The organism is Chengkuizengella sediminis (assembly GCF_010078385.1).
GTDB classification, from domain to species: Bacteria; Bacillota; Bacilli; order Paenibacillales; family KCTC-33759; genus Chengkuizengella; species Chengkuizengella sediminis.
The window spans coordinates 57,672-173,014 of the sequence record NZ_SIJC01000001.1 but is presented as its reverse complement, the minus strand read 5'-3'; the positions used below and the strand labels follow the sequence as shown (position 1 = coordinate 173,014).

The 115,343-nt window shown below is 32.6% G+C and carries 108 protein-coding genes and 5 pseudogenes (2 of these 113 cut by a window edge); 62 read left to right on the top strand and 51 right to left on the bottom strand.

Annotated features, from left to right (window positions below; translation table 11 throughout):
* The 4 genes from EPK97_RS00820 to EPK97_RS00805 form a co-directional block, all read right to left on the bottom strand.
* A protein-coding gene (locus EPK97_RS00820) for an SRPBCC family protein (protein ID WP_162034698.1) crosses the window boundary here: on the bottom strand, positions 1-26 show its start. Its footprint begins 436 nt before the window's first position; the window shows 26 of its 462 coding nt (coding positions 1-26); the start codon lies at positions 24-26; its stop codon lies off the left edge, out of view.
* Positions 27-264: 238 nt separating this feature from the next.
* Positions 265-1,230 (bottom strand): NAD(P)-dependent alcohol dehydrogenase, encoded by a 966-nt coding sequence (locus tag EPK97_RS00815; RefSeq protein WP_162034697.1) that lies wholly within the window; start codon positions 1,228-1,230, stop codon positions 265-267.
* Between the two features lie 125 nt (positions 1,231-1,355).
* On the bottom strand, positions 1,356-2,099 hold the full coding sequence (locus EPK97_RS00810; protein ID WP_162034696.1) for an endonuclease/exonuclease/phosphatase family protein: 744 nt from the start codon (positions 2,097-2,099) through the stop codon (positions 1,356-1,358).
* A 26-nt stretch (positions 2,100-2,125) separates the two neighbouring features.
* Positions 2,126-3,208, bottom strand: a complete 1,083-nt coding sequence (locus tag EPK97_RS00805) for a tyrosine-type recombinase/integrase (RefSeq protein WP_162034695.1) — start codon at positions 3,206-3,208, stop codon at positions 2,126-2,128.
* A 292-nt stretch (positions 3,209-3,500) separates the two neighbouring features.
* On the opposite strand from EPK97_RS00805, the gene EPK97_RS00800 reads away from it, so the two are divergent.
* Positions 3,501-4,466, top strand: a complete 966-nt coding sequence (locus tag EPK97_RS00800) for a helix-turn-helix domain-containing protein (protein WP_162034694.1) — start codon at positions 3,501-3,503, stop codon at positions 4,464-4,466.
* A 103-nt stretch (positions 4,467-4,569) separates the two neighbouring features.
* Here EPK97_RS00800 and EPK97_RS00795 read toward each other — a convergent pair whose 3' ends face one another.
* From EPK97_RS00795 to EPK97_RS00780, 4 genes are all read right to left on the bottom strand, one after another.
* Positions 4,570-6,684, bottom strand: a complete 2,115-nt coding sequence (locus EPK97_RS00795) for a M56 family metallopeptidase (protein ID WP_162034693.1) — start codon at positions 6,682-6,684, stop codon at positions 4,570-4,572.
* A 69-nt stretch (positions 6,685-6,753) separates the two neighbouring features.
* Positions 6,754-7,134, bottom strand: coding sequence for a BlaI/MecI/CopY family transcriptional regulator (locus EPK97_RS00790; RefSeq protein WP_162034692.1), 381 nt, complete (start codon positions 7,132-7,134; stop codon positions 6,754-6,756).
* A 266-nt stretch (positions 7,135-7,400) separates the two neighbouring features.
* Positions 7,401-7,838: a Dps family protein gene (locus tag EPK97_RS00785; protein WP_162034691.1), complete on the bottom strand. Its 438-nt coding sequence runs from the start codon at positions 7,836-7,838 to the stop codon at positions 7,401-7,403.
* 58 nt (positions 7,839-7,896) lie between these two features.
* Positions 7,897-8,577 carry an NAD(P)H-dependent oxidoreductase gene (locus tag EPK97_RS00780; RefSeq protein ID WP_162034690.1) on the bottom strand — a complete coding sequence of 227 codons (681 nt, stop codon included), beginning with the start codon at positions 8,575-8,577 and terminating at the stop codon, positions 7,897-7,899.
* A 156-nt stretch (positions 8,578-8,733) separates the two neighbouring features.
* On the opposite strand from EPK97_RS00780, the gene EPK97_RS00775 reads away from it, so the two are divergent.
* The 17 genes from EPK97_RS00775 to EPK97_RS00695 all read left to right on the top strand — a co-directional run bounded on the left by EPK97_RS00775 (position 8,734) and on the right by EPK97_RS00695 (position 25,431).
* Positions 8,734-9,111 carry a winged helix-turn-helix transcriptional regulator gene (locus tag EPK97_RS00775; protein WP_162034689.1) on the top strand — a complete coding sequence of 126 codons (378 nt, stop codon included), beginning with the start codon at positions 8,734-8,736 and terminating at the stop codon, positions 9,109-9,111.
* A 109-nt stretch (positions 9,112-9,220) separates the two neighbouring features.
* A complete protein-coding gene (locus EPK97_RS00770) occupies positions 9,221-9,877 on the top strand; it encodes an HAD-IA family hydrolase (protein WP_162035415.1) in 657 nt (218 codons plus the stop codon).
* 509 nt (positions 9,878-10,386) lie between these two features.
* A complete protein-coding gene (locus EPK97_RS00765) occupies positions 10,387-10,869 on the top strand; it encodes a hypothetical protein (protein ID WP_162034688.1) in 483 nt (160 codons plus the stop codon).
* Between the two features lie 89 nt (positions 10,870-10,958).
* Positions 10,959-11,462, top strand: a complete 504-nt coding sequence (locus EPK97_RS00760; RefSeq protein ID WP_162034687.1) for a hypothetical protein — start codon at positions 10,959-10,961, stop codon at positions 11,460-11,462.
* A 77-nt stretch (positions 11,463-11,539) separates the two neighbouring features.
* Positions 11,540-12,022, top strand: a complete 483-nt coding sequence (locus tag EPK97_RS00755) for a hypothetical protein (RefSeq protein WP_162034686.1) — start codon at positions 11,540-11,542, stop codon at positions 12,020-12,022.
* A gap of 841 nt (positions 12,023-12,863) precedes the next feature.
* Positions 12,864-13,991 (top strand): cation:proton antiporter domain-containing protein, encoded by a 1,128-nt coding sequence (locus tag EPK97_RS00750; RefSeq protein WP_162034685.1) that lies wholly within the window; start codon positions 12,864-12,866, stop codon positions 13,989-13,991.
* A gap of 146 nt (positions 13,992-14,137) precedes the next feature.
* Positions 14,138-14,632 (top strand): arsinothricin resistance N-acetyltransferase ArsN1 family A, encoded by a 495-nt coding sequence (locus tag EPK97_RS00745; protein ID WP_162034684.1) that lies wholly within the window; start codon positions 14,138-14,140, stop codon positions 14,630-14,632.
* Positions 14,633-14,919: 287 nt separating this feature from the next.
* The gene (locus tag EPK97_RS00740; protein WP_162034683.1) at positions 14,920-15,246 is read left to right on the top strand and encodes an antibiotic biosynthesis monooxygenase family protein; all 327 of its coding nucleotides are present in this window, start codon (positions 14,920-14,922) and stop codon (positions 15,244-15,246) included.
* A 231-nt stretch (positions 15,247-15,477) separates the two neighbouring features.
* Positions 15,478-16,170, top strand: coding sequence for a CoA transferase subunit A (locus EPK97_RS00735; RefSeq protein ID WP_162034682.1), 693 nt, complete (start codon positions 15,478-15,480; stop codon positions 16,168-16,170).
* Between the two features lie 13 nt (positions 16,171-16,183).
* Positions 16,184-16,843 carry a 3-oxoacid CoA-transferase subunit B gene (locus tag EPK97_RS00730; RefSeq protein ID WP_162034681.1) on the top strand — a complete coding sequence of 220 codons (660 nt, stop codon included), beginning with the start codon at positions 16,184-16,186 and terminating at the stop codon, positions 16,841-16,843.
* 26 nt (positions 16,844-16,869) lie between these two features.
* Entirely contained in the window at positions 16,870-18,048 is a 1,179-nt protein-coding gene (locus EPK97_RS00725; RefSeq protein ID WP_162034680.1) for a thiolase family protein, read from the top strand.
* 138 nt (positions 18,049-18,186) lie between these two features.
* A complete protein-coding gene (locus EPK97_RS00720; protein ID WP_162034679.1) occupies positions 18,187-19,437 on the top strand; it encodes a MerR family transcriptional regulator in 1,251 nt (416 codons plus the stop codon).
* Between the two features lie 59 nt (positions 19,438-19,496).
* A complete protein-coding gene (locus tag EPK97_RS00715; protein ID WP_162034678.1) occupies positions 19,497-20,309 on the top strand; it encodes a phosphotransferase family protein in 813 nt (270 codons plus the stop codon).
* A 72-nt stretch (positions 20,310-20,381) separates the two neighbouring features.
* Positions 20,382-21,092 (top strand): alpha/beta fold hydrolase, encoded by a 711-nt coding sequence (locus EPK97_RS00710; protein WP_162034677.1) that lies wholly within the window; start codon positions 20,382-20,384, stop codon positions 21,090-21,092.
* A 229-nt stretch (positions 21,093-21,321) separates the two neighbouring features.
* The gene (locus EPK97_RS00705) at positions 21,322-22,611 is read left to right on the top strand and encodes an MFS transporter (RefSeq protein WP_162034676.1); all 1,290 of its coding nucleotides are present in this window, start codon (positions 21,322-21,324) and stop codon (positions 22,609-22,611) included.
* A 69-nt stretch (positions 22,612-22,680) separates the two neighbouring features.
* Positions 22,681-23,937 (top strand): MerR family transcriptional regulator, encoded by a 1,257-nt coding sequence (locus tag EPK97_RS00700; protein WP_162034675.1) that lies wholly within the window; start codon positions 22,681-22,683, stop codon positions 23,935-23,937.
* Positions 23,938-24,144: 207 nt separating this feature from the next.
* Complete coding sequence (locus EPK97_RS00695) at positions 24,145-25,431, top strand: MFS transporter (RefSeq protein WP_162034674.1); 1,287 nt, start codon at positions 24,145-24,147, stop codon at positions 25,429-25,431.
* A 36-nt stretch (positions 25,432-25,467) separates the two neighbouring features.
* Here the strand turns inward: EPK97_RS00695 and EPK97_RS00690 are convergent, their stop codons facing one another.
* Positions 25,468-25,800, bottom strand: coding sequence for a glycosyltransferase (locus EPK97_RS00690; protein WP_170295419.1), 333 nt, complete (start codon positions 25,798-25,800; stop codon positions 25,468-25,470).
* Positions 25,801-25,963: 163 nt separating this feature from the next.
* Here EPK97_RS00690 and bluB point away from each other — a divergent pair, with 163 nt between their 5' ends.
* The 4 genes from bluB (at position 25,964) to EPK97_RS00670 (ending at position 28,035) form a co-directional block, all read left to right on the top strand.
* Positions 25,964-26,608, top strand: coding sequence for a 5,6-dimethylbenzimidazole synthase (gene bluB / locus EPK97_RS00685; RefSeq protein ID WP_162034673.1), 645 nt, complete (start codon positions 25,964-25,966; stop codon positions 26,606-26,608).
* 72 nt (positions 26,609-26,680) lie between these two features.
* Positions 26,681-27,154, top strand: a complete 474-nt coding sequence (locus tag EPK97_RS00680; protein ID WP_162034672.1) for a methylated-DNA--[protein]-cysteine S-methyltransferase — start codon at positions 26,681-26,683, stop codon at positions 27,152-27,154.
* Between the two features lie 69 nt (positions 27,155-27,223).
* Positions 27,224-27,721, top strand: coding sequence for a DinB family protein (locus EPK97_RS00675; protein ID WP_162034671.1), 498 nt, complete (start codon positions 27,224-27,226; stop codon positions 27,719-27,721).
* An 83-nt stretch (positions 27,722-27,804) separates the two neighbouring features.
* The gene (locus EPK97_RS00670; protein ID WP_162034670.1) at positions 27,805-28,035 is read left to right on the top strand and encodes a hypothetical protein; all 231 of its coding nucleotides are present in this window, start codon (positions 27,805-27,807) and stop codon (positions 28,033-28,035) included.
* Between the two features lie 102 nt (positions 28,036-28,137).
* Here EPK97_RS00670 and EPK97_RS00665 read toward each other — a convergent pair whose 3' ends face one another.
* Positions 28,138-28,578, bottom strand: coding sequence for a Dps family protein (locus tag EPK97_RS00665; RefSeq protein WP_162034669.1), 441 nt, complete (start codon positions 28,576-28,578; stop codon positions 28,138-28,140).
* A 75-nt stretch (positions 28,579-28,653) separates the two neighbouring features.
* Positions 28,654-29,754 (bottom strand): tyrosine recombinase XerS, encoded by a 1,101-nt coding sequence (xerS, locus tag EPK97_RS00660; RefSeq protein WP_162034668.1) that lies wholly within the window; start codon positions 29,752-29,754, stop codon positions 28,654-28,656.
* Positions 29,755-29,973: 219 nt separating this feature from the next.
* Between xerS and EPK97_RS00655 the strand changes: the two genes are divergently transcribed.
* On the top strand, positions 29,974-30,684 hold the full coding sequence (locus tag EPK97_RS00655; protein ID WP_162034667.1) for a DUF899 domain-containing protein: 711 nt from the start codon (positions 29,974-29,976) through the stop codon (positions 30,682-30,684).
* A 206-nt stretch (positions 30,685-30,890) separates the two neighbouring features.
* Here the strand turns inward: EPK97_RS00655 and EPK97_RS00650 are convergent, their stop codons facing one another.
* The 3 genes from EPK97_RS00650 to EPK97_RS00640 form a co-directional block, all read right to left on the bottom strand.
* Positions 30,891-33,092, bottom strand: a complete 2,202-nt coding sequence (locus EPK97_RS00650; protein ID WP_162034666.1) for a multicopper oxidase domain-containing protein — start codon at positions 33,090-33,092, stop codon at positions 30,891-30,893.
* A 259-nt stretch (positions 33,093-33,351) separates the two neighbouring features.
* Positions 33,352-33,993, bottom strand: a complete 642-nt coding sequence (locus EPK97_RS00645) for an aquaporin (RefSeq protein ID WP_162034665.1) — start codon at positions 33,991-33,993, stop codon at positions 33,352-33,354.
* 211 nt (positions 33,994-34,204) lie between these two features.
* Complete coding sequence (locus EPK97_RS00640) at positions 34,205-36,298, bottom strand: right-handed parallel beta-helix repeat-containing protein (RefSeq protein WP_162034664.1); 2,094 nt, start codon at positions 36,296-36,298, stop codon at positions 34,205-34,207.
* 216 nt (positions 36,299-36,514) lie between these two features.
* On the opposite strand from EPK97_RS00640, the gene EPK97_RS00635 reads away from it, so the two are divergent.
* Both EPK97_RS00635 and EPK97_RS00630 read left to right on the top strand, forming a co-directional pair.
* Complete coding sequence (locus tag EPK97_RS00635) at positions 36,515-37,393, top strand: phosphotransferase family protein (protein WP_162034663.1); 879 nt, start codon at positions 36,515-36,517, stop codon at positions 37,391-37,393.
* A gap of 107 nt (positions 37,394-37,500) precedes the next feature.
* Positions 37,501-38,661, top strand: coding sequence for a serine hydrolase (locus EPK97_RS00630; RefSeq protein ID WP_162034662.1), 1,161 nt, complete (start codon positions 37,501-37,503; stop codon positions 38,659-38,661).
* Between the two features lie 68 nt (positions 38,662-38,729).
* Here the strand turns inward: EPK97_RS00630 and EPK97_RS00625 are convergent, their stop codons facing one another.
* Positions 38,730-39,293 carry an NADPH-dependent FMN reductase gene (locus EPK97_RS00625; protein ID WP_162034661.1) on the bottom strand — a complete coding sequence of 188 codons (564 nt, stop codon included), beginning with the start codon at positions 39,291-39,293 and terminating at the stop codon, positions 38,730-38,732.
* Between the two features lie 274 nt (positions 39,294-39,567).
* Between EPK97_RS00625 and EPK97_RS22095 the strand changes: the two genes are divergently transcribed.
* From EPK97_RS22095 to EPK97_RS00610, 4 genes are all read left to right on the top strand, one after another.
* Entirely contained in the window at positions 39,568-39,702 is a 135-nt protein-coding gene (locus tag EPK97_RS22095) for an RAxF-45 family protein (protein WP_276609457.1), read from the top strand.
* A gap of 229 nt (positions 39,703-39,931) precedes the next feature.
* Positions 39,932-41,551, top strand: a complete 1,620-nt coding sequence (gene abc-f, locus EPK97_RS00620; RefSeq protein WP_162034660.1) for a ribosomal protection-like ABC-F family protein — start codon at positions 39,932-39,934, stop codon at positions 41,549-41,551.
* 18 nt (positions 41,552-41,569) lie between these two features.
* Positions 41,570-42,436, top strand: coding sequence for a patatin-like phospholipase family protein (locus tag EPK97_RS00615; RefSeq protein WP_162034659.1), 867 nt, complete (start codon positions 41,570-41,572; stop codon positions 42,434-42,436).
* A gap of 30 nt (positions 42,437-42,466) precedes the next feature.
* Positions 42,467-43,144: a GNAT family N-acetyltransferase gene (locus tag EPK97_RS00610; protein WP_338075631.1), complete on the top strand. Its 678-nt coding sequence runs from the start codon at positions 42,467-42,469 to the stop codon at positions 43,142-43,144.
* Positions 43,145-43,255: 111 nt separating this feature from the next.
* On the opposite strand, the gene EPK97_RS00605 is transcribed toward EPK97_RS00610, so the two are convergent.
* Entirely contained in the window at positions 43,256-44,320 is a 1,065-nt protein-coding gene (locus tag EPK97_RS00605; RefSeq protein WP_162034658.1) for a DctP family TRAP transporter solute-binding subunit, read from the bottom strand.
* A 157-nt stretch (positions 44,321-44,477) separates the two neighbouring features.
* Here EPK97_RS00605 and EPK97_RS00600 point away from each other — a divergent pair, with 157 nt between their 5' ends.
* The 12 genes from EPK97_RS00600 (at position 44,478) to EPK97_RS00545 (ending at position 58,174) form a co-directional block, all read left to right on the top strand.
* A complete protein-coding gene (locus tag EPK97_RS00600) occupies positions 44,478-46,097 on the top strand; it encodes an ATP-binding protein (RefSeq protein WP_162035412.1) in 1,620 nt (539 codons plus the stop codon).
* Between the two features lie 6 nt (positions 46,098-46,103).
* Positions 46,104-46,808, top strand: coding sequence for a response regulator (locus EPK97_RS00595; protein WP_162034657.1), 705 nt, complete (start codon positions 46,104-46,106; stop codon positions 46,806-46,808).
* Between the two features lie 108 nt (positions 46,809-46,916).
* Positions 46,917-48,017 (top strand): TRAP transporter substrate-binding protein, encoded by a 1,101-nt coding sequence (locus EPK97_RS00590; RefSeq protein ID WP_162034656.1) that lies wholly within the window; start codon positions 46,917-46,919, stop codon positions 48,015-48,017.
* Between the two features lie 47 nt (positions 48,018-48,064).
* Complete coding sequence (locus tag EPK97_RS00585) at positions 48,065-48,568, top strand: TRAP transporter small permease (protein WP_162034655.1); 504 nt, start codon at positions 48,065-48,067, stop codon at positions 48,566-48,568.
* Positions 48,565-49,989, top strand: coding sequence for a TRAP transporter large permease (locus EPK97_RS00580; RefSeq protein ID WP_240903652.1), 1,425 nt, complete (start codon positions 48,565-48,567; stop codon positions 49,987-49,989). The genes EPK97_RS00585 and EPK97_RS00580 overlap by 4 nt, the downstream gene beginning before the upstream one ends.
* Before the next feature lie 264 nt (positions 49,990-50,253).
* Positions 50,254-51,492, top strand: coding sequence for an MDR family MFS transporter (locus tag EPK97_RS00575; protein WP_162034654.1), 1,239 nt, complete (start codon positions 50,254-50,256; stop codon positions 51,490-51,492).
* Positions 51,493-51,781: 289 nt separating this feature from the next.
* A complete protein-coding gene (sdaAB, locus tag EPK97_RS00570) occupies positions 51,782-52,444 on the top strand; it encodes an L-serine ammonia-lyase, iron-sulfur-dependent subunit beta (RefSeq protein ID WP_162034653.1) in 663 nt (220 codons plus the stop codon).
* 121 nt (positions 52,445-52,565) lie between these two features.
* Positions 52,566-53,453: an L-serine ammonia-lyase, iron-sulfur-dependent, subunit alpha gene (sdaAA, locus tag EPK97_RS00565; protein WP_162034652.1), complete on the top strand. Its 888-nt coding sequence runs from the start codon at positions 52,566-52,568 to the stop codon at positions 53,451-53,453.
* A 26-nt stretch (positions 53,454-53,479) separates the two neighbouring features.
* Entirely contained in the window at positions 53,480-54,571 is a 1,092-nt protein-coding gene (locus tag EPK97_RS00560; RefSeq protein WP_162034651.1) for a M24 family metallopeptidase, read from the top strand.
* A gap of 14 nt (positions 54,572-54,585) precedes the next feature.
* Positions 54,586-55,653, top strand: a complete 1,068-nt coding sequence (locus EPK97_RS00555) for a M24 family metallopeptidase (RefSeq protein ID WP_162034650.1) — start codon at positions 54,586-54,588, stop codon at positions 55,651-55,653.
* Between the two features lie 339 nt (positions 55,654-55,992).
* Positions 55,993-57,183, top strand: a complete 1,191-nt coding sequence (locus EPK97_RS00550; RefSeq protein ID WP_162034649.1) for a glycine C-acetyltransferase — start codon at positions 55,993-55,995, stop codon at positions 57,181-57,183.
* A 34-nt stretch (positions 57,184-57,217) separates the two neighbouring features.
* Positions 57,218-58,174, top strand: a complete 957-nt coding sequence (locus tag EPK97_RS00545) for an L-threonine 3-dehydrogenase (RefSeq protein ID WP_162034648.1) — start codon at positions 57,218-57,220, stop codon at positions 58,172-58,174.
* 65 nt (positions 58,175-58,239) lie between these two features.
* Here the strand turns inward: EPK97_RS00545 and EPK97_RS00540 are convergent, their stop codons facing one another.
* The 4 genes from EPK97_RS00540 to EPK97_RS00525 all read right to left on the bottom strand — a co-directional run bounded on the left by EPK97_RS00540 (position 58,240) and on the right by EPK97_RS00525 (position 62,554).
* Entirely contained in the window at positions 58,240-59,010 is a 771-nt protein-coding gene (locus tag EPK97_RS00540) for an amino acid ABC transporter ATP-binding protein (protein WP_162034647.1), read from the bottom strand.
* A 13-nt stretch (positions 59,011-59,023) separates the two neighbouring features.
* Complete coding sequence (locus EPK97_RS00535) at positions 59,024-60,229, bottom strand: amino acid ABC transporter permease (protein WP_162035410.1); 1,206 nt, start codon at positions 60,227-60,229, stop codon at positions 59,024-59,026.
* A gap of 9 nt (positions 60,230-60,238) precedes the next feature.
* Positions 60,239-61,411, bottom strand: a complete 1,173-nt coding sequence (locus EPK97_RS00530; protein ID WP_162034646.1) for an amino acid ABC transporter permease — start codon at positions 61,409-61,411, stop codon at positions 60,239-60,241.
* A 90-nt stretch (positions 61,412-61,501) separates the two neighbouring features.
* Positions 61,502-62,554: an amino acid ABC transporter substrate-binding protein gene (locus EPK97_RS00525; RefSeq protein ID WP_162034645.1), complete on the bottom strand. Its 1,053-nt coding sequence runs from the start codon at positions 62,552-62,554 to the stop codon at positions 61,502-61,504.
* 606 nt (positions 62,555-63,160) lie between these two features.
* Here EPK97_RS00525 and EPK97_RS00520 point away from each other — a divergent pair.
* From EPK97_RS00520 to EPK97_RS00510, 3 genes are all read left to right on the top strand, one after another.
* A complete protein-coding gene (locus EPK97_RS00520) occupies positions 63,161-63,523 on the top strand; it encodes an IDEAL domain-containing protein (RefSeq protein ID WP_162034644.1) in 363 nt (120 codons plus the stop codon).
* Between the two features lie 64 nt (positions 63,524-63,587).
* Positions 63,588-63,995, top strand: coding sequence for an RrF2 family transcriptional regulator (locus EPK97_RS00515; RefSeq protein WP_162034643.1), 408 nt, complete (start codon positions 63,588-63,590; stop codon positions 63,993-63,995).
* A gap of 248 nt (positions 63,996-64,243) precedes the next feature.
* A complete protein-coding gene (locus tag EPK97_RS00510) occupies positions 64,244-64,846 on the top strand; it encodes a TetR/AcrR family transcriptional regulator (protein WP_162034642.1) in 603 nt (200 codons plus the stop codon).
* A 522-nt stretch (positions 64,847-65,368) separates the two neighbouring features.
* Here the strand turns inward: EPK97_RS00510 and EPK97_RS00505 are convergent.
* The gene (locus EPK97_RS00505; RefSeq protein WP_162034641.1) at positions 65,369-66,901 is read right to left on the bottom strand and encodes an esterase/lipase family protein; all 1,533 of its coding nucleotides are present in this window, start codon (positions 66,899-66,901) and stop codon (positions 65,369-65,371) included.
* 425 nt (positions 66,902-67,326) lie between these two features.
* On the opposite strand from EPK97_RS00505, the gene EPK97_RS00500 reads away from it, so the two are divergent.
* From EPK97_RS00500 to EPK97_RS00490, 3 genes are all read left to right on the top strand, one after another.
* Entirely contained in the window at positions 67,327-69,024 is a 1,698-nt protein-coding gene (locus EPK97_RS00500; protein ID WP_162034640.1) for a phage head spike fiber domain-containing protein, read from the top strand.
* Between the two features lie 652 nt (positions 69,025-69,676).
* Positions 69,677-69,946, top strand: a complete 270-nt coding sequence (locus tag EPK97_RS00495) for a hypothetical protein (protein WP_162034639.1) — start codon at positions 69,677-69,679, stop codon at positions 69,944-69,946.
* A gap of 68 nt (positions 69,947-70,014) precedes the next feature.
* Positions 70,015-70,269: a hypothetical protein gene (locus EPK97_RS00490; protein ID WP_162034638.1), complete on the top strand. Its 255-nt coding sequence runs from the start codon at positions 70,015-70,017 to the stop codon at positions 70,267-70,269.
* 680 nt (positions 70,270-70,949) lie between these two features.
* On the opposite strand, the gene EPK97_RS00480 is transcribed toward EPK97_RS00490, so the two are convergent.
* The 6 genes and pseudogenes from EPK97_RS00480 to EPK97_RS00455 form a co-directional block, all read right to left on the bottom strand.
* Positions 70,950-72,962, bottom strand: a complete 2,013-nt coding sequence (locus EPK97_RS00480; protein WP_420826760.1) for a heavy metal translocating P-type ATPase — start codon at positions 72,960-72,962, stop codon at positions 70,950-70,952.
* Between the two features lie 769 nt (positions 72,963-73,731).
* A pseudogene (locus EPK97_RS00475) lies at positions 73,732-73,902 on the bottom strand (Tn3 family transposase); the annotation flags it as partial.
* Positions 73,903-74,176: 274 nt separating this feature from the next.
* Entirely contained in the window at positions 74,177-74,809 is a 633-nt protein-coding gene (locus EPK97_RS00470; protein WP_162034637.1) for a LysE family translocator, read from the bottom strand.
* 319 nt (positions 74,810-75,128) lie between these two features.
* On the bottom strand, positions 75,129-75,704 hold the full coding sequence (locus EPK97_RS00465; RefSeq protein WP_162034636.1) for an STM3941 family protein: 576 nt from the start codon (positions 75,702-75,704) through the stop codon (positions 75,129-75,131).
* Positions 75,705-75,743: 39 nt separating this feature from the next.
* Positions 75,744-76,301, bottom strand: a complete 558-nt coding sequence (locus EPK97_RS00460) for an STM3941 family protein (protein ID WP_162034635.1) — start codon at positions 76,299-76,301, stop codon at positions 75,744-75,746.
* Positions 76,302-76,825: 524 nt separating this feature from the next.
* Complete coding sequence (locus tag EPK97_RS00455) at positions 76,826-79,387, bottom strand: PEP/pyruvate-binding domain-containing protein (protein ID WP_162034634.1); 2,562 nt, start codon at positions 79,385-79,387, stop codon at positions 76,826-76,828.
* Positions 79,388-79,724: 337 nt separating this feature from the next.
* Between EPK97_RS00455 and EPK97_RS00450 the strand changes: the two genes are divergently transcribed.
* Positions 79,725-80,921, top strand: a complete 1,197-nt coding sequence (locus EPK97_RS00450; protein WP_162034633.1) for an IS110 family RNA-guided transposase — start codon at positions 79,725-79,727, stop codon at positions 80,919-80,921.
* A 158-nt stretch (positions 80,922-81,079) separates the two neighbouring features.
* On the opposite strand, the gene EPK97_RS00445 is transcribed toward EPK97_RS00450, so the two are convergent.
* Entirely contained in the window at positions 81,080-81,778 is a 699-nt protein-coding gene (locus EPK97_RS00445) for an HAD family hydrolase (protein ID WP_162035408.1), read from the bottom strand.
* Positions 81,779-82,211: 433 nt separating this feature from the next.
* Between EPK97_RS00445 and EPK97_RS00440 the strand changes: the two genes are divergently transcribed.
* The 5 genes and pseudogenes from EPK97_RS00440 (at position 82,212) to EPK97_RS00420 (ending at position 86,452) form a co-directional block, all read left to right on the top strand.
* The gene (locus EPK97_RS00440; protein ID WP_162034632.1) at positions 82,212-83,336 is read left to right on the top strand and encodes a tyrosine-type recombinase/integrase; all 1,125 of its coding nucleotides are present in this window, start codon (positions 82,212-82,214) and stop codon (positions 83,334-83,336) included.
* Between the two features lie 15 nt (positions 83,337-83,351).
* On the top strand, positions 83,352-85,466 hold the full coding sequence (locus tag EPK97_RS00435; RefSeq protein WP_162034631.1) for a tyrosine-type recombinase/integrase: 2,115 nt from the start codon (positions 83,352-83,354) through the stop codon (positions 85,464-85,466).
* Positions 85,459-85,839, top strand: a complete 381-nt coding sequence (locus tag EPK97_RS00430) for a DUF6262 family protein (protein ID WP_162034630.1) — start codon at positions 85,459-85,461, stop codon at positions 85,837-85,839. The genes EPK97_RS00435 and EPK97_RS00430 overlap by 8 nt, the downstream gene beginning before the upstream one ends.
* A gap of 288 nt (positions 85,840-86,127) precedes the next feature.
* Positions 86,128-86,334 (top strand): annotated as a pseudogene (locus EPK97_RS00425) (IS110 family transposase); the annotation flags it as partial.
* On the top strand, positions 86,330-86,452 hold the full coding sequence (locus tag EPK97_RS00420) for an amidohydrolase family protein (RefSeq protein WP_162034629.1): 123 nt from the start codon (positions 86,330-86,332) through the stop codon (positions 86,450-86,452). The pseudogene EPK97_RS00425 and the gene EPK97_RS00420, both read left to right, overlap by 5 nt.
* A 432-nt stretch (positions 86,453-86,884) precedes the next feature.
* Here EPK97_RS00420 and EPK97_RS00415 read toward each other — a convergent pair whose 3' ends face one another.
* Positions 86,885-87,376 (bottom strand): hypothetical protein, encoded by a 492-nt coding sequence (locus EPK97_RS00415; RefSeq protein WP_162034628.1) that lies wholly within the window; start codon positions 87,374-87,376, stop codon positions 86,885-86,887.
* A gap of 44 nt (positions 87,377-87,420) precedes the next feature.
* Between EPK97_RS00415 and EPK97_RS00410 the strand changes: the two are divergent.
* A pseudogene (locus EPK97_RS00410) lies at positions 87,421-88,676 on the top strand (neutral/alkaline non-lysosomal ceramidase N-terminal domain-containing protein).
* Positions 88,677-89,099: 423 nt separating this feature from the next.
* Complete coding sequence (locus EPK97_RS00405; RefSeq protein ID WP_162034627.1) at positions 89,100-89,696, top strand: hypothetical protein; 597 nt, start codon at positions 89,100-89,102, stop codon at positions 89,694-89,696.
* A 150-nt stretch (positions 89,697-89,846) separates the two neighbouring features.
* On the opposite strand, the gene EPK97_RS00400 is transcribed toward EPK97_RS00405, so the two are convergent.
* Complete coding sequence (locus tag EPK97_RS00400; protein WP_162034626.1) at positions 89,847-91,229, bottom strand: YncE family protein; 1,383 nt, start codon at positions 91,227-91,229, stop codon at positions 89,847-89,849.
* A gap of 538 nt (positions 91,230-91,767) precedes the next feature.
* On the opposite strand from EPK97_RS00400, the gene EPK97_RS00395 reads away from it, so the two are divergent.
* Positions 91,768-92,382: a sulfotransferase gene (locus tag EPK97_RS00395; RefSeq protein ID WP_162034625.1), complete on the top strand. Its 615-nt coding sequence runs from the start codon at positions 91,768-91,770 to the stop codon at positions 92,380-92,382.
* Positions 92,383-92,622: 240 nt separating this feature from the next.
* On the opposite strand, the gene EPK97_RS00390 is transcribed toward EPK97_RS00395, so the two are convergent.
* Positions 92,623-93,345, bottom strand: a complete 723-nt coding sequence (locus tag EPK97_RS00390; RefSeq protein ID WP_162034624.1) for a glycosyltransferase family 2 protein — start codon at positions 93,343-93,345, stop codon at positions 92,623-92,625.
* A gap of 306 nt (positions 93,346-93,651) precedes the next feature.
* Between EPK97_RS00390 and EPK97_RS00385 the strand changes: the two are divergent.
* Positions 93,652-93,840 (top strand): annotated as a pseudogene (locus EPK97_RS00385) (AraC family transcriptional regulator); the annotation flags it as partial.
* A gap of 164 nt (positions 93,841-94,004) precedes the next feature.
* Here EPK97_RS00385 and EPK97_RS00380 read toward each other — a convergent pair.
* The 3 genes from EPK97_RS00380 to EPK97_RS00370 all read right to left on the bottom strand — a co-directional run bounded on the left by EPK97_RS00380 (position 94,005) and on the right by EPK97_RS00370 (position 95,857).
* Positions 94,005-94,634 (bottom strand): lysoplasmalogenase, encoded by a 630-nt coding sequence (locus EPK97_RS00380; protein WP_162034623.1) that lies wholly within the window; start codon positions 94,632-94,634, stop codon positions 94,005-94,007.
* A gap of 110 nt (positions 94,635-94,744) precedes the next feature.
* Complete coding sequence (locus EPK97_RS00375) at positions 94,745-95,509, bottom strand: phosphotransferase (protein WP_162034622.1); 765 nt, start codon at positions 95,507-95,509, stop codon at positions 94,745-94,747.
* 198 nt (positions 95,510-95,707) lie between these two features.
* Positions 95,708-95,857 (bottom strand): hypothetical protein, encoded by a 150-nt coding sequence (locus tag EPK97_RS00370; RefSeq protein ID WP_162034621.1) that lies wholly within the window; start codon positions 95,855-95,857, stop codon positions 95,708-95,710.
* Positions 95,858-96,455: 598 nt separating this feature from the next.
* Here EPK97_RS00370 and EPK97_RS22305 point away from each other — a divergent pair.
* The 3 genes from EPK97_RS22305 (at position 96,456) to EPK97_RS00355 (ending at position 99,011) form a co-directional block, all read left to right on the top strand.
* Positions 96,456-97,415 carry a helix-turn-helix transcriptional regulator gene (locus EPK97_RS22305; RefSeq protein ID WP_338075650.1) on the top strand — a complete coding sequence of 320 codons (960 nt, stop codon included), beginning with the start codon at positions 96,456-96,458 and terminating at the stop codon, positions 97,413-97,415.
* Between the two features lie 97 nt (positions 97,416-97,512).
* A complete protein-coding gene (locus tag EPK97_RS00360; RefSeq protein ID WP_162034619.1) occupies positions 97,513-98,454 on the top strand; it encodes an alpha/beta fold hydrolase in 942 nt (313 codons plus the stop codon).
* Positions 98,442-99,011: a YdeI/OmpD-associated family protein gene (locus tag EPK97_RS00355; protein ID WP_162034618.1), complete on the top strand. Its 570-nt coding sequence runs from the start codon at positions 98,442-98,444 to the stop codon at positions 99,009-99,011. The genes EPK97_RS00360 and EPK97_RS00355 overlap by 13 nt, the downstream gene beginning before the upstream one ends.
* Positions 99,012-99,349: 338 nt before the next feature.
* Here EPK97_RS00355 and EPK97_RS00350 read toward each other — a convergent pair whose 3' ends face one another.
* The 12 genes and pseudogenes from EPK97_RS00350 to EPK97_RS00295 form a co-directional block, all read right to left on the bottom strand.
* A complete protein-coding gene (locus tag EPK97_RS00350) occupies positions 99,350-99,547 on the bottom strand; it encodes a hypothetical protein (RefSeq protein ID WP_162034617.1) in 198 nt (65 codons plus the stop codon).
* Positions 99,548-99,565: 18 nt separating this feature from the next.
* Positions 99,566-100,726 (bottom strand): HBL/NHE enterotoxin family protein, encoded by a 1,161-nt coding sequence (locus EPK97_RS00345; RefSeq protein WP_162034616.1) that lies wholly within the window; start codon positions 100,724-100,726, stop codon positions 99,566-99,568.
* A 42-nt stretch (positions 100,727-100,768) separates the two neighbouring features.
* Complete coding sequence (locus EPK97_RS00340) at positions 100,769-101,635, bottom strand: peptidylprolyl isomerase (protein ID WP_162034615.1); 867 nt, start codon at positions 101,633-101,635, stop codon at positions 100,769-100,771.
* 76 nt (positions 101,636-101,711) lie between these two features.
* On the bottom strand, positions 101,712-101,978 hold the full coding sequence (locus tag EPK97_RS00335) for a hypothetical protein (RefSeq protein ID WP_162034614.1): 267 nt from the start codon (positions 101,976-101,978) through the stop codon (positions 101,712-101,714).
* Between the two features lie 273 nt (positions 101,979-102,251).
* The gene (locus EPK97_RS00330) at positions 102,252-103,424 is read right to left on the bottom strand and encodes an HBL/NHE enterotoxin family protein (protein WP_162034613.1); all 1,173 of its coding nucleotides are present in this window, start codon (positions 103,422-103,424) and stop codon (positions 102,252-102,254) included.
* A gap of 58 nt (positions 103,425-103,482) precedes the next feature.
* Positions 103,483-104,661 carry an HBL/NHE enterotoxin family protein gene (locus EPK97_RS00325; RefSeq protein WP_162034612.1) on the bottom strand — a complete coding sequence of 393 codons (1,179 nt, stop codon included), beginning with the start codon at positions 104,659-104,661 and terminating at the stop codon, positions 103,483-103,485.
* Between the two features lie 61 nt (positions 104,662-104,722).
* The gene (locus EPK97_RS00320) at positions 104,723-105,016 is read right to left on the bottom strand and encodes a hypothetical protein (protein WP_162034611.1); all 294 of its coding nucleotides are present in this window, start codon (positions 105,014-105,016) and stop codon (positions 104,723-104,725) included.
* A 507-nt stretch (positions 105,017-105,523) separates the two neighbouring features.
* Positions 105,524-105,712: pseudogene (locus tag EPK97_RS00315) on the bottom strand (DDE-type integrase/transposase/recombinase); the annotation flags it as partial.
* An 876-nt stretch (positions 105,713-106,588) separates the two neighbouring features.
* Positions 106,589-106,852 (bottom strand): hypothetical protein, encoded by a 264-nt coding sequence (locus tag EPK97_RS00310; RefSeq protein WP_205690215.1) that lies wholly within the window; start codon positions 106,850-106,852, stop codon positions 106,589-106,591.
* Positions 106,853-107,119: 267 nt separating this feature from the next.
* On the bottom strand, positions 107,120-108,316 hold the full coding sequence (locus EPK97_RS00305) for a DUF4085 family protein (RefSeq protein ID WP_162034610.1): 1,197 nt from the start codon (positions 108,314-108,316) through the stop codon (positions 107,120-107,122).
* 268 nt (positions 108,317-108,584) lie between these two features.
* Complete coding sequence (locus tag EPK97_RS00300; protein ID WP_162034609.1) at positions 108,585-109,064, bottom strand: GNAT family N-acetyltransferase; 480 nt, start codon at positions 109,062-109,064, stop codon at positions 108,585-108,587.
* 264 nt (positions 109,065-109,328) lie between these two features.
* Positions 109,329-110,843 (bottom strand): phytoene desaturase family protein, encoded by a 1,515-nt coding sequence (locus EPK97_RS00295; RefSeq protein WP_162034608.1) that lies wholly within the window; start codon positions 110,841-110,843, stop codon positions 109,329-109,331.
* A gap of 176 nt (positions 110,844-111,019) precedes the next feature.
* Here EPK97_RS00295 and EPK97_RS00290 point away from each other — a divergent pair, with 176 nt between their 5' ends.
* Positions 111,020-111,568, top strand: coding sequence for a PadR family transcriptional regulator (locus tag EPK97_RS00290; RefSeq protein ID WP_162034607.1), 549 nt, complete (start codon positions 111,020-111,022; stop codon positions 111,566-111,568).
* A 24-nt stretch (positions 111,569-111,592) separates the two neighbouring features.
* Here EPK97_RS00290 and EPK97_RS00285 read toward each other — a convergent pair whose 3' ends face one another.
* From EPK97_RS00285 to EPK97_RS00265, 5 genes are all read right to left on the bottom strand, one after another.
* Positions 111,593-111,853 carry a GyrI-like domain-containing protein gene (locus tag EPK97_RS00285; RefSeq protein ID WP_338075649.1) on the bottom strand — a complete coding sequence of 87 codons (261 nt, stop codon included), beginning with the start codon at positions 111,851-111,853 and terminating at the stop codon, positions 111,593-111,595.
* Positions 111,854-111,934: 81 nt separating this feature from the next.
* The gene (locus tag EPK97_RS00280; protein WP_162034605.1) at positions 111,935-112,936 is read right to left on the bottom strand and encodes an NAD(P)-dependent alcohol dehydrogenase; all 1,002 of its coding nucleotides are present in this window, start codon (positions 112,934-112,936) and stop codon (positions 111,935-111,937) included.
* A gap of 111 nt (positions 112,937-113,047) precedes the next feature.
* Entirely contained in the window at positions 113,048-113,743 is a 696-nt protein-coding gene (locus tag EPK97_RS00275) for an ABC transporter ATP-binding protein (RefSeq protein ID WP_162034604.1), read from the bottom strand.
* A gap of 1 nt (position 113,744) precedes the next feature.
* On the bottom strand, positions 113,745-114,113 hold the full coding sequence (locus EPK97_RS00270; protein ID WP_162034603.1) for a GntR family transcriptional regulator: 369 nt from the start codon (positions 114,111-114,113) through the stop codon (positions 113,745-113,747).
* A 3-nt stretch (positions 114,114-114,116) separates the two neighbouring features.
* Positions 114,117-114,926: a hypothetical protein gene (locus EPK97_RS00265; protein ID WP_162034602.1), complete on the bottom strand. Its 810-nt coding sequence runs from the start codon at positions 114,924-114,926 to the stop codon at positions 114,117-114,119.
* A gap of 225 nt (positions 114,927-115,151) precedes the next feature.
* On the opposite strand from EPK97_RS00265, the gene EPK97_RS00260 reads away from it, so the two are divergent.
* A protein-coding gene (locus EPK97_RS00260; protein WP_162034601.1) for a hypothetical protein crosses the window boundary here: on the top strand, positions 115,152-115,343 show its 5' portion. The gene runs 36 nt beyond the window's last position; 192 of the gene's 228 nt are visible here — the first part of the coding sequence; its start codon is at positions 115,152-115,154; its stop codon lies off the right edge, out of view.

Genomic DNA, 115,343 nt, shown 5'->3' with positions numbered 1-115,343 from the left:
ATAAATATTTCTGTATGTATTGCCATGAAAACTACTCCTTTCAACAAAGCTAATTCTATAATAGATTGTCTTTTCATTATACCATCGTTTCATCACAATCAAATATTTTGCTAACATAATAGTTGGATGCTTTATTCTCACATTTTCCCGTTCATCTAACTGACTATATATAAGTTTCTTATATATAAATTACATTAATATCATCTGTTACGCGCTTCGCGGTTAGTAAAGGTAGGAGTTAATAGTGGGATAAAGGATTTGTTTTCACAAAGTTATAACTACATTTCCCTTTTTATGTCCTTTTTCGACATAACCGTGAGCTTCGGCTGTTTGTTCTAATCGATACTGTCTATCAATGACAGATTTTAACTTTTCCGCCTCAATAAGCTCTTTGAGGAAATTTAATTCTTCAGTCCTACCTGGTGTTATACCACTTTTTACTTTTTTGCTGCCTATCATTGAAGTATAAAGCATTTGAACAATCTGTGGAAAATGAATAACAGCTAATACATAAACTCCTTTTTGCTTAAGCGAGCTTTTACAACGTGAAAACAACGTCTTGTCTACTGTGTCAAAAATAATATCATAGGTTTGACCGTTTTTGGTAAAATCCTCTTTCGTGTAATCAATGACCTTATCGGCTCCCAAAGATTTCACCAATTCTAAATTCGTAGTACTGCATACTCCGGTAACTTCTGCCCCAAAGTACTTGGCAAGCTGAACTGCAAAAGTACCTAAACTTCCAGAAGCACCATAGATAAGGACTTTTTGACCACTCTTAATATTTCCTTTTCTAAGGAAATACAAAGCAGATGCTGCTCCAAAAGGAACGGATGCGGCTTCCTCATAGGTCATATTTGACGGTTTTATTACAATCGGACCCTCTTCTGATAAACATACGTACTCAGAATAAGTACCTTTTCCACAAAATCCATAAACTTGGTCACCTTTCCTAAACCGTTTTACATTTTTACCTACTGATTCAATTTCTCCTGCTAGATCCATACCTAATAATGTTTTCTTTGGTTTTCTGAGACCTATAGCTATTTTTGAGATGGGCCAGAGAGGCAAGGTTGCTCTGGTACCATTTCGCATTCTCGCGTCTCCTGAAGATACTGTTCTCGCATATACTTTTATTAGAACTTCATTGTCATTTGGAATGGGTTTGGCCATCTCTTTTAATTCAAGAACATCAGGCGAACCATATTTCTGATATACAATTGCTTTCATAATTCTCCTCCAATTTTTCTTTGATATGGTCATTCACTTTTATATTTATACGTTTACTATGTTTTTAGTTTCAATATATTTTTTATATTCAAACAATATTTCTTTTAGTACTTTGAAATTCCGTTTTAAACCTGGGCATTTTTATACCTCATTATTGTGGCTGTTAAGGGCAAATGATCAGAAGCTATTGCTAAACTTGTTTTTACTTCTGTTTCTATTATCTTTAGTTCTGGACTTATGAATATGTAATCCAACCTCGATCTCGGACGAATGGATGGATAAGTGTATCCTGATCCTTTTCCTGCAACAAGCCAAGCATCCTGCACATGATTGGTTAATTTGTACCATGCTTGTGATTCTGGTTTCATATTCCAATCCCCCATGAGTATAACAGGGAGTTTAGTATTATGAATTAGATTTGAAATATAATTAGTTTGTTTCTTATGAAAATAACGATTAAGACTTAAGTGTGTTACCAAGAATTGAAGTAATTTCCCCTCAATTTGAATGGTTGTATTAAGTAGAGATCTTTTTTCAACTAGTCCAGGTACAAAATTAAAAGAATGGAACTTTTTAGTTATAATAGGGAATCTTGAAAGAAGAGCGTTTCCATATTGACGTGCAGATTTTGATTTTTTGGAATTGATAGAAATGGAAGGAATAAAAGCATAATCTAACTTTAATTGTTGTGCAAGCCAGTGTATTTGATTTTTATTTAAGCTTCGATTTGAAAAATGTTTATCCACTTCATTAAGACCAATAACGTCTGCTTTGCTATTTTCAATTACATTAGCTATCCTGTAAAGATCTACTTTTTTATCCATTCCTTTGCAGTGATGAATGTTAAATGTCATGACTTTGATTTTCAAAATATTAGACCTCCTTTAAACTATGACTATATTTCCAAATCCACAAACTCACTCACATCATGTTCTTTTTTCAATTCTCTATACAAATAGTTTTGTTTTGTAATTCTAGGATCACTATGATCTAACGTATCTGAGATATGATCTAAAGGAGCCCCATTAGCATAAGCAGTTCTTGCAAAAAAATGTCTTAGAAAATGGGGAGTGACTCTTTCACCTTGAACCGTTTTTAAACCAGCATCAGCCAATTGTTTTGATAGAGTTGTAGATAAACTTGATAAAGAATATCTTTTACCATGACGATTCGGATAGAAGGGGGAGTCATCTTTTGGATTCAATTCCACATCTAAACCAATCCTACTTCTATATTCTAGTAACTCTTCTAAAACATAATCCTTTATTAATGCATGGCGAACTTTATCTCTTTTTGTGATCGTTTTTAAATAGTGCTTTTTCCGCTTTGAATCGTAATATAAATCCGACCAACTTGGTGTAATGATCTCTGCTAGACGTAAACCGCTAGTTGCAAGCAGCATAATAATTGATTTTACTTTTGGGTTATTTTCATAATATTGAATTGTTTGCTTCATTTGTTCTACGGATATATCCCTTTCAACAACTTCTGTTTTATTTACTCTTACTGAATAAAATCCTCTGCTTAAATCCTTTTTTGTATATTTTTCTTGATAACACCATTTTAAAAAACTCTTTACAATGTTTAGTTTTTTTGTAATCGTACTACTTTTATCGTACATTTTTTCGATATGTAGTTGATATCCTTCCACATTTCTACGACTTAACTGACGGATGTCTTCTACTTCATATTGCTTAATCACTTTTAAAAATTGTAGTAATTCTCTAATATACTCTTTTTTAGACTTTTCTTTTCTGTTTTTTCCTCTCATATGTATATATACATAGATCATTTCAAAGTTACTTAAATGTCTGTAATCGTAATTCCCATCCTCATCCTCATTTTGCGAGAATTTTCGATAAATCGATGGATACCCTTCCTCATTTAATAATAGATAAAACATCTCCTTCATATTTTTTTCTAAAAAACGACCACTATCAAATTTATTAAACATTAATTCATTTAACTTTACTTTCAAAAGTATCACCTACGAAATATAAAATATTAAATTATATTATATCAAATTAATTATCAAAAGGTATATAAATATTTAAATTATTAATTTATATTTAACCTAAAATAATAGGTTATTAGTTTAGTTTAGATATAACTTATGCATTTATTAAATATGTGATATTAATTTAAAAAGTTATATTGATATGGTATAATCAAAGAATGTTTCTTTATGGTATATAAATTTATAAATATTTTCGTAATTAAGATGAATATATAAGTTGAAGGAATTGAATGAAAGCTGATGGTGATTAAAGTTGAAAAAATACATGAATATTAATGAGGTAGCAAAAGAGTTTAATATTAGTAAAACTTCAGTTTACAAGCTGATGGAGCATACTAATACAGAAAAAAGGTTGGAGCCTATTAATAGAGAAACCCATAGAGGGGATGGGGGATACAAGTTTAAAGTCCAGGATGTGGAGAGGATCAAGGCGTTTTACAAGAAAAAAGATCTGACTTCTTCAGATGCTGCAAAAATATTAAACGTTTCCACCACCTATGTACATAAATTAATCAAGAATAATGAGTTGGAGTATTATGAGGGTGAATACAAGGGAAAACGAACGTTTTTCATTAAAAAAGAAATGATAGAGCAGTATAAATTGGAACATCCAGAGCTAGCAAAAAAAGACGTGATTTATCATAAAAAAGAGGGGCTGTTTCTGTTTCAGCCTTTTAAAAAAGAAGGCCAACTAGCACGTATTTATAAAATAGATAGTAAAGGGAGAAAAGTAGAGGCTTTTCTTATTACTGAAAACGGAGAAGAGATTTCACTTGAAAGAGGGGAAGAGGAAGGATGGAAACGGGAAGTTGTTTTAGAACAGAAAAAGAATATCGCAACTTATGGAACAGCAAAATTTCATTTCCCAAAACCAGCCTCTATAGATTCATTGATTTATGATATTATTGTTGAATTGCTAAAGCACGTTGGAGTTAACAATATTAAAATTGAAGTCGGAGATAACATATTGGTTGAAGTAAAAAAATCAGAGCTTCGAGGAGTCCATTCTCAGACACACTTTGATTTTATTGATACGCTTAAAAAGTTTCTTGTTGAGGGGAAAGTGATAGAAAAATATGATGGGATATTAATAGATACTGGTTTGACTCCGATGACTTTTTACATGGATGAGGAATTGAAAGAAAAAATAATGAATGAAATAAACGAAACAGGTGTATCTATGCATGAGTGGTTTGAACGTAAAATGAATGTCAAGTGAAATTCTAAATCATCATAGCGGTGACTATTACAGTCACCGCTTATATCCATTAATAAGCAAATGCTATATTGATATAAAGATGATTTTTCTTCAATAATTTTATTTAAGGTGGTCCTATAGAATAAATAAGATTTTTATTCAGCCGCATAGGTTCTCCTTCAATATATTCGTCAGCTGTTGCACTACTGCTTCTAATTAGATAATCTGATTTATCAATGATATAGGTAAATTCTACATCTTTTAACTCTCTATTATAATATTCGCTTATATCATAGGAAGGTAAACTAATTTTCACCTCATAAATAAAGGGATCTTGACTTAATTCAAATTTTATGTCTTCTGTATTTGAATTATAGACAATTTCAAGGTTATTAGTTACTAATCCTACATCACATTCACAAGGTTTATAATAATTAGAATTCTTATCCTCACCTAAATGACTGTCATAGAATAATATACGGTTATTATGATCACTGTAATATTGATTTATAACATGTTTGATTTTGTTATACGCTTTTTTTTCTGTATAAAATTTTGGTGTAGATTCTCCTATGATTTCTATTTCCCAGCTTTGTAAATCTATAAACCACTGTATAATTTTGTCTTGATCCCCGCTTTCTAACAGATCTTTAGATAATAATTCAGGCTTTTTAATAGCATTTATGATGTTATTTACTTCATCAAATGTGTTAATCCCAAGATCGCCAGCTATGAAATCCTCATTCGATTCACTTATAGTGACTTCATCAAGAAGTTCATAATTCATTACGTTACCATTCTCATGAAAATAAGAGACAACCTTTTCGATAGTACCATTATGATTCCAATATAAAAATAATTGAATCTGCATATCTCCAATTTCAAGTCCTTCATAATCAATTTCATCTACAGTACCTGGTTTTCTCTTATATCCTTCACTTTTTACATCATATCTCCAAACACCTTTTTTTATATTATTAGAGCCTTGACTACTATCATTTGGTCTACCTATTAATTCAACGATTCTGTTTTGAGTCATATTAATATCAATATATTTCTGGATATTTTCTTGATTAATTTCTATAGACTCAACTTCTGCTTCATCTTCATTAGACATCTCAAATACGGTAAATCCTGTAATGATAATTCCTAAAGTGATTACACTTGAAAGAAGTATCCATTTCCACGATTGTTTTTTAAACATAAGAATCCTCTCTATTCTTGATTTCATATCTGATAGACCAGCGGACATTCCTATGGATCGAGGAATGAGGGTTGGTTTTGATACTTTACTTAATACACTGAGAAGTGTATTTCCGTACGCTAAATGTTCGTCTTGTTTTAAATGTGATAAAACGGAGGCATCACAGGATAACTCGCAATCTTTACGCATTTTGTAAAAGCTGTACCAAATGATTGGATTAAACCAGTGAATAGCTTGAACAATCATGCTCATCCAATGAATGAGGATATCATTTTTCTTGAAATGTGTTAATTCATGCATTAGCACATATTTCTGTTCGTTTCTTGATAAGCTTTGAAATAATTTCTTAGAAATCACAATTTTAGGTATAAAAAATCCTACAATGGACGGTGTCTCTACCTTGTTATCATAGACCAATTGTATATTGGAACGTACATTTAATTTTGTTTTGCATTCTTCTAAAAGCGCTAATATATCTTCGTGCCTACACTTTGTTTGTTTGGATAACCTCCAGTTATATTGGAAATTCACCATCAAAAAGAATAGAAAAACGATCAAGACACCGGCAAACCATACAATACCTAATGAATTAAGAGTAAGGTAGGAGTTGGTAACTTCTGTCTGTAATTTATCATTATGACCTTCTCCAACTACTGTACTTAATTCTTTATTTAAATGAGTCAATGCTTCACCACTAAGCTGAGATTCATTAGGTTCATTTAAGGTTGAACCCACAGCATTGACCTTGATGATTTGTTTATTTAAGGTAGTTAAGGTTGTTTGATCATTATCCTGAATTTGAATAGATTCGTTTAAAGTATCTGTAATAGAAGGAAGCAAGATAGATATACTCAATGAACTTTCAAAATGATATGGAATCATAAGTCTTATGATCAACAGAAGCCAAATGTAATAGTGCCAATGTGCAGAAAGTTTATCATTTAGGGTTCTTTTTATACAAAGAATGACTATTGCTATAATACTCCCTATGATAGAAAAGTTTAAAACAATTGAAAATAAATTTTGTATATCCATTCTTTCACCACTCTTGTTATAGAGGTAAGTCAATTGATAAGAGCATCTGATAAGTAATACCCTTGAAAATTAATCGCCTACCTCTTTTTGTTTAAGCATCTTTCTTAATTCTTCAATTTCTTTTTCCGTTAACTTCTCATTTTTAATAAAATTTAATATAAACATTTGACGTGAACCAGCATAGATCTTTTTTAAAAAAGATGTTGTCTCTCTTTTCCGGCATTCCTCGGCAGAGAGAAGAGGGAAAAATTGTTTAAAACGACCTTCTCTTTTAACACCCAACACTTCTTTTTTTACTAAACGGTTGATTAAAGTGTGTATCGTTTTGGGATTCCACTCTGTTGCATCCTTGAGCTGTTCAATAATTTCAGCTGAAGTTAAAGGAGATTTTTTCCATAATTCCTCCATGATTACCCATTCAGCATCTGATATTTTAGAATGATTACTCATATGAAACTCCTCCTTGGCTGTTTTCTTAATACTACTGATGTAATACTTATAGAATATATTACACTCGTAATATTACAATTGTCAATAGAAATGTTTCAAGAAAAAAACAATAGCATATTAAAACTTAAATTAGGTTTAGAATTTAATATCAAATATATAATATATACTTATGAGATTTTATGCCAAATAAAAAAAAGCCAATTGGCTTTTTTTTGGAATACGTAATTTTAGTTAGTTTCTGATCTTTGAACAATACATTGATAACCTTACTTACTTAAATATGCAGACAGCTTCCACAATTCCATTTCAAAATCACATAAAATATCTTGTAGTAAGTTTGAAATACAGATTTGTTTTTCTTGATCAGCTAATTCAATCCCATTTTTCAGATCAAAGATTAATTTAGAGAGATCATCGGAAACAGATTGCACCATTTCAAGCGCTTTTAGTCCATTTTTTGCTTCTTCTATGGAAGCCAATTGTAAATATTCCTTCATTGTAGCAGCTGGTATCATATTAAATGCCAACATTTTTTCTGCAACTTCGTCAATAAATGTTGCCACCTCACCATATAATTCTTCCGAAGCTTTGTGCAGTTCAAAAAAATGTTCTCCTGTTACAAACCAGTGATAATTGTGTAGTTTTGTATACATCACATTTAAATTTGCCAATAATTCATTTAAACTATTTCTTAGATCAGTCATCAAATCACTCCCTTAAATATACACAGTAATAAGATAACCAAAATAAGTTATATTATGACTAGTTAACCCATTCAACAATTGAATCTATAGATTGTCTTGTTTTGGGACGCGGTGTTTCAACCCTATAACCAAATGTTACCATGCAAGAAATACCAAATCCTGAAGTAGGCATAAGCCCCTCTTCTATAAGAATTTTTTCTGCTCTCTCTTTTTGAAACCCTTCCATTGGACAAGAATCGATTCCTATCATTGCTGCTGATGTCATCATGTTTCCTAATGCAATATATGTTTGTCTTGCTCCCCATTCAAAAAATAAATGCTCTGCATCTTCTAGTTTAAAATCGTGTTTTATAAAGTCTTTATAAAATTTACTTTTCATTTCGATAATTTCTTGTGGCAATTTTTGAACATCTTTCATCATGGTTTGGATATATTCAGCGTTGTAATTAAGATGTTCTTTTGTACGAGAAAGTACAATAACAAAATGGCTGGCTGAAGGGATTTGTTTTTGACCACCCCAACTAACAGATTTCATTTTTTCTCTAAGCTCCTCGTTCTGAATAACAATAAATTTCCATGGTTCGAAACCAAATGAACTAGGAGAAAGCCTGCCCGTCTCCAAGATAAAGTTAAAGTCGTCTTCAGAAATTGTTTTTTGGGGATCAAACTCTTTACTCGCGTGTCTGTATTCGAAGGCATTTAGAATATCTTCTTTATTAAGGTTTGTTTTTAATTTCATGTTTAATTATTTCTCCTTTTTTTTATTCATTTTTATCTTTTAAGAGGTGATATCATCGCTTGATTAGAGTATAATCTCAATAGAGTAAAAATGTAAGTACGCACATTTTTGTGCTATAGTATCAATAAATATACTATTAAAAGAAAGGAACTTGTTATGAAATCATCAGATAAGAATGATCTTTGGTACTCCTTCTTAGATAAGTATTCGTGTCCAGTAGAAGCTACAGTTGATGTTATAGGTGGCAAATGGAAGAGTGTCATTATCTATTATTTATTAGATGGTGAAAAAAGATTTAATGAATTAAAAAGATTAAATAACGGAATAACTCAAAGAATGTTAACACTTCAGCTTAGAGAATTGGAAGCGGATGGAATCGTCCATCGTGAAGTTTATCGGGAGGTTCCACCTAAAGTCGAGTATTCATTAACAGAATTTGGACAAGAGTTAAGTCCATTAATCCTCATGTTGAGAAACTGGGGGATTCATAACATGGAGAAGGTCTTAGAGAATAGATCAAATTATAACAAATAAGTTCGATCAAATTTTTCATCCCAAATAAAAAAAATTCTATACTAGTCCCGATATTTTTTAATGCTGAAACTTAAGTTTGTTCTAATTACAACTAGGAGGATATTTTATGATAAAAGCAATAGTATTTGATTTTGACGGAACGATTCTTGACACTGAAACTCCATGGTTTGATGTTTATTTGGAAACTTATAAAGAATACGGTGTAGATTTACCAATTGAAGTCTGGAGTCAAGTGATTGGAACAGATGGAGTTCATATTTTACATGATTATTTACTGCAAAATGCCACGAAAGAAGTTGATCTTCAAGAAGTTAGAGATATTACAAGTAAAAAACATAAACAAGTGATGGAAAAGAAGGAGTTGCGTCCAGGAGTTGAAGATTACTTTTTTGAAGCTAAAGAAATGGGATTGCAACTAGCTATTGCTTCAAGCTCAAGTCGTGAGTGGGTGGAATATTTTCTAAATAAATTTAATATTAAACAATATTTTGAAATCTTCAAAACATCTGATGATGTGAAAAATGTAAAGCCTGATCCGGCACTATACCTTGAAGCAATAAAGGCATTGGGCATATCTGCAAATGAAGCAATTGCAATTGAAGACTCTCCAAAAGGAGCACAAGCTGCTAAAGGTGCTGGTTTACATTGTGTTACAATTCCGAATGACATTACGAAGTTATTACCTTTTGAAAATGTTGATTTACAAATTATGTCCATGGCGGATGTATCTTTGGAATGGGTGATTTCACAAATTAATCATAATTAATTAAAATTATATTATTTGAATGATGTAGAGGGGGTTAATCCCCTCTAATGGGTAACAAAAACAAGGGAAAATCTTGCTTTTTTTTCATTAACAGGCTCATCAATTTGAATATTATATTATTTATAAAGTCATTTTCAGACTTATACAAACTCCTTTAATATCCTCCCTTACTGTTTTAAACAAATATCATTAAAGTTAACCCCGGTAATTGAAATCCCAACAGCAAAAACATTACAAATTGAATACATTACTGAGTATCTGCAATAAAATTTTAGACAGAATTGATTAAGCATTATTGGAACCACCAAAAGGGGCTACAAAGATCAAAGGGACAGTTTTATTGTTTTATTACAGACTGCATTGGATAAACGAAACTGTTGCATATTGTTCTATCAAAACCGTTCTAATAGGGCTACGACTATTTTTATTAAAAATAGTTATACGTACAAGCAAATATGTTTGTTTATGTATACGATATATTGATTATAAATTAAGGAGGTGCGCTTAATATGACCGTACCTGTATTTTTCAAACAAGAAGCTGAACCTATTATTATTCCAGAAAGTGGAGAATTTGTAACGTTGCTTAGTTTGCCTATACCAGCGTGTTATAAACATTGTGTAATTAAAATTGATACTTTTTTTGAATTGAATTTTTTAGTTCAGTCAGCAGAAACATTACAGCAAGGTGAACCTTTTAAGTTAGCTTTGAACTATCAATTGCTTGATGGGTTTGGTGAAAATTGTAATGAAATAACACCTATTTTAGCTGAAACCATCTCTGGTACTCCAGCAGGGTTGGTTTCTGAAGAAGAAACTAAACAGTTATTTCAGGTAGAAAGCAATACAACACCTAATGCAACAGTTATTACAAATCCTCTAGTTAATGAAGTAGTTTATTTAGTAGCGAATATCAATGAAACTCAAGGTGGAGTTTTTGTGCCTAGAGCACAGTTTAGAGCGATAAATGCATCAATACTTTCTTCAGTATAGCAATCAAAAATAGTTAAACGTACAAGCAAAAAGCTTCCCATCCTCATAGAATACAATATCTTCTCTGTAAGGGAGGTGAATAAAATAAAATGACAATTGCTTTTTTTGCTCAAACTGATGATCCACCCATTTTATTACCAAGGGATGGAGCAGTGGTAACATTATTGTCTTTGGATATACCGAAATGTTACAAATATAATTTATTAAAAATTGATGCTTTTTTTGAATTAAATTTTTTAGTAGGTTCTGAAGGAAGAGATTCAACACTTCAACAAAATGTTCCCTTTATGGTTGATTTAAACTATCAATTGTTTGATGGTGTTGGTGATGGATGTATTGCACTGACTCCTAATTTAGCAGAAACGATTAGTGGAACTGCCATTCTTGCATCTGAAAATGGAGAAGAACAGTTAGTAGATTTTGAAAGCAACACAACTCCAAACCTGACAATCGTTGCAGAAGGTTTAGTCAATCAAACTTTAACTTTGGTAGCAAATTTAAATAACATACAGGGTGGAGTAATTCTCCCATTTGTAGATTTTCGGTCAATAAATGTTACAGTTTTCCCTAATCAAAAACAAAAACACCTTTAAATTAATTCATAGTTGTCTGTAATGGCAATTATTTAAATAAATGCTATAACAATATAAAGAAGGGGGGAATTAATTCAATGACTTCTTCTATATTTTTTGTCCAAACAGGTGATCCAGTTATCCAATTACCTGAAACGGGTGAAGAGAGAGTGCTTTTAAACTTAGAAATACCAAAATGTTATAAACACAATTCTTTTAAAGTTGATAGTTTTTTTGAGCTCAATTTTCTATTAGCTGGAGCCACACCTCTACACGCAGTTGAACCTGGACCTTTTAAAATTGCTTTAGAATATCAATTATTGGATGGGTTAGGAGAAAACTGTAACGAAATTACATCTAGATTAGAAGAAACAATTAGCGGAACGGTTATAGTTGGGGCTGAAAATAAAAATATTGACCCTGTTCAATTTGAAAGTAATACAACACCAAACTTAACTGCTGTTTGTGAGCAACTGCAAGAATCATTTTATTTGGTTGCTAGTGTCAGAGAAATTCAAGGAGTGGCATTTTTACCAACCGTTCAATTTCGTTCATTAAATGCATATACAGTAAGGTTATGAGATTATAATCTAGTTTTTATTATTAAATAATTTTTGAGTTTATGTTGAAATATCATTTGTTTTAGTGTTTCCCATCCTAATATTTTTTTTGAATTTTTGAAATGTTAGTATAAGAGCGGATTTTTGTAACAAAAAGATCAAGTGTGAATATACTACTATTATAGCTTCTGCTCAACCTGATACGAATGTATTTTTAGTATCTAAAATTACACCTAAAAATACTGTAAATACTATGAAAGCATCTGGTGAGTATTTGCTTAATCAAAATATTTCAAAATTTAAATGCTAGAAGATCACTTATTTATAACCAACCCTAATTGAAAGCTTATTTCTTGAAGTTTTTAATCCTAAGGGGGTTAGAATAATAAGGATCGTTGCAACACCTGAAGATTGAGAAGTAGGATTAAACTAGGGGTATAATCTGAATAACTCTTTCAAAGTAGATTTACATTATCACTTATTTGATGATATGACTTTTTATTGCACATTAAATCCAAGTCTAACTGAAACCGATTGATAAAGATTTCGGGTTTAGTAGATTTTAAAATAAATGATCAACCCTTGCTCAATAGAGTGAGGGTTTTTATGAAGAAACAACCGTGGTTATACCATTAAATGATAACTTTATAAAGTTTTAAAATATTTTTATTTAAAATGTGAAACGATTGTCACATCAACTCCGTATTTCCATATGGGATCACAACGAAAGCGAATGTATTCTTAGATAGCATTGATTTGTTTTTGTCATAGTTATCTCTATAACATTTACAATTAGTATGTTTTTTATTGTATAAGGAATACTATCCAAAAGCTTTTGTAATTTGGAAAAGGGGGAGAATAAGTGCTTATCATTGAATTAGCAGCTATATTGTTATTTTCAAAAATAGCTGGAGATATTAGTGTAAGATTAGGGCAGCCAGCAGTATTAGGAAAATTATTAATTGGTATCGTATTAGGTCCAACTGTTTTAGGGATTGTTACGAATACAGATGTTTTAGAAGAAATCAGTCAAATTGGTGTTATCTTGTTAATGTTTATTGCAGGACTTGAAACGGATGTACAAGAATTTAAAAGAACGGGAAAAGCTTCTACATATGTAGGTGTATTAGGGATTGTTGTTCCACTAACTGCAGGTTATCTAGCAGGGATTTATATGGAATTACCAACATTGGAAGCTGTTTTTCTTGGATTGTTACTTTCTGCAACGAGTGTAAGTATTTCAGTTCAAGCTTTAAAAGAAATGGGTAAATTGAAGTCAAAAGAAGGTACTACGATTTTAGGAGCAGCCGTAATTGACGATATCCTTGTCATTATATCATTAGCATTTCTAATGAGTTTAGCTGGTGGAGATGTTCAGTTAGGGGAAGTTATTCTAAAGAAAGTGCTTTTCTTTGTTGTAGCTATTGGTTTGGCTTGGAAAGTAGTACCATGGGTGTTGAAAAAATTTGCTCCTCTTAAGGTGAGTGAGGCAGTTATATCTGCAGGATTAATTATTTGTTTCAGTTACGCCTTTCTTGCTGAATATGCGGGGGTAGCTGGTATCATAGGTGCTTATATCGCAGGTGTAGCAATTAGTTTAACCAACTATAAACATGAAGTATTTGAAAAAGTAGAAACGATTAGTTATTCCATTTTCGTACCCGTATTTTTTACATCTATTGGTGTTACGATTGAGTTTATAGGAATAGGAGATCAAATTTGGCTTATTGTTTTTCTCAGTATCATTGCAATCTTAACTAAGTTACTTGGTTCAGCAGTAGGAGCAAAACTTGCAGGTTTTAATTGGAGAAGTTCATTTGGAATTGGATCGGGAATGGTTTCTAGAGGGGAAGTGGCATTAATTATTGCGGCTATAGGATTAGAGGCAGCCTTATTAACTGAGAAGTTATTTGCAGTTATTGTAGTAGTGGTCTTAATTACAACTATTTTAACCCCACCTATGATGAAATTGTTTTTTCAAAAAAAATAAACTTAAATAAATTAACTACCCTTAGAACAAATTATATTGATTATTTGTGTTGACAAAAATCAAATTTGTAAGATAAGATACACTATATCAAAAATTATTGATTTATTGATAATAAAATATAATTTAAAGAGGGGGGGGACATACAAATGGAAATTAGATTGGCTGAGTTTAAAGATCTGATGCCTATTTTAAACATTTATAATCAGGGGATTGCAGATCGTATTGCTACTCTTGAAACAGAAGCGAAAAATATGGAATACATAAACAATTGGTTTAAAAATCGAGAAGAAAGATATGTGGTTATTGTAGCTGAAGAAAATGAACAGATTGTAGGTTGGGCATCTATTAATCCATATAATAATAGGTGTGCATATGATGGAGTAGGAGAAATAGCTATATATATTGAACGGGATAATCGTGGAAAGGGCATTGGAAAAGTACTTTTAAGAGAACTTGAATTGAAGGCAACACAATTTGATTTTCATAAATTATTACTCTTTACATTTCCTTTTAACAAGTTAGGTCAAGCTCTTTATTTAAAAATGGGGTATAGAGAAGTTGGGGTCTTTAAAAATCAAGGAATATTAGATGGGAAATTTGTAGATGTGATGGCGATGGAAAAAATTATTATAAATACATAATTTTTAAAATTAAAATGATATTTCTATTAAGCAGAAGTAATATAATATGGTTGGAACTTTTAAAGAAGATTGGAAATTATTGTGTTATACTTGATGAAGTATCTTAAAAAACTCAATGACTTGGCTAACTATTAAACCGCACCTGCTATAATGTTACTTTGATGAAAATGGCGAATTTATTAAAAAAAATTACATAGCAAAATATTAAAAGACATAAAAAATTTCACAGTATAAGATAGATAGGTTAATGATAATTAAACTAACTAACTTATTGGAGGGGATTAAAAATGAGTGGAATTGCTAAAACACCTCAGCCACCATATTATGCAGTGATCTTCTCTAACCAGCGAACAGAAGGTGACAATGGTTATGGTAAAATGGCTGACAAAATGGTAGAGTTGGCTTCCCAGCAACAGGGATTTTTAGGTGTGGAAAGTGCACGTGATGAGGGATTGGGCATCACCGTATCCTATTGGGATTCTTTAGATGCAATTAAAGTATGGAAGGTAAACTCAGAACACAAAATAGCTCAAGACAAAGGTATATCAAAATGGTATAAAAACTTCTCACTTAGGGTTTGTAAAGTAGAGAGAGATAAGTATTTCGAAATGTAGTTTCTTCAAGACTAATTATATGCATTTATTTTTTTACCCTAGCAAGCTCTTTGATCCTGTTTTATAATAATTAAAACAGGATTTTTTTTAGAGGGGGATTACATATACAGTTCAAGGATATATCGGAATAATCTTTTTTAGAAACCATATCTTATTTATGTAATCTTTCTGTCATAAAGTTTGACAAATCTTCAAGTAGTTATATCAGTATATCTAAGGAGGTCATATGAAATGAAGCAAATACACTCTTCTTTTCAAGATGCAGTTAAGAACATTCATGATGGTTCAACGCTTATGGTAGGTGGATTTGGATTAGTTGGCATTCCTGAAAACTTATTATTAGCTTTAGTTGAAACAGGAGTGAAGGATTTAACAATTATATCTAACAACTGTGGTGTTGATGATTGGGGATTAGGACTGCTCTTGAAAAATAAACAGATTAAAAAAATGGTAGGTTCATACGTGGGAGAAAACAAAGAATTTGAACGCCAAGTGTTAGCTGGAGAAATAGAAATTGAACTAATTCCTCAAGGTACGTTAGCAGAACGAATTCGTGCAGGTGGAGCAGGGATACCAGCTTTTTATACTCCTGCTGGAGTAGGAACATCCATAGCTGAAGGTAAGGAAGTAAGAGAATTTAATGGAAAAGAATACTTGTTAGAGGCCGCTTTAACTGCTGACTACAGTTTAGTCAGAGCCATTAAAGGCGATAAAATGGGGAACCTAGTTTATAATAAAACGGCTAGAAACTTTAATCCCATGATTGCTGCGGCAGGAAAAACAACCATTGCAGAATTAGAAGAATTAGTAGAAATAGGACAAATAGAGCCTGATCAAATTCACACACCGGGTGTTTATGTGCAAAATATAATTGTTGGGCATCAAGAAAAACGAATTGAAAGAAAAACAATGAAACAAATATAAAGGAGAGAAGAACATGTCTGATAAACATCTTATTCGTGAGACCATTGCTAGAAGAGCAGAGCAAGAAATTGAAAGCGGTTTCTATGTAAACTTAGGAATTGGTATGCCTACGTTGGTTGCAAATTATTTACAAAAAGATAAGCAGGTTGTTCTTCAATCTGAAAACGGATTATTGGGAATAGGTCCGTTTCCGACCGAAGATGAACTAGATCCAGATCTCATCAACGCTGGAAAAGAAACGGTAACAGCGATTCAAGGTGCTGCTTTTTTTGATAGTGCAGAATCTTTCGGAATGATTCGAGGTGGGCATATTGATATCGCTATTCTTGGCGGTATGGAGGTCTCTAAGAATGGAGATTTAGCAAATTGGATGATACCTGGAAAGATGATTAAAGGAATGGGAGGAGCAATGGATTTAGTCCATGGTGCAAAAAGAATCATCGTTATTATGGAGCATCTTAGTAAAAGTGGCAAGCATAAAATTGTAAATCAGTGTGCGCTCCCACTTACAGGTAAAGGTGTAGTGGATAGAATTATTACGGAGCGTGCTGTTCTTGATGTAACCGATAATGGGTTAAAGCTTGTAGAAATCTTGGATGGTAGTTCTATATCAGAGATCCAGGCTGCAACAGAACCTAATCTAATCATAGAGGAAACTTTACTTAGACAATAATCTTTCCTGACCTGAGGGGGATAAACATGAGAAATGTAGTGATTGTATCAGCTGTGCGAACGCCTATTGGAACATTTGGGGGTGTTTTTAAAGAACTGAGTCCTATAGATTTAGTAGTACCTGTATTACAAGAAGCGGTTAAAAGGAGTAACATTCATAAGGAAGAAGTAAATGAAATTATTTTAGGACATTGTATTCAAAGAACAGATATGCCCAATATTGCAAGAACTGCGAGCCTAATAGCTGGATTTCCAGACACAACTACAGGTTTCACAATTCAACGTCAATGCTCATCAGGTATGCAAGCCATTATTTCTGCTGCCTTACAGATTCAAACTGGGTTATCAGATACCGTTGTCGCCGGTGGTGTAGAAGCAATGAGCTCTAGTCCATATGTGCTCCATGAACATAGATGGGGAAAAAGATTACAACATGGGAAAATATCAGATAGTGTTTGGGAAATATTAGAGGACCCAATCCATCATATTATGATGGGTGAAACAGCAGAAAACTTGGTAGATATGCATAACATTACACGTGAAGAACAAGATGAGATATCATTGCTTAGTCATCAAAGAGCATTTCATGCAATTAATAATGGGTATTTTGATTCTCAAATTGTACCAATCAAGGTCAAGAGTCGAAAACGTGAAACGATAGTTACAAAAGATGAACACCCACGTGAAAATATTACGATAGAAAATCTGATGAAATTAAAGCCGGCTTTTCGTGATAATGGAACCGTGACTGCAGGTAATTCATCAGGATTAAATGATGGCGCTGCTGCTCTTGTACTTATGGATGAAGAACTTGCTTTAGAAAGAGGTCTGACCCCTCTAGCAAGAATAGTCGGATTTCAAATAGCTGGAGTAGATCCAAAACTGATGGGCCGTGGACCTGTACCTGCAATTCAGAAAGGCTTAGCAAAAGTAGATTGGTCTTTAGAGGAAGCAGATTTAATTGAAATTAATGAAGCATTTGCAGCTCAATATTTAGCTGTAGAAAAAGAATTAGGATTAGATCGAAATAAAACAAATGTAAATGGCAGTGGCATTAGTTTAGGACATCCTATTGGTTGTACCGGTGCAAGAATCGTTACAAGTCTTGTACATGAATTAAAAAGGCAAGAATTGAAAAAGGGGATTGCCTCCCTTTGTGTAGGTGGAGGCATGGGGACTTCTTTATTTTTAGAAACAAATGGTTAAATGGAGCAAAAAATCAGGAAGCAAAGTTTCCTGGTTTTTTCTTTTCTCAGAATCAGTTTAAATCAAATAAAAATTCAAAAAACAGTAACGTATATGAGTGGTATAATAGACCAAAATACGATTTCAAGGTGATACATTTTGAAAATAGGACAATTCGCTAAAAACAATAATGTCAGCATTGATACAGTTAGACATTATATGGAGATAGGATTAATCATTCCTGAAAAAAGGACAGGGCAATATCAATTTGATGACAAATGTAATGAGGATATTCAAGATATTATTTATTTGAAAGACTTAGAATTTACTTTAAATGAAATCAAAAAGATTTTTCAATATAAAAGACTAGGCAAATTATCAGCATTACAAAATAATCAATATTATAAGAGATTGTTCGAAGAGAAGTATGAAGAAATTGAGTTAAAAATCAATCAATATCAGAATGCTAAACAAAAACTGAAGAATGAAATTGTAAGATTACATAACTCAGATGACCATAAGTATCAACAAATCGGTATTCCTTTTTCCGCTTTATCTCTTTTTGAATGTAAGAAGTGTAGCTCAGAATTAAGTATTTCTAATGGAGATATACAATACAATCAAATATTAAATGGAACGTTGCATTGTGAATGTGACGAACAATATATTATTAAGGATGGCATACTGTTTAGTTCTGATACAGTCGGAGACTCGAACCATCTTCAAAAACAAGATCAAGTTATGAATGATTTCAGCCATTTTTTATCTGAATATATTAAAGAAACAGATGATGAATTTATTAATAATATATTAAAAACAATTGATATAACCTTTAAAAAATTAGATCTGAATGATCTTAAAAACAAAACAATGTTACATTTAGGAACAGGATTAGGTTTTTCACTAAGACATATATATGATTCACTTCCAAATAAAACACTATATATTGCAGTTGATCACGATTATCAAAGACATCAAGTATTAAAGAGTATTCTAGAAACTTATAATATAAGAAAAAACATCCTATTTATTTGTTCTGACTTTTTAAACATCCCGATTAAAAATCAATCTATAGATTATTTAATTGATACGGGTACTTCAACTTATAATAGTAATCACGAATCGTTTTTACTGAAAGAAATCCAGCATTATTTGAAAAGTAAAAGTTATTTAGTAGGATCATATATATACTATAGCAACTTTCACGTGCAAAATAATACAATCGAAGAGCCTTTTAGAAAATACTTTCAAATTGAAAATATTAAAGATGAGATCAATAAATTGAATTATGATCCTATATTTAATGAATCAATTATTTATTCTGATAAAACACCTGGTAAGTATGAAATTAATATTTTTGAAGGTGAAAAAGTCTATAGCTATATGTACATAGGGAAAAAATTAGGTTAACCAGTTATATTCTAAAAGTCTATCTAATTTTAAATAATAAACGGATTGGATGAAGAAATTTGAATAAAAATGATAGAAACATAGAAAAAATGATAGGTCAGGGAAGAACTGCTGATATTTATGAATATGGGGAGAATCAAGTTTTAAAATTATTTAAAAATAATATAGGTGAACAGAGCATAATCGATGAATACAATCAAAGTAAAATCGTACAAGAGAGTGGATTAGATGTACCGTCTGTATCAGAAATGGTTGATATAAATGATAGGAAAGGCATTGTATATGAAAAAATAGATGGTAAAACAATGTTCCAAACATTATCTAGTCAACCTATGAAAATGAAAAGCATGGCTAGGCAGATGGCTCAATTGCAGTATTCTATTCATCAAACTAGTAGTCATGAACTGCCTGATCAAAAAGAAATATTAGAACGTTTTATTCAAGGAGCGGATCTAATTGATGACCGTCAAAAAGAAAAAATCATCCACTATCTTCATCAGTTACCGAATGGAAACGTGATTTGTCATGGGGATTACCATCCTGATAATGTGATGATTACACCAACCAATGTAAAAATTATTGATTGGAATAACGCAAGTAGAGGACATCATCTAGCAGATGTAACAAGAACATTTCTTTTGTTAAAATACGGTACTATACCAGCACACCTTTCATTGCAATTGAAGTTTTTTGATGAGGTTGGCAAGAAACAATTTTATAGGCAATATTTGAAAACTTATTTATCCTTATCTGGGGATTCCATAAATGATATTCATAAATGGGAGGTCCCGATTGCAGCTGCCAGATTAGCGGAAGGGATACCAGATGAGGAAAAACAAATGCTGTATGATCAAATCTTAAAAACAATATGATGTAAATACAATCATCAACATATTTTTAATCAAAAAAATCAATTTACTTGTTTAATACAGGGGGGGATTTCATTGTTATTACATACTGAAATTTATGGTGATGGTGAACCGATTTTATTTTTACATACAGGTCTGCAAACAGGGTTAACTGACTTTGAACATCAAAGAGACTATTTTAAGCAAAATTATAAAGTCGTTCTTCCAGATTTAAGAGGACATGGTAAGTCTATTGAACATAATTTTTCAAATTATTTCGAAGAAAGCGCAATGGATTTATTAGAAACTATTCACTATTATAATCTTTCAAACGTTCATATAGTTGGCTGCTCTCTAGGAGCTTTAGTGGCATTAAAATTTGCAAATAAGTATCCCGAGAAAGTTAAAACTCTGACCATTTCTGGAATCATGCCTGAAAAACCTGATGATTGGATAAAGATTCACAATGAGCAAGTTGAAAAACAAACTCAAATTTTACAAAACAAACAAATCGTAGCCCACTTTGACAACATTCACGCATCTGATTGGAAGCAGTTTATTTATATGGCACATAACGAAGAATGGTATCCATTTGAAGAAACAAAAAATGTAGGAAACTTTAATTTTCCTGTATTGTTTATGGTAGGTGAAGGAAATAAAAATGAAATAAATGGTGCGATGATTTATCCAAGAAGGAATGATAAAATACATATTTCTATCATTCCTTTTGCTTCTCATCTAGTGCACTCAGAACAACCACAAATATATACTCATGTATTAGAAGAGTTTATTAACCAATCTAAATAATACTTACTTCATTTCCTTATAAATGAAGACCTCTTAAGATTGGGTTAACCCGATCATGAACGATTTTTTTTAAAATTTAGAATTAAATTTACCTGTTGTTGTCGCCCCATCCCGATGATTTACACTTTTTATGAAGAGTTAAGTACTGGAAAAAATACATTCAAAATGTGATTAAATGTTCATTATTTTCACATAGTACTTTACTTGTAATTTGAAGGAGGACAACAATATGAAAGTGAATGTAATTAAATCATTAAGAGATCCAAAATCTGATCTAAAAAATATTCTATTATTAGGATCAGGTCAATTTGTTTCAATGTTTGGCACATCGATTTATTCTTTTGCAATCAGTTTATACATCTTAACGGTAACAGGATCTGGATTATCCTTTGCTACAAATTTAGTACTATCTATTTTACCAACGATCATATTAGGACCTATTGCTGGAGTATTAACAGACAGATTAAATCGTAAAATGATTATTGTAGGCTCAGATTTATTAAGTGGAGCGGTGCTGCTGCTTTTATTTTTTGTCAGTTTTGTACAATTCAATTTAATCTGGATTTACACCGTTACACTGATATTGAACATCCTTAGTACATTATTTTTTGTTTGTTTAGAATCTGCAAAGCCAAATGTCGTACTTGAAAAGAATTTAATGAAAGTGAATGCTTTAACGCAAATGATTTCTTCAAGTTCTTTTATTTTGGGCCCCATGATAGGCGGTTTAGTATTTGCTTTTATGGACATTAAATTATTCATTTTAATCAATGCAATATCTTTCCTTGTTTCAAGTTTATCTGAACTTCTTATTAATTTTAACTTCAGTACTGTTGATGACACGAAAGAAGTTAAAAAAGAGAAAACAAGAATCTTCAAAGATATGAAAGAAGGTTTCTTATATTTAATCAGTCAAAAACAATTAACTGGAGTTCTAGGGTTATTCATACTCATCAATATTCTATATACGTTTTCAGTTCAAATCCCTATACCCTATATCATTATTAATGTGTTGGAACTAAGTGATTTCTCCTTTGGTATCATTGAGGGTGCTTTTCCAATCGGTATGTTATTGGGGGCAATTATTGTAGGTAAATTTAGTGAGAAGTTAATGGAATACAATAAACTATTAATTTTAATGACGATGATTTCATCTGTGTTAATTTTCTTATTAGGTGTACCAATATTAATGATTAGTAATGAATTTAAAATGTTTTACACGATTTATTATGTTTTGATTCATGCGACATTTGGGATTGTTATTTCTTTTGTTGACATCCCTGTGTTGACCTTGTTACAAAAAATGATTCCAGATGAATTAAGAGGTAGAGTTCTTAGTGTTACAGTGACATTAGTGAAAGCGTTTGTACCGTTTGCTATGCTCATATCGGGCAGCTTGTTAAATGTCTTTCCTGCTTTTTGGTTAACTTTAGTTGGGGGAGTATTATTGTTGCTGATAAGTTTGAGATATTACGTTCAAAACGTGAAAAAGACTTCATTAGGATCACAACAAGCTTAAATAAAAACAATGATGATGAAGTTATGGATATGTTTGAAAATGATCAAATAAGAAATTAAGGTGATATGAATGAAAATAGGAGAATTTTCAAAAAAGAATGATATAAGTGTAGACAGCATTAGACATTACATGGACATGGGATTGATCATCGCTGAAAAGGTGGGGGGGAAATATTACTTTGAAGATACTTGCCACCAAGATTTAAAAGATATACTTTACTTTAAAAAACTTGGGTTTACATTACACGAAATACAAACTATTTTTAGATACAAACGTCTTGGAATATTATCGCCCTTTCAGCAATTTGAATATTATACAACTTTATTTGATAATAAATATAAAGAAATTGAAAATAAAATAAAAAAATATGAAGAAACAAAACAATACCTTCAAACTGAAATAGAGTTGAATCAAAGTCGAAGGGAAAAACGTTCAAAACTAGGTATACCTTTATCAGCGCTTTCTCTGATGGTATGCCATCAATGTCGAAGTAATTTAAATGTAAAAAATGCAGAGATTGAAAATAATCAATTATTAAATGGGAGTTTAAAATGTGTCTGTGGGAATCAATATTTCATTGAAGAAGGTATTTTATGTACAGAAGATCAATATGAAAAGCTGAAAATAAGGAAAGAAAATGACCAAATATGTATAACTAAGGATATCATATCAGACTATATTCATACGGTAGATGGCAATCTTATAGATCAAATGTATAAATGTTTAGATTGGATGTATAAGAAAATAGACCCTAATGAAATGGTAAATAAAAATATTTTGGAGCTTGGTACAGGTATAGGTTTATTGCTAAGACATGTTTATGAAATCATTCCAGAAGATTCCTTTTACATTGCTGTAGACCATCAATATGAATGTTTGCAATATGTGAAAAATACATTGGAAACAAGTGATCAAACGAAAAACATACTATTTATTTGCTCTGACTTTTTAAATACCCCTATTAAAAATAAAAGTATAGATTATTTATTTGATCTTGGAGGGACCACGAATTATAACTTTGAACATGACACTTTTTTATTAAAAGAAACTGATCATTATTTAAAGGAAAACTGCAATATATTTGGGACTTATATGTTGTTTAAAAACTTCATAGAAAATAGTATTGTACATCAGCTAAAACAAAGACATTTGTTTACATTTTCAGAAATGGAAAAACAAATGAAAATACTTCAATATGAAACGATCGATGATATCATCTTTGATGATGAAATAAAACCTGAGGATAAATATGAAAGTTATTTTGTTGAAGGAGAAAAAGTATTTTCTTATTGTTATGCTGGGAAAAAAGCACCCTCTAATCGCTAAGATTAGTGGGTTTTACTTATTTAACAATTTAAAATATAAGTAGTGTGTTCCTAACTGAGCTGCTGTATGTCCATAGGTGGGGTTAACCCCACCTATGGACATTTTAAATTGAAAATCAATAAATATATGCTGTTGCTGTTGCCTTATCCCCATGCATTAAACTTTTAGTTAAGACTTTTCTTGACACTTAAAAGGGGGGAGAATTACTTGTATAGTAATCTAATCAAAACGTTCCGAGATCCAAAATCAGATTTAAAAAACTTTATATTATTTTGTTCAGGTCAATTTGTTTCATTATTTGGTACATCTGTATATTCTTTTGCAATTAGTTTATACATTCTAACTGTAACAGGTTCCGGACTTTCATTTGCAACGAACTTAGTATTATCCATTTTACCTACCGTTATATTAGGTCCAGTAGCAGGAGTTTTAACAGATCGTTTAAATCGAAAGATGATTATTGTTGGGACAGATTTAATTAGTGGAATTGTATTACTTATATTGTTCATTGTCAGTTTTGTTCAATTTAATTTGATCTGGATCTATGCTGTAACACTGATACTAAATATACTAAGCACATTATTCTCTGTGTGTTCAGAGTCTGCTAAACCAAATATCGTGAAAGAAAAGAATTTGATGAAGATGAATGCTATATCTAGAATGATTTTATCAGCTTCCTTTATTTTAGGGCCAGTATTAGGTGGTATAGTGTACGCATTTATTGACATAAAAACATTTATTCTAATTAATGCATTTTCTTTTATGATATCAGGTATGTCAGAGTTGTTTATTAACTTTAAATTTAATGTTGAAGAGAAAAAGGATAAAAGTGAGAAGATCAAAATTTTTAGCGATATGAAAGATGGATTAATATTTCTTTTTAATCAAAAAAATTTACTAGGTATGATGATTTTATTTATATTTATCAACTTTTTTTCTACATTTTCAGTTGTAGTTCCAGTACCGTATATATTAACGAATGTCATTGAATTAAGTTCAGTTTCCTTTGGTATCATTGAAGCTTCATTTTCTGTAGGGATGTTATTAGGAGCTATTGTCGTAAGTAAGTTAAATGATCGATTAATGGAATATAACAAATTACTAACTTTATTAACTTTTATTAGTTCAATATTAATACTCCTCATGGGAGCGCCACTGCTCATTTTTAGTTTTGAATACAAGCTGTTTTATACGATTTATTATTCCTTGATTCATATGACTTATGGAGTTGTGATTGCTTTTGTAGATATCCCAGTTATGACAATGTTGCAAAAATTAGTTCCAGACGAATTGAGAGGAAGAGTGATTAGTGTTGCAATTTCAATCGTTAAAGTATTTGTTCCTTTAGCCATGATTACATCTGGCAGTGTTTTAAATGTAATACCTGCATTCTGGTTGCCTTTGACAGGAGGGGGATGTTTGTTGATTATCACGCTTAGATATTATTATGTTGATATTCTTAAACAGCCTTCACTAAAAACACAAGAAACTTAATTTAATGTTAATAAAAAACGTCCACTAAATTATAAACTAGTGGGCGTTTGTATATCCAAAGTTTGTTATAATGATCATCCAAAAATACAAGATGGGTTCCATCCATTGAATTTTATAGTAAGATAAGTATTGATCAAAATTTGTGTGATAAGAAGCAACCATAGGAATGTTGTACTTTTTAGCATTATGATGTCCTAATAAACCCATGTTGAATGGTATAGCAATATGAACTAGAGTGGGGTTAAATTGTTGAATTGATTTTTTAATATGAACAGGGTTAGGAAAGGCAATTCTACATTCAGGATAAAGAGAAAATGGGATGCTGTAATATGTTTGTATATTATCATTGTTTATATCTTTATTACCCAAATGGTATGTAAAATTATAAAATAAAAAATGAAAAATTTTAATTTAAATATATATTTATCTTTATTGTTTTTTAAGGAAACTAAAGTATAATTTGAAAGGGTTTTGTAACTCGTTGAACATCATATTGAATAAGATATGGTATACCACTTTAAGGGGGAAAATGATGTTTTCTGATCAAGAGCGAGATGCAATTTATAAGGTGATCCGTAAAAGAAGAGATGTTCGTTCATTTTTAACTAAATGTATACCAGAAGAAGTGATTGAAAGAATCATTGAAGCAGGACACCATGCACCATCTGTTGGATTTATGCAACCATGGAATTTTATTATCGTTCGTTCACAAAAAATAAAGGAACAACTTGCCTGGGCAGCGGATAAAGAAAGACGGGCTTTGGCGATTCATTATGAGGGTGAACGTCAAGATCATTTTTTAAGTTTAAAAGTTGAGGGATTAAAGGAAGCTCCAATTACCATTTGTGTTACCTGTGATCCAACAAGAGGAGGCACTCATGTACTTGGTCGAAATTCTATTCCTGAAACAGATATGATGTCTGTTGCTTGCTCGATTCAAAATATGTGGCTTGCTTCTTGTGCAGAAGGAATTGCATTAGGTTGGGTCAGCTTTTATAAAAAAAATGATATAAGAGAAATTATGAAAATTCCACCTCACATAGATCCAGTAGCATTGTTATCTCTTGGTTATACAGATGAATATCCAGAAGCCCCAATATTGGAAACAAGTAAATGGGCTAAAAGGGAAGAAATAAGTAAATTAATATATGTGAATCATTGGGGAGAGAAAAAATAACAAAGCAATATTTTAAAAACTTTTTCTTCTTATGTATTGTATAGTTAAATAAATAAGGAGGGAGCTCATCCTATGAACAGCGAATATATACAGTACTATTCTTCACCAGTCGGATTAATACAATGTAAAAGTGTTGACAATCAGTTAATAGAAGTTAATTTTGTGGAGGAAGAGAAAGAGCAAGCTTCAACAAAAATCCCTTCAATTTTAAAAGAAACCTTTAAACAATTGGATGAATACTTTGCAGGGTCAAGAGTGAAATTTGATTTGAATTTACATTTAAATGGCACAGAATTTCAGAATACAGTATGGAACGAACTAACTCGTATTCCTTTTGGAGAAGCAGTATCTTATAAAACTGTAGCAGAAAGAATTGGGAATGAAAAAGCAGTAAGAGCAATTGGGAATGCCAATAATAAAAACAAAATTGTGATCATTATCCCTTGCCATAGAGTTATGGGCAGTAATGGGAAGTTAGTAGGCTATGGTGGAGGATTATGGAGAAAAGAGTGGTTATTGAATCACGAAAATATAGCTTTTCATTGAGCAGGTTATGATATGCATCTCATAGAATATATATATAAAGATTTAAACTATAAAAATGGGGTGTAGGAAATGATGGAGTTTGTAACAGAGATTAGAAATAAGTTAATCCAAAGTGTAGAGGATATGAATAATGAACAAATAAACCAAAAGCGGACAAATGATGATTGGAATATAGTGCAAGTTCTTCACCATTTGTATTTAACTGAATACGCTATTCAAGCTGGTTTCAAACATGTAATCCAAAAAAACAAACAAAATCCAACAACAATCAAATCATTTGAGATTGTAACGAATCGAACGATAAAAAGGGAAGCCCCAGACAATATTCAACCATCTGATCAATACATGTCAAAACAAGATATTTTGAGTCTATTAAGTGAGTCAAGAGATCAATTGATTGGTATTTTAAATAATATTGAAGATCATAGCCTTTTGTCACATCTTTCTTTGTCACATCCTTTTTTAGGTCGTTTAAACTTAGATCAATACTTGGAATTTATAGGCATTCATGAACAAAGACATATAAAACAAATAGAAGACTTGAAATCTAGTATGATAGTCAGTTAATATGAGCGATATAGAGCACAAGAGTGATTTCAATCTGTAATAAAACCCGGATGAAACATAGGATTGGAGAGTGAAGAAGCAAAATGGGGGATATAGATAAAAGAGATCGTTTAAAGGAAAACCCATTCAGTTATAAGATAACTAAAGCGAATAAAACGATGATTTATTGGGATAACAGAATGATCAAAACGTTAAGTGAAAAAGAATCAAAAAAGTTTTTATCTAATATAGAAGGCAAGGATGATTATGCAATTCAACTTATATTAGCCAAACTTACAGGGAATTTTAAGCGGGGAAATGAGAAAAATAATTAAGATTAAGAATTATAGTTGAATTGATATTTTCTAAAAAAAAGTTGATTTATATTTTAAATGCCTATTCTAATAAGAATAGGCATTTAAACATTTATAGTTATCTTATTTACCTAAGTATGCATTTAACATCCATTGATGTTTCTCTAAACTTATTACAATTCCTTCAAGTAAATCTGCTATTCTAATCGCATTCTCATTATCAGCCAATTCAATCGCTTGTTTAATTTCTTCTCCGATTTGAGAGAAGTCATTAATAACAGATTGAACCATTTCATTAGATGAAAGTCCATCTGTAGCTTCTTCAATGGTAGATAGTGTTAAGTAATCTTTTAAACTTGAGGCTGGAATAGCACCAGAAGCCAACATATTTTCAGCAATTTCATCTGAATAACCAGTAACCTCATTATACAGTTCTTCAAATTTCTCATGTAATGTAAAAAAGTGCTCCCCTTTTACAAACCAGTGATAGTGATGAAGTTTTGTGTAAAGTACATTCATGTTGGCTAATTGTTGGTTTAATAATCCTTTTAAGTTCTCATTCATTTAAAAAAACTCCTCTCCAAAATGTAATAAGTAATTTATTTATAATAGTTATTATATAAGAATTATTATAAATAGTCAATTGTTATTACGTTCATTTTCACTAATTCTACGATCAATCGCTTTTTCCATTGTTTTGTCTGTTAAATGTGCGTAGATTTGTGTCGTATCGGTTGAAGCATGTCCTAATTGTTCTTGTGTTTTATATAAATCATTTTGTAAATAATAATCTGTTGCGAAAGAATGTCTTAGTTTATGAACAGTTAAATAAGGCTTTCCGAACCTTTTTGCATATTTAATGACCATTTCTTGAATAGCACGTTTAGACATTCTTTTCCCTTGTTGTGCTCCATTTGGAATAGTAAGAAAGAAAGCTTTCTCTTTTTTCTGTGATTTATAAATTGAACCTCGATTGGATAAGTAATTTTGTATATACTCAATCGCATGATTTCTAAAAAATACTCTAGTTTTAAAAGTTTCATCATGATTCCCTTTTCTATATACATAAACGGTTTGTTTTTTCAAATCAATATCATCTAGGGTTAAATTAACAACTTCTGAAACCCGCAAACCAGAATGGAGAATTAGGCTAATAATGCAGACATCTCTATCCTTGTTGTGGTGATAAAAATATAAAGCTTGTTTATTTTTTGAAATGTCCTGTTCATAACCAGATTTAACATAATCAATAAACTCTACGATTTCACTTTCTTGTAATAACTTTCCTTCTAATTTATTTGCTATTTCTTTCGTTTTATTCGTTCTTTTAATTTCAATCTTAGCCATGACGTTTCTTTTCAAAAGTGGATAAAAGTTCTCGTCTTCTGCTATTTGACTTAAGTAATGGAAAAGTGATCGAAGAGAGGAGAGTTTCCTAGTAATCGTGATTTTAGCATTGGAATTCTCTTTTCTAGTTGCCAAAAATGCTCTGAAATTATCAATACTTTCTGTATGTAGCTTCTCTAAGTGCTCTAAAGGAACATCTTTTATATTTTTAACATCAGATAAACCTTCAGCTAGTAACCAAGATAGAAAAGTACTATAATCTCTAACATATTCAAGTAAAGTAGACGGTGAAAGATCCTGTAATTTGTGATTGATAAATTTTTCAATATACCAAGGCATCGTTGGAATTATTCTATCTAGTTCTTGTCTATCTTTTAATTTTATAATGTTCATCATAAATTCCCCCCTGATAAAAATCTATCATTAAGATGTTTAAACATTAGAATATCCACTTCCTACTATTTTTTCATGAATGAACTAATAAATCAATGCAATATTCCTTGCAAAATAAAAATAAATATGTTACCATAAAGTCACATAATATATGTGACTGAAAAGTAACATTTCAGATTAACATTATGATTAATTTAAATAATAAAGAGGAGGATATTCATGAATAATCAAAAAATAATTTCTAGAGAAGAATGGCTTGAAATACGAAAGGCTCACCTTGAAAAGGAAAAAGCATTTACTCTTCAAAAAGACCAATTGAGTCGTGATAGACGAGAACTCCCTTGGGTAAGGGTAGAAAAGGAATATGTGTTTGATGGTCCAAATGGTAAGGAAACTCTAGAACAGCTTTTTGAGGGAAGAAGTCAACTCATTGTGTATCACTTTATGTTTGGACCTAATGAAAAAGAAGGTTGTAAGAGTTGTTCTTTTTGGGCAGATAACTTTAACGGAGCTATTGTTCATCTCAACCATAGAGATATTACAATGATTGCTGTTTCTAAAGCTGGATTAAGCACATTAGAGGAGTATAAAAAGCGCATGGGATGGAGATTTAAGTGGGTTTCATCCTTTAGTAATGATTTTAACCGTGATTATAAAGTTTCATTTACTAAAGAAGAAATTGAAAAGGGAGAAAAGCTCTATAATTTTGGAACTGTCGAAGCCCCTCACGATGAGGCGCATGGAATCAGTGTCTTTTATAAAAATGAGCAGGGCGAAGTGTTTCATACTTATTCTACTTATTCACGTGGTTTGGACATGGTAAATAGTGCATATCAATATATGGACTTAGTTCCAAAAGGGCGTGGTAACGAAGAAGATCTCTCTTATAGTATGGCATGGGTGCAAAGGCATGATAGCTATAACTATTAATAACCTTGTGGTTACACTACACAAATAAGTAAGGCTAGAAATTGAGGAAGAGAAGAAGATTCCTTATTATTTATATGGGTAATTTGTCACCCCCAGAATGAAAAAACAACCGACTTCTAACTAATCATCAGCATTTTTATTCTGGGGATATTTTCCTTCCTTAAATTGATAGTAATTTACTTTCCTTATCCTTAGGTTATTAAGAGTTATTGATTTTTTCTGATACAAACCTTAATGATGTCTTTTTCAATAAAATTATAAGCTACTTCATCATTCGTTTCAGGATGTGCTCCAAAGTTCTGTGTATTAGCAAAAACCTCACATAAAACGGTTGAACCGGTAACCATGAAAGAGTCATTCTCATTCGCATCTTCTCGATCAATAATACACTGAAAAGGAAGATCGTCAGTAATCGTATTATCTTCTTTAACTCCGTTATCTAAGACTGCAGTATAGGTAATACTCTTACGAAGGAAACCACTAATAATAACTTTTTCAGGACATACTTTTTCTATTTCAGCAAAGACTGTTTTACTATCAGAAATGGGTGCATTATTTAATGCAGGTGGTACCAACTGTGTATTTCCTTCAACAACAACCTCACAACAAGATTGTGGATTGCTTTCGAGGATAAGACCAGATACAACCTTCATTGGTCTCATCATATCATTATCTTCATGATCTAAAATATGGCAGTGCCATACATATCCAGGACCGATTGTAGGATCAAATGAAAATTGATTTACTCCAGGTTTGGAACCTCCTGATTCTATATTTTGTGGTGCAAAACGAAGTCGAAGTATAGTGACTTCATTTGGGTTTGCTCGAAAAGTATCTTTCCATCCCTGTTCATTCAAATCTGGCTCCATAGGTTTGCCTATAAGATAGGGTTCTACATCTAAGGGGATCGTTGGATGCTGGAGAGGAGGTTTACCATTTAGACTTTCCCAATCCGCTAAGTATCTTACAGAGTCAAAGAGCTGTCGACTGACCATTTGAAACTGAACCAAGTGTACGTGGATAGGATGGGTTGCTGCCGATACATTAGCTAAAACCCAATCCACAGTTGATCCAACCTGTGGCATTTCTGAGATTGGAGATTCCCACCTTTGACCGTCCAATAATAATTCACGAGGACCAGGTTCTGTTTCTTCACGCACCACATTTAGAGTGAAGGTTTGTTTTGGAACATCTGGAATCAGTATAGGTATGTTATTTAGTATGGGTGGAAGCCTCACTGGTCGTACTGGTGGTGTATCAAGCACAGTGAACTGCATAATTTGCCCTGTAGTATCTGGATCTGGTCGATCTCCACCAGGGAAAGGAGCAAAAGCATCATTCGTTACAATAATTTTAGTTCCTGGACGTACTTTAGAAAAATCAATTAACACGTCAGCACGTTCTGCTGGTGCAATCAGAAGTTCAGTGAGTGTCACTGGACAACGTAAAAAACCTCCATCAGAACCAATCTGTATAAACGACTGATCGTTTGATAGTTTTAGATTAAAGAATCGGGAATTCGATCCATTAAGGAATCTAATACGGTACTGCCTACGTTCAACATCGAGGTTTGGCCAAACCTTACCATTCACCATAATGGAATTGCCTAAAAAATCATTAACCCAATAAGGATGTACTTCTGGATTAACACCGATGTTAGGGAACAATAATGAACCATCTTCATTAAATGAACGGTCCTGAATAACGATAGGAATTTCAAACGGTCCACTTGGAAGAAGAGGTTCAATATCATTATTGGGATCTCTCAACAAGTAAAATCCAGAAAGTCCAGCAACAACATTAAGTCGTGTGATACCAAGTGTATGATCATGGTACCATAGGGTAGAAGGTTCCTGCTGGTTTGGATAAGTGAAGCGCGATTGAGTGAAGTTAGGCCCCGTTTTTTCCTCTCCAGCTGTAAACCACGATTCAGGACCTCCATCAGAATCAGATCTAACTTCTCCACCGTGCAAGTGAGTAGATACAGGAACTGGACATTGGGCTAGTGGATATCCCGGTGGAAATGATTGAAAAGGTGGTTCTGGTGTGGGCATATTGTTGGGATTTGCCCAGTGCAGGGTGGGATCCACTGGAAGAAAATGTGGATCAGTAAGGTTATTTACCCACTGAACATTTACAGGTATTTCTTTAACAGCTTCAAAAGTAGGTCCTGGAGTAGCACTGAAACAAGAGCCATCTTCTATAATGCCCTCATAACCCCACACAAGTGTTTCAGGAAAATCTGGTGGAAGAAGTTGTTGTTTGAACCCAGTTGTAAAAATTGTATAGTTGTGACTCAGTACTTCACCTGTAGATGGATCCCTTACAACGAAAGGTTTAAATACAGGGGGAACCACTAATTGATTAACATACTTAGGAATTAACTTTGGATCTAAAGGTTTTGTCATTCTTTATCCTCCCTTGTTGTCTTGTAAATAATTTAAGTAATTATAAAAAATACAATTACATGCTAATATATGTATATTTAATCTCAACATTCATGTCTTTTTTCTGAAGTTTGATGAGCCTTCTTTTTATTTAGGGAATAAAAAAACCGATTTCAACATGAAATCAGCTTTTGAAGTAATTGTTATGAATATCCAACTAGAGAGAACAAGATATTGAATTTATATTAGCTAAGTCCTCTTTAATGTTTAAACTACGGTATTATTTCTCACGTATAAATTGATAAATAACAGCTGCTGCAATTGAACCTAATGTTGTAGCGACAATATATATCCATAAATGTTCTAATGTTCCAGATAACATTGCTGGACCAATGGATCTAGCAGGGTTCATAGAAGCTCCGCTGATTGGTCCTGCAAACATAGCTTCAAGACCCACTGTAGTACCGATTGCGATCCCAGCAAAAGACTTCACAGCTTTTCCATGAACAGCAGAACCTAGGATAACCATCATCAAAAAGAATGTAAGAATAAATTCTATGATAAAAGTTTGTAACCATCCTTCTCTAGGTAATGTAGCACCTAAATTAGCTATGTTTCCAAATAAAATTAGAAGGGTAGTACTTGCTGCTAAACCGGCTAAAATTTGAGTCACAATATAAAAAGTAGCTTCCTTCCCACTAATGCTTCGATTCGTTAAAAATCCGATTGTCACTGCTGGATTAAAATGTGCTCCTGAAATATGACCGAATGTATAAATCATGGCCATCACAACAAGTCCCCATGTTATAGCTACTCCAACATGTGTTAAATCTCCTGTTATGAAGTTCGTAACAATGGCACCTGTACCTGCTAATATTAAAAAGTAAGTGCCTAAAAATTCTGCTATTAGTTTTTTTGTCATAAAATAATCTCCTAAATATAAATGTATGGACAAGAATAAAAGACGATTCCTATTTTTCATCATGTATATATGTTCTAATCCTTTTATATTATGATCTATTTACAAGTTGCGATGCAACCATAAAATTGTAAACTGAATGTAAAAAATCAAGAGAAAAATCATAAAAACTGGGATATTTGGAAAATTTATTTATAAAAATAAAGGTGTGACATTAGTTTTCATCTAAAATATTGTCTGTTCCTTGATCATCAATATCTAGTGGATTACCAAATAAACAATTAGATCGAACGATGTTATTGTCACTACCAATAGCTAACAAAATTCCTGCTTTTTTGTTGTTTATAATGATATTATTGTCAATCATATTAAAATTAGCAGAAGGTAAAAAATCATTATCTTCAATTCTGATACCTTCATCATTATTGTTTTTTATGTGATTATAAATGATTAAATTGTTATTTTCTTCAACAAAGATCCCATTACGTTCATTGTTGTAACAAACATTACCCCAAACTAAATTATTACTGTCTTCTACATTAATCCCATCACGTTGATTCCTAAATGATTTGTTCCAAAGGAGTAAATTGTGATCATCATCTACTTCAATCCCATCACTATTATTCAATGTACAATTACTAATAATAAAATTATTATCGCCAGCAGGCTCTATTCCTTCAGATTGATTCCCATCGCAGAAATTATGATATGCTAGGTTAAACTCACCACTATTAAATCTTATCCCCTCGCCGTTATTTCTACTACACTGACTACAAACGATATAGTTGTGATCGCCGTTTACTGAAATTCCAATACCAATATTTTGACTTGACTCGCATTTCATGACCATATTACGTTCATTTAATCCCGTTATGAAAATCCCACTGTTTTGATTTCCAAACACATTTACACAATGTAGTACATTATCACTAGTGTTCACTCGTATGCCAAAACTATCAAAATTTTGTACAGTAAGGTTTTCAATAGTGATGAACGAAGCATCTTCTATATCAATCCCGATTTCATCTATTGTATCTGTACCATCAATAATCGTTTTCTCTCTTCCAACACCAACGATACGGATTTTGTTTCTAACTTGACCTGTATTATTTATAGTAATTGCCTCTTTAAAAATTCCTGCACCAACTTGAATAGTAAACCCTTCCTCAGGTACAGCATCAATAGCTTCTTGAATAGTGTCAAAATCACCTGGTACGTTAAAAAAGTTATTGATTTGGCATAATCCATTAGGATCACTTGTAGTACAATTATTTTCGTTGAATAAAGTGTTTACACTCGCAGGTGGAACAGCTTGAATGTCAGGGTTATTTTCTTTTAAACAGTTAGATCGAACCACATTACTTTCAGCATTTTGCCCTACTAATATCCCTGAATGCACATGGTTTAAAACTGTGTTATAGTCTACAATATTACCATCACCACCTTCAATCTCAATTCCACTATCAATTTGTTGAATCCCATTCTTAAGAACATTATTTCTTAGAAGTCTATTATTACAATGATTACCTAGGTCGATGCCATCCTCAGTATTACACTTTACTTCATTGCCCCAAAGCAAGTTATGATCACCATTGATTTCAAGACCATCATCATTATTAACTAAAGCTTTATTCCATAATAATAAATTACTATCATCAAATTCAAAGCCATCATCACGATTTCTAATGGACTGATTACATATAAATAAATTAAAATCATCTGAGTCTACATCAGAATCTGATGCATACCCTTCACTACCATTGTCTTTTGCAAGATTCAAGAACACAAGATTATTGGAACTTTTCAACTCCATCCCATCATTTGAATTTCCAATAAACTTACATTTTACAATATAATTATGTTCTCCATTTACTTGAATTCCATCTACGTTAATAGCTTCATTGCTTCCATTATTATTGGATTCTGACTCCATAATTAAATTTCTTTCAGCAACTGTTGAAATTTCCATACCATTGTTTTGATTGTTTTGTGATTTTACTTTATTTATGATGTTATCACTTGTTTGAATTAGAATTCCTCTCTCATTAAAATTTTGAACCGTTAAATTTTCAATTGTAACCATTGACGAAGCTTGTATATCAATACCGTTCACCAGACCTAATTCAGTTCCTTCGAAAATCGTTTTTTCTATTCCAGCTCCAATGATTCGAATGCTGTTTTTGTTCATACCAATCATGATAGACTGAGAATATATTCCTGCGGCTAAACGAATTGTGTCTCCTGAATTTGCATCATTATCGATTACAACCTGAATATTATCGGTTGGCGTTAAGTTAAATATAGCCATGCTATATCCTCCTAATTCAATTTTGATTTAATCTTATTGTATGTCATCTATGCTGAAATTGATTGGACGGTTGCGGAATGGGTATATTTTGACTTTGCACTTAGCCAGTCTCTTATTATAATGAAGAAGGGTTACAATTAAAAATAGACGTTTTTCAAAAGATAAACAAAACTTTTTAATATGATTTTTCAGTAGAATAAGAAAGGAAGTTATTTAATGTATAATGATTATATTGATCGCATAAAACAAGTGTATCCCGAAATATTAATAAAGGATATTGAGCCTAATGTTATTGGACAAAATAACGACGTCTTAATTATAAATAAATCTCTAGTGTTTAGGTTTCCAAAGTATAAGCTAGGAATAACAAAATTAAAAGAAGAGACGGCAATTTTAAAGTCAATTAATAATAGTTTAACAACTCAAATACCTAATCCGATTTATCAATCATTTGAACAAATGGAAGTAGGACAAGTTTTCACTGGATATAAGTTAATTCAAGGATCTCCCTTTTGGAGGGAAGAATTTGAAAAGATAAAGGATAAAGACCTAGTAAAGAAATTAGCTTTGCAACTAGTAACTTTTCTAATAGAGTTACATTCCATTCCAATAGAACAAATAGAAAGAGTCCTAAATAAAAAGAAAAAAAATGATGTAACTAGTGATGTCAAAGTATTGTTTAATAAAATTGAAAACAAGCTTTATTCATTTATGAGCAAGGATGCTAAAGAGAAGGTATCTCACATGTTTGAATCCATTTTGAATAACGAAAGAAATTTGGATATTAAACAAAGACTTACTCACGGTGATTTTGGAGCTTCAAATATATTGTGGAAATCTAATTCATCTGAAATATCAGGGGTTATTGATTTTGGTGGCATTGAAATAGGAGATCCAGCATATGATTTTTCTGGAATATTGTCTAGTTATGGTGAAGATTTCTTTAATTTATGTATAAATTTATATCCAAATGGAAGTGAAATATCCGAACGTGTCAAATTTTACAAAAGTACATTTGCATTACAGGAAGCATTGCATGGGATAGAAAATAATGATCATCAAGCCTTTGTTATAGGAATTAAAGAATATAGATAAATAAATTTTCATTGTATATTATCTTATAAGATTAGGGACCATTCAAAAATTATGAAGTAAAAATAGCGGGTTTTTACATTTAAATAAAAAGGGGTTAGGTTTATATCATGAAATACTACATTCAGTGTCTAATAGTTTTTATATTATTCTTTTCTACCTCAATAAGTAGTTTTGCTCAAGAAGAAAAAATACCAGAGTCATTGCTAGATGAACTCAACTCTCTTGGTAATATCGCTTTTTATTATGAGAATTTAGTAACCGGTACATCGATGTCTTATCAAAAAGAAAAGGTTTATGCTGGGGCGAGTACAATAAAATTGCCTTTGGCTGTGTATATTTATCAAGAAGCAGCTAATGGCAACTTGAATCTGGATCAAAAATTAACCTATTCAATTTACCATTACTATGAAGGAAGTGGCGTAATTCAATTTCAGCCATTTGGTACCCAATATACGATTCGTGAGTTAGTAAAAAAGATGGTTGTACATAGTGATAATGTCGCTTATATCATGCTTACTGAGAAAATGGGGAGAGCGAACTTTATCTCTTTTTTAAAAGAAATAGGTGGGAAAAATGTTTTCCCGAATGGATATAATAGATTAAGCGCAGAAGACTTAGCCACCTATGCTAAATCATTAAATGAATTTATAGATGAACATGAATTATTGGGACAAGAATTGTTAGATGTATTTGTTTATACGGATTATAATGACACGATACCTGCTGGTGTTAGCGAGTTAAATGTAGCGCATAAAGTAGGTTATCTTCCATTAGAGTTAGTTTATCATGATGTTGGAATTGTTTATGATGAACAACCTTACATTCTTGTGATAATGACTAAGGGAATACCATATGAAAAGGTAAGAGGTGTCATAGCTCAGACAACTAAAAAAATTCATAACATTCATTTGAATTTAAAACCAGTACATATTCAAGTGAATGGTGAAAAAGTATTTTTTCCAGATGCTCAACCGGTGATGAGTCCTGAAGGAGGAACAACCTATGTTCCAGTTCGATTTATCACAGAACATTTAGGTGGGCAAGTACATTGGTCTAACGGCATATTAAATGTAACTCTAAATGAAACAGAGATGATTTTTAATATTGAAAGTAAACAGATGGTTTTAATTAATGGGATAGAGGAAGAGTTAAGTTCAGAAATTAAAGTAAGAGAAAACCGTATTTATGTACCTCTTAGAATAATTACTGAAACTTTAGGTTTTCAAGTACAATGGGATCAGGAAAATAGAACTGTTAAAATACAATAAGCAGTAAAGTTCACTAATAAAAATAACCGCGTATAGAGCGGTTATTTTTATCTAAATTAGAGTTACCTTTATTTATTAAAATGCTTTATCCAATCTTCTAATCCATTAAGCAATCTTTGAATGTATTGACCCGTTTTCTCATCGGTAAGGTGTCCTTGTTCATCAAATTTACGATGAACTTCTGAAATTAATACTTGTGGTTCAACCATAACAAGTGAACGAGTAGTAATTAGAGTTTGTCTTAATTGAGCCTGTGCTTGAGCAGTTCCAGCTCGACCTGGTGTTCCTCCCATAATAGCAATTGGTTTTTTTAAAAGAGGTGCTTCTTTACCTCCCCTAGATGCCCAATCAAGTGCATTTTTTAGGACTCCAGGAATAGCATTGTTATATTCTGGTGTGACAATGAGTAATGCATCTGCTTCACGAATCGCATCTTTAAAAGTAGTTACAATGTCAGGATCTTCAGCTTTTTCAACATCCTCATTAAACATGGGAATTTCAGTTAAATCAAAATCCGTTATTTTCATTTCTTCCGGGGAAAGGTTGATTGCTTCACGAAGTAATGCACGATTAAATGAATCTTTTCTTAGACTACCTGCAAATCCTAATACGTTTATTTGTTGTTTCAACATCAATTTATCCTCCTTTATGTAATTTGATAGTTTGCAATAACATTTTAAGTTTAATATATAATTAACAAAAATCAAAATAATACACCTTCAATAGTGAGATGATAAGCTAGCATTCCAATTATGGTAATGAATAAAAGGATATACTTCGGTATTTTTTGTCGCTGCTGCTGGTAAGTCATATTTGAGAATGGAGTGAAAGCGCATTGTAATCCCAATTTATATGTGATAAGATGGATATGTTTTTATTATTCTAATTTTGAAAGGGGGGATTGAGATGTTACATTCTGTAGAAGGTCGCACAGGATATTTATCATATGTGTATATTGTCCGTGCAATTTTTGCTGGTGTTGTTTTCAATGGGATTCGTATGCCCATTTTTAATAAAACAACATCATATTACAGAATGTAAAAATCTCTTTACCCAACTTTAATATACAGGTAATTTAAATGGGAGGGCGGTTTGCCCTCTTTTTTGTTTTTATAAAAACTGTTCCTTTTTCGTATAATCAATATGGTTTCCATATTTGAAAAAGGGACTCTAGATTATCTGTATAAGATTGATTATAAATTTGTTTATTCAAAACCATGGGTTGATTTTTACTCATGGTTTTTTTGTATTTGCGAAAGGAGAAATTAAAATGATTATTTGTGCAGTTCATGATGTAAGTAAAACCTTAGGTGGAAACATGATTTTTGAAAAATTAAGATTTGAAGTCAAAGATGGAGAACGTATCGGTTTAGTAGGTACGAATGGAAGTGGGAAAACAACCATTTTAAAACTCATATCTGGAATTGAGTCATGTGATGAAGGTAAAATTCATATTAAAAAAGAAGCAAAGGTTGGTTATCTAGAACAAATTCCAACTTATGTTGAAGAGGATACCGTTAGGGATGTATTATGTGGAGCTTTTAAAGAGATCAACGAGTTAAACAAAATAATGAGAAGTATCGAAGAAAAAATGGAAACAGATGTTCACAATTTAGAAAAGCTATTGAAGCAATATGGGGATATGCAAGAAGTTTTTACTAAATTGGGCGGTTACGAAATGGAAGCGGATCTTATGAAGATCTGTAATGGTTTAGGGATCACTTCTTTGTTGGATCAACCATTTTCAAAATGTAGTGGTGGAGAACAAACGAAAATTGGTTTGGGGTTAATATTATTAAAAAAACCTGAATTATTATTGTTAGATGAACCTACAAATCACCTAGATATTCAAGCATTACAATGGTTAGAAAGCTTTATGAAAACCTATCAAGGATCAGTCATCATTGTATCTCATGACCGTTATTTTTTAGATGAAGTCGTTATGAAAATCATTGAAATAGAAGATGGAGAACTTCATTTGTATCATGGAAATTACTCTTATTTTGTAGATGAAAAAGAAAAAAGACTTTTAAATCAGTTCGCTGCATTTCAAGAGCAGCAGAAAAAAATCAAAAAAATGAAGGAAACCATTAAACAACTGAGGGAATGGGCAAATCGAGCGAACCCACCAAATGCAAAATTGTATAAGCGAGCCAAAAACATGGAAAGAGCACTTGAACGTATGGAAAAGATTAAAAAACCGAAACTAGAAAATACAAAAATGAAATTTGATCTTCAAATGAAAGAACGAAGTGGCAAAGATGTGGTGAAGATTGAAAATGTCACAAAAGGTTTTAATGAAAATATTCTTTTTAAAGAATTATCTTTTTCAGTACGTTATCAAGATCGCATTGCTTTAATTGGTAACAACGGAAGTGGAAAGTCAACTCTTCTAAAAATGATACTGGATGAAATAATGCCAGATGAAGGTTCAGTCCAAATAGGTAGGAATGTTAGAATTGGCTATTTATCTCAACATGTGTTTAAAAATCAACATGAGGGAAGGCTCATTGATTTATTCAGAGAGCAGGTTCATGTAACAGAAGCAGAAGCACGACATATTTTAGCCAAATTTATGTTTTATGGGTATTCAGTTTTTAAAAAAGTAAGTCAGTTAAGCGGTGGAGAAAGAATGCGAGTAAGGCTTGCACAGTTAATGAACCAGAACATGAACCTCATCATCTTAGATGAACCAACCAATCATTTGGATATTGATTCTCGTGAAGTTTTAGAGGAGACATTGGAACAATTTGAAGGAACTATCTTATGTGTATCTCATGATCGCTATTTATTAAATCGTTGTTTTGATCAAACGTACTGGCTTGAAAATGGTAAAATATTTAAGTATATTGGTAATTACGATACTGCGAAACAAAAACATCAACTCTAACAGTTATATGAGGATGTGATGACTTTGGATAATATTGGACTTGTGCTTGAAGGCGGAGGATTAAGGGGCGTTTACACAGCGGGGATATTGGATTATTTTATTAAGAAGGAGCTTACATTACCTTATATCATTGGTGCATCTGCTGGAGCATGTAATGCTACCTCGTATATTTCTAAACAATATGGTAGAAATAAAAAAGTAACCATTGATTACATTGATTATCCAGGTTATATCAGTGTTAGAAATTTAATTACAAAGAGAAGTTTGTTCGGCATGGATATTATTTTCGATGAACTACCCAATAAACATGAACCGTTTGATTACGATGCGTTTCATTCTTCACCTCAAACTTTTAAAATTGTTGTCACAGATTGCGTTACAGGCAAACCAATTTATTTTGATAAAAACGAAGAACCCAGTGATGTATTTACGTTATTAAAAGCATCCATTAGTTTACCTTTAATTACTCAAGTTGTAGAGCATGGGGGTTACAAGTTATTAGATGGGGGTATCGCTGATCCGATCCCCCTTAAAAAGTCTATAGAAGATGGGAATAAACGAAATATCGTCATCCTAACTAGAAATAAAGGATATGAGAAAAAGCCTGCAAGTTTTAGGTGGATGCTCAAAGCGAGGTATCGCCGAAAATACAAAGGGTTAGTAGATACGATGATAAATCGACACATTGAATACAATGCAACTTTACAATTTGTTAATCATCTAGAGGAAAAAGGTGACATTTTTGTGTTCAGACCTGAACAACCTTTACAAGTAAATCGTTTAGAAAAAGATAAAATAAAGCTAACACTATTGTATGAACAAGGAATTGAAGATGCTAAAAAGCAATATGATCAACTGTTAAATTGGATAGAGAAAACTGAATAAAAGAAGCATTAAAACATGGGGGAGAGGTTATTGAAAAGATTTAGAAAGTTTATTATTTTTAAATTTTCCATATCATTATTTGTTTTATTGATATTTATTTCTTCTTTCATATATCAAATGTATTATTATACTCATAATCGTGTAGGAGTAATTGTAGATTTAAAACCTCCTGATAGTTATATTTTTTATTTCTTGCATATTTTTGTATGGACTATGCTTCTACTTACATCCGTCATATTGTGGACGTTAGAAAAAAAGAAAAAGCAGTCAATCGAAATAGAAAAAAACATTTATCTTAAATATACAGGTTCACCTGATATAGAAGATTATCAAAACTTAAGAAAAATTACAGGATTAAGTGAAAAAAGTGAAAGAGGAGCTAAACTTGGACTGAAAAATACAACTCATGCAATTTCATTCTATTATGATAATGATTTAATCGGTATGGGTAGAATCATAGGAGATAAAGGTTGCTTCTATCAAATTGTAGATATTGCTGTTGATCCTAACTATCAAGGTCAGGGTTTTGGTAAGTTGATTATGAATGAACTTACGACGTATTTAGACGAACATGCACCCGATGGTGCCTATGTTAGCTTAATCGCGGATGAACCGGCAGACAAATTATATGAGAAATATGGGTTTAAATATACTTATCCAGCTTCTCATGGTATGTATAAATTCACCCAAAGAAGTGAAGAGGTATAGTGCAAGCTAATAGAAATATCTGTTCGCCATATTTTTTATAAGAAATTTATAGAATGGATCATCTGAAGTAACAGGTACTCAATAAATATTATTTACAAGAAAAGTATGAGGTCATTCTTCCTCATACTTTTCTTGTATTTTATGTAGTTCATCTATTAGATCGTTGTCAAATTCAGATTCATATAATTCATATACAGGCTGGAGTTCTTCTACCCATTGTTTCTTTTCTTTTTCCTTAAGTTCATAGATTTCAATATCGGAATCTTTTTTTATATTTTCGAAAGATTGTAAATTCAGTTCGATTGATTTTTTTTGTATCATTTCAGAAGCTTCTGCCATCGATTCAATGACCACCTGCTGAATATCAGGAGGGAGCTGATTCCAATAGTCATTATTCATTAAAACAATATAACCTAAAAATCCATGATTACTAATCGTTAAATGATTTTGAACTCTATAAAACTTTTTTGAATAAATATTTGATAACGTATTTTCCGTACCGTCTACAATATGATCTTCGAGACTTTGATAAGTTAAATTAAATGGAATTTTACTTGGATTGACGTCTAGTAAAGAATATTGTTTTTCTATTAATTCACTAGGCATAATTCGAAAGTGCTGACCGGATAAATCTTTAGGTGACTGAATCGGTCCTATATTACTCGTTATTTGCTTAAAACCGTTACTCCAAAACGATAGGCCTTTTAGATGATCAGATTCTAGAAGGGAAAATAAGTACAGTCCAATATCGCCATTAAAGGCTTCATTTGCCGCTTCATAAGACGGAAATACAAAGGGTAAGTCAACTAATTGCCACTCAGGGAAAGATGTAGTTAGTTTGGATGTGGCTGGAGCAATCATTTGGATTTTCCCTCGTTTTAAAGCATCGAGTGCCTCTTCATCATTTTCATATAAACTTCCATTCGCAAATATTTCAACTTTTACTTTAGTATCTGTTTTTTCGCTGACTAAATCTGCAAAATATTGAACAGCTAAACCTTTTGGTGTATTTTCCGCAACCACATGACTAAAACGGATTACAACTTGATCTTTTAAGCCTATTTGCTCATCATCAAAAGCTAATTTATCTTCTGTTTGAAATATTTTAAATATCAACGTTAAAGTACCAATTAACAAAACTAAAAATGCAATGGAAAAGTAGATCAAGTTTTTCATGAACAACACTCCGTTTTTAAAGTCTATGGTACCACTAGTTTAACATACTGAAATATCAATATAATATACAGCAAACAATAGAAGGGTTTTTGTGATCACTGTAGAAGTGTACTTACTGAAACAGTTACTAGTTTTGAAAGGACTTAATATCATGACACTGAACCCACTGCCTATACAACTTAAAATCACAATTCTTTCTTTCGGTGTTGTTTTATTTTCTCTACTTATAGGAGGAACCTTTGTGTTGGGTAACATTAAAAGTATAAAGGAAGACGAGATCGAAAAAAGATCCATGATTGTCGCCCGTACGGTTGCAGAAGTTCCAGAGATTAAAAAAAATCTGATAGAACCTTATGGATGGACAAAGATTTACCCTGTTGTTGAAGAAATTAGAATAGTAAACAATGTGGATTATATCGTAGTTTTAAACAATGATCGAATTCGATATTCACACCCTTTACAGTCCATGTTAGGGACAATCTCTTATGGTAGCGATGAAGGACCTGCATTTGCAGAACATACGTATGCTTCTAAGGCTAAGGGAGAATTAGGTATCTCAATGAGAGCTTTTGTTCCAATTATGAATGAACAACGGGAACAAATTGGTGTTGTCATAGCTGGTAATATATTACCGACTTATATGGAATCAATCTATGAAGTGAAGTACGAAATAGGTGTTGTTATGTTTTTAACGCTTTTACTTGGGATATTTGGAGCTTGGCTGTTGGCAAAACACATCAAGGAACAAATGTTTCAATTAGAACCTCATGAAATTGTTAGATTATTAGTGGAAAGAACGGCAACATTCCACGCGATAAACGAAGGGGTTATCGCGATAGATAAAAATGAAATGATTACGATATTTAATGAAAAAGCTAAACAAATGTTGCATATTCATGGTAATGTAGTAGGAAAACCGATTCGTAAAGTGATTCCTGATACAAAATTACCTGAAATGTTAAAATTAGAACATCCGATATATAATCAAGAAATACTTATACAAAATACGAACATTATGAGTAGTAGAGTACCAATAAAAGTAGATCAAAAAATTGTAGGTGCAGTTGCTGTTTTCCAAGATCGCACAGAAGTTACGATGATGGCTGAGGAGCTTACTGGTGTAAAAGCTTTTGTTGAAGCATTGAGAGTACAAAACCATGAACATATGAATAAACTTCACACGATTGCAGGGTTAATTCAATTAGGTGAACAAGATCAAGCGTTAAACTATGTCTATCAAATAACTGAAGAGCAGGTAGAGTTAACTCGATTTTTAAGTAGGAGGATTTCTAATCAAAGTATCGCTGGTTTACTTTTAAGTAAAGTAAGTAGGGGGAAAGAGCTTGGTATAAAGGTTAGTATTGATAGAAATAGTACACTAGAGCATTTTCCTAGTCACATGGATCATCATGATTTTGTTTTAATACTTGGAAATTTAATAGAAAATGCTTTCAAAGCCCTTCAAAAAGTTGAAATAGAAGACAAAGAAATTTATGTTAGTATTTATCAAAATGATGAAGTTTGTGAAATTCTTGTAGAAGATAACGGCATCGGATTTTCCGAGTCCATCCAAGAGCAAATTTTTAAAGAAGGTTTCACAACAAATGCGGAGGAAGGACAAGGAATTGGTTTATATATGGTTAAAAACATGATTGAAAAAGGGAAAGGCTTAATAAAAGTAAATTCATTACCTAATAAGGGTACTAGTTTTTCCATTCAGTTTGATATGAAACAAGTAGAAACCAATTCATCTGTAAAATTAGAAAGGAGCATATAAATATCAATGCATGGTCAAATGAGTGTATTATTAATTGAAGATGATCCAATGGTCCAAGAAGTAAATAAGCAATTCATACAAAAAGTAGAAGGATTTCATGTCATTGATACAGCGAATAATGGGGAGGATGGTTTGAAAAAGATAAAAAAATACAAACCAGACCTTGTTATTTTAGACGTTTTTATGCCCAAAGTGGATGGTCTAGAGCTACTTTATCAGATTAGAGCTCAAAAAGAAGAAGTAGATGTAATTGTAGTTACAGCTGCAAATGACAAAACAACGATTCGAACGATGTTACAAAATGGAGCCATTGATTATATTATTAAACCTTTCAAATTTGATCGTATTCAACAAGCTTTACATCATTTTAGATCCTATAAATCAAAGCTTATCAACGAATCGATATCTCAATTACAGCTGGATCAAATGTTTTTTTCAAAAGAAAAAATTTCAAGTTCTGAGCAAGAGCTAAATGATGATGAAATAGAATTGCCTAAAGGATTGAACAAAGCTACTTTGGATCTAATAGAACAATATTTGTACAAACAAAACAATTCAAAATCCGCTGAGGAGGTTGCTGAAGGGGTTGGGGTTGCTAGAGTTACATCTCGCAGATATCTAGAATACCTGAAAGCCATCAATAAAATTGAATTAGATGTGCAATACGGTGGAGTAGGTCGACCGATCAATAGATTCATCAAGAAAAAATAATAAAGAACAAAAAGATCAAAACGTCCAATATGGTCTAATTCTTCCCCCTAAAGGATGTAAACGTTATCATTGTAACGAAAATACATTTTATTATAGGGGGATTTTTTAATGTTAAAAAAGTGGGTATGGATTAGTGTATCTTTAATTTTGGTAATGGGGCTTATAGCAGGTTGTGGTGCTCGTTCCGAAGATACAAACTCAGAATCTAAACAGGAAGAAAAAAGTGAAGAAAGTCATTCCTCATCAGATGAATCTAGCAAAGCTACAGAACCTTTGGAAGAAAAAATCGTTATTAAATTTTCACATGTAGTTGCTGAGGATACACCAAAGGGTAAAGCTGCAAACATGTTCAAAGATTTAGCTGAAAAGTACACGGAAGGTAGAGTTGAAGTGGAGATTTTTCCTAATTCACAATTGTATAACGATGATGATGTCTTAGCAGCAGTACAACAAAACAATGTTCAATTAGCTGCTCCATCTACATCTAAAGTATCTAAACTCTTTCCTCAGTGGACGATATTTGATTTTCCTTTTGCATTTAATGATGTAGCTTCTGTTCAGGCTGCTATGGAGAGTGAAGAGATTGGCGGTAAGTTGTTTAATATGTTATCGGAACAAAAGTTACTTGGACTTGCAATGTGGGACAATGGTTTTAAACAAATGACATTAGATGACCATCCTCTTTATATGCCAGAAGATTTTGATGGACAGCAATTCAGGGTCATGTCTAGTAAAGTATTAGAAGCTCAGTTTGAATCTGTGAGTGCAGTTCCAACTCCTATGCCATTTAGTGAAGTATATAGTGCACTTGAGCAAGGTGTCATCAATGGACAGGAAAATACGCTATCTAATATCTACTCTAAAAAATTTCATGAAGTACAAAAATATATGACAATCAGTAATCACGGATATTTAGGATATGCAGTTATTACAAATATTGAATTTTGGAATGGGTTACCTGATGATGTACGTGAACAGTTAGAAATGGCCTTAAATGAAACAACACAGTGGGTACGTGAAAATGGAGAAAAGTTAAACCAAGAAAACCTTGATAAAATTATTGCAGATGACATGTTAGAAGAGATTCATTATTTAACAGAAGATCAGAAACAAGCTTGGATTGAATCCATGAATGTTGTTTATGATGAGTTTGAAGAAGAAGTAGGAGCGGATCTCATCAATGCAGTAAAAGATCTTAGAGATAAATAATAAAATGTCACACAAAAGTGAGGTTGGAAAGTTGTAGGTGATTACAGTTGAAGAAATGGAATACCATTTTAAATCAATTGGAAGAAATCATAGTCTCCATCGCATTATCTCTAGGTGTTTTCATCACATTTTTAGAAATTGTATTAAGAATATTTGACAAGACTTTAGGTTTTTCTTTTGAAGCCTCTATATATTTATTAATCACATGTGGGTTAGTCGGGGCTTCGATTGGAGTGAGAGAAAAGGTCCATATAGGAATTGACATCATTGTGAAACAGTTTCCATTCGCAATACAAAAGTTGATTGGTATAGGAGCTTTATGCTTATGTATCTTTTTTTGCGTGGTGATCACTATATTAGGCATACAGCATGTACAAATCCTTTATTCGTTAGGTCAGGTGACACCTGAAATGGAAATACCTGTGTACATTCCTAAATCTATTGTGCCCATATCGTTTGGATTAATGAGCTTACGATTTATACAAGAACTAATTCTTTACTTCAAAAAAACCATCGATCAGTTCAAACAGGAAGAGGGTGAAGGTTCTTGAATACAATCACAAGAGTAAATAATAAAGAGAAGATGATGTCTCCGAAAAATAAAAACACGCTTCAAAACAAAATATTTACATATTTGCTGATTCTTATTTCAATATTTGGTGTTATTTATGCCATTCAAATCAATAGTATGGGGCTTGCTTTGTTTTCACTATTATTTCTTCTTCTTTTTATGGGGTTACCTATTGCTGTATCTTTGGGTTTGTCATCACTAGCATCCATTTATTATTTTACAACAGACCCTATGCCTGATTTAGCTGGTAAAGTATTTTCAGGTCTAAGTCATTTTACACTCATGGCCATTCCACTATTTATTTTAGCAGGGAACATTTTTACAGCAGGAGGTGTTGCAAAAAGGATTATTAATCTGACTAATGCATGGGTAGGACATATACCAGGTGGATTATCAATCGCAAGTGTTGCAGCGTGTGCTCTTTTTGCAGCTATTTCTGGTTCATCTCCTGCAACGGTTGTTGCAATTGGAGGGATTATGATTCCTGCTATGGTGAAACATGGTTATTCAAAGTCATACGCTGTAGGTTCCATTTCAACAGCAGGTTCATTAGGAATCTTGATTCCTCCTAGTATCCCGATGATTGTTTATGCGGTCACTGTTGATCAATCTGCAGGAAAACTTTTTCTAGCTGGGATAATTCCCGGAATTATGCTCGCATTTTTATTGTCGATGGTTAGTTTTATCATTGCAAAAAAAAATGGTTTTAAAATTGCACAAAAAGTAAGCTTAAAGGAAAGGTTTAAAGCATTAAAAGATGGTTTTTGGAGCTTATTACTACCGATAGTTGTTATTGGAGGAATTTATACTGGCTATTTTACACCAACTGAATCTGCAGCAGTTGCTGTATTTATAGGTCTTGTTGTGGGACTGTTTATCCATCGGGATTTAAAGATAAAAGATATTCCGAAAATTTTAATAGATTCTAGTAAAACCACTGCAATGTTATTTTTTATCATTGCCATGGCGATGTTATTTGCACATATCGTTACGTTAGAACGAATTCCCCATAACATTGCAGAATGGATTACAGCATGGAATGTAGGACCCATTGTCTTTTTATTAATTGTGAATCTATTACTATTTATTGCGGGCCAATTTATGGAACCAACCGCGATTATTACAATATTAGCGCCTATTTTATTTCCAGTTGCATTAGCCATGGGTATCGATCCGATACACTTTGGGATTATCATGGTTGTGAATATGGAGGTAGGCATGATTACCCCTCCTGTAGGACTTAATTTATATGTAGCTAGCGGAATGACAAAAATGTCTTTATTAGACGTTACAAAATCAGCATTCCCGTGGTTAATTGCTGTTGTAATTGGTTTGATATTAATTACATATATACCAGCCATTAGTTTATGGTTGCCTGATCTTATTTATAGTTTGAGATAAAACCTTAGAATTAAAATAATCAAACATTTCAACTTTTAACGATAAATTTGAAATCAAATTTATCGTTTTTTGTTTTCCTCGTACCTACAACTTAAGTTGTAGATATACATCCTGCTTTTGTGCGATGTGCATCTAATTGAATTATTCTAAAATCATAAGTGGGATATTTTCCTATGAAAAATAATGATTGCCAAAACATACGGATCCCTATATAATAGTAAAATTACTCTAAAATTTTGATAGACAGCTAGGAGGGAGAGAGTGATGAAATTTAAAGATTTTCATATTAATATTAAAATTCGTATTATTGAAACATTTATCAGTAGGTTCATAGGCAGTATGATATTTCCGTTTATGGCAATTTATCTTGCACAGTATTATGGGGAAGGGATTACTGGATTGTTGCTTTTTGTTAATGTTATTGTTGGGGTTATATTCAATTTCTTTGGTGGTTTTATTTCTGATCGTATAGGACGAAGAAAAATCATGATGTATGCAGAGATCATCAGGTTTTTTGCCTTTTTTACGATGATGGCTTTCAACTCTCCTTGGGCTGAATCGGTTTTGATTACATTTTTAATGATGACTGTAAACACGATTTGTTGGGGGTTTTCTGGCCCAGCACATCAAGCCATGTTAATCGATGTAAGTACACCTGAACAGCGAAAACTTATGTATTCAATCACCTATTGGGCGAACAATCTGTCTATTGCTATCGGTGGAATTCTAGGTGCCTTTTTATTCAAAGATTATTTATTTGAATTATTAATTGGATTGTCATTGGCTTCTCTAATTACAGTTTCATTGATTGTGTTTTTTATAAAAGAGAGTTATTTTCCAAATCAAAAAGAAAGTGCCTCCTTTCACATGTCGGATATATTTGATACCTATAAAATGGTATTTAAAGATCGGTTGTTTATTTGGTTCATGGCTGCAGGGATTTTGGTTTTATCCATGGAATTTAATTTAACGAATTTTATTGCTATTCGTTTAAGTGAAGAAATGACAAATCAATATTTCATAAATTGGGAAATTCAAGGGATACAAATGTTAGGCTTTTTGAGAACAGAAAATACAATACTAGTTGCATTGTTTGCAATATTTGCTGCAAAGTTTATAGAGCGATTTAAGGAAAAAAACGTTTTAATAACTGGATGTTTAATGTTTGTTGTAGGTTATGGTGTGATCTCTTTTTCAAATAATATCTGGCTTTTATTTATCATGATGATCATTGCAACTGTTGGAGAAGTGATTAGAGTTCCTGTTGAACAATCCAGTATGGCTGCATTACCACCTGATGATGCAAGAAGCTCATATATGGCGATAAAAGGAATGAGCTTTAATTTAAGCATGTTGATTTCATCCATTGTCGTTGCGCTAGGTGCGTTTTTATCCTCTTTTGTAATGGCAATCATTATTACTTGTATTGGACTCTTGGGTACAACTATTTATTATTTGATTTTTGATAAAATACAGTTGCGAGTAAATGCAAATAAAGGCTGAAAGGTTGTATAAGTGGTAGGCAGAAGGTGAAATCACTTTCTGTCTTTTTAATATCACCTCTTCATATTATGTTCACTTTTTGGGGTATATATTTATTCAAAGAAATGAGTAAACTTCCTTGTTCCCATTAGAAGGTTCTTATGATATTCTTAGGGTGTAAATTTACACATAAAATTCACATCTATATTACTAGTAATGTGAGCGAATTATTTGTGTAAATTAGTATAAAATATGATGAATTATTTAAATAAATATAGGTTTTTTAGTGACCGGAAAGGAGGACAGCACTATGAAATTTAAAAGTGTGTTTGATATTATCGGACCTGTGATGATTGGTCCATCTAGTTCTCATACGGCTGGTGCGGCAAGGATTGGTAAGGTTGCTCGTAGTTTATTTGGCAGACAACCAAAGTGGATTACAATATCTTTTTATGGCTCTTTTGCTAACACATATAAAGGTCATGGTACAGATGTTGCTATTATTGGAGGTATTTTAGATTTTGATACCTTTGATGAACGGATCAAGTCCGCACTCGGTATAGCACATCAGTTAGGGATAAATGTTAGTTTTAGAGAAGAAGACGCAGTAACGGATCATCCCAATACGGCAAGAGTTAAAATTGGTGATGATGCTGGCGAGCTTGAATTGGTTGGAATTTCCATTGGTGGTGGAAAGATTGAAATTACAGAGTTGAACGGTTTTGAATTGAAATTGTCAGGAAATCACCCAGCTATTTTAATTGCACACAATGACAAATTTGGTGCTATTGCTTCTGTATCTAACTTATTAGCCAAACATCAAATTAATATTGGTCATATGGAAGTTTCCAGAAAAGAAAGAGGGAAACTTGCATTAATGACAATAGAGGTAGATCAGAATATTGATCAATCTGTTTTAGATGATTTATCGTTATTACCAAATATATTACAAGTGACCAAGATTGTCGATTAACAAATCCCCTATAAGTAAAAAATACTTAAAGAAATATTATTCCGTTTATAAAACAGAGTGTATTGATATAGTGTGACCGGTCTTCCATGAAATGGAACGTGAATAGAGAGGAGGAAACTTAATGTTTCGGAATGTAGCTGAACTTGTCCAATTAGCAGAAAATAAAAACATAAAAATTGCTCAAGTTATGATTGAGCAAGAAATGGAAGTAAAAGAAAAAACACGTGAAGAAGTACTTTCGTTAATGGGACAAAATTTAGACGTTATGGAAAGAGCAGTAGAAAAAGGATTAGCTGGTGTCCATTCATTTTCAGGTTTAACGGGTGGAGATGCAGTTCTATTGCAAAAGTATATTCAAAAAGGGCAGTTTTTAACAGGTGAAATTATCTTAGATGCGGTTAGTAAAGCTGTAGCGACAAATGAAGTAAATGCTGCTATGGGAACGATATGTGCTACACCGACTGCTGGTTCAGCGGGTGTTGTACCAGGTACATTGTTTGCTTTGAAAAATAAATTAAATCCTTCTAGAGAACAAATGATTGAATTTTTATTTACAGCTGGGGCTTTTGGGTTTGTTGTAGCCAATAATGCTTCTATTTCTGGGGCTGCAGGAGGTTGCCAGGCTGAGGTAGGGTCCGCTTCTGGAATGGCTGCCGCAGCCATCGTGGAAATGGCAGGCGGTACTCCAAAACAATCATCTGAAGCGATGGCGATTACGTTGAAAAATATGCTCGGTTTAGTATGTGATCCCGTTGCAGGATTAGTTGAAGTACCTTGTGTGAAAAGAAATGCGATGGGAGCTTCTAATGCAATGATTGCTGCTGATATGGCATTAGCAGGTATTACAAGTCGTATTCCTTGTGATGAAGTTATTGATGCTATGTATAAAATAGGTCAAAATATGCCTACGGCATTAAAAGAAACTGCACAAGGTGGTTTAGCAGCTACACCTACAGGTAAGGAATTACAAGAAAAAATTTTTGGAGTGTCATTAAATAAAAACAATTGATGGAATAGAAGGGAAGTAGTGTACTTATGGATACAAGAATTAAAAAGTTAGTGGATTATATGGAGCATCAATCTGTGGATGTACTATTGATAACTCAACCAAAAAATGTATATTACTTTACAGGCTTCCTGACTGATCCACATGAACGTTTTATGGGACTTGTTTTAATAAAAGGGGAAGACCCATTTTTATTCCTTCCTTTGCTCGATGCAGGGAACGCTGAAACTGTATCTAGTGTCAGAAAAATTTACTCCCATGATGATGCTGAAAATGCTTATGAAGTATTGCAACGTTATTTACCATCTAATATCTCAACGCTGGGTTTAGAGAAAAATCATCTTACAGTGAAAAGTTATGAAGCTGTGGTGGGTATAGCTAAGGCTGGTGAAATTCATGAGATAGATGAACTGCTTCAAGAAATGCGTGTATCTAAAAGTCAAGACGAGATTGCGAAAATCAAAAAAGCAATTCAAATCACAGAAGAAGCATTACGCTTAACAATTCCTAAAATTAAGTTAGATGTTACTGAGATGGAAGTTGTAGCCGAGTTAGAATATCAAATAAAGAGACTAGGAACGCAAGGTCCTTCCTTTTCAAGCATTGTATTAGCAGGGGAAAAAGCAGGTCATCCACATGGTCACCCAGGAGATCGTAAAATCAAAACAGGTGAATTCTTATTGCTGGACTTCGGGGTTATTTTAGATGGATACGTTTCAGATTTATCAAGAACCTTCGCAATTGGGGAAATTAACGATCAACTTAAAGACATTTATGATACAGTACTACAGGCAAATTTACAAGCGATTGAATCAGTTAGACCAGGCGAGCCAATTGCGAATGTTGATCTATCTGCTAGAGCAGTAATTGAAAACAGAGGTTATGGGCAGTATTTTATTAATCGTGTGGGACACGGATTCGGAATGGAGATTCATGAACATCCTTCGGTTCATAGTAAAGCAGAAGGTTTACTTCGTGAGGGGATGACATTTACGATCGAACCAGGTATCTATAACCCTAAATTAACTGGTGTTCGTATAGAAGATAACGTGGTAGTTACAAAAGATGGAGTAAATGTATTGTCTACATTTCCAAAAGAGTTACAAACATTAGATTTATAGGGAAAGGAGCGATTATGGAAAAGATAAAACAATTACGTACGAAGATGTCTAAACTAGATATTGATGGTTTTTTAATCACAAATCCACAAAATCGATTTTATTTCACAGGATTTACAGGAACTGCTGGGATTGCACTTATAACTGAAACTGATGCTATATTTCTCACGGACTACCGTTATGTAGAGCAGGCACGAGTTCAAACCAAAAATTTTAAAGTAATCAAATATCAGGATCGAAATTCTCTATTTATTGAAGTACCTGAAGTCATAAATAAGTTAGATATTAAGAAATTAGGGTTTGAACAGGAAGACATGACATACGGTGTTTTTTCAAAATATAACGAAGCAATCCATGCTGAAATGATTCCTACTTCGGGTATCATCGAAACGTTCAGAACAATTAAAACATCTAAAGAAGTAGATTTACTTAAATCCTCTGCTAAAATTGCAGATTCCGCTTTTGAGCATATTCTAGGTTTTATTCGACCAGGTGTGACTGAACATGAAATCTCTAATGAGTTAGAAAACCGTATGCGTCAACTAGGTGCAAGTGGTTCTTCTTTTGATATTATCATTGCTTCAGGTTTGCGTGGAGCTATGCCTCATGGTGTTGCTACTGATAAGCTCATTGAAAAAGGTGAGATGATCACGTTAGATTTTGGAGCGATTTACAAAGGATACATTTCAGATATCACTCGCACAATTTCAGTGGGAACACCAACTGAAGAGATGCGTAATATGTATAACATTGTACTTGAAGCTCAAGTTCGCTCTGTTGAGGCCATGAGACCTGGCATTCACGGTAAAGATATTGATGCAAATTCCAGAGATTACATAAACGAAAAAGGATACGGTCATTACTGCGGTAATAGTGCAGGTCACGGCATTGGATTGAATTTATGGGAAGAGCCATTCCTATCCCCAAAATCCACTTTAACCCTACAGGCAGGGATGGTTGCTACATTGGAACCAGGCATTTATATTCCAGGAGTTGGTGGTGTTCGTATCGAAGATGATGTTGTCATTACAGAAGATGGGCATGAAGTACTTACGAAATCATCAAAAGAATTAATTATATTGTAATGTCTTAATATTTTAAACTTATCATGGATCAATCATTCTGTTTAAGACCTTTTAAGAAATTAAAAGGTCTTTTTTGTATTTAATATAACAAAAAACAGCAAAATAATTATATGTGGGATGTGAAAAGGCTAATAATGACCCTAATCACAAATATTTTTATAAAAATGTCCATATAGGGTAAACAAAAATGAAATAATAGTATATAATATTATTAATAAAAACATTGATATAAAAGAGTTAAAGCGCTTTTATTAATACCTAACATAATGTCCACCATATATGGATTTTTGTATTTGTCTAGATTACAAAATATAACAATTGATGACGGAGGTACAAGATATGTCAAGTAACGTTTTGCAAGATTTTTTAAATCAAAATTTAAATGAGTTAAAAGAAAAGGGTTTATACAATGAAATTGATCCACTTGAAAGTTCAAACGGACCCGTTATTAAAGTTAATGGAAAACAACTCATTAACTTATCCTCAAACAATTATTTAGGATTAGCTACTGATGAACGTTTAAAACAAGCAATGATTGAAGCAATTAATGAATATGGTGTAGGTGCAGGAGCTGTCCGTACAATTAATGGTACATTTAAATTACATATAGAACTGGAAGAAAAACTTGCAAACTTCAAACACACAGAATCAGCCATTGCTTATCAATCTGGTTTTAACTGCAATATGGCTGCTATATCAGCTGTCATGGATAAAAATGATGCGATATTGTCTGATGAATTAAATCATGCCTCTATTATTGATGGTTGTCGTTTATCTAGGGCAAAAATTATTAGAGTTAATCATTCCGATATGCTTGATTTAAGGAAAAAAGCAAAAGAGGCTAAGGAATCTGGATTATATAACAAAATCATGGTGATTACAGATGGCGTTTTTTCAATGGATGGGGATATTGCCAAACTTCCTGAGATTGTGGAAATCGCTGAAGAGTTTGATCTAATCACATATGTTGATGATGCTCATGGTTCAGGAGTTTTAGGAAATGGAGCAGGAACAGTTAAACATTTTCAATTGTCAGATAAAGTTGATTTTCAAATTGGTACATTATCAAAAGCGATAGGCGTAGTAGGTGGTTATGTAGCTGGTAAAAAAGATCTAATAGATTGGTTAAAGGTTCGCAGTAGACCCTTTTTATTTTCAACCGCTTTGACACCAGCTGATATCGCAGCAAGTATTAAATCCATAGACATTTTATCAGATAGTACTGAGCTTCAGGAGAAATTATGGGAAAATAGTAAATACTTGAAAAGAGGGTTAACAGAACTTGGTTTTGATATTGGAAAAAGTGAAACTCCTATCACTCCTTGTATTATTGGTGATGAATTACAAACACAACATTTTAGCAAACGACTTTACGAGGAAGGTATTTATGCTAAATCCATTGTTTTTCCAACTGTACCAAAAGGAACAGGTAGAGTACGAAATATGCCAACAGCTGCACATACAAAAGAAATGTTAGATCAAACCCTGGCCATTTATCAAAAAGTAGGGAAAGAAATGAATTTGATTTAACTTTAATAATACATTCACAAAGGAGGGATAAGTGATGAAAAAAATTCTGATTACTGGGGCTTTAGGTCAGATTGGTTCTGAACTCGTTTTAAAATTAAGGAAATTATATGGGGCCAACAATGTGATTGCAACAGATATTCGTAAAAATGATAGTATAGTGGTAACATCTGGTCCATTTGAATTGTTAGATGTAACGGATGAACAAAAAATGTATCAAATCACGAAAAAGTATAAAGTTGACACTCTAATTCATTTAGTCGCTTTATTGTCAGCGACGGCGGAGCAAAAACCATTACTTGCATGGAATTTAAATATGGGAAGTTTAATGAATGCATTAGAAGTAGCTAGAGAATTGAATTTACAACTTTTCACTCCAAGTTCAATTGGAGTTTTCGGACCTACAACACCAGCAAATCATACACCTCAAGATACAATTTTAAGACCTACAACGATGTATGGAGTAAATAAGGTTTCTGGTGAGTTATTGTGTGATTATTACTTTCAAAAGTTTGGTGTAGATACAAGAGGATTGCGTTTCCCTGGACTTATTTCTTATGGCACTTTACCAGGGGGAGGGACTACAGATTATGCTGTAGAGATTTTTTATAATGCAATAAAAAATAAGAGCTATACTTCATATATTGACAAAGGGACCTATATGGATATGATGTATATGCCCGATGCCATTCAGGCAATTATTGACTTAATGGAAGCTGATTCTTCCCAACTTTTACACAGAAATGCATTTAACGTTACAGCAATGAGTGTTGCTCCTGAAGATTTTGAAGTAGAAATTAAGAAATACATTCCTTCATTTACGATGAATTATCAAGTTGATTCCATTAAACAGTCTATTGCTGAAAGCTGGCCAAATTCAATTGATGCAACTTGTGCTAAAGAAGAATGGGGTTTTAAAGCTGAATATGACCTTGCGAAATTGACGAAAGATATGCTTGAAAAAATAAATAAAGAGCAATTGTCATTTTCTTAATAAAACAAAATTTCTGAATAAATAAAAAACCCCAAGTTCTTAGGGGTTTTTTATTTAAATTTCACTTATAAAATTTGAGATAAGAACAATTTTGTACGTTCATGTTTTGGATTATCAAATAACTCTGTTGGTGTACCTTCTTCAATAATTTCTCCATCATCGAACAAGATAATACGATCTGCAACCTCTCGAGCAAAGTTCATCTCATGAGTAACAACTAGCATCGTCATACCTGATTTTGCTAATGTTTTCATAACATCTAAAACCTCTTTAATCATTTCAGGGTCTAAAGCAGAGGTAGGTTCATCGAATAACATAATTCTTGGTTGCATAGCTAATGCTCTAGCAATAGCTACACGTTGCTGTTGCCCTCCAGATAACTGACCAGGAAATTTATGTGCTTGCTCTGGTATACCTACTCTTTCTAATAATTCCATTGCAACTTTCTCTGCCTTCTCGCGTTTCCATTTACGTACCCAAATTGGAGCTAGAGTAATATTTTTAAGAATGGTCATATGAGGAAAGAGGTTAAATTGCTGGAATACCATACCTGTTTCTTTACGTATCGCATCAATATTAGATACATCATGAGATAGGTTTATTTCATCAACAATAATTTCACCTTTTTGAAATTCCTCTAATGCATTGATAGTTCTAATGAATGTAGATTTACCTGAACCGGAAGGGCCAAGGATAACAACTACTTCACCTTGCTTTACGTTGACATCTACATCCTTTAATACATGATGTTTTCCATACCATTTATTTAAGTCCTTAACAACTATAATATCTTCACGGTCTTCTAGTGGTTTCTGTAAGTTTTTTTCATCTAACATATTGAGACCTCCTTTAACGATTTCCTACACTAAGTGATTTTTCTAATCTGCGACTCACATGAGCCATTAAGTAACAGAAGATAAAGAATACAACTGCACCGAATACTAGAACTTCTAAATCTAAACCTATATATTCTGGTTTTGCGATCATAGATAAACCAATTTCTAAAACATCTAATAATCCAATAATTAGAACAAGAGTTGTATCTTTGAATATAGCAATATACTGTCCGACAATGGCTGGGATTACTGCTTTTAATGCTTGTGGCAAGACAATAAAAATCGTCGTGTACGTAGAGTTTAAACCTAATGCTTGTGAAGCCTCGAATTGTCCTATTGGAAGTGATTGTAAACCACCTCTTACATTTTCAGCCATATAAGCAGAGCTAAACATAGTTAGTGCAACCATTGCTCCAACAACATCATTGATTTCAATACCACCTGTAAATAATGGAAGCATGAACTTGGCCATAAATAATACAGTAATCAAAGGGATTCCACGAATTACTTCGATATAAATAATACAGAAATATTTTATAATAGGTAATTTACTTCTACGACCTAAGGCTAACAAAATTCCTAATGGGAAGGAGCATACGATAGCAACAACAGCTAGAAGGATATTTAACATAAATCCGCCCCATAGATTCGTACTTACTGACGGTAATATTCCAAGTCCACTAATGAAGAAGATAACGAATGGAAATGAAAGGAACCAACCAATATAAGTGATCTTCTTAACCTTTGGAAATTTGTGTCCTATATAAAAGAAAGAGAGTAATGTAGCTAGGTTTGCAATAATCCATAGTCGACTAGAGAGTTCAATAAATGGAAGTAACATTGAGACGAATAACAAACCACCAATCGTGAACGCAATGCTATTCATAATCCCTTTTCCAAATCCCCATGACAAACCAAGTAGTGCATGGAAAAATAGTAGTAAAGTCCATATTCTCCAAACATCTTCTTCTGGATATCTGCCAACTAATAAAAATTTTAATTCATTTGATATAACATGCCATTCAGCATCAATTAATACCCATGTGAAAGCACCCTTAAGTATAAAATAAGCTGCGATTGAGATAATAACTGTTAATAATGTGTTTGCCCAGCTACTGAATAGGTTTTGTCTTAACCAACCAATCACTCCAACTGAAGTTTTAGGTGGTGGAGTTTCAGCCTTTTTTTGAGGTTGTTTTACATTCATTTGTTCGCTCATATTTGGCACCTACCTTTCCACCAGTTGGAATTTTTTATTGAATATATTCATGATGATCGAAGTGATTACACTTAAAGTCAAATATATTAATATGACTAATGTAATATTTTCAATTGCTTTACCAGTTTGGTTTAGAACAGTGTTACTTACGTAAACTAAATCAGGAAAACCAACCGCCATTGCTAAACTTGAGTTTTTAATTAAATTCAAATACTGGCTTGTGACTGGTGGAATAATTATTCTTATCGCTTGTGGAAAAATAACTTTACTCATTGTTGTGCTATTTTTCAAACCAAGTGCTTTTGAAGCTTCCACCTGTCCTTTAGATATAGCTTGGATACCGCCACGAACAATTTCAGCTATATATGTGGATGTATATACAACTAATGCAATTAACATTGCTTCAAATCCAGGTTTTAGTATATAACCCCCCTCATACAATCTACCAGCAATAGTTGGGTTTTCTAAGGTGAATGGAGCACTTCTTGTGATCAGTAACGCAATAAGCAACATTCCAATGAACACAGCTATAGACCACAAACTAGAACGTGTATTATTACCCGTTTCAATTTGTTTTTTGATTAATCGTGAACGGATGACAACTGCAGCAATTAATCCTACAAAAGATAATATAATCCATATGGTTGACCCAGATGTAGCATTAAACCACGGTAATGCTGTACCTCTATTACTTATAAAAATCGGCCCCACATTGAATTTTTCTTCTATTAAAGGAAGTGGAAGGATGACCGCATAATACCAAATAAATATTTGCACTAAAAGCGGAGTATTTCTAAAAATTTCAACATATACGGTTGATACTTTTCTCAGTAACCAGTTATTAGATAATCTAGAGATCCCTACAATGATCCCTACTATACTAGCTAAAATAATCCCTACAACACCGATTTTAATAGTATTTACAATCCCTACCAAGTAGGCTCTGGAATATGAATCTTGTGGTGTAAACTCAATCGCTTTATCACCAATATCAAAATAAGCAGTGTTTGATAAAAATTCGAAACCTAATTCAATCCCTAATTTCTCTAAACCATTCATGGCGTTTGTAAAAAGAAAAGACCCAATGATAACCACAATAACTACAAACAGTATTTGTAATAAGATAGGAATGATTCTTGTATCGCGCCAGAAAGGGGTAGCTGTTGAATTTTCTTTTTTCATCTATTAAGTCACCTCACAAATGTATAAAATAAGGTCTGCTCAAAAGTGAAAGCAGACCTATTAAAAATGAATATAGAGCTAAATGTTTTATTAACGGAATGGAGGTGAGTACAATAATCCACCATTAGTGTATAGATCATTTAGTCCACGGTCTAAGTTGAATACGGTGTTTTCACCTAAATGACGTTCGAAAATCTCTCCATAGTTACCAACTTGCTTTATTGCCTCATAAGCAAATTTAGAACTTACTTCAAGTTGTGCTCCTAAACTACCATTTTCATCTTCACCAATACCTAATAAACGTTGAATAACTGGATCGTCACTATCTAAGAAAGAATCTACATTTTCAGAAGTAATACCTAATTCTTCAGCTTGAATCAGAGCATTTAATACCCATCTTGTTAAATCAGCCATTTTATCGTCCCCACCTGCAACGACAGGACCTAATGGTTCTTTAGACATTGTGTCGTCTAGAATCTTATATGCACTTGAGTTTGAAATTGTTGACAATCTAGAAACTAAACCAGATTTATCTGTTGTAAACGCATCTACTGAACCAGCTTCTAAAGCAGCGATTGCAGCTTCTTGATTATCAAATGTTTGTGGTTCATAGCTGACACCAAGTTTAGCCATTTGGTCAGCAAGGTTTAATTCAGTAGTTGTACCTGTTTCAACCGCAATGATCATACCGTTCATATCAGTTAACGTATTAACACCACTATCGGCACGAACCATCATACCTTGACCATCATAAAATGTAACTCCACCGAAGTTTAATCCAAGGTCAACATCACGAGAAGTAGTCCAAGTCGTATTACGTGATAGTAAGTCGATTGATCCAGTTTGAAGAGCTGTAAAACGCTCAGAAGCTGTCAGAGGTGAGAATTCAACAGCATTTGCATCGCCTAATATAGCAGCGGCTACAGCTTTAGCAAAATCAACATCAAAACCTACATAATCTCCACCTTCTAAATAACTAAATCCAGGAAGTTCACCATTTACACCAGCGTTTAATGTTCCTCTTTCTTTAATTTGATCTAATACTGATTGAGAAGTTTCTGTTTCTTCACTACTTGAACAACCAACTAATGCAATAGAAGCTAATAAAAATACACTTAATAATACCAATATACTCTTTTTCATTTTAATCCCCCTATAAATATATTTTACTAGTAACATTATGTTTACCATATTTCTTTCATTCAAATTTTATTAAAATGTATAAATATTTATTTAAAAGACATAACAATACTTACATAATAGTTACATTGAATGAAAGGAAATAGACGTGATAAATGTCACTTCTACATACTAATATAATACAGTACTTCATATTTTACAAGACATTTTGTGTAATGTTAATGTAATATTTAGAGTATTAAAACGCTTTCATTTTAATACAAAAAAAATTACAAAGTCATAAAATATGATACTGCAATTTTATAAGCATACAGTTTGTTTAAATTATTATAATATAAGAGGTATAAGAACACAATGATATTATTTTATAAAGTAATAACAATTCAAAATTGTATGCTAAAAAATTTTTTTACAGCTGTTTAAATATAAATTAAATAGAATAGATTATTCATTCTAAAGTTTGGTGAAGTGACCATTGACAATTTGGTACTGTAATGTTTATAATTACAGTATAAATAAAATGATCAGTTTGGGGAATATTTTTTTCTCTAAACTGTTATATAAAACATTACAGTATTAAGTTCAACTTATTGAAAGGGGAGTATTATAATGAAATTGTTTAATGTAGGAGATTGGGTAAAAGGAGTCAGCAAGGAAGATGAGTTTTTCATTGGTTATGTAGAAAGAATAAAGGATACAATGGCTAATATATATATTGTTCAAAGTGATAATCCATATTTAATAAATCGTAAAGTAAAAATTTCAACTAATAAAATAACTACAATGGATCCATCTGACTTATATTTTGAAGGAAATATTTTAAATTTAATTGATATTGCTTTGATAGAAAAAAATGAAGATGATTTTATAAAGTATACGAATCAACTTCATGAATTACGATCAATCCATGACAAACTGACTAACCTAGAAGTAATTAATTTTACTAGAGGAGAGGGATATCATCGAATATAATTCGATTGACAACGATAAAACAACTCGATAAGATTAGCAGTGTAACAAAGGAGGAGCACTATAAATGAACAGTGAATTTACATTAGCTGTACACAGCCTAGCTTATCTTTCGATATTACCGGATAAAATGTCTACTAGTGATTGCCTCGCTGAAAGTGCATCAGTTCATCCAGTGAGAATACGGAAAGTATTAAGTATTCTTAGAAAAAATGGTTACATTAAATCAAAGGAAGGTGCTGGAGGAGGATTCATTCTGAATACAAATCCTAGTGAGATTTCATTAAAAGATATTTATATAATGACCTCCGAAGGTACTTTACAACCTAAATGTTCGAAAATAAATGAACATTGTATAATTGGAGCTAATATGCAAATTGTGTTAAATGGCATATTTTCAGATGGAGAGAAACAACTCTGTGAGTTTTTAAGTCAATTCACAATTGAAGACATTATAAACAGGGTAAAGTCTTAACTATTTTCATTTAAGCGAGGTTAAATAATTGATCAACGAGTATGTTGTTATGTTGTAACTTTCTACCTATATGAATCGACCTAATATAATATAATTTCAACTAAAAATTTACTATGTGTATTATTAAATTAGATAAAACCTAGTAAATTTATATGGATAGTTTTATATGATTGTATTATGATAGAGTTAACCATACAATGTTTTAGGTCATTTTTCATTTTGGGACTGATAGAAGGGAGTTAACTAACTTGGAAACTGAAATCCATACTAGGCAACGTATTCTAATCGCAGCGGAAGAATTATTTTCAAAAAAAGGGTTTGAAAAAGTCACTATTAGAGAAATAGGTAAAAATGCAAACTGCTCTCATGCAACGATATATTTTCATTTTAAAGACAAGAAAAACATTTTAGAAAAACTAGCTGTAGCACCAATGAAAAAGTTGTTGTATGATTTAAAAGAAATTACAAAAAGTGATGATATAGATTCAAAAGAGAAGTTAATGAGGATTTGTAAATTGCATCTACAGTTTGGTTTATCTAACGTATATTTGTACAAGCAATTTTTTTCTGCGGGTTTTAAAGCTGACTATTCAGAAGTATTTTCTGATGAATGGGATAAGTTTAGATTTGATATATATGATTTACTTTTTAATGATTTTTTTCCAAATCATTTTAAAACCTCAGATCATAACCAACTTGTTTTAAACAGTAAACTTTTACATTACCAGGTGCATGGTATTATTGTGGTTCACATTGCAGCTGGAAATTACTTTTTAAAAGAAGAAGGAGATTTAATTCCTTTAATTGAACAGACTGTTTATAATTTCACTCTAACTAGTAAGCCACTTTAAAGTTAATATCATTTATTTATTTTATTACATCTTTGATGTAAATCAACTATCACAGCGATCATCGAATGCTTTCAAATCTTAAAACAAATACCTTTACCTAAAATAGGTGCAGGTATTTGTTTTTTTAGGTCCATATGTGTTCAAAAAAAAAATAATTCAGGCATATTTTTTACTATTGGCGAATACTATGGTATACTAATACAGTAAAGCGATAGAGATATATTAATATGTTTGAACTATTTTATAAATAAATTGAAATATGTGTGAATTTTTATGGAATGTAGTTGTTAAACATAAAATAAAGGTATATAATAAACTAAGCTGATCTACCTTTGGTAGAATAGTGATAATTGATTTAACAGTCCGTTATACGAGGGAAATAACGGACTGTTTTTTTGCTGGGTGAACATTGACATCAACACATCCTGTGACTACAACTATCCCTCTGTTTTCGCCATTAAGGCTAGCTTATCGGAGAGTTTTTTTTATTAGAGTTATTTTAACATTCTTTATTTATTTGTTTTATTGAGAATAAGACTTCACAGCAGTTCGATAAAAAACTTCGCCATCTTCAGTAGTACCTACTATTTCATAAGTAACATTGGTTGATTCAGAATTAATAGTATTTAGAATATCTTTGTTTAAATTTTTGTTGTTGTTGCTTTTCCGTTTATTTATTTTTATCTTTTTATCAATTTTCAATTTCTTTTCTTTTTTAGATTTATCTTTTTCTTTATTTGGTTTTTGATTAGCTTTTTCTTCTAACTGTGACCATTTTAGATCAAGTGCATTTGAGCCTTCAAAATTTGTAATAATTAGAAACGCATCTTTTTGTGAACTATTCATAGTGATCGTCCAATCACCTGAATCAGGTTGGTCTATTACAAAGGTTTGATTGTAACTGCCTTTGAAAATGTGGTTTTCATCGTAGGATTTAAACTGCTTTGATATTTCTGTATACTGTTTTCCTTCTGGGGAGGATAGAGTTACTTCGACATGTTCTCCACTTGTTAATATTTGAAAAGTCACTTGATGATTACCAGATTCCACTGGAATTACTTCTTCAATAGATTGATTTACGGGTAATGTATCTCCACGTAATAATTGTTCAGGTACATAAGTTGATTCAATATTTGTTTCACCTGTAGAAAAAGAAGGAGGAGAGAAAGAAGTTAAATTGCTTAATATTAGATCCATACTTTCAAAAGAAATATATCCCATTCGAATATTATCGTGATTTACGTCATCTCCACCGCTTAAAAAATGTGTCCCATAAGGTAGCTGAGTACTCGATACTGGTACTAGCCCATCACTATCTTCCCACAAATATGCTCCACCAAACCAAAGAGCAGAGAATATTGGACCCCATCCTGTACCTGAAGCTGTATAATAATTATTTTTTAAAGCGTTTTCATGATTATCCGTTAATAATCTGAATTTCTCCATTTCACCCACTTGCATAGAATAAGTTCCATCATCTGTCTGTCCAATTAAATCTGCTAACCAGTTTGCCCACCAGCTATAAGCTAAATCAGCTGTAGGTGTTCCGTAATGAGGAGTGCTAAGAGTAATCACATCATCAACATAGGGCCAAGCTTCGTAATGTATTAATGCAGCTTGTGTATCCACTCCACCTTTACTGTGCGAAACAATATTAACTTTTTCACCAAAATGATCATGTATCTCCTCTAACATTGCTGCAAGCAATAAACCGTTATCCCACATGTCAGCTGCATCTTCGCCCGTTGCATCCTCTAACTGTACAAACGCAGTACGATAGCCATTGGAATAGAAATAATCATACATATCATTTTCACCGTAATATACAGTTTCTTCCCACCAATCCCTAGCATTCCCATGTAAACCTTGAACAAATACGATGGGGGACTTACTTTCATCAATTTCCAAAGGTTCGCCACCCAAATACCAAGTACCTGGAACATCTTCAACATTTACAGGTGTTGGGGCACTGTTTAAACTAGCCCCACTTGCATAAACAAATGATACTGAAGACACAATTAAAAGTAAAACTAAGAAGAGGACAACATATTTCATATACTCATCTCCCTTTTAATAATACTTAACTCCATTATAATTAATGTATATAAATTAGTAAATATGTTATATTTTTACACAGTTAAATTATTTTGATTTTAATCTTTCTTCAATTAACAATATGAGAATTAAAAAGACTTTTCATTAAAGAAGTAGAATTAATAGGATAACTACAAGAAAACTAGAATTACTATGGTAAAATATTGAAAATATACTATTTTAAAGATATTTCGCTGTTTATTGAGTTTTAAGGGTCTATTTTATTTGTGTTAAAATAGATTCGAATCCCGGGATGAAATTAGAGTTATTTATATGAATCATAATTAGATTATCTAAATGTTATTTCTTAATAGAGTAAATCTAACAAACAACTACATCTTGTTATACTCCAAAGTATATTAAAAAAGTGTATAGGAGATGATTCAATGAAAAAGATTTATATCCTTGTTATCAGTTTTATTATTAGTAGTTTGATTTTATCAAGTCAATATACATCTTTAGTTAAGGCAGAAGAGGTAGAAGGAGAGTTTTCATTATTAACTTATAATGTAGCTGGATTATGGGATCCTGTTTCACAATCTAACCCGGCTAAAAACACCATTCTTATCAGTCCTAAATTAAACAATTATGATATCGTACTGGCTCAAGAAGATTTTAATTACCATAGTGATTTAATTGAAAAAGCAGATCATCCCTACCTTTCATCACATTCAGGTATCATGGGTTTTGGTGATGGATTAAATCGACTCTCAAACTTTCCTTTTACAGATTTCAAACGTGATGATTGGAATGATTGTCATGGCATTTTTGGTGACGGCAGTGATTGTTTAACTCCTAAAGGGTTTTCATTTGCGCGCCATGAAGTAAGTGATGGTGTTTTCGTAGATATATATAATCTTCATGCAGATGCTGGTGGGAGTCAAGATGATAAGAATGTAAGAAAGAAAAACTTTCAACAAGTGTTATCTAAAATTGATCAGTGGTCTATAGGAAATGCTGTTATTGTAACAGGAGACTTTAATAGTAAGTATAAAGCAGAAGGGGAAGTAAGGCAATTTGCAGATACTGGATTCTCGGATGCATGGGCAGATATTGAAAATGGAGGTATTATTCCAGGAATAGGGGAATCAGGTGATCGCATTGATAAAATCTTATATCGTAGTGGTGATTTACTACAATTAAGTGTTAGTGATTATGCTGTTCCTAATGAAGATTTTTTAGATAGTAATGGAAATCAATTGTCTGACCATCCACCAGTATCTGCTATTTTTCAATATCATGTATCAAACATACCTCTAATAGGGAAATTTAACACTAATAAATCAATAATTACAACTACAAATGATTTATTGGATGGTCAGAAGGTGTGGAAAGTTGAAACTGAAGGTTTAGAAGATTACCGACAAAATATAAATTTTAAAGTAAACCAGAATCCGATAAATAAAGCTTACACATTTAGTATTTGGTTAAAAGCAGACGACGAACATACTGTAACACTAAGATTGAGAAACAAAGAAAAAACAGAAGGTGGACAGCAAAGTTTCACAGTTACAACCGATTGGAAAAAATACGAAATTACAGCTCCTTTTGAATTAGATAGTGAATCCCTCTCACTATTTATGTATCCAGCAGGGTTTGATTTTGGAAACCAGGGGTATGTGTATGCATCAGGAGTAGAATTAACTGAGAATACACAATTACTAGATTCACCAAATGACTTTACGAAAGACTATTTAAGTTATTGGTATAAAAACACAAATGTTGAAAAAACTAGTGAACCATCACCTGCTGGAGATAACTCTACAGTTAATAAAATTACACCTATTAATGTAAATAATAGTATCTATCAACATACTGAAGTTGATCCATCAGGAAAGACTTACACCTTCGGTATTTGGTTAAAAGCAGATCAACCTCACAATTCAACAATAAAAATACAAAATGCAAATTATAGTGAAGCAGAAGCGCAATCGATTAATGTAACCACAGATTGGCAATACTTTGAAGTCACAAAAGATTTTAAGAATCAAAGTGATAATGTAACCGTTATAATATGGCCGGGTGAATATAACGGTACTACTGATTCTGTCTATGCTTGGGGGGCAAGTTTAATAGAAGAATAATTTAATTGGATTATAATAGATTAGGACGGATTTTCTCTTTTGAGAAGTCTGTCTTTTTTTCAAACAGATTAGTTTTAAGCTACAACAAAAGATGCAGAAGTTTTGGGTCTTTCGTAATTTTAATGTTTATATTATCGGAGTTTTATACAAGAAAAGAATTATTACCTTTGAGTCTATATATCATTTATTTAGTTGTACTTATTGTCGATACTGTGAAATTTATTAAAAAGAATAGTGTTCCAGAACCATGAACATTATGTTTGTGTTTTTTTGTTTAGATAAAATGCCGATTTTAGTATTTAAAATCTCAGAGTACGACAAACAATAGTTTATTTTTTAAAATTGGTATGGGTGTAATAATGACTAGCAGTGGCATTAGTTGAATTTCTATTCTTATTTTTAAAGAAGTAATTAAAAATAAAAAGATTAAAGAATATAAAAAGTAAAATAATTTTTAATGGAACTTAAATGGTCTTTTTTATTTGATTTTTTTACTTTTAACAATATCCGATAAAATGACAAGCTATGAATTTTAATCAATATAGCATTTTACAACAGAAAACAAGAAGCTTTTACACTAAAGAGTAGTTTAATCACGCTGCTCTTTTTTCATTTACAAATGATTATTCTACTTTGGAGGAATGGGTTTAACATGGAAAAACAAGACATTGAAAGACTTGCAAAACTAGAGACTGACATTAAAGCCATGCGCGATCTCATTATGAATATGGACAGTAAATTAGATATTTGGAATAAAACCTTTGTCCCAAGAAATGAAATCAATAAAATGTTTAGAAGTCGTGATAAAGAAATTAATGAGCTAACTCAAGACATGGAGAAAATGAGGAAAGATATTGCAAATAATTATCAGGATTCAACTACAAAATGGGAGCATTGTGGTCCAAAGCAGTATGGTTCTTGATCGGACTTATTGGTTCTATATTTATGATCCTGTTAAAAGATTCAGTAGGTTAACGAGGAGGAAGAGACATGAATAATCTATTTGACAAAGTATTTTCTGTTGATGAGATAAAAATAAGTGTGTTAGTAATTGTATTAACACTATCATCTACTTTTGGATTAGTCATGTACGTAATAGAGGGAGATATTACAGATAATCTGCTTTCATTACTAAGTACTTTGATTTATGAAATCACAGGAATAAATGCTATTAACATCACGAAAGAGGTATTTAATGATTTTAAAAATTCCAAAATCAAAGACAATATTGATAGTCCAATCTAAGAGGGGAGAGAAATAAATTGAGCTTTAAAATTAAATATCCCGGGGATATATGAATGTATTCCTTTTCTTACAGATACTCCAGAAAAAGCATGGCATGTTCAATACCAAAAAACGATGGATAATAATTTATTTGGGGATGATGCAAATGATATCATAATGAAGAATCTTATAAAAGATACGTTTGGGTTTTAGCTTATATTTGTTACAAGTTTGGATTAAACCCCGCTAAAACCGTTGTAGGTCATCATATTTTAGATCCACAGCGAAAAACAGATCCACAAATACTTTTTCACAAAATCCGTATTTTGTACATAAGTCAATGGATCGATGAAATCCTTTTTATATCATATAATTTTAATGATGTCGGATGACAAGAACATATACCCTTAAATGATAATAACTTGCATCTTATCCTTTTTATTTTAGATAAACCAACTACAATTAAGTTTGATTTAAAATCTTATGTAAACCCTCATTCTATGGCAAAGAAAAAAATCCATTTTGAAAGAATATTGATCAAAATGGATTCTAAATTTGAGATTGATTAATTAATTTTTATAAAAAAGTTTGATCATTATACCGTTTATCTTCTTCTACACTTGCGCCATTTTGTTGAATAACAAAACCTCTTAATTCGCTGGATATACAATTTAATAGTTCATAAACTAATTGTTTATTAGTTAACCTTTAAATAGACTTGCATTGATTGCCACAATCACTGTGCTTAATGACATTAACACAGCTCCCACCGCAGGACTCAAAATAATACCAACAGGATACAATATACCAGCCGCTAATGGTATTGTTACGATATTATACCCTGCAGCCCACCAAAGATTTTGAATCATTTTCCTATAAGTTGATTTCGACAATCCAATAATGGAAACTACATCCATCGGATTACTTTTAACTAATATTACATCAGCTGTTTCCATCGCAACATCTGTTCCAGCCCCTACAGCGATCCCTAAATCAGCCGTAGCTAGAGCAGGGGCATCATTCACGCCATCCCCTGTCATCGCTACTTTACGCCCCATCATCTGTTTTACTTCTTTAATTTTATTAGCTTTCTCATGTGGCAGTACTTCAGCAAATATATTATCCAACCCAAGTTGATCACCTACCCAATGAGCAACCTGCTTATTATCACCTGTAAGCATGATCGATTCAATATTCATTTCTTTTAACTTTAAGATGGCACCTTTTGCACTATCACGAATTTGATCCGCTAATGCTATCATAGCAGCAAGTTCATCATTGATTAAAATAAATATCACTGTTTTTCCCTGACTAGACAATTGTTGAAACTTCGCGGTTTGAAATTTAATATTCTTTTCTTTCATAAAACCTGGACTCACAATTTTTATTTCTTGATCAGATACTTTCCCTCGTAAACCTTGACCTGTGACTGACTCAAATTCACTCGGTTCAATCATTTCATAACCTTTATTTTTAACTTCATTCACTAATCCTTGTGCTATTGGATGTTCAGACTGAGATTCTATTGACCCAGCATATTTCATTATCTCTTCTTTGGACATATCATTTTCAATCACAATATCTGTTATCCCAAATTCTCCTTTTGTTAAGGTTCCTGTTTTATCAAAAACGATAGAATTTAATTTTCTAGCTTCTTCAAAACTTGCCCTATTGCGTATAAGTAACCCTTTTTTCGCAGATAAAGCGGTTGACCTTGCAATAACTAAAGGAGCTGCTAAACCCAAAGCATGTGGACACGCGATAATCATAACTGTTACCATTCTCTCAAGTGCAAAGTTCATGTCATATCCTAAACTCAACCAAACTATTAAAGTAAGAATCCCTGCTGCTAAAGCTAAATAGAAGAGCCACTTTGCTGCGCGATTCGACAAATCCTGTGTGCGAGATTTTGACTCTTGCGCTTCCCTTACTAAATTCACTACTTGAGATAAAAAGCTTTCATTCCCTGTCTTCTGCACTACTACAGTTAATGATCCTTCTCCATTAATAGAACCCCCAATAACTGCATCACCAATTTTCTTTTCTACTGGCACAGACTCTCCAGTTAACATTGACTCATTAATAAAAGATATTCCTTTTTCAATTAAACCATCTGCAGGAATTTTTTCTCCTGGTTTTACTAAAACTAGATCTCCCTGTTGAATCTCAGATATAGGCACTTCTTCTATTTTCCCATGTTTGTTAATAACATGTGCTTCTGAAGGCATTAGTTTCACTAGCTCTTCTAGAGCATTGGAAGCACCCATGATAGAACGCATTTCTATCCAATGACCAAGTAACATAATATCAATAAGTGTTGCTAATTCCCAAAAAAAATCTTTTCCTGCTAACTCAAAAACGGTGAAAGAACTATATACATAGGCCACTGTAATTGCTAAAGCTATTAGAGTCATCATACCTGGATTCCTCAATTTTAATTCACTAACTGATCCAGTTAAGAATGGTTTCCCCCCATAAAAAAAGATAAATGTTGCTAATAAAAATACAATATATTTATCTCCTGAAAATGAAAGATCAAAACCTAAAAACCCTTGAATCATAGGTGATAATAACAAAACAGGGAGAGTTACAATCAGTGATATATACAATCGATTTTTAAAATCATCTATCATATGACCATGATGATTGTTGTGTTCATGGTGATCCTTATGTTCATGATGATCCCTGTGTTCATGGTGATTTTTTTTAGACAAATGACTACACCTCTATTTCTTAATATTTATTGCAAAATACACTGAGTGTGGAAAATAGTTTGAAAGACTAGTTATTTTTGAAATTGATTTTTAAATGCTTTTAAATCGCGTTCCTGTTTTTATTTCTCTAATCACACGAATAAATTTCTTTTTGGATTCTACGCTTAAATCCACAGTTCCATACTCAAAATTTGTAAGAGGTACCTTAACCCCTAATACTTTTGCTGCATTTCCAACTTGTTGCTGGCTTGTTTCTCTACAAAGCATTATGGATACGTAAGATTCTCCCCATTCTCTACTTTTTTAGCTAAAGCACCTCCCCACTACACTACTTCCATTTCATAAACACTAACAATAAAACTCGCATACTTTTAACATTTAGTTAACTTTAATTCAAATACCTTACCCCCCTATAGTATATTTTATATTGTATAGATTCTATGAGTGATTGTAAATAAAATTCTGAATATTTTATTTACTTTGTCTAATACAAACTCACATAATACAGCAAACAAAAGAATTCATTTAAAAAAAGTTTGATCATTTTCAATCTGAATTGTCCAACAATCGCTCCATATTGTATCTCATTTTCTTCCCTTCTTTTATCCTTCTTCTTCTATTACCGTTCTTCAGCTAATAACAAATATTTTAAATCTTGATAATTTGTACAATAAGGCATCCTTGTTGTCTTCATACATGTCTAGATTTACTTGCTTTCGTGTGGGCACTTGTGATTTTTGTTGTCTTAAGTGTTTCACTTCTTTCAGTGGTTTGTACCCATACCCATGAGAGTAGCCATTAAAATTTTTGTTTCGTCTTCGTTAGGTGATCGATTTGTAGAGGCATGAAGAAATTGTTTATGGAAACCTGTCCAATGTGCAACCTCCATTAACAAATTTGTCAGTTTTATTCGAGGTAGTAACTGATAAAGAGAGAGACTACTATTGATACCGGTACATTCGTGGAATTTTTTAAATAAAGCTTCCTTTAAGGACAGGAGTCCACTCAAAAAATTTGTAACCTTAAAATAAAGTTTGATCAAAAATTTCATTAAAACCCGTATTCTATGGCAAACAAAAGAATCCATTTTGAATAAAAGATAGATCAAAATGGATTCTAGATTTGAGATTGACTATTTGATTTTTATAAAAAAGATTGATCACTTTCTATCCATGTTATTCCATAATCGCGCCAGATTGTCGAATAACAACTATTTATTTGCCTACTCGTTCAAAAGCAAGGTGTCCAGCTAAACCAGTCAACACACTACCCATGAACCAACGTTGAATCTTTTGCCATGTCGGACGTGTTGAAAACCATGTAGATATTTTACTAGCTGTTAGAACGATGGACAGATTAACTATAAAACTAATTATAAGTTGCGTGAGACCTAGGGTAGCACCTTGGAGAAGTAATGAACCTTGTGCTGGATCTTGAAATTGAGGAAGTAAAGATACATACAAAATTGCAATTTTAGGATTTAGTAAATTAGTCATGAATCCCATTAGAAACAATTTTCTCGGGGTTTCAATAGAGAGAGTTTGCGGAGTTAGGATTGAAGTCTTTGAATTAAATGAATTCCAAGCAAGCCAAAGTAAGTAAGCAACACCTGCCCATTTGACTAATTCATAAATAAAGGGAACTGCATTAAATAATGAAGCAAGTCCAACTAATGTTGCAAATAAGTAAATCACAAATCCAAGCATAACACCTAAAAGAGAGATGATTCCTGCAATACGTCCTTGAGTAATAGAACGAGAAATAAGATAAATCATGTTAGGTCCTGGAGAACATACAATACCAAGTGATATCAATGCAAAAGCTAACAAATTTGCGAAGCTAACCATAAAATTCTCCTTTCTAAATATCAATAGTTCGAAATATCTGTTTAATCATATATTAGGACATAATAGTAGTCAATGAAAATAGTAGTTATAAGATAAGCGCTTCTCTTAGAGAAAAGCGCCATATTTGTTGAAGATCATTTTCCATGGTGCTCTATTATTCAAGGAATGCCTTAATTAACAATTGATTTTATACCAATCAGTCTCTTAGGGGAAACCAGCTCGTGAGAGTTTTTTATTTGAAGTAAATTGGCGATATGAATTTTTGTTCCATCGTGTAAGACAATATTAATTTTCTTTTTACTTTGTTGGTTGCTCAAATTCAATTGTGCTCATTTATATTTATTAAATTTCTATCTTTTAGTTCTTTTAAAATTATCTCCATTATTTCCTCCAGTGGCATTGATATCATTTTGTCTGTCAATGAAATTGAATTATTATTTAATAATTTTTCTGATTTTAGCATTATCTTAAAAAAAAACTTCCGATTAGAAATGAGTTCATTAAAATGATTTGTTTGTATGTTTAGTGAGGATTCTCCACCAAAAAACTTACTTTTAGGAGTCAATGATAATTCGGTAATTTCTTCCCATTTTATCATTCCCATAATAATTTGAGATATATCGAAATAAATTCCCTCATTATTTATTATTAATGAGGGGCTTGGTTTGTTTAATCTTTTTAAATAGTATGTAAATGGCATGCTGGCAATGGCTATAAGAACTATTATTAATAATAATAAAGACATAATAATTTCAAAGAATGTTGAAGAATCCATAATAGACTTCAAAACAAGATATGCTAGGATTAATCCCATCGGATTTATAATAATGGTACCAATAAACAACCTAACTACACTTTTTCTCGGTGGATAAATTTCAATTGTATCTTTATTCATAATAACCTCAATTCATGACTATAGGTTTTTTAGCAATTTCTACATTTCATACTCCTGTACTTTTATTCCACTTGGCTTTTCAAAATGAATGATCAATTCTATTAATTCTTCTAAGCGTATTGATAACATTGATTCTGGAATCGTAATAGGTGTTCTATAAAATTTTTGATTTATTTTTATAAGTAATTTCATAAATCGATTTTGTTTGGAAACAAATTGATCAAAATTATTTATTTCAAGACCTAAAAACCTATTTTTTTTAATATCATATATGTACATACGATTGATTTCTTCCCACTTTATCATTCCTGTTTTAAATGCTGAAGAATTATCATAAATACCTTCTTTATTAAGAATAATTGATGGTGCAGGATATTTTAATCTCTTTAAATAAAATAAAATTGCCATTCCAAACATAAAGATTCCACACAATGAAAAGAAAAAAAAGAAGATTGGTATATACTTATTGTCTTGGGATACCTCAGATAGAGATATGAATGATGTAATTGCACATATCAGTATTAAGGATATGCCAATTACTGTTAATTTGATTAACTTTCTCTTTTTAGGGTAAATCTCAATTTTGTCTTTTGTCATAATTAAACCTCAATAGTGAAAACGTAGTTATACATACTAAATTATAGAAAATAAAATAGAATTGAGACAATGGAAATAAGTGGATGTATATTTAATAATAAATAGTTGTTTCAATTGAACAACCAATCGCATCAGAATTTATTAATTTTCTTTCCTTTATGTTATTTAAAATAATCTCACCTGCCTTTTACTTAAATAGTATTATTTCAAAATTAAACAAAAAAGACAGCACTTATTCAACAAATACGATCTGGCCCTATTGTCTAGTATGAAAGTCAAAAAACTCATGAATCACATTATATTCAGCTATTCAATTAAACTGTAGAGCAAAAATGCGAAAAGTGCTAAAGGTTGAATCAATGTTCATGCTAAGTCCAAATTAGCATGAGATATTACAATGAGTAAGCCTATGTTTGATACCGCATAGTGGCTTATATTATTACTTAATAAATAACTGTTCCGTAAAACTTTTTAGATCTTCTAGATTCTACAAATCCTGTACTGTAAATTGGATTAATGCTCAATTATGCTTCTAATATTTTCACTATGCCATTCGATCCATCTACCTCGAGCAAGTCACCATCTTTAACTATATCCATAATACCCATAAGTCCACTGACACAAGGAATGCCATATTCTCTAGCAATGATGCCTCCATGTTGAAGCGGTCCCCCAATTTCCATTATGACTCCTGCCGCATTAATAAATATTGGTGTCCAAGAAGGTTCCGTTGATGTTGTAACGAGTATTTCTCCTGTGTTCAACGGTTTTTCATATGGTGAATGAAGCACTTTTGCTCTGCCTATTATTTTGCCAGGAGCTATTGGATCACCTACTATATCGCCATCCTTAATCTCTAATTTAGGTTTAAATATCTTACCTCTTGAATCAATGACCAGCGGCCATTCTTTTATATGACTAACTTTTTTATAAGGTTCAAGATTAGCTTTTCTAAGGGATTTCAAATCAAGACTTTGATTTTTTTGCCCTTTACTGATTTCATCCAAATGCAAATCAAATATCTGATATTTGTCTTCAAGTCTTCCTTGCCCTACAAACTTCTCACCTAATGACAAACAAACATCATGCAGGCGTGCAAAACCATATACCATAATATATTTTGGGTGTTCTCTATATCCGAACGTATTCTGAAATTTCCTTGCCCCTTCTTCAAATTTCTTCTCTAATCCTTTTTCTTTAGCTACAGCATACATTTTGTCATAGGCTACCTTTCTCTTCTGTTTTGCCATAGTAATCTGACTATCATTTATGTTTATTTCTTTTAATCGATCATAAACACTCCCCAAATTTTCATAGGCGCGCTCAGAAGCAACATCTATTTCCATAAATCCACGTACGCCATATTTGGATATAAACTCGTCAAAGTCTGATAAAAACTCTGTAGAATACGCTCTATTTTCTATCTTGGTTAAAAAATTGTTTTTATCCTTCGTATTTTGAAATTCATCATAAGAGGCTAATTTAAATAATAGCCGTCCCATAGCGCTTGTTGGATTGCCTTTTAACTCCATTCCTAAAGCAGCTACTTCTGTTTCAATGTCATGTCCTTTAAACATTTTTTTAACATTTCTTAGAGATAGAATACCTACAATCACGCCACCAGCATTCATAAGCACATCGAATTTGCCAGTAAGCTCTTCTGCTGTTTTTTTGAAATCATTCTCCGGACTGATATCATCAGCAAAGTTCATTAGTTCAGCAGCTAAAGCTTCATAGTCTGCCATAACTTTTTTATAGTTAATAAATACAGCTTTCATCATCGATGGCAATATTCTAAAAGTCATTTTCACCAAACCCTTTTTTGCACCTTTTAACCTAGGCGATACCTTCTTGGGAATGTAATCATTCATATCTACTTCAGTAAAAATTCTCTTTACGTTGCCATCATAGTTTTCTAAAAAACTCGAAACGACTTTTGATCCAAAAGCTTTGTAAGTATGAGATACGTTAAAATACTGTCTGCCATGAAGGGTTGGTGACGTACCATCCTCAGAACAAATCATCACCTCACCTTTAATACTCTCTACGCTTAATCCCCAAAGTTCAGTTCCAAGAACACTCATAGACTCAGTAAATCCCTGGGTCATCCCTATGACATCAACATAAATTAGCTTTTCTTCCCCAGGTTTTGTTACAAGCTCAGGAAACAGAGGTAGATAGGTTGTAATTGGTCTAGACTGTAAAAGATAAAGTTTATCATTTTCTATTGCCCATTCTATATCCATTGGCCTACCGTAGTATTCTTCACATTTAGTCACAAGTTCTGCAACCATAAGAATCTGATTATCTGATAGAGCCTGTGCTTTTGGGTCCTTGTTATCTTCTTCTACAGTACCACCATTTTCTTTTAACCATAGACCTAAAGATTTTTCCATAATCTTTTTGTCCAAAATCTGACTTTTAACTTTTTCTACCACATAAGTGTCTGGTGTTACCTGACCAGATACGATGGTTTCACCGAGCCCGAAACTGGCATTAATCATAGCCTCATCATAGCAATTGTTTGATGGATTTAAAGAAAATGCAATACCACTTATGTCTGATGCAATCTGCTTCTGTATGATAATGGCAATCCTCGGATTATCTAGAGGTAGTTCATTCAATTTTTTATATTCCACGACTCTCGTATCCATCATTGAAGTAAAAGTCTCAACAATTGCACTTTCAAGGTTGCTTCTGACAGCACCAAGTATAGTATCGTACTGGCCTGCAAAGCTGGTATCTTCAAGGTCTTCCTCTGGCGATGAAGATCTGACTGCAAAAACCGCTTTTTCCGACAGACCATTAAGTTCACTTCTAAGTGCTTCTTTTTGCACATTAGTGAATTCAAGTTCTCCCGCTCGCACCTTGAGTTTGTCACACATCTCTTTAGTTGGAGAAGTCAAAAATTGTTGCCACTCGCTAGTTGACATAATTTCTTTTATCCAAGAATCGAAGAAATCAACTGATAAAACAAAACCTTCTGGTACATCAAAACCTGCTTTAGTAGTTTCAATCAACGCCTTTGCTTTCCCACCTACTTGAGACAATGAAGGTACTTCCTTAGTTTTAAATCCGTATATCATATTGTAACCTCCCTTATGTTTAGTTAATATTTGAATTGCTTTCAAAATCAACTTCTTTAGGTGTTATCTCGTGTCCCATTAAAGCGCCAGATCGTATTATAAGGTCAATCAGTTAATAATCTGGTTGGTCTATTTTTTATAGGTTATTCTTTAAGTAGCCGGGGCAGAACGTAAGCGCCAGTGGGATTCGATCCCGTCCGCAATACTGTTCACCCCCTACTTGTAGAAACATGTTTGAGGCTGGTTGGGACATAGATCCCGTATAACAAGCGAAGCTATGAAACTACAAGTTAGGTTAGGGGCTGCCGGCAAATCTATTAAAGGGAAGTGATACGACATGGATCCAGTCATTGGTCTGGATGTTGCAAAAGGAGAAAGCCAAGTTCAAGCCTTCTTAGAAAAGAAAAATCCTTACAAAAAGAGCTTTAAGTTTAAACACGATCGAATGGGCTTACATGATTTTTATTTATTTTATCAGGAGGTAGAGCAAATAAGTGGACAATCTCCGAGTGTTATTTTTGAATCAACAGGACACTATCACGAGCCAGTCTTGCAGTTTTTAGAGGACCATGGTGTAACCTATTATTTGGTCAATCCTGTCATCTCATATGAAGCCAAAAAAGTGAGTCTACGAAAAGTCAAAACAGATGCAATAGATGCTTATCACCTCTGTGAGCTGTATTACAAAGAAGACCTAGAAGCATTTCAAAAGAAAAATATTCAAACGCTAAATCTTCGTAATCTCTGTAGACAACATGATTCTCTGACGGGAACCTACGTACAAACCAAGTTGCAATTTCATACTATTTTAGATCAAGTCTTTCCCGAATATAAGGGCGTATTTGGAGACTTATTTTCAAAGGTTTCCTTACATACCCTACTCGCTTTTCCAACACCTGGAGAGGTTGAAGAACTGAACCTTAGTGAAATTGCACATGAAATTCACCAATTATGTAAGCGTCGTTCGAAGTCCTGGTCCATGAAGAAGGCAGAGAAACTGAAATCTGCCGCAAGAAATAATCCATATAAACAAACGCTATACTACAGTCATCTTATTAGTGTAAAGATGTATATTGAAATGCTTCTACAATACCAAAAACACCTATCCCAATTAGAGACGGAAATAGATGCCATGGCTCAAGCGTTTGAAGCCTATCCTATTATTCGATCAATCCCTGGTATTGGAGGCAAGATTGCAGCCACAATCATCTCCGAGATCGGTGAAATTGACCGATTTAATAACCCTAAGAAACTCGTAGCCTTTGCTGGCATTGATCCTAGTGTCCATGAATCAGGCCAATTCAAAGCCAGAATTAATCGTATAACGAAAAGAGGATCTACTAGACTCAGACAGGTTTTATATATTGCTGTACAATGTGGCTTGATAAACACTCGGAATCCTAGACTAAAAGAATTCTATGATAGAAAACGAGAAGAAGGTAAGCCACATAAAGTCGCAGTCATTGCTTGTGCGAATAAGCTCATTCACTGGATTTATGCTTTACTAAAACGAAAAGAAACATTTGTAATATGATTACTACCAAAATAATCAATTAAAAGAAGATTCTTCCGTTTATATTAAAGGAAGATTATTTGGTATGTTTATTTTTATCTTAACACAACTAAAATAATTTTTTTAGAGTTTATTCTTGACTTCCTATTAGCTGGTATTGCGGAAACTGACGAAAGGCATTAATTCTTCTGGATCAATTCCTCCGTTTGTTCAATAAGCTGTTTATTTAATTTAGGTAGTATTGTTTGTAGATCAATTAAGTCATCAATTACGATATCAGCCTGAGAAAGTTCATCTTCTCGTGCAAAATCAAAATTACATCCTATTGAAACTAATCTATTATCTTTAGCTGCATTTATATCTGATAGTCGATCTCCTACTACAGCACCATTGGTAATACCATATTTTTTTATAATATTCTGAACTAAGTCTGATTTATTCAACGATTCAATTTGTTGGATACTGAATGTTTCAGTAACCCAATTATCCAAATTATAATAACTCACAATTGCTTTTAAATATGCCGTCAAACCATTACTTGCTATGTAAATTGAACAATTATTCTCTTTTAAATAACTGAATACTTCCTTTACATTAGGATATAAAGCACCTTTCCCACTTTTTATATTTTCAACTAATCTTTCCAGAAAATAAGCATCAGTTTGTTCTCTTACTTCCATGGAATGATTAGTTAACAAAGTTTCCCATACTTTTGGTAAAGGTACACCCATAATCTCACGATATTTATCAATAGGGGTTACTGTATCCCATTTATTTTGTGACCTTAGATGGTTAAAAGTATCTTCTAGTGATAATTCTAATATTTTATCTGTTTGAAATAGTGTTCCATCCATGTCAAAGATTAATGATTGTGATATTATTTTTCTCTCCCTTTTAAAATGACTGATTACTTTCAAAGTGTATCAAAAAAATGAATATAAATTAACCGATATTTCTTAAACTTAACTACATCTTTAATTCAAGTACATCCTTCCACAATCACTTCCCTTCCTAATTTTAAACTATTTCTCCAATTACGTTATTCCACAATAGGGCGCTTTTGTCTAATATGAAAGTTAAAAAACTCATGAATCACATTCTAATTCATAAGTTTTGATTAAACTGTATTCAATATAATATTTCGGTGCAACTTTATTTTATTAACTGTACTATGATTATTAGAGGATAATTAGTTCAATATATGAGCTAATATCCTCTTTTTTGATACATATTTGAATTATAAACTATACTAAAATATTCTAGTATAATATATTTACTTTATGATCTTATGTTTTAAGGTGGAGGATATTTATGAAAGCACAGGAAGTATTACTTGATGGTAATAAGAAAAGATATATGCTTCTTGATAAAGATGGAATACCAGTAGTCCCTGTAATGAAGTATCTGAAGTATTTAGATGTAACAGGAAAACGCAGCAATACATTAAAAACATACTGTTATGCCCTAAAGCAGTATTTTGACTATTTGGAAGAAGTAAAAAAAGATTATAAAGATATTACTATAGGAGATTTAGCAGATTTTATGGGGTGGTTAAGGAGTCCATATTCAAGTAGCAAAGTAACTCCGTTACAACAAACTAAAGCAAAAAAGACAGAGAAGACAGTGAATCTTACTATCACAGTAGTAACTAACTTTTATGATTATTTATATCGGAATCAAGAAATACAAAATGATATGGTAGAAAAACTGATAAAACAAATATTTACTGGAGGGCGTACAAGGTACAAGGATTTTCTCTATCATATTAATCAAGATAAACCTTCAAGCAAGAATATCCTAAAACTAAAAGAACCAAGAAAAAAAGTACAAATATTGTCTAAAGCGGAAGTTGAACAGATTTATAAGGCAACAACCAACATACGAGATAGACTGCTTATTAAACTGCTGTTTGAAACCGGATTGAGAATTGGAGAAGTGCTATCGCTGTTTATAGAAGACTTTATGTTTGATCATAAAAATGGACACCGTATTCAATTAAAAGATAGAGGGGAATTGCCTAACGGTGCTAAGTTGAAAACGGGAGAAAGAGAAATACATATTTCACAGGAGTTAATTGACTTGTTTGATGATTACCTTTACGAATTCATCGATGAATTAGAGATAGATACTAACTTTGTTTTTGTAAAATTGCATGGTAAAAATATTGGGCAAGCTATGAATTATCAAGATGTAAGTGCATTGTTTAAGAGATTAAGAGATAAAACAGAAATTAACGTGCACCCTCATTTACTTCGTCATACACATGCATCAATGCTCTATCGACAGACAAAGGATATAAAACAGGTACAAGAACGGTTGGGACACTCCCAAATACAAACAACCATGAATATGTACCTTCATCCTTCTGATGAAGATATTCGTAAGAATTGGGAAAAAGCACAACATGCATTCCATTTTGGGAAAAGTGAACAATGAAAAGGAGTCAGTTAAATGAAGGTGATTGATCACAGTAACATAACACAAATAGACTATCTTAAACGATTACAGAGGCAGTTGGCAACCTATACAGAAAAGTTTATAAATGAAGATGGTTCAATTACAGAACAGGAAATTCATAATCCTTATTTTTTGGTAAATGACACTTGGAGTATCAAATTTATTAGTACTATTTCTAACTTCCAAGATCAATATCAAAAATATAACAATTTAAGCCAAAATTTGAGTTTTAATATCAACAGTCCTTCTGCTAACCTTGAAATGAAATTTGTATGGTACAACAAACTATTTCGAGATGAATGGAATTTAAACAGTTTCTTTATTGGACAGGCACCTTATTTAAGAAAATTAACGGCATTTTTAAATGAAAAATACTCAAGCCTTTATTCTTTACTAGAATTAGATGTTGATAGATTAGAACGTGAATGGCTCATTTGGTTAGAAAAAAACGGCTTTAAGACACAAACAACAAGAAAAGATAAACTCTATGGAGATTTGACATATAAATCTCACTCAGCAACATTCTTAAGACTGATGTACAATTCCTTATTTGAGTTAACAGATACGCGTGAAGAATGGGAAAAAGATTGTTGGGATGTTCGAATTTTAAATGAGCAATATGTCATTAAATATAACAAATCAAAGCAAAATTTTTCTATAGATTTTTCAAACATCAAGAACATTCCTATAAAAAATGAGGTAAAGAGTTACATAAAGCAGCGATTATTAAGTAAACACAATTTTACATGGTGTACTGCAATGAATTACATAAGATTTCTTCCTAACTTTTTAAATTTCATTTCGTCCATTGAGCCATCTTGGAATAATATAAGTGGTTTAAGCCGAAAACATATTGAACGGTTCATCGAATGGCTTAATCAATATGCGAGAAGTCATCTTAAACGAAGAAATGCTCATCCTGAAAGTTATATTTCAACGTCTTTAACAATTATAAGTAAATTTTTATCAGACATTCAACGTTATGAATTCGCTATTGCACCTAAACAGAGTGTTAGAAAGCTGATTTTCCCAGAAGATAAACCGAAATCAAAAAAGAAATCTTATGACCATGTTAACTATATTCCTCAGTCGATTTTAAAGCAATTATTTGAAAATCTAAACCACTTACATCAAGACTTTCAGCCTGTTATTTGGACAGCATTTAAAACAGGATTACGGATATCTGATGTGTTGGGATTAAAACAAGATTGTTTAGTCAAATTGAACAAAAAATATTACATTGAAACAGATATTGAAAAGACTTATGTGAAAGGACATCGAATTCCAATAGATGAAGAGTTAGCTAATATGTTAGCATCTTTGATTGATCGTTCTGTTCAAAATAGTAATCAAGATAATAACCCAGATAGATTCATTTTTGTTCGTTATCGTGGATCTCGAAAAGGTTTACCATATGGACAACAAACAATAGGAAAATATTTAAATATACTCGCTAATGAACAAAACATTGTTGATGAAAATGGTCAAATATTTTACTTTAAAACCCATCAATTTCGTCATACATATGCAGTAAAAATGTTAAACAGTGGCGTTGACATTTTAACAGTTCAGGAATTATTAGCACATGCTTCTCCTGAAATGACTATGAGATACGCACGATTATTAGATGATACGAAGCGAAAATCATTTGAAAACGCAATAGAACAAGGAGTATTTAGTTTTGATCTAAATGGGAAAATGTATGAGATATCGGATAAAGATGAAGTTCCTCAAGACATTTTAGATACTTTGTGGCGTGATCATAAGCTAACAGCCATTGATAACCCTTACGGGTCATGTCGGGCACGATTAAATGGAGATTGCCCATATGCAGAAGAACCACCATGTTTAACCTGTAACGGTGGTAACCCATGTAAAGATTTAGCTGTAGGTTTTTCAGAAATGGACGCAGCCAAATATGAGATTCATATTCAATCGACATCCAAAATGATTGATGTTGCCCAGCAATATGGTCGAAAAGAAATTCTAGAGAAAAATCGGAAAAACCTTGAAAGATTAAAGGACATATACAACACGATTAAACAAGGTAATATTATCTTTGGACGATTAGAACGGATTAAACGAAAGCAAGGTGTTACAAATGACTAAATATGACCGTAGAGAGCATTTAAAACAGCTTCATGAAAAAAGAAAAGCAAATACTTTTCAAAAAGTCAATGAAGCTATAAAACGTCTTATAAAAGCGAAGGAAAGCATAAATTTTAATAGTGTAGCAAGTGAATCGGGAGTTAGTAAAGCAACACTTTACAACAATCCGAAAATCAGAGAACGTATAGACTCCTTACGGCAACAGAAAGCTCAATCTCCTACCAAACAACAGGTTAAACGCCAGATTAATGAGAACAACAAAGACGCAATTATTGCTTCTCTGAAGAGAAAAATTAAGAGTCTAGAAGAAGATAATAAAGAGTTACGTGAACAGCTAAAATTTGCTTACGCAGAGGTTTATAAAAAAATCTAACGGTACTCCGTTTCCTGCATGTTCAAGAATCGGGCCAGATTGTATTATGAGGTTAGCCAGTTATTTCTGGTTGACCTCATTTTTTTATAGGTGAGTATTCTTTAGGTAGCCGGGGTAGAACGTTTGGGCCAGTGGGACTTGATCCCGTCCACAAAACTGTTCACCCTCTACTTGTAGAAACATGTGTGAGGCTGGTTGGGACGGAGATCTTGTATAACAAGAGAAGAAATGACACTACAAGGGGAATTAGAGGTACCGGCAATGACGAAGAGAGAGGAAGTGTTAAGCATGGATCCATTCTTAGGTCTGGATATTGCAAAAGGGGAAAGTCAAGTTCAAGCCTTTTTACGAAAGAAACATCCATATAAAAAAAGTTTTAAATTTGAACATCATTTAGAGGGTCTAGATGTATTTTACAAGTTTTATAAAGAGGTAGAAGTTGAGGCTGGAAAGGATCCGGTTGTCATTTTTGAGTCTACAGGTCATTATCATGACAGAAGCTAGCAAATTAGCAAGTTACAATCCAGCAAAATTGTTGGGGCTTGAACATCAAATTGGAAGCATAAGTGAAGGGTTTCAAGCAGATCTGTTATTGGTATCAAAAGATTTATAGTAAAGGTATGGAAAAAAGGGGGATTATTAAAGTTTTAGGGTTTCTAGAAGAACATTTTAAGCGATAAAACATATGTGTTTTTTCTCATTAGAAAAAAATCTGGTTTAATAGCAGGAATGATGTTAGGCTGTTACAGATAAAAATTGTGGAGAATAAACTTGGGAATATAGTCCTCTATATGCATAATTCTGTTAATATAGTTGTTTTAAATAGAAGGTGGGTTTATTATTTAAAATTAAGAAAAGTTTGAGCACTTTTCAATCGAAAACTCCATCATGTTCATTTGATTCTGGAGATGATGGAGTTCTTCATTTGTTTAAAAGAATATTAAATTTATACATAACAAAATGTTAATAGGTGATTTGTCTGACTGCTCAGAGCTGAAATTTAGATGAAGATGTTATGGAAGATCAATAACTTCACATTTGTTTTTTAACTATCTGGTGGTAATTCAGTAATGGTTGAGACTTTGCAAGTGGAGACAGCTATAAAGTTTTCGTTGTCATCTTTCTCTTTTACAATCATCACTCCTTTTCCAACCTTACAAATAACAACTTCTTCTAATTCTAAAATTATCCCTTGAATACTTACAAACTCCTTGTTCAATAAAGAGTTCGCTAAATTAGTCATGGGATTCTCCAAGCAAATACATTCTCCTTTAGAATTATTTTGAATTGGTTTTAAATCAATTTCTATTGAAGAAGGAAATGTAACTGAATTGATAGTGCTACTGGAAATATGAAGAATTCCTGGATTAAACATATCTGTACTTGGTCCAGACACAATAAAGTTTTTTGCTTCTTGTATTATTATGTCAAAGCCTCCACCATCACTTCTTATACTGACACCTTCTTCCCCTATTAATTGCTCACAAACACGTTGTATAGGACATGCGCAACAATCACAAATAGTTTTTTCAAACATTTTTCCACCTCTTTTTTAAGGAAGTCTCCCGTTTTCTATTACTTATGAAAAAACCAATTTATTTGTGCGGGCTCTTATCTTGGGAAAAGGAATTTATTTGTAATAATTCAGCTAATGTCTCATTGTTAACAGTACATATTTATTCAACTGCATTCGTATTTGAAAGTAATAATCATAAAACTGTGTTTGTTAGTATAGATAATATTGGTATGCTAGTAGAAGATACTATGGAGATTCGTAAAAAAATTGCAAGTGAATTATGTATAGGTATTGAGAATATCACTATTGTTTTTACTCATACACATTCTGGGCCCTCAACATTTAGTAATAGTGAAGTAGTTAAGGCTTATAAAACACTTCTTATTAAAAATACTGTTAATGCAGCTGTTAAGGCAAATGAACATTTGCAATCTTCTGAAGTAGGTTGGAACGTTACCTTAGGAGAGATAGGGGTGAATCGTAGAGAAAAAACGTCTGAAGGAAGAGTAAAGATGGGTACAAATGAATATGGAGTTGTTGATAAACGAATTGGGATTTTGGCAATAAGAAATCAAAATGATCAACAGCTCTCAGGAGCAATAGTATTCTGTACCGCACATCCAAATGTCTTAAAGTCAGACAGTGATTTTCTGTCAGGAGATTATCCTGGAATGACAAGAAGAATACTTGAACAAATACTAAACTGCCCCATTATCATCGTACAAGGTGCGTCTGGAAACGTTAATGCAAAATATCGTGGGTCAATGAATGCAATTAAGCATATGGCTTACGCCTTAAGTGGTAGTGTATTAACTATGATTCCTTCAATTTCTTACAATAAAATATATAGGTTACATACGACCTCAGCTATTTTACCAATGAAATTAATAGAGATACCAGAACCAGAAAGAATAAAAAACATGGCTTCATTAGCCCAAGAGCAATGGGGAGTGAGTACAAACAATTGGCTTGAAAAAGTATTAGAAATGTACGAACAGAACTGTAGGCAATTAGTTATTGATCTAGAGATTCAATTATTCCAGATAAACGAAGGGTCATTTTCAGGCATCCCCATGGGCCTTTCTCAGAGTCAGCACTTGATATCCAAGAAAAAATGAATAATAATCTCACATTTTATGGTGGTTATTTCGGTTATTTACCAACAAAAGAAGCATATCCTTATGGTGGTTACGAAGTAGAACTTAATCCAGTAGTATATGGACCTATTACAAACCTCTGGATGCCTCCCTCAGAGAATACTGCACAAATGGTTGTTAATAAGATACTGGAATTACACAGAGAAGGAACAAATTGTGTTTGAAGATATTAATATCGAAAATGCATAAAATAACATTATAGAGTGATTATAAAGAAAGCTATTTTAACTGCGAGCGGTATTCGTAAAGATGATTAGGTTATTTAACAATATGGCGCAAATGTTGAACAAGAATTAAATGGGTGGTACATATTAGTCATGACTAATATGTACCACCCTTTATTTTTTATGGTTTTTTACGATTTAGGTCTTGATAAGTTTTAAACGGTGCAACTTTATTTTAAAACCATAAAATTATGATTTTCATAATATAGAGGGTGAAGGTATAAAAATATTTGAGATAAATTCTCAAAAAAGGAAAGAGGTAAAAGGCATGTTTGAAAAATCAATTTCTTATTATTTATAAATAATACTATATAAAAAGTAAATGATTTAGAATCATAAAACAAAGGAGTGAGTTTCTATGGTATGGAGATGATGCAGTTCAATGCTCCTATTTGTATTCCTATAAGTCAAATTGTAGTGGTTCAATCAAACACCCTCTCCCCTTCTCAAATTAATTTGAACTCAATTGAAACAAATGTGAAAGGGGAATGTGCTTGCACTGAGGAAGCAGCCACTAAAAAATACAGATCATTATTACATGAATTTGTAACGTCTGGTACTACTACTCCTCAAAAGTTTCAAATTCCTGGTTTTATAAGAAAAGTGGGTAAAGGTATCGTAATAATTGAAATGCAAAGTAGAGAAACATGCATTCAATCTACATGTGCATCCACTTTTGTAACACCTGGATCACCTGAATCTGTATCAACGAATCAAATTCAAGAAATATATATACGAATAGTTTTGAAAGTGAAGAAACAGAAAAAATATTACAGCAAGAGTTTCCTTTTACGGTTGAAGATGAATAACATTCAGATTGCGACTAAAGACGATCTGGAAGCCATGAAACAAGATTTAGACGAAATTAAACAAATCCTTAAACAACAAAATGAGTATATAGAAAACACCTTGAAGGGGTATGACAACGATTCGAGGAATGAACCGCCACATCTAAAATAAATCTCATATTAGAATGAATTTCATAACTCACATCCCTTGCAACACAAGGCTTAACAAACACGAAAAAAGGAGTACCTAGAACTTCATCAAGCCATATGGCGAAAAAACACTTCTAATTGGCATAACAGAAATCCTAATATAAAGGATTAGTTAAGGAGTAACAGCTATACCTTGAGCTCCATTTCCTCCTGCTGGTATATTTGCTATCAGTTCATTATTAGAAGTTTGGATGACTTCTACATTATCAGGGTCAGCATTAGAAACATAAACTCTACTCCCATCTGTATTAATAGCTATTTGTCTTGGCGAAACTCCAAGCTGCACCTGCTTAATTACTGTGTTACTCGCTACATCAATAACATTGAAACTACCAAACGGAAGAAAATTTTGATTAGCAATGACATATACGAAATCTGATAATGGAGAGATGACAATATCAAGTGAAAAGTTAGCACGAGATAATTCTATATTTGCTATCCGTGTATTATCAGATATTCGAAAAGCTTCTACAAATTGTGAATTACCAATTACATAGAGAAATTCACCGTTAGGAGTAATTGCTAAATTTTGAGGATTCGGAGCCGGATTAAATATAGTATCAAATATTGTTTGATTTGAAGTTTCGATAACGGTTATTGCTCCATTTGAACTTACAACATAGACAAATTTACTATCAGGTGTGCTGGCGATTGATAGAGGAAAGTTAGGCACAGGAATCGTTTTAATAACAACATTATTAGAAGTTTGAATAACAGACACCGTGCTATCTGGCGTATTAGCTACATAAACAAACTGACCATTAGGTGTAATCGCAATATTTTTGAATGGGATTGGTCCTCCTGTACCTTCTCCAACATCAATATTTTTGATTACACTAGGGTTGTCACTCACTGTTATCACAGAAACCGTCTTAGCCTCTACATTATAGACATAGACAAACCTACTATCAGGTGTTGCAACTAAATTTGCAGAACCCCCTCCTGTGGTTATTGGATTTCCAACTAAAGTATTATCTGACACACGAATTACTGAAACAGAAGCACTAGCAGCATTAGCAACGTAAGCAAATTCTCCATCTGGTGTAACTAATACTCTTTGAGGTAGAGTTTGAACTGGTAGAGTTGTGATTGGAGTATTGTTTTGTCCATCAATAGCTGTAACATTATTTGATAATGAATTCGTGACATACACTGTTTCAGCTTCAATTTCGCAACTTACAATCGTAAACTCTGTAGTAGATATTGGGATATTATCTACTTCTGTACTAGCTATGATTGTAATAACCGTACCCGAAAGAGGCGGAGCTACCGTCACCATTGACGAATATTCTCCATTATTATCCGTTATTGCGGGATTCGGGTCAAAACTGACGCTATTAGGTAAAGAACTCGAGAAAAAGACATCTGCTCCCTCTACTGGACACACTCCATCAGAAGTGACATTTCCAGTAATGCAACCTTGACAATTTATTTCACTAGGGACTTCTAGCGTAATGGTTGGATCATAGAATTTTCTTGAAAGTTGTTTAGGCATATAATTCACCTCCTTCTATTGAAAGAAAACTAAAATACAAAGATTAAACTGTAAGGTTTGAAGTTGAACAGCCAATTTCTTTTATTTAGTCCTCTAATTCTTTTTTGTTATCTATACTGCCTCCTTATAAAAAAATTCAAAATACATACAAAAGATATATGTAGATTGTTACAATTTTATTTTTATTTTATTATTTTAATTTTGTTACTCTTCAATAACAAAATAAAAACTAACCATTATCACGGTGAATTATTTCCCTTATTTGATATATTTTTCAGATGTGGAGGTTCATTCCTTGAATCGTTGCCATACCCCTTTTACATTATAAATATTAGGATTTAATTATTTAAACAATCGATATTTAAAATTGAAACCAGGGATACATGAAATCGATATACGAAAAGTATGGGAAATTTCAATATTTGGGACGAAAAGAGAGCACTCCAAAGTTTTGAAAATTTCTAAAAAGCATCTGTTAAAGTTCTATTGTTTTATTCAATTTAATATTGATAAGTAAAAAATGTGGGATGGTGGAAAAGTGACTAAAATATTTTGTATTGGTAGAAATAAGACCGGAACGACATCTCTACAAAAAGCTTTTGGAGATTTAGGGTATACAGTTGGCAATCAACTAGGAGCAGAATTGTTAATGAATGATTATATGTTTAGAAAAAACTTTGATAAAATTATAAATTTCTGTAAAACAGCAAACGTATTTCAAGATGTTCCTTTTAGTCTCCCAGAAACTTATAAATATCTTGACAAAGCATATCCTGATAGTAAGTTTATTTTAAGTATTCGTGATAATTCTGAACAATGGTATAATTCAATGATTAGATTCCATGCAAAATTCTTTGGTAAAGGAAAAACACCAACAAAAGATGATCTAATGAATTCTACATATCTTTATAAAGGTTATTTGTGGAATTATATTCAAGCAGTATATGGTACTCCTGAAAATGACCCATTTAATAAGGAAATATTAATTAAGAATTACGAAAAACATAACCAAGAAATAATAAATTATTTCAAAAATAGACCAAATGATTTATTAGTCATTAATTTATCACAACCTAACTCGTACAAAAAATTCTGTGAATTTTTAAATATTAAATCCCCTTATAGTAAATTTCCTTGGGAAAACAAGACATAATTAGTGCATCAACAACTTATTTTTCTTTGTTGGGGATATAACCAAACACAATAGCTAGTATCCAAAGTGGGATAAGAACCATCCGTTATTCTGTACCCCTAGGAACCTATTCTAAAATAAATTTGAACCAGAGCTCCTCGTGATTTAGTAATTAATGGGAATTCAACTTGGTCAATCCATAAATCTACATTTGGAAATGTAAAAGGTGTTGTAATCACTTCTCCAGATAACTCCAAAGAGCTATAAAACTTTAACAGCTCTTTTTTTAACACTTTCAAATACTTGGAGTTTTTTTCTTTCATCCCATAAATAATGATCTCCCCATTGCTTAGCTATATCGGTTTTTCGAAGCCCTGATTTTAATTCTGAAAGTCGGCTGTTAAAATAATCAAAACCTAAAAATTTATAATGTAAAAGTTTGACTTCATTTTTGATTGTTTTTTTAACATTTCCTACAGGATTAGCCTCATGCCTACCAACAGAAAAGTTAATATCTTTAATCTCAGTCGGATTAAAAATATTAGTCATATCATAAAATGGAGTTCTAACACCAACCTTTATACTTTCATACAAAGGTTGGTCACTATTCGGGAATGAATCCGAAACCATGTCATAACCTTCGGATTCAATGATTGTGATCCCACTGTAAGTACAGTCTTGTAGATATCCTCTAAGATTAGGATGATATAAATGTTCATCCATGTTACAGGTGATAATCCAGTCGACTTTGCTTTGTTTCCAGAATTGATTGTGCATATGTTGTGTTGATAATATCATCGAATCACCTTGTATTTTAAATCTGTTCATAATCACTTTGGGATGCGACCGTAGAATTGAAATTGAATTGTCTGTTGAATAGTTGTCATAAATATAATACTGATCAACTATATTGTCATAATGCTTGAAAAAATATGGAAGCATTTTTTCTTCGTTCCAGCATAAGGCATATAAATGAATTTCCATGCAATTCACTCCTCTATAAGTTAAAAGTTCTTAGATTTTAATCAGAAGTCTGGTAGGGAAAACATATTGTTTGATACTAGAGCTCCTGATTCATCGATTTGCACATTTCAATACATTTGTATAAAATTCGTTAATCCACGATTTCGATGCTTTTCATTTTAATGAGATATCTTATGAATGGAATTTCATTTGTGATTGGACGTATTTCCTAAGTTTAACAAAACCACATTTGCCTATGTCAAATATGGATTGGTTAGAAAGAATGAAAATGTATTGGACTACATTGAAAATATTCTGGATGAAGAAATAACCCCCTCCAACGCTCGTAATAGAGGAGTACAGTTAAAAGCTTTTCTGAGAATCTCCTTTCAAACTTCTATTAAAGGGGATACCGAGATGGAGTACAGAATTGAAAACCTTGATTTTAAATTAAGAATTGTAGGAAAAAGTAAACCAGTTAAAACAAGCAGAGCATTTAAATCAATCCCTACAGTTTGAAACACTGCGAATAAAGGTGGATTTATGCAAGAAATAATTCTTTTCCCTTTTAAGTAGAAATTCTGTTCCATAATAGAAAGTTATTAATATAGAATTCAACATAGGAGAATCTCACTAATTAAATGAATAGTGAGGTTATAGTAGAGGTAGTTAAAAATAATCTATACAATTACACTATAGGCAATGAATGTTTGTGCTAAAAAATATGTAAACATCAGCATGTATTCACCCAGCGGATACGTTTTTATAAAACGATTCCAAGCTAGTATAGCATCTGAAATATAAAAAGAGATTGCTCCCAGCATAAGTACCATCTCACCACTTATCACTGCTTTATATACCATTAAGGTTATAACACCCATATAAGCTAGAACAGCAATAATAAGCAACATCCCCCCTTCTCTTCTTACAGCAGGGATGATGACTAGAGCAAACAGTATTGTGAACAGTATAAGTAGGATGGCTACCGTAATCGTATACCCACTTATCTCATGAATGCCTGGAAAAGCGACTACATATACGACATGAGCGATAAAGAATGAGATTAGTCCTTGAATAAAACGGTCAGAAGGTAACATTAATAGAATGTCACCGACAATGGAAAATATTAAAGCCAGACATATGAGCCAGCCATAGATACCCGCTTGATTAAGATTAACTACAACCAACATTAAGATGAGCAGCGTCGTTCCGGGTTTTAAAATATATTTCCATATGGTCAAGTTATTAAATAGTGCATAAAAATAAAAAGCAGCGGATACGGTAATAAAAAATGTTAATGGAATGTACATGTTGTGACCTCCATTCACTTTACTAACCATATTATACTACTTTTTATCATTAGTATTGCATAAAGTTATCAGGGGAAAATATTTTCACTTCAGTTCCATTGGAATTATATTTATTTGATACCAAGAGTTATTTCCTCCTCATTTCCTTTTAAGTATTCAATATCATCCAGATATAGTTGAATATGTCCTTCTTCTATATGTAATTGAAAATCTTTGTTCCCATTACTTGCTTCAGAACGCATAAAATCTGTTAGGCTATTTAACCGCGCTATTAATATACTAATAAAAGAGGTTTTACTTTCAGAGTCTACTCCATAAGTATCCAGAAACAGTTTCGCCTTTCTTATTTGTTCCTTTAGGTTACCATGGGAATCAAACGGCACCCACCGGTAAATGGCATATGAGATATCCCACATTTTAGGTCCTGGGTGGAGAGTATCGAAATCGATTATACCAGCAGCTTCATTGTTTACAATAGTTACGTTATAAGGTGCAAAATCTCCATGACACATAACTTCAATAGGATAAGATACAGGTAACATCCACTGCTCATAATTAGTAAGTCTTGATACATATCTTTCACTATACTTATGAAACTTTAACAATAATTTCGAAGAGGAAACTATCATAGAATCGATTAAAAGCTTTTCAGGTAAAGGGTAATTAAAAACATCACCGGGTATAAAAGAAAGAATTTCCTCTTTTTTTTCATTTATACCAAATGGTTTTGGAACAATATCAACACCCTCTTCATGAAGAAATTGTAAAAAACAATGTATATCCTTTGTCCATTTATTGGATGGTCGAACAACTGTCTCTCCTATTTTATGAATTTTCCCGATTCTACCACCTATAAGTTCTTCTTTACTGTCCATTTATACCTCTCTTATATATATTTATTTGAGCTTTCAAAGTGCTTTTTCGTAGCTTTTATTTTACTATAGAATAATAGATAATTTATCTTTCATAATCTGGTATACTCGTAAAATCTTTGTACAATTAATAAATGTGTAAATAATTGGTAAATTACTCTAGTATATTTTGAGAGAAATTTTCCATTTTAAAATGTTTAATTAAAGCCAATACTTCTGTAGAAACTTAACTGCAGAATCCAAATTAGCTTGATCGGCAACTGCAAAAAAATCATTGAGTTTATTTCCATTTGTAAAGCCAATTGAAGCAGGTGCATTAGGATTTAAACGAAAGGATTTTTTCCCAAGCAATTGGAAACTCTGGGTGGCTGCGCCCTCTTCTGTTCCCTCAAGGAAAGAGTCAAATAGTGGTATTAAGAATGGCTACCCAATTCGCGGGGAGATTGTCCCTACGTTTTGGGTAAAAATTATTTGAGCTTACCATTCCCCATCCTTTTGTGCTTCTTTTAATACTATACTCAATATTACCTGTACCAATGGAGAATAATAATATTTTTTTTAATTTCTGTTTGGCTGTGCCCACTGCAAATGATACTGCCAATGTACTAGGATTGCTGGCAACAACTGCCCCATCCAAAAAGCCTTGAAATGACCGAAAAAGGACAGGAGATGCATTACTCCTCAACACGACATTACTTACAAATTCATTCATTTGGTAATTTATTGTTGGTCAAATAAATTTCTTCTGAACTCTTCTTGACATTCATTATTTAGATGCTATGTTAGATTGAAATAGCTAAATTTTATTAGGATGTAATGGTAATGGATAAAAAAGATAGTAGCAAGATAATAAATAATATTTATAAATATTACGTGGCATCAAGACGTTCAGCGATCATAAGCATGATATGTTAAAAAATGCTTTGACAAAAATACCTTATACTCTAGAATATGCCAAACATATATTAAGGAGATGAATATGAAAATAGACCGTATGCTGACAATCATTGTTATATTACTTAATAGAAGTCGAATATCGGCAAAAGAACTTGCGGAAAAGTTTGAAGTTTCAGTTCGAACGATATACAGAGACATTGAAGCTATTAATATGGCTGGTATTCCAATAATATCATACCCTGGGAATAATGGCGGTTTTGGTATTAGGGAGAATTATAAATTAAACCATCAGTTGCTGACACTAAACAATTTGTGTTCCATACTTTCAGCACTTAAAGGTGTTAACTCAATATTTGAGGATGTTGAGCTTGAATCATCCATAGAAAAACTGCGAAATATTATTCCACAGGATAAAACTCATCATCTTGACCTGCATATGGAGCAAATCATAATTGGTATGCAGCCCTGGGCATACACCTCAAAACAAAAAGAGCTGGTCAAAAACATCCGGAATGCTATCACTCAATCACAATTGATTACAATTATATATAGAAACTATGCAAACGAAACAAGTACAAGGCAGATAGAACCGATGTCATTAATCTTTAAAGGTTATACATGGTACCTGTTTGGCTATTGTCACTTAAAAACAAATTTCAGGTTATTCAGGATTTCACGCATTATTGACTTGCAGGTTGAAGATGTACTATTCAAGCGTAGGGAAAAGTCATATCAAGAAATTGAAGAGGCATCAAAAAAGCAGGTCTCTTTAACCAGCATTACATTAAAATTCGTACCCCAGGTGAGGTCCCGAGTTGAAGATATTTTTGACAAAGAAAATATTGAAATTCTGAACACAGGTGAACTGATTGTGACTGCACAATTTCCAGAGAAGGAATGGTATTTCGCATTGATATTCAGTTTTGGCGAACACGTCGAAGTGTTAGGTCCTGAAAGGGTACGCCAAGCTGTTGCATCTAGAATAAAATCGATGCATGAAAAATATCAATAAAATTATTTTTTTAAACCTGACATGCTAGTGTCACACCACTATGCTACTATGCTAATTGTAACAGTCTTTTAGTACAGTTAGTATAGGAGGTAATATGATGATTAATAAAACTGATTTTCCCAAGGCTACCCTTATTTCAGTCAACGGTGTGGAACTCGAAGTCTTTGAAGCAGGCCAACAAAATGTAGGAAAACCTATTGTACTCTGTCACGGTTGGCCAGAACATGCCTTTTCTTGGCGCCATCAGGTGCCTGTCCTTGTCGACGCAGGCTACCATGTCATCGTCCCAAACCAACGGGGTTATGGCAACTCATCCAGTCCGACTGAAGTAACCGATTATGACATTGAACACTTGTCGGGTGATCTCATCGCACTTCTCGATCACTACGGATACGAAGATGCTATCTTTGTCGGTCATGATTGGGGTGCAACTGTCGTTTGGGGACTGACCTTATTGCATCCAAACCGTGTAAATAAAGTGATAAACCTGAGCGTGCCTTACCTCGATCGAGGAGAAAAACCCTGGCTCGAGTTCATAGAAGATATGTTTGGCGCTGACCACTATTTTGTCCACTTCAATCGAAAGCCAGGCGTCGCAGACGCTGTATTCGAAGAAAATACATCCCAGTTTCTTCGCAACATGTACCGAAAGAATGAGCCATTCAGAGAGCCTCAGCCGGGTATGGCGTTGATCAATCTCGCCAAAGAAGAAACACCATTCGGTGAACCCATAATGAGTGACAGCGAACTGGCTGTTTTTGTCTCTGCCTTCGAATCAGCAGGGTTCACGGGGAGTATAAATTGGTACAGAAACCTTGATCGCAACTGGCACTTATTGGCGGACGTGAACCCTATCATCCAACAGCCTACACTCATGATCTATGGCGACCGGGATGGGGTCGCGAAGTCTGAAAAACTAACAGAGTTCGTGCCCAATGTTGAAGTGGTAAATCTAGATTGCGGTCATTGGATCCAGCAAGAAAAGCCAGTAGAAACAAACCAAGCGATTTTAAAATGGTTGGAACAATGGGAGATGTAATTTTTTTCAACAACCAAGAAGAGTTTAACGATTGGTTAGAAGAACATCATGCTGAAGCTAGTGAAATTTGGGTGGGGTATTTCAGGATAAGTACAGGGCGTGCAAGCCTTACTTGGTCTGCATCAGTAGATGCCGCTCTTTGTTTTGGGTGGGTTGACGGTATACGAAAAACCATTGATAAACAAAGCTATAAGATTCGCTTTACTCCGCGCAAAGTAAATAGTGTATGGAGTGCTGTGAACGTAAAGAAGGTAAAAGCACTAATACAGCTTGGAAAGATGAGACCAGAAGGAATGCACGTCTTTAACAACAGAACCGATGCACAAGGCTATTCCTCTGAACAAAGAAACGTGGAACTTGCCAAAGAATATGAAGAACAAATCAAGGCAAATCAAACAGCCTGGCTATTCTTCACTAATTTAGCACCATCCTATAAAAGAGATTCTATCTGGTGGGTAATGAGCGCCAAGAAAGAAGAAACACGATTAAGAAGGCTTGGAATATTGATCGCTTCATCTGAAGAAGGGCTAAAAATTCCAACATTGCAAAAAAAATAATAAAAATATTACAGAATAAGGAAAGATAAATAACAAAGGAATCGTTAAAAGGATTTTGGGTACTGCATAAATCTGGGTGTATTGTTTCCCTGATCTTTAGGAGAGAGGAGCTACTGTATTTCTCAAACATTTAGGGTTTAATTCTCATCAAAAGTCAGAACGTTTTAAATGCGAAGCATAGATCAAATCGCTAAATGAAGAAGGATGAAACAGCTCATCCAAGTTAATGTGTAAAAACATGTTAATGAAACACGGGCATGAGACAAAAAATATGTACTAACGAACGTAACAAGAGAAATCCATGGAATCTGATCATTCGGACTCTATGGACTATACTCTTAACAAAATTCCAATTGTTCTTCTGCTTCCTCCATTAGATAGATAGTATCCAATTCTTCTAGTATTTCTTCAACCGTTTTACCTTCTGCTTCAATCCCTGCTTCTTTTGCTTCAATAAAAAAATCTGAAGATTCTACAGGTATCTTTAAAGATACCTGTAGAGTATAATAAATTTTTGCATCAGAACCGATTAACATGTAATTTACTTTTCTGCCTTAAAGGGTATCTATTGTAAATTCATATTCTAACTGCAGACCTTTTGCGAACGCATTAAGTTGACCTGCTTCTGTTTCTAAACTATTTAATTGAGCTGGTATAAAGACTTTATGGGTATCCCAATCAAACATCAGCTTAAACACGAGGTTTTTTAATTTCACCTCCATAGTTGACCATTGGCTTTTTATGTTTTCAGAAGCATTAAATACCAGATGTGTGTTTTCTAGTATGATACCTGTGTCATCCTTAATGTGTGATAAAACCCCATATTCAAATTTTGTTTGGCTTAGATTTTTAGTCTTATCGACGATTTTTCTTAATATTTTATCCCTATTTTCTGATAATACTAGCATAGTTACTGACTGAGTCCCAATTGCAGTTATACCAGTAAACATCATAAATGCTCCAACTGGAAGGAATACAGTCGAGACAGCCGCACCTAATATACCCATACCTATTGCCCCGGCTGTTCCGAGAGAAAGACCAGTAAGTTGTTTATTTATATTTTTAAGTTCGATATTTAAAGTCTCTAATTCACTTCTTAATATTGCTAATTGATCATCTTCCCCTTCCACTTCTATTTTTATTCTATTAAAATCTGCTGTTAGTTTGCCTACAATATCTTCAAGTGTCCCTCTATGAGAGATTAGCACATTTAATAAACCATCGATATCTGTTTGAAAGCGTTCTGCCTGAACTTGCAAAAAATGGACTCCTTGTATAAAAGTAGACTGATCGTTATTTGCTAAAGCAGTTCTCAGTGGAGTAATAAAAGCTGTCTGCGTGTTAGTCCAACTAATAATATCTTGATTTACTTGTTTCATTTTTGGTTTTATATCATCTAGCCATTTTCTCGAAGCTGCATTAATATCATTGAGATGAGTTTCCAAGGGTTGAACTAATCCTGCTTTAAGAGAAATTTTTTGAATTTCACCAAACACGATCTGCGTATTTTGAGTAGCAGTTCTTGCATACGCCTCTGCTACAGCGAAACTAGTTGCCATCTCCCTTAAACCTTCAGATAATCCTCTAAGACTTATAACATCTTCTTCTAGATGTGGGATTTCAATAGCAGACACACTAAAACTTGGACTAATAGTACCAAAACCTAATATGATAGCTAGTACAAGAAAAAACACCCTTTTTGTATGCTTGTTCATAAATAACAATCTCCTCTCAGGTTACTTAAATATTGGTTAGATCTACTTTATAATCGTATCGTCTAAATCTGAAAAAACATCTTTATAATCATTGTCTTTAATTTTGATATCCGCATTATCAATTTTTTCTTGTAAAACTGCAACAATATCTTCTGATTTCACTTTAGAAAGCTTTAGTTCTTCTTCTATTTCATCCCTCATTTCTTCAAACGACTTCATCGCTTGTCGATCTGTAATTTTTATAATGAAGTGCTCATTGCCTTCTTTTATAGGAGAACTTACCTCTTCGATATCAAGAGAAGAAAGTTTTTTTTCTAATTCAGTTCCCAATTCAAGAGCATGCCATCCAATATTACCACCCTCAGATGCCGATTCAGAGTCGGTAGAATATTCCTTTGCTAATTGTTCAAAATGAGCACCTTCCCCTAGTTTTTGTTTCATATCCTTTGCTGTTTCTTCATCTTTCACAACAATTTGACTTAACTTTACTTCAGGGACAAGATTGTCATAATACGCTCTTATTTCTTCTTCTTGTACTTCTATATTTTCTAATATAGCTTTTTGCTGTAATAGTTGTATTCTTAACATCTCCTTGATTTGCTCATCATTTTGCAAACCCATCTGTTTCAACACGAGTTGATAGGATAATCCTAGTTGTACTTTTAAATCATCAAAAGCTTTTTGTAACTCTTGTTCTGTGACCGAATAATCTTGCGAGAGAATTTTGCCGTATAATACATCTGATAATATTTTTTCGCCATAATGTTCTTTCATAATGTTATACATTTCTTCTTTGGTTACAATTCCAAATTTCGTCTCCGCTATCACTTCTGAATCATCTGAATTTGTGTTTGTACAAGCACTTAAGAGCAACACACTAATGAATGATAATATAAGTAGTTTCCTCATTTTTATATCTCCTTTAGGCTTTTATGCATCTATGATAAATAGTAAAATCAATATTTAATATAGCTGTTCATATGATTCAATCAGCAGTTTTTAACTCATCTAACGTACGATTGAGTTTTTCAGATAGCGTTACTCTTTCAACTTCACCAAAAGGAGTATATGTGATATAGATATTGTCGTAACTTACGTTTTCATCTGAAAAGATCCAAGGAATTTCTTCCATCGCTCTCATCCTTTCCTTTTCACTATTAAAAACATAGATGATGATTTCACTTTTTTCACCGTCAATAATATATTTATACGATTCCCCGATAGAGAGATCCATTTTTTCTTTAAACTTCAAAGAAACACCATTTTTTTCTAGAGTTGACATCATTTTAAAAATGTTTATGGGATCTTTCGTTGAACATCCACTTAATAGAAACAGACTAAAGATGATAATTAGTAAATTTTTTATATAGGAATACATCACAGTTGGTGCTATATGCTTTAATCATTCATTATCAAATGATTAAAAAATGCACCTTACCTCCCTTTGTTCATAAATGTATCTAGTCAAATCCTCTTGAAACAATCATTTAAAATGATTGTCCAAGAGGGTTTAATTAACAGGGATTTACCCTTCTGTCTTTTTATTAAGGTCTTCTATTTTAAATTGATATTCTAACTGCAGACCTTGTGCGAACTTATTAAGTTGAGCCCCTTCTTTTTCTAAACTATTTAATTGAGCTGGTAAAAAGACTTTATTTTTATCCCAATCAAGATTCAGCTTTCTTATGATGTTCTTTATTTTCGTGCCCATAACTGTCCATTGGCTTTTCATGTTTTCAGATGCATCAAATGCTAGTTTTGTATTGTCTCGTAGGATAGCTGTGTCGTCGTTAATGTGTGATAAAACCCCGTATTCAAACTTTGTTTGGTTTATTTCTCTAGTCTTATTGGCGATTTTTCTTAAAACGTCTTCTCTTTTTTCTGATAAAACTATCATCGTTATTGACAGAGCCCCGACTGTAATTACACCTGTTAACATCATAACTCCACCAGCTATAGGGAAAGCAGTCGAGATAACCGCACCTACTATACCCATAGTTATTCCTCCAGCTGCTCCGAAGGCAAGACCAGTAAGTTGTTGATTTATTGCTTTAAGTTCGAGGTTTAAAGTCTCTATTTCACTTCTGAATACTGCCAAACTACCATCTTTTCCTTCCACTTCCTTTTTAATTTTATTAAAATCTGCTGATAGTTTTCCTACGATATCTTCAAGTGTCCCTCTGTAGGAGATTAATGTAGCTACTAAGCCGTCGATATCTTTCTGATAGGATTCTGCCTCATTTTGCAAAAGACCGAGTCCAAGTACAAAAGTATCTTTATCGTTATTTTGTAAGGCATTTCTCAGTGGAGTAATAAAAGCTGTCTGCGTGTTAGTCCAACTAATAATATTTTGATTTACTTGTTGCATTTTTGGTTTTATATCATCTAGCCATTTTTTCGAAGCTGTATTAATATCATTAAGATGAGTCTCTAAGGGTTGAACTAATCCTACATTAAGAGAAATCTTTTTAATTTTATCAAACACGATTTTCGTATTTACAGTAGCAGTCCTTGCATACGCCTCTGTTACAGCAAAACCAGTTGCCATATCCTCTAAATCCTTAAATAATCCAGCAAGGCTTATAACCTCTTCAGGAGGTAATTCATCAGCAGACACACTAAAATTTGGACTAATAATACCAAAACCTACTACAATAGCTAGTACAAAACAAAGCCCCTTTTTTGTAAACTTGTTCATAAATAACAATCTCCTCTCAGTTTAATTAGTAATTAAATCAATATTTTAAATCATTCTCTCACTTTATTTGATCGTAAAGTTCTTTATCTAGATCTACCTTTATTACAGGCAATTGATTATAGGAATGAATAGTCTCTGCCTGATTTGAAACTTGATTCATAGAATCTCTAAGTTGTGTAAATAAATTTACCAAAAAGTCACTATTAATAGATTTAGTCACTTGAATTTGAGTAATTGTATTTTGTAATTCATCCTTAATTGAATTTAATGTGTTATTCACATTTTGAATGGGGGTCTCATCTACTTTGTTTGCAAACTGGTCCATCGAAATTACAGTGATATCCAAAACAGATACATCAGAATTGATCTGGGCAATTTTCTTTGCCTTAGACGCAATATCTTTGTTTTTTTCATGTAATTGCTTACTTAGCACTACTAACGCAGTTGTTGAACCTATAAGAACAGCTAATCCTCCAATAAGACCTAAAATCAGGAAGCCAGGTCCTGAAACGGTAGCTGCTACTAAGACTAAGCTAAGCCCTGCTCCTACTGCACCTACAGTAGCACCTGATAAGGAAAAAATTAGATCGACTCTTTCTTCTTTTAATTCATCAAGTTCACTTTTTAACGCTTGTAACCTACTTCCTCCGTTTGTAAGTTCACCTCTTGCTTTCGAAACAGCATTAGAAAACTCTGTATGTTTTCTGTTAATGGAAGCGTTTGCGAATTTTGTATTCAATAAAGTCGTATTTGTATGATTTTGTATGAGCTTCACTTCGTCAAGTATAAGGGTTAGTCCTGAAATAAGTTGCTTTTTACTTTCAGGATCATCATTAGCTTTACGGGATAATGTCACAAGTGGTTCATAAAACGAATTTACTACATTGTTGAAAGAAATGACATTCTGAACGACTTGAATATTCTGTGGTTTTATACCATCTAGCCAATTTCTAGCATTACTTTTCAATGAATTTTGCAAAATTGTTAAATTTTTATAATTTTTAATAGATATATCTGGTTGTTTTAATAGTTCAAGGGCACTTTGAGTAATCATAATTTGTTGTTGTCCAAATTCCCTTAAATCCTTTTCTAAACTTTGAATAGACTGAATCAAATTATTTTGAACATTGGAAATCTCTTCCGATGCTTGTGCATGATTTGGAATAAAGAAAATATTAGCGATCATAATCGAAATTAAACCTGTAATTAAAATTTGCCTTGCTTTCTTCACTATCATCACTTCCTCTTATTATCTGATAATTACTTGTGACATTAGTCATTTTTTTTAAACTTTTAAACTACGCAACTATCACCCTAAAAAATAATAGCCTACTGTTTGAAGTAAAATCGATTGTAATTCGTTTTTGCTCACTATTCGCATTAGAATAATGACTTAAGTAATAAGAGAAAGATAGTGTAAGTGAACCATCAGCTGGTGATTGAATAGAAGTCACTCCACTATCAATATCATTGACACTTGCAGAACTTCCTGCACTTCCTTCTGTTACAAGATCATAACTTCCACTTGGTGTTGTTCCTTGTTGTTTCGTTACACTATAACTTGTAGATTCAGGATTAGCACGCTCCCACAAACCTGTTGTAGCAGTATCACTTCCGTTAGGATCTGAAGTCCATCCTTTATTCGTTTCGAAATCATCTTCAAAACTACGGTTGGATCTGGGTCGGGATCAGGGATGTCCCCCCCATTTAATGCAAGAAATGCATTCACTTTTCCATGTTCACAATAAGTGCCTGTACCTGATATAGGTTCTGCTGTACTCTTGATTACATTGCGAAAACGTTAAAATTTAACTAACTTTTAAATAACTGAATCGAAAACCAAACAGAAAGTCTTCTTTCTAAAGTAGGAACAAACTAGTAGATTTTAATCTATTCCTCTCAAAATATCCCTCCTTTACTTTAAAAAATAGAGTAGATCATAAAATCAATAATAAATAATCATATTAGCATTACATGATTTTCCACCCCCTTTAATTAATAGTATTAGTAGTCTCTCGGAAATTAATTTTCTAAATGGTTCTGGTGCAAAAATCATTTGATAGGGACATAGAATCTACATTAACTGTTCTAATGAATGGTTATGATGCAAAAAACTTATGTAGGAATTCAACTTCATTTTGGGCAGACTCAACCTGTGGGTGAAGCTGTCCTTTTTTGAGCATGTGCATGGCTTTTATTCCATAAATAATAGATTTCGCTGTATGAAAGGATTTAAATCCCAGCATTGGACGCACAAGTTTCTTAATAAAACGATGATCTTGTTCCACTGAGAGTATGAATCGTTTTAGGGCTCTAACTCATATCTTTTTTATGCATCGATGATTTCAGATGAAGTTAATGGTGAATTTCTCCACAATACTTTTATTATTTTCCATTCAGCTTCAGAAATCTTTGGGAGATCTTTAATAGGATCACCTCCTTACAATTGTAGTCTTTAAATACATACTACAACCGTAGTATAATTTATGTCAAGTGAATTATTGGAAAAATTTATCTTTTTCAAAGACAGATTCAAAAGAGCTGCGCTCAAGGCTCAACTCCAGATATTATATTTGTTCAAAATTAATCGTATATTTACTTTTTTTATACATAAGTAAGTTGGTTATTTAATTAACCTATTCGCTCTCATTTACTTAGCAGCTTAATCTTTTAACTTCTAACTACTCTATCTGCTCTAACTGTAAATCCCTTTCTTTTCTAGATTTGCTTCTTCTTCCATTAGATAGATATTTTATAATTCTTCAAATATTTCATCTACTGTTTTACCTTCTGAAGAAGAGTGATAAAGTAATCTTGTATTTTACTTATTGTATGTTATAAGAAATGTTATAAATATTACTCTTAGAATACTTTTATTAAGTGGATGTGAACGATCTGGAGAAGTTTTTGAATATGAATCAATTAATGAATATTTTTATCTCCTGAAAATTATCAATTAAATTTTATGAATGAAAATTTTGAAGTTGTAGAAACAATCATTGGACTAGAGATATCCACTTTTGATCAACTTCCCGATATCCACGAAAAATAAGCTTAAAAAGCCTTCTGTAATGGAAGGCTTTTTAGCATTTTATCTAAATATTTTTTTTCTGATAGCTTTTTTTTAATTCCCCCTGGTTCTTTTTTCTTGAATTAATTAAAGTCTATTCAAATGGGTTTTCCATTGTCCAATCAGTTGGTCCTTCATTACTAGCAATAAATTTTCGCCATAACTCCCCACTTTCTTTATCAAATATAATAATATTATTATCATTTACTGGAATTAATTCATATTTTAATGATTGTTCTTGTGTTATACCTACCTTCTCTTCTTGATTTGAATGTAATGATTGTGAAATAAGCCAAGAACTTAAAAGAATGCATCCCCCTAAAAAAATAATAGAAAAGAACTGTAATTTTTCACTCACTATTAATACCCTCCAAAAATATTTTGTAATATCACCAACATTACCTTAATTCTCTCTTAATATACCTACTCCCACAAAGTACAACTTCTCTACTATAAGAATTATAGATTTTAAGATAATTACGGAACATTTTATGTGGTTTGGCAAGATTCAGGAAGTCAGGTAATTCACTTTGGTAATTTGCACTATTATCATGTAGTCTATCCAATCTTAAAGCTCTTCTTTAAATACATTTCTTCACAATATCTTATGCTACTAAATAAAGTGTTAATCAATTACTGTACGATACTTTTCAATAACCGCTTTTGACAAAATCCCTGCCTTATAAAAATGATTCGCAAAAACACTTACCATCATTTCATTTTCTTCCGTAATCTTCATTTTCCCTAGTACATGATTGATAATATCTGCAAGTTCTTCAGGATTTGCGTGCATAGTATTCCATGCACGAACTTTCAATTTTATTTCATTACTTAATGCTGCTTCTTCGAGTTGCTCTGTTGGCACAGGTTTACTAAAATATGCATACGGATCTTCATATACGTTTGTGTAAATGAACTCTATCGGATTGTACTTATTTAACTCATATGTAAAGCATTGATTCCCAACTGTAACAACCATTTTATTCTGTATAAATTCAATCTTTCCGTTTCCTAATATTATATCTCTCGAAAAGGATTTAATATAACACTTCACATCTGGTGTAATCAACCAATAGTGATATGCTGGATTTAACTGTGCGACATATTCTGCAAATGATGTCTCTTCAATTTTATTCTCATCTCTCAAGGTTACATAAAAAATAGGACGATAATAATACTGAGCATCCATTTCCTTCATTGTAATTGTCCACTCAGCATCAGGACATTCAAACAACACGCGGAAAGAAAATCCATCATCTATTTTTTTCAGCTCTTTGTAAACTAACCATTGTCCAACTTGAATTGGTTCATCTGTTTCTTCAGAAATGATATTTCGAAAAATGAAATGCACAAATGATTTGGATGAAAATCCACCTTCTGTATTAATGTATAGATGGAGTGTATTATTCTGTCGTTCGATTCTTTGTATAGTTGAATCATGCAAACTTTCTGCAAAGACCTCTTGAACTGTAGTTGGTAAATATGTAACCCCCCACTTTGTCTGTTCATATGCAGCATCCAAAATTTGTTCAAATTCCTTGTGCCTTTCTCGGATCCATTGTAAATAATCTTCACGTACTTGTTTAGGTAATGTCGGTTGATTTAATGTACTATTTTCTATATATGGAATGAAACGGCTAGGCAAGACGTGTAGCAATTCGTCTTTTACTTCTTCAAGTTCTGCTTTTAAACGCTCAGTGAGATTCTCACCTTCTTTTTTTGCTTCTTCAAGTGCAATTTCCCAATCCTGGTCACATTCCTGAATTGGTAGTAGATTAGATTTTAAAAATCTATCTTTAACCTTTTTTGATAAATTCCACATAACATCACCTCAAGTAGTTAATATAATTGTCTATTTTATTATAGTTCTTTCGTTTTTTAGAAATCTATACCTATACGAATATGTTGGATTAATGTTTCAAATTACTACTCTGTATGTAGAAATAACGATTGTTTTATTTACCAACCTCAACCTAAAATTAGTGAATTCCAGTGACTTTGTTACTCAACAATCTGGCCCTTTTGTCTAATATGAAAGTCAAAAAACTCATGAATCACATTCTAATTCATAAGTTTTGATCAAACTGTATTCAATATAATATTTCGGTGCAACTTTGTTTTAAAATCACAGTAAGTTCTTTGTTAGACAGCGTTTGAATTCTAGTTTCCTTTAATTCAAATCCATTTCCCTCATAGATTCTTCTTGCTGATGTGAGTTCACTATTTGTCCAGAGGATGATATTTTTGAAACTTAATTCCTTACAAAAACCAATAGCTGTTTGTACCAACTGTTGTCCATAACCAGTACCTCTTACATTGGGTTCAACAAGAAATAAACCCAACTGAGCAGTGTCATCATTAATTTCCTTAATACCTATAGAGCCATTTTGTTTTCCTTGGATTTCTAAAATCCAAATGTTTTCTTTATTATTAGCCCTTTTTATAAACCCCTTTACACTATCTCCAATAAAGTCTCGGAAAGATAAATCATAATTGAACTCCCTATTGTAGATCCTAAAATGTGAATTAATAATGTAATCTACATCCTCTAATCTAAACGTTCGTATCATCTTATCACCTATTACCTTTTAAATTTAGAAAAACTCTTCAAATTCCTAAAAATTACACAAGGAGTTATTCCATTAAATACTCTTTAAATGTAAAAAGCACCCTTCTTAGAGAAGTGCGCAGAATATATCAAACAATAAACTTATTTTTTTCGAACGGCAAAAGTTAATGCGTTTGACTTTAAGATTACAGGTTTACCTTGTCTTGTTATTTGATTTAAAAATAGGGGAAAAAATGATCATTTTTTCCCCTACCTTTTATTTCTGTTAACTACTAATTAATTGGTTTAAGTTTCTATGAATTTTATCAGCTTCACTTGTGCCAGATACGGCAGCCCCTTGATAACCTCCACCTGGTCGTGTCCATGCACCTACTAATGAGAGCTGATTTAATGGTGTTCTTCTTTCTAACCGATGTAACCCAGACTGTTCAACAGTTTGGGCAAATCCATAAACTGCACCAGCAGGATTTTTTGTATATTTTTGCATCGTCCTTGGAGTTCCTAACTCTAGTACTTCGATAGAACTAGTGATTCCTGGATAATGTTCTTCTAGTTGCTTTAGCAAATAATTAGTCACTTCCTCCTTTTTCAGTTGATAATCCTCCTTATTTTCAGGCCAATTTTCTATAAAATCAATAAAGGCCAATACAATGACAGGTTTTCCATTCGGACTTAATTCAGGATCTAATTTATAATAATTTGTTATCCCCAAATTTGCTTTTTCATAGTGCCCATTCTGTAAATAATGGTAATCCTTATTCGGGTCCTTTTCTTTAACAAAGACAATATCTTCATCAACTAAATTATATTTCGTAGGATCATCCTTTAACCCAAGATAAAGCTGGGTAACCGATGGACCTACTTCTAGCTTCTCAAAATCTTCACGATATGAAGGATCTGTGTATGTTTCACTCATTAATTTTGAAAAAGTCATTTGAGGAGAAGCATTTGAGACAATCCATTTCCCTTCAAATGTCTCTCCCTTTTTCGTCTTTATCCCTGTTGCTTTATTATTTTCTACTATAATTTCTGTTACTTCTTGACGTAAATACACTTTGCCACCATTCTCATTGATTACATCAGTTAGTGCATCGGCAATTGCTTGTGCACCTCCTTTTACATAATACGTACCATCAAGATGGTAGCCTATCCAAGAGACGAAAAAGTAATGTGAGGAGAGAGTTTTAGGTGGTAGACCATAATAAGGCCATAACAATGTGAAAAACGAAATAAATTCTTCATCACTCACATATTGTTTCATTACTTCTTCAGTGGTCATCTGTGACCACTTCATAAAGAATTTTGCTTTCATAGGAAAGGATTGTTGTTTTTCCGATTTGGGTATTGTTGAATCTTGTAAAAATATCATCTCTTTATTGAAAGAATATAGGTCTGTAAACAATTGCGATATACCTTCTTTTTCCTGTGGGAACATGTCATGTAAAAGATTTAAATACTGTTCAGAATTTTGGGGAATGACAATCTTCTTTCCATCCCAAACAACTGTATAAGGATGCTCCTTTTTCAGTGGTGTAATTCGGTTCATAATGCCACATTTTGAAAATACCTCATAACATATTTCCCCTTCATCTAAACTAGCAATTCCATGTAATGATACATCAAATGAATATTTGCCTTTTCTAGAAAAGTTGGTAGCATAACCTCCTGGACGTACATGGTGTTCAAAAACAGCTACTTTGTAACCAAGCTTTGACAATCTGGCTGCAGCACACAATCCTCCAATACCTGAACCAATGACTAATACATCATAACTAGACATATGTTTCCCCCTTTTAATATCAAAAAGATATATATCTTATAGATATAATATTATGAGTTACAGAAAAAAATGTCAATAAATAAAAACCATGATATACTATAGAAATTCAGTTTCAGTTGACTATAAATATATCAGCAAGATATAACTGATTTATTTAGGCAAAGTGAGGGGATCAAATGTCTAGAGAAAATAAAACGATGTATACTATATTGGGACTGTTGATGTATTCTCCCTTAACGGGATATGAAATCAAAAGATCCATCGAAAACAGTATTAAACACTTTTGGCAAGAAAGCTACGGACAAATCTATCCTACCTTAAAAAAGTTAGTAGATCTTGAATTTGCAGTTGTTCATGTTGAAAAAGTGGATGGGAAACCAGAACGTAAATTGTATACGATCACAGAGCAAGGAAGGGTTGAATTCATTAACTGGCTTGAAAAACCAATTGGAAAAATACCTATTCATAAAAATGAATTACTTTTAAAAATCTTTTATGGTCAACACCTTACTGTGAAACAAAACATTGAGCAAATTGTTCAATACCAGGAGAAAATGGAAGATTTTTTACACACCCTAAATACTACTGAGAAGTACTTAGTTACAAGGAGAAAAGCAGATCCCCACTTTGATTATTGGATGTTAACACTATCTCACGGTCAGCATATCGTTAAGGCAACCATCCAATGGTGTGAAGAAAGTATAGAAAAATTATTGAAGAAGTAGGATCACACATGAAGCACAATTTTCCTATTTTATAGGAACCCATACTTCCTCTGTTGCATTAGGGTCTGTTGGGCTATAATCTTGACTTAAACGTTCAAAATGCTCTCTATTATCTAATTCATATTCTGAAGATGGCAACCACGTTTCTAATATATATTGAAGTGTTCTTAAGAAGGTACTTGCAGGACCATTATGAATGATAACAGCATATTTCCCACCTTTTAGTACATAACTCTTCATTTCTTCAATCATATGATTAAAATCAGTAACTTCTACTGCACCTATTTTTGAAAGACTGTGTCAGGTGTATATTTGAATTCATTTTTTTCCCACATTCTATTTATTATTTGATTTGTTCTATGCAGTTTAACTTGTTAGATTGTTATTATGTTCCAATGATATGACTACATTTCCCTTTTTGTGTCCTGTTTCTACATACTTATGCGCTTCCACGGTTTCTTCCAATGGGTAGAGCCTATCTATGACTGATTTTATCTTTCCAGCTTCGTAAAGCTCTTTGAGAAGATTTAAATCTTCTAGTTTCCAGCTAAAATTTGCTGCAGTACCTATTACTTTTTTGTTACCTATCAATGAAGTCCATAGCATTTGAAAGATATCTGTTAGACCAAAATGTGTTAAGAGATAACGTCCATTTTGATTTAGTGAGCTTTTACTTTGAGAAAATGAGCTCTTGCCTACCGTGTCAAAAATAATATCATAAGTCTCACCACATTGAGTAAAATCCTCTTTCGTGTAATCAATAACCTTATCTGCTCCGAGAGATTTCACCAGTTCTAGATTTGCAGTACTACATACACCAGTAACTTCTGCCCCAAAGTACTTGGCAAGCTGAACTGCAAAAGTACCTACCGATCCAGAAGCACCATAAATAAGAACTTTTTCTCCGTTCTGAATATTTCCTTTATTTCTAAGGTAAACTAATGCACTTAATGCCCCATTGGGAGCGGCTGCTGCTTCTTCATAAGTTATATTGGCTGGTTTAAATGCCAACAACCCATCTTCTGGCATACATTTGTACTCTGCATAAGCTCCAAAACTGAGACCAGTATATCCAAAAACATGGTCCCCTTTCTTGAATCGTTTTACTGATTTACCTGATGATTCAACTTCCCCAGCTAGTTCAAATCCCAGTATTGTTTTTCTAGGTTTTCTGAAACCAAATAGTATGCCTGTGGGGAGCCAAAAAAGAGGTGGGAATGTAAAACCTCTCTGCTTCGGGTCCTCTGCCGTAACCGTAGTCGCATATATTCTTATCAGTACTTCATTGTCCTTGGGAATAGGTTTTTCTACATTTTTTAGTTCAAGAACTTCAGGTGGTCCGTATTTTTCGTACACGATCGCTTTCATAATTCACCTCCAAGATATCTTTGATTTGGATACAAATCATACAGTTATTGTGACATTTCCTTTTTTATGCCCTTTATCCACATAACGATGAGCTTCAACAATTAAGATTCATCAACTAGCCTCATATACTTTTTTCAACCATTCCACAACACTCTTTTGTTCTTTTTCATGCAATTGCTCTACATTTTTCGTATCTAGAATTCGCCCATTTCGAATAACAACAATCATATCCAAAAGCGCTTCCACCTCTTGAATTTCATGGGTTGTAATAATTACTGTTTGTCTCTCTAAATTGATATAAGAAAGCAATCCTTTGACTACAGATTCACGCACCATAGGGTCTAGTCCTGAGAATGGTTCATCTAAAATAATATAAGGGACATCTCTCGCTAGAGATAATACAATTCTTAAACGTCCTCTATTTCCTTTTGATAGGTTTTTCACCTTTTGCTCTGGGCTTAATTTCATAAACTCCATAATTTTATATGCTTTATTTAAATCAAAGTCCTTAAATTGAGTGGAGAAGAAATCAATCGTTTGTTTTACAGTGTACATCACATAATATGAATCAAGTTCTGATAAATAAGTAACGATTTCACTTATTTTCCGGTTTACTGGTATATCATTCACTTTCACTGATCCTTTTGAAGGACGGATTAACCCGGCCATCAACTTCAACATCGTTGATTTCCCACTTCCATTTTCTCCAATGATGCCAATGATTTTTCCGTTAGGTAACTTAAGGTTTACGTCATTTAATGCTTTTTGTGTTAAATAACTTTTTGAAACATTTTCAAATGTAATCATTTTATTCTCCCTCCTGTTCAATGTAATCTTTTAAACCTTTCACCATTTCATCTTTACTAAATCCCATGTCTGCCATTTGAGAAATAAATCTTGAGATGTGCTCGTTTTTCAAATTATCTCTCAATTGGTTTAATTTCATCTCATCTTCCGTTACAAATGTTCCCTGACCTCTTTTCGTTTCCACAATATCCATCCTTTCTAACTCACTATACGTACGTTGTACAGTATTTGGATTCACTCCGGATTCAACAGCCATTTCTCGAACAGATTTCAATTTCTCTCCTGCACGTAATTCATTCCGTACAATTTTATGATTAATTCGATCAACTAACTGCATATATATTGGTTTTGTGGCTTGAAAATCCTCCATTTTTTACACCTCGACCTTCTTTTCTATCAACCATGCTGCAATTACAAAGAATAAAACACCTATTAAAGCATCAAACAAGTTTTCACCTAAATGATTGCTAACCATCTCTCCAAATTCCTCATCACTATGGTTAAAAGATTCAAGTGTTGAAAACTCAAGATTATATTCACCCCATAGAATCAATTGATCATAAACAGCAGAGCTTTCAAAACTTGCAAAAATCCATATGAATAAATTAATGAGAATGATAATCACTAACACACTCCATCTGCCAATTCGACTTTTAAGCACATGATAAATCGTCCAGAAAAACATGAAACATATACCGATTAAAAGTGACAACAAAATAATATTAACTACAAAATAAAGTAGTAATTTTGTTAAGTCTCCTAAATAAAAACTCAATTCAGATAAAAAAGGAATTAAATTGATAATCGTAAGAATGATTAACAGTCCTAAAGATACAATCAATGCAATGAAACCGTTCACTAATTTGCTTCCTAACAAAGCAATTGCTGACTGTGGATTGTGAAGCCACAAATGTAACTGTTTCCCTTCTTTGTTTAAACTCATCAAAATGTAATTCCCTATAAAAAGCACATGTATTCCCATAGCTATTACGAGAGGTATAAATTTGATCAAATCATTATCATACAACAGCCAATTTAATTCTGGTTGTTGAACAAATCCAATTTCACGAATATGCAAATACCAACCTAAGGCAAATACAGCTAAATCAATTAATAAAAAAACCAATAGTCTGTTTTTCATTAATAAAAAATCTTTTTTTAATAATCCTATCCAAGAATCCATATAAATCCTCCTCAAACATGTATTAATGTGTTTTATTGTTTTAGTGATCTAGTTACATAGTACACTAAGTTTATTTTATTGTCAACTTTATCCACTTAAAAAAGTACAAAAGTATCGCTTTAAAAACTTTTTTCAAATCATTCAAATTTTCATCAATTTTTCCTCATAGAATCTGCACATTTGTTTGTTAAATTATAAGTATAAATACGATGTGAGGTGTTGAAAATGAAAAAAAAATGGATATCTTTATTGGTTGTAATCATGTTATTTACCGTTGGAACTGCAGTATACGCTCACGGAACTGATCAAGAAATTAGTATATTTAATTTTGATGAAATGCTTCCCTTTATGAAACAAATGCACCCAAATTGGTCAGATGAACAACTAGAGGATATGTACAACGATTGTCATGGATAT

Excerpts from the sequence above, each read along its gene's own strand:
- EPK97_RS00815 (WP_162034697.1), bottom strand. The coding sequence starts at position 1,230 with ATGAAAGCAATTGTATATCAGAAATATGGTTCGCCTGATGTTCTTGAA.
- EPK97_RS00795 (WP_162034693.1), bottom strand. The coding sequence starts at position 6,684 with ATGGATATACAAAATTTATTTTCAATTGTTTTAAACTTTTCTATCATA.
- EPK97_RS00790 (WP_162034692.1), bottom strand. The coding sequence starts at position 7,134 with ATGAGTAATCATTCTAAAATATCAGATGCTGAATGGGTAATCATGGAG.
- EPK97_RS00785 (WP_162034691.1), bottom strand. The coding sequence starts at position 7,838 with ATGACTGATCTAAGAAATAGTTTAAATGAATTATTGGCAAATTTAAAT.
- EPK97_RS00780 (WP_162034690.1), bottom strand. The coding sequence starts at position 8,577 with ATGAAATTAAAAACAAACCTTAATAAAGAAGATATTCTAAATGCCTTC.
- EPK97_RS00775 (WP_162034689.1), top strand. The coding sequence starts at position 8,734 with ATGAAATCATCAGATAAGAATGATCTTTGGTACTCCTTCTTAGATAAG.
- EPK97_RS00765 (WP_162034688.1), top strand. The coding sequence starts at position 10,387 with ATGACCGTACCTGTATTTTTCAAACAAGAAGCTGAACCTATTATTATT.
- EPK97_RS00760 (WP_162034687.1), top strand. The coding sequence starts at position 10,959 with ATGACAATTGCTTTTTTTGCTCAAACTGATGATCCACCCATTTTATTA.
- EPK97_RS00755 (WP_162034686.1), top strand. The coding sequence starts at position 11,540 with ATGACTTCTTCTATATTTTTTGTCCAAACAGGTGATCCAGTTATCCAA.
- EPK97_RS00745 (WP_162034684.1), top strand. The coding sequence starts at position 14,138 with ATGGAAATTAGATTGGCTGAGTTTAAAGATCTGATGCCTATTTTAAAC.
- EPK97_RS00740 (WP_162034683.1), top strand. The coding sequence starts at position 14,920 with ATGAGTGGAATTGCTAAAACACCTCAGCCACCATATTATGCAGTGATC.
- EPK97_RS00735 (WP_162034682.1), top strand. The coding sequence starts at position 15,478 with ATGAAGCAAATACACTCTTCTTTTCAAGATGCAGTTAAGAACATTCAT.
- EPK97_RS00730 (WP_162034681.1), top strand. The coding sequence starts at position 16,184 with ATGTCTGATAAACATCTTATTCGTGAGACCATTGCTAGAAGAGCAGAG.
- EPK97_RS00725 (WP_162034680.1), top strand. The coding sequence starts at position 16,870 with ATGAGAAATGTAGTGATTGTATCAGCTGTGCGAACGCCTATTGGAACA.
- EPK97_RS00705 (WP_162034676.1), top strand. The coding sequence starts at position 21,322 with ATGAAAGTGAATGTAATTAAATCATTAAGAGATCCAAAATCTGATCTA.
- EPK97_RS00700 (WP_162034675.1), top strand. The coding sequence starts at position 22,681 with ATGAAAATAGGAGAATTTTCAAAAAAGAATGATATAAGTGTAGACAGC.
- bluB (WP_162034673.1), top strand. The coding sequence starts at position 25,964 with ATGTTTTCTGATCAAGAGCGAGATGCAATTTATAAGGTGATCCGTAAA.
- EPK97_RS00680 (WP_162034672.1), top strand. The coding sequence starts at position 26,681 with ATGAACAGCGAATATATACAGTACTATTCTTCACCAGTCGGATTAATA.
- EPK97_RS00675 (WP_162034671.1), top strand. The coding sequence starts at position 27,224 with ATGATGGAGTTTGTAACAGAGATTAGAAATAAGTTAATCCAAAGTGTA.
- EPK97_RS00670 (WP_162034670.1), top strand. The coding sequence starts at position 27,805 with ATGGGGGATATAGATAAAAGAGATCGTTTAAAGGAAAACCCATTCAGT.
- EPK97_RS00665 (WP_162034669.1), bottom strand. The coding sequence starts at position 28,578 with ATGAATGAGAACTTAAAAGGATTATTAAACCAACAATTAGCCAACATG.
- xerS (WP_162034668.1), bottom strand. The coding sequence starts at position 29,754 with ATGAACATTATAAAATTAAAAGATAGACAAGAACTAGATAGAATAATT.
- EPK97_RS00655 (WP_162034667.1), top strand. The coding sequence starts at position 29,974 with ATGAATAATCAAAAAATAATTTCTAGAGAAGAATGGCTTGAAATACGA.
- EPK97_RS00650 (WP_162034666.1), bottom strand. The coding sequence starts at position 33,092 with ATGACAAAACCTTTAGATCCAAAGTTAATTCCTAAGTATGTTAATCAA.
- EPK97_RS00645 (WP_162034665.1), bottom strand. The coding sequence starts at position 33,993 with ATGACAAAAAAACTAATAGCAGAATTTTTAGGCACTTACTTTTTAATA.
- EPK97_RS00640 (WP_162034664.1), bottom strand. The coding sequence starts at position 36,298 with ATGGCTATATTTAACTTAACGCCAACCGATAATATTCAGGTTGTAATC.
- EPK97_RS00635 (WP_162034663.1), top strand. The coding sequence starts at position 36,515 with ATGTATAATGATTATATTGATCGCATAAAACAAGTGTATCCCGAAATA.
- EPK97_RS00630 (WP_162034662.1), top strand. The coding sequence starts at position 37,501 with ATGAAATACTACATTCAGTGTCTAATAGTTTTTATATTATTCTTTTCT.
- EPK97_RS00625 (WP_162034661.1), bottom strand. The coding sequence starts at position 39,293 with ATGTTGAAACAACAAATAAACGTATTAGGATTTGCAGGTAGTCTAAGA.
- EPK97_RS22095 (WP_276609457.1), top strand. The coding sequence starts at position 39,568 with ATGTTACATTCTGTAGAAGGTCGCACAGGATATTTATCATATGTGTAT.
- abc-f (WP_162034660.1), top strand. The coding sequence starts at position 39,932 with ATGATTATTTGTGCAGTTCATGATGTAAGTAAAACCTTAGGTGGAAAC.
- EPK97_RS00615 (WP_162034659.1), top strand. The coding sequence starts at position 41,570 with ATGACTTTGGATAATATTGGACTTGTGCTTGAAGGCGGAGGATTAAGG.
- EPK97_RS00605 (WP_162034658.1), bottom strand. The coding sequence starts at position 44,320 with ATGAAAAACTTGATCTACTTTTCCATTGCATTTTTAGTTTTGTTAATT.
- EPK97_RS00595 (WP_162034657.1), top strand. The coding sequence starts at position 46,104 with ATGCATGGTCAAATGAGTGTATTATTAATTGAAGATGATCCAATGGTC.
- EPK97_RS00590 (WP_162034656.1), top strand. The coding sequence starts at position 46,917 with ATGTTAAAAAAGTGGGTATGGATTAGTGTATCTTTAATTTTGGTAATG.
- EPK97_RS00575 (WP_162034654.1), top strand. The coding sequence starts at position 50,254 with ATGAAATTTAAAGATTTTCATATTAATATTAAAATTCGTATTATTGAA.
- sdaAB (WP_162034653.1), top strand. The coding sequence starts at position 51,782 with ATGAAATTTAAAAGTGTGTTTGATATTATCGGACCTGTGATGATTGGT.
- sdaAA (WP_162034652.1), top strand. The coding sequence starts at position 52,566 with ATGTTTCGGAATGTAGCTGAACTTGTCCAATTAGCAGAAAATAAAAAC.
- EPK97_RS00560 (WP_162034651.1), top strand. The coding sequence starts at position 53,480 with ATGGATACAAGAATTAAAAAGTTAGTGGATTATATGGAGCATCAATCT.
- EPK97_RS00555 (WP_162034650.1), top strand. The coding sequence starts at position 54,586 with ATGGAAAAGATAAAACAATTACGTACGAAGATGTCTAAACTAGATATT.
- EPK97_RS00550 (WP_162034649.1), top strand. The coding sequence starts at position 55,993 with ATGTCAAGTAACGTTTTGCAAGATTTTTTAAATCAAAATTTAAATGAG.
- EPK97_RS00545 (WP_162034648.1), top strand. The coding sequence starts at position 57,218 with ATGAAAAAAATTCTGATTACTGGGGCTTTAGGTCAGATTGGTTCTGAA.
- EPK97_RS00540 (WP_162034647.1), bottom strand. The coding sequence starts at position 59,010 with ATGTTAGATGAAAAAAACTTACAGAAACCACTAGAAGACCGTGAAGAT.
- EPK97_RS00535 (WP_162035410.1), bottom strand. The coding sequence starts at position 60,229 with ATGAGCGAACAAATGAATGTAAAACAACCTCAAAAAAAGGCTGAAACT.
- EPK97_RS00530 (WP_162034646.1), bottom strand. The coding sequence starts at position 61,411 with ATGAAAAAAGAAAATTCAACAGCTACCCCTTTCTGGCGCGATACAAGA.
- EPK97_RS00525 (WP_162034645.1), bottom strand. The coding sequence starts at position 62,554 with ATGAAAAAGAGTATATTGGTATTATTAAGTGTATTTTTATTAGCTTCT.
- EPK97_RS00520 (WP_162034644.1), top strand. The coding sequence starts at position 63,161 with ATGAAATTGTTTAATGTAGGAGATTGGGTAAAAGGAGTCAGCAAGGAA.
- EPK97_RS00515 (WP_162034643.1), top strand. The coding sequence starts at position 63,588 with ATGAACAGTGAATTTACATTAGCTGTACACAGCCTAGCTTATCTTTCG.
- EPK97_RS00505 (WP_162034641.1), bottom strand. The coding sequence starts at position 66,901 with ATGAAATATGTTGTCCTCTTCTTAGTTTTACTTTTAATTGTGTCTTCA.
- EPK97_RS00500 (WP_162034640.1), top strand. The coding sequence starts at position 67,327 with ATGAAAAAGATTTATATCCTTGTTATCAGTTTTATTATTAGTAGTTTG.
- EPK97_RS00495 (WP_162034639.1), top strand. The coding sequence starts at position 69,677 with ATGGAAAAACAAGACATTGAAAGACTTGCAAAACTAGAGACTGACATT.
- EPK97_RS00490 (WP_162034638.1), top strand. The coding sequence starts at position 70,015 with ATGAATAATCTATTTGACAAAGTATTTTCTGTTGATGAGATAAAAATA.
- EPK97_RS00470 (WP_162034637.1), bottom strand. The coding sequence starts at position 74,809 with ATGGTTAGCTTCGCAAATTTGTTAGCTTTTGCATTGATATCACTTGGT.
- EPK97_RS00465 (WP_162034636.1), bottom strand. The coding sequence starts at position 75,704 with ATGAATAAAGATACAATTGAAATTTATCCACCGAGAAAAAGTGTAGTT.
- EPK97_RS00460 (WP_162034635.1), bottom strand. The coding sequence starts at position 76,301 with ATGACAAAAGACAAAATTGAGATTTACCCTAAAAAGAGAAAGTTAATC.
- EPK97_RS00455 (WP_162034634.1), bottom strand. The coding sequence starts at position 79,387 with ATGATATACGGATTTAAAACTAAGGAAGTACCTTCATTGTCTCAAGTA.
- EPK97_RS00450 (WP_162034633.1), top strand. The coding sequence starts at position 79,725 with ATGGATCCAGTCATTGGTCTGGATGTTGCAAAAGGAGAAAGCCAAGTT.
- EPK97_RS00440 (WP_162034632.1), top strand. The coding sequence starts at position 82,212 with ATGAAAGCACAGGAAGTATTACTTGATGGTAATAAGAAAAGATATATG.
- EPK97_RS00435 (WP_162034631.1), top strand. The coding sequence starts at position 83,352 with ATGAAGGTGATTGATCACAGTAACATAACACAAATAGACTATCTTAAA.
- EPK97_RS00430 (WP_162034630.1), top strand. The coding sequence starts at position 85,459 with ATGACTAAATATGACCGTAGAGAGCATTTAAAACAGCTTCATGAAAAA.
- EPK97_RS00420 (WP_162034629.1), top strand. The coding sequence starts at position 86,330 with ATGACAGAAGCTAGCAAATTAGCAAGTTACAATCCAGCAAAATTGTTG.
- EPK97_RS00415 (WP_162034628.1), bottom strand. The coding sequence starts at position 87,376 with ATGTTTGAAAAAACTATTTGTGATTGTTGCGCATGTCCTATACAACGT.
- EPK97_RS00405 (WP_162034627.1), top strand. The coding sequence starts at position 89,100 with ATGGAGATGATGCAGTTCAATGCTCCTATTTGTATTCCTATAAGTCAA.
- EPK97_RS00400 (WP_162034626.1), bottom strand. The coding sequence starts at position 91,229 with ATGCCTAAACAACTTTCAAGAAAATTCTATGATCCAACCATTACGCTA.
- EPK97_RS00390 (WP_162034624.1), bottom strand. The coding sequence starts at position 93,345 with ATGGAAATTCATTTATATGCCTTATGCTGGAACGAAGAAAAAATGCTT.
- EPK97_RS00380 (WP_162034623.1), bottom strand. The coding sequence starts at position 94,634 with ATGTACATTCCATTAACATTTTTTATTACCGTATCCGCTGCTTTTTAT.
- EPK97_RS00375 (WP_162034622.1), bottom strand. The coding sequence starts at position 95,509 with ATGGACAGTAAAGAAGAACTTATAGGTGGTAGAATCGGGAAAATTCAT.
- EPK97_RS00360 (WP_162034619.1), top strand. The coding sequence starts at position 97,513 with ATGATTAATAAAACTGATTTTCCCAAGGCTACCCTTATTTCAGTCAAC.
- EPK97_RS00355 (WP_162034618.1), top strand. The coding sequence starts at position 98,442 with ATGGGAGATGTAATTTTTTTCAACAACCAAGAAGAGTTTAACGATTGG.
- EPK97_RS00350 (WP_162034617.1), bottom strand. The coding sequence starts at position 99,547 with ATGTTAATCGGTTCTGATGCAAAAATTTATTATACTCTACAGGTATCT.
- EPK97_RS00345 (WP_162034616.1), bottom strand. The coding sequence starts at position 100,726 with ATGAACAAGCATACAAAAAGGGTGTTTTTTCTTGTACTAGCTATCATA.
- EPK97_RS00340 (WP_162034615.1), bottom strand. The coding sequence starts at position 101,635 with ATGAGGAAACTACTTATATTATCATTCATTAGTGTGTTGCTCTTAAGT.
- EPK97_RS00330 (WP_162034613.1), bottom strand. The coding sequence starts at position 103,424 with ATGAACAAGTTTACAAAAAAGGGGCTTTGTTTTGTACTAGCTATTGTA.
- EPK97_RS00325 (WP_162034612.1), bottom strand. The coding sequence starts at position 104,661 with ATGATAGTGAAGAAAGCAAGGCAAATTTTAATTACAGGTTTAATTTCG.
- EPK97_RS00305 (WP_162034610.1), bottom strand. The coding sequence starts at position 108,316 with ATGTGGAATTTATCAAAAAAGGTTAAAGATAGATTTTTAAAATCTAAT.
- EPK97_RS00300 (WP_162034609.1), bottom strand. The coding sequence starts at position 109,064 with ATGATACGAACGTTTAGATTAGAGGATGTAGATTACATTATTAATTCA.
- EPK97_RS00295 (WP_162034608.1), bottom strand. The coding sequence starts at position 110,843 with ATGTCTAGTTATGATGTATTAGTCATTGGTTCAGGTATTGGAGGATTG.
- EPK97_RS00290 (WP_162034607.1), top strand. The coding sequence starts at position 111,020 with ATGTCTAGAGAAAATAAAACGATGTATACTATATTGGGACTGTTGATG.
- EPK97_RS00280 (WP_162034605.1), bottom strand. The coding sequence starts at position 112,936 with ATGAAAGCGATCGTGTACGAAAAATACGGACCACCTGAAGTTCTTGAA.
- EPK97_RS00275 (WP_162034604.1), bottom strand. The coding sequence starts at position 113,743 with ATGATTACATTTGAAAATGTTTCAAAAAGTTATTTAACACAAAAAGCA.
- EPK97_RS00270 (WP_162034603.1), bottom strand. The coding sequence starts at position 114,113 with ATGGAGGATTTTCAAGCCACAAAACCAATATATATGCAGTTAGTTGAT.
- EPK97_RS00265 (WP_162034602.1), bottom strand. The coding sequence starts at position 114,926 with ATGGATTCTTGGATAGGATTATTAAAAAAAGATTTTTTATTAATGAAA.